The organism is Mesorhizobium sp. M1D.F.Ca.ET.043.01.1.1 (genome assembly GCF_003952385.1).
In the GTDB taxonomy this organism is placed as follows: Bacteria; Pseudomonadota; Alphaproteobacteria; order Rhizobiales; family Rhizobiaceae; genus Mesorhizobium.
On sequence record NZ_CP034444.1, the window covers coordinates 167,431 to 280,539 of the forward strand.

The window sequence follows — 113,109 nt, forward strand, 5'->3', positions numbered from 1 at the left end:
GGGCAGCAGGATCATGACCAGCACCTGCGCCTCCGCCGGCGTGCCGCCGATGCGGCCGAGGATCTGCAGTGCCTTGGCGGCGATGAATAGCGCCGCCACGCCGGCAAGGATGCCGGCGGCTACGGCATAGAGGAAGGTCAATGAAGCGGCGGCGAAGGAGAAGCTGCCAGTCAGCGCCGCCGCCGTCGCGAAGCGGAACATGACCAGGCCGGAGGCGTCGTTGAGCAGGGATTCGCCTTCCAGTATGTGCATCAGCCGCGCCGGAACGACGTTGCGGTCGACGATCGAGGACACAGCGACCGCATCGGTCGGCGACAGGACTGCGGCCAAAGCGAAGGCGACCACCAGCGGGATGCTGGGCACCAGCCAGTGCAATGCATAGCCGAAGCCGACGATGGTGAAGAAGACCAGTCCGATCGCGAGATCGAGGATCGGTCCGCGCAGCTCGATCAGCTCCCGCTTCGGCGCCGCGAAGGCATCGCCGAACAGAAGCGGCGGGATGAAGACCAGAAGGAAGAGTTCCGGATCGATCTCGACGTGCAGGCCGCGCGCCGGCCATGCGAGCGCTGCGCCCATCGCGATCTGCAGCACCGGCAGAGGCACCCGCACCAGCCGCACCAGCGCGCCGGACAGCGCCACGAAAGCGAGCACGACGAGAATGAAGACGGCGACGTCCATGGTGCGATTCCAGATGTTCGGCCGACCATGCGCAATTGCCGGCGTGGCGTCCAGCCGGGCTGAAGCCAACGCTTTGCGTGACGCCGTCCGCGCAAGATCCGGCAAAGCCAAGGATGCGCCCCGACGACCCCCAACCCGAGGCTCACCCCCGCCGCGGCAGCGGCGTTGGTCGAGGCGACCCGCACGTCGGGGCGCATCCGACGGTGGCTCGCGGCCCTTGGAGCGCCAGCCAACCCGTGTGCAAAGAACCGGCCGGCACCCGGCGTCAGCGCAAAAGCTGCCTGGGGGCACCGGGTGGCCGGCCTCCGCGCCAAAGCCCTGAAGTCGGCGCGGCAAGTGCAGAAGAGCGTGCCCGCCTCCCGCACCATCCCACCAGGGATGTGCAGGCAGGCCAGCGCCGCATCTTTCCTGATACGCGATGAGACCCGCGCATCAACCTCTCGAAACCGAGGGGTTGACAGTCGCTTCCCGGTATCTGCCGCCTTGCGGCGCGAGACCGCCGTGCCACCCTGCGTTGCGGGTGGGTTGAAATGGGACGACCGATGCTGTCACGGCTGATGGCGCCATGTCGAAGGGGCTTATGCGGCGCCCACGGCGGAGGGGGCGAGTAGCGCCTTCTTCGCGGCAATGAAGGAATTCGGCGCTTCCTATCTGCAGACCAGGTTCTATCGGCGGCCGACGGCGACGCTGACCTCGGCCAGCCATTGGGCCGCCGGCGGCTTCATCACAAGGGTGGCGCCGCCCGGTTGGGCCGGCAGCCCGGCCTTCGACTATGTCTGCTTCGAATGCAACCCGCTGCTCGGCGCAATCCGCGAAAGCCGCACCAGCTACCGCTTCAGCGACTTCGCCCCACGCCACCGGAAGGAATTCGGCGCTTATTGGGAAGCGCTCGGCGAGGCCGAGATCGACGACGCGCTTTGCGCCACCTCCATGGCGCCGACGGGTGTGATTGCGTCGTTGCATCTCGGCTTCCGCGGCCGCGACTTTTTCGCAGGAGGAAAGCTTCGCCATCCATATGGCGGGTCTGGCACTCACGGAAAGGCTGATGACCCTGACCGCGCCGCCACCGACCGCAACTGTCCGGCTGACGGCGCGCGAGCGCGACAGCCTGGCGCTGGTCGCCGAGGGCAAGACCGATTGGGAGATTTCGGTCATCCTCGGCATCGCGGAAGCGACGGTGCGCTTCCATGTCGACAACGCCCGGCGCATGCTCGGCGCGGTCAATCGCGCGCAGGCCGTGGCGCGGCTGGTGAACCAGCGCTTGATCTAAACAAAAAGGCCGCTTCGAGAGCGGCCTTTTCATCTTTTATTTCAACCATTTACAGCGCAGACGTGATCTGCAGCTCGCTGTTGCCGTCGAGGCCGTAGATGTCGTCGCGGAACTGCACGACGCCGGTACCCGTCGACCATGCCGACAGATAGAGGAAGTGGACCGGCACCGGATTGACGACCTGCACCGGCGTGTTCTCGCCGGTCTTGATCGTCGCCTCGAAATGCTGACGGTCCCAGCCGGGCGTATCGCGCAGGATCCAGGTGACGAGGTCGCGCACGTTCTGGACGCGCACGCAGCCGGAAGAGTCGAAACGCATCAGCTTGCCGAACAGGCTCTGTTGCGGCGTGTCGTGCATGTAGACGCCGTCGGGGCTCGGGAAGTTGATCTTGACCGAGGCCATGGCGTTGCCGGCGCCCGGATCCTGGCGGAACCGGTATTTCTCGGCATCGTCCGTCGACCAGTCGACGGTCATCGGGTCGACCTCGCTGCCATCCGGCGCGAACAGGCGGATGTGGCTGTCCTTGAGGTAGTTGGGGTCCTTCCGCATCAGCGGGATGATGTCCTTGCGCACGATCGAGACCGGCGCGTTCCAGTACGGATTGACGATAATCTCGTTGATCTTGGAATTCACGATCGGCGTCTGGCGGTCGATCTTGCCGACGATCGCGGTGTGGCGAAGCACGACGCGGTCGTTCTCGACCGCTTCGATCTGCGCTGCCGGGATATCGACCAGCACATAGCGACTGCCCAGCGTGCCGGCCTTTTCCTTCAGACGCTGCAGATTGGTCTGCAACTGGCCAAGCCGGATCTGCGCCGAGACGTTCATCGCCGCATAGGTGTATTTGCCCATGGCGCCGTCGGCCGGCAGGCCGTGGCGGAGTTGGAAGCGCTTGACCGCCGAGTCGACATAGGAATCGAAGGCCGTCGAAATGCCGGCGCTCTGCGGCAGGTCACCCGAAATCATCAGCCGCTTGCGCAGCGGCACGACGTCCGGATCGTCGACCCCGAGCTGCAATTTCTTGGTCGCCGGAACCTGTTCCCAGCCGCCCTGGCCGACGATGTTCTGGTACTGCGCCACCGCCTGCTCGGTGAAGGCGACTGTCTGCTGGCTGAAGATCGGCAGCGTCGAAGCGACCTTGCTGGTGTTGTTGGCACGGGCATCGAACTGATCGTCCCAATTGCCGCGGGTCGAGGACTTCAGGATATCTCCGACCACATCCTGCGCGCTGGCATGGCCGGCGACGATGGCGGCGGCGAGCGCGGAGGCTCCGGTAAGGAAGAAACGGCGGCTGGTTCTCATGGCAGACATTCTTTGCTTAATCGCTCTCGCTCAATCGCTTGCCGGGCAGCATTGTCCGCACTCTAGGGGTGGCAAACTTAACAATTCGCCAACCATGACCCGCTTCACCGGCTGCCAGAAACGCGCTGCCGCAACGCAGGTTCCAAGGAGCGCAGGGCATAGGCCCGCAGCATCACCCACATTTCGCATTGCCCGCGATTATGGCGGCAACGTGGCCTTGGCCCGCGATTTGCTTGCGGCGATGCCATCAAAGAAAAGGGACCGATGCATTTTGGCATCGCAGCCGTTTCGGCAGGTCCGCTTACTCCTACTTCACCCGGTTCGGGCACAGGGCTTTGAATTGATCGATTGTATAGTCGTAGCCGGAGGCGCCCGAGCCATCGAGAACCACGTTCTCGTCCGTATCAGTGATCAGAAAGTCGGTTGCACTGCCGGCGGGGCTGCGTCCTTGGAAGAGCATGTGGGCGCCGTAAAAGTTGGTGAACTTGCCGGCCTTGCAGTCCGCGGTGATTTCCAGATGCAACGGCGTGTTCATTTCCCCGGCAATGCAATCCTCGGTCACCTTGCCGACATAGTCGCGGCAAAAGCCAATGGCGTTCTGCCTGGTGTGCTTGGTCAATATGCTGGCATGCGCTGTGCCGATGCCGGACTTTTTGACGATCGTGACCTCCATGCCCGCCCTGCTGCCATAGTAGAGCGTCTTGGCGGAAGCCGGCGAAGCGAGGATGAAAACGGAAATCGCAAGCAGGACGTAGCGCATGAAGCTCTCCCCTTTGGCCGGAGAGCTTCCACGCGCTCTGCCCGGCGGTCAAGCGCCCCACTGTAGCCCGCATTCGCAGCTGCAGCCCCGCATCCGCAAAAGAAAAGGGCCGGCACCTTTCGGCACCAGCCCCTGCTCTTTCCCTCGGGTCACGCTTCTTCGGCGCGCTCGATATCTCAGATTTCGAATGCGCTCACATCCGGTACGCGATGGTATCGTTCCAGAAGCGGTCGAGGCGCTGCAGGGCCCGGTTCATCTGCTTGAACTCGTCGGTGTTGATGCCGCCGACCGCCTCGATCGAGCCGACATGGCGCTCGTAGAGGCCGGCGACGACGTCGGCCACCTCGTTGCCCTTCGGCGTCAGCGAGACGCGGACCGAGCGGCGATCGATGCGCGAGCGCTGGTGGTTGATGAAGCCGAGGTCGACCAGCTTCTTCAGGTTATAGGAAACATTCGAGCCGAGATAATAACCACGCGAGCGCAGCTCGCCGGCGGTCAGCTCCGAATTGCCGATGTTGAACAGCAGCAGCGCCTGGATGGCGTTGATGTCGGAGCGGCCATTGCGGTCGAACTCGTCCTTGATCACGTCAAGCAGACGGCGGTGCAGGCGCTCCACCAGCTGCAGCGATTCCATGTACAGCGAACGGATCGCCTCGCGGCGGTCGTCGGATACGTTGGCGGTCTTCGCCGCCGGACGCGAATTGATCATTGTCTTTTGCCTCTCGTTTGTCGCCCGGTGATTTTTTGTTCTTCACCTTGATCGCGACACTATCGAATACTCATAAAATTCGACTTAAACGCCAGGGCTAACAAGAGCTTACCGGTAAGAGGTTTCGAAAGAGGCTTAACGAACGGTCACGCGAGCAAGAACAATTAACCTAAAGATTTAGCCAACGGTTTTGGGGCAAATCGCTGCCCTGGAATCTAGGTTCCCGGAGCCATCTGGCAACCCAAGCGAGTCGCCCTGAAGGCAGCCTCAGGCGATGCGCTTTGGGTGTTTGATCTGATGCATGTCGTTCTCCCGAAACCGCTGCCCACTTTCGGGCGACATGCATTACTGCCTGAGCCGCCGCTTCTGCAGCCAGATGACCACCCGGAAGATGATGTAGAGCAGCGCCACGCAGGCATGCGAGATGACGATCAGCAGCCGATGGCCGAAGAGGTTGGGAAAGCCGGCATACATGACGGTCTCGGTCGCCGCGCAGATGAACCAGATCACCGGCCCCCACGAGGCAAGCATCCACAAGCCGGCGGCAGCGAACGGAAAGAAGACGGCAAGCGTGGCCGCGGCTACCTGCCAATGCACCGGCATCAGGTCGAAGCGCCAGAGCTCGCCCGGATAGATGCCGATCAGCCGGATCCAGTAGAGGATGCCGAAGAGCAGGCAATAGCCGGCAATCACGCGCTGGAACCAGGCGAAGATGACCTCGGTGGTCGAGGGCTGCAGCACCACGCGCCTGGAGGTCACCTCGCTCACAGATCGAGCTCCCCTGCCCCGAGCGGCGCGAAATAGGCGTCGACATCGGCGGCGCTCACCGCTTCGAGGCTTGCCGGGCGCCACTCCGGCTTCGAGCCCTTATCGATGATGGCAGCGCGGATGCCTTCGTAGAAGTCGTGGCCGGCAAGCATCCGGTTGAGGATGCGGAACTCCATCTTCATGCACTCGTCCATCGACAGCGTCAGCCCGGCGCTGATCTCGCGCCAGGCGACGTTGAGGCTGGTCGGCGAACGCGTCCTGATCGTCGCCAGCGTCTTGGCGGCGAAGGCGTCGGTGGCGGCAGCCTCCTCGAGGCTGGCGATGATGCCGGTCAGCGAGGTTTTCGAAAAATGGCGGGCAATCGCTTCCAGATCCTGCCGCTCCGTCTCGCGCTTTGCCGGCGTGAAAAAGCCGCGCAGTTCCTCACCCGGATCTCCCGATGCCGCCAACTCGTCAAGCAGGCCGGCCTGGTCCTCGGCCTTGATGGTGTGCGTGGCGAGGCCCGACCACAGCGCATCGCCATGGCGTATGCGGTTTCCCGTCAGCGCCAGATACATGCCGAAACTGCCGCCGAGATCGGGCAGCAAATGGCTGGCGCCGACATCCGGGAAGAAGCCGATGCCGACTTCAGGCATGGCGAACTGCGCTTTCTCCGTCAGCACGCGGTGTGAGCCGTGGAAGGAGATGCCGACGCCGCCGCCCATCACGATGCCGTCGATCAATGCGACATAGGGTTTCCTGAAGCGCGCGATGCGGGCGTTGAGGCGGTACTCGTCGGCGAAGAAGTCGACCGGCGGCTTGCCGGCGCGGCCGGCCTCGTAGATGTGCAGGATGTCGCCGCCGGCGGAAAACGCCCTGCCCTCGGCCTTGACGACGACAACGGCGACGCCGGCATCGCCCTCCCAGGCATCGAGCGCCTTGCCGAGCGCCCTGACCATGCGATGGGTGACGGCATTGAGCGCCTGCGGCCGCGTCAGCGTGACGACGCCCGCCTTGCCCAACCGCTCGAAGCGAATCTCGTCGCCTCCGCCAAAATCCATCACCGCAGAATCCTTCTTCCCGCCCTTCCAGGGGGACTGAAGTGCTAAGCGGCGACCGGGCGAACGTCAATTGTCGAGTACCCTTTTGCGGCGGGCACTACCAGACGAAGGGGATGAGCGCGTTGGTTCGACGCGCATAGTCCGGGAATTCATCGGGAAACTGACGCGCCAGGAGCCGATCCTCGGCGCCGACGCGCCAGATGAAGATTGCCCCCAGCAGGACGAGGAGAAAGACGAATGGCCCGCCAACCGCGATCGCCGAGCCGATGCATGCGAGCAGGCCGCCCGTATACATGGGATGGCGCAGCAGGCGGTATGGGCCGGACGTCACCAGCTCATGGTCCTGCTTGGCGGAAACGGTCTGGCTCCAGTTGCGGCCGAGGATCTGCCGCGCCCAGACCAGCAGCGCCATGCCGGCAACCGCCAGAACGGCGCCGATGCTGCTCAGGACGGGGTTGACGGGTGCGAAATTGACGAAGGCAAACAATGGCAGGCGCGGCAGCAGGAAAGCCGCGATCATGGCAAACATCAGTCCGAAACTCTGCAGCAGATGCGGTTCCGTATCGGGTTTCACACCAATCGCCTGAACAGTCAGATAGACAATCAGCAGCAGCCAGGCGGCGTAGATGAACCAGATGAAAGCCATGCCTTTGTCCCAAGTTAGCCGGCAACCAGTTATGGCCGCCATCCGCGCCCGGTGCTAGAAATGGCCTCTTCGAACCAACCGGCAAGACATGTCAGGATTTTCTCGTCTCGCAGCCAGTTTTATCGGCCTGTTCGCCATCTGCCTCGTCTCTCGCGTCGCCATGGCTGCGACCACCGCCGAGCTCTACCAGGCGCAGACCATCGTCACCGGCACCGGCGAACCGAACCGGCAGATCGGCTTCAAGGATTGCCTGGACAAGGTGCTGGTCAAGGTCTCCGGCGACCAGCGGCTGACGCAGAAGCCGGAGATGCTGGCGCTGCGTGGCAAGGCGGCCGACTTCGTCCAATCCTTCCGCTACCACGACCGGCTGGAAGGCATTCCGGTCCATGACGAGCAAGGCACGCATGACAGGCCGCACGATCTCACCTGCCTCTACAAGCCCGCCGTGATCGACAAGCTCCTGGCGCAGCTCGGCAGCAAGCCCTGGCACGGCGAGCGGCCGACGCTCGCCGTCCTGCTCACGGCCGAGCAAGGCGCGAGGCATTTCGTGCTGACGGCCGACGAGGATCGCGGCGAGACGATGCGCGAGTCCTTCGGCAATGCCACCGCGCCGATGCTGATGCGCGTCACCTTTCCAAAGGCCGCTCAGCTTGCCGGGCTCAATGAAAAGGGGTTGCGAGCCGCCGAGATGGCAAAGCTCGACCGGCTTGCAAAGGGAACTGGCGCCAGCAAGACGCTAGCCGGCAGCATCGTGTGGAGCGACAAGGACCTCGGCTGGATCGCCGACTGGCGGCTGGCCGATCGCGGCAAGACCTATCAATGGCAAGTCCGCGGCGTCAGCTTCGACGAGGCCTTTCGCGTGGCTGTGAGGGGTGCGGCGCAAATTCTATCGGGGAATGGTCAGCCGTAACTATCGGAAACGTATGGCGGGACAGCGCCCCCCTTGCCCTGCCGGACCACAAGGGGGAGATTGGCAGCTTCGACCTTGGCACAATCGTGTCGCATTGGTCAGCGGCAGGGCCGCGTGGTAGAAGCCGGAACCAAAAGAGAGTTTTGGCGATGAACAGAATCACCCCCGCGAAACCCGCAGGCGCGCGCAGCGTTGACGAGATCACCGGCAGCCGGCGGCTGAGGCGCATGCGCAAGGCCGACTGGTCGCGCCGGCTGGTGCAGGAGAACCAGCTCTCGGTGAACGACCTGATCTGGCCGATCTTCGTCGTCGACGGCAAAAATGTGCGCGAGCCGATCGCCGCCATGCCGGACGTCTATCGCCTCTCCGTCGATCTCGCGGTCAAAGAGGCGGAGCGAGCCGCCAAGCTCGGCATCCCCGCTATCGCCACTTTCCCAAATGTCGAGCTTTCGCTGCGCGACGAGACCGGGTCGCACATCCTCGACCCGGAAAACATCATCAACCGCGCCACGCGCGCCATCAAGGACGCGGTGCCGGAGATCGGCATCATCACCGACGCCGCGCTCGATCCGTTCACCAGCCACGGCCACGACGGTATCTTGCGCGACGGCATCATCGTCAACGACCAGACGGTGGAGCAGGTGGCGGCGGCGGCCGTCATCCAGGCAGCGGCGGGCGCCGACATCATCGCGCCGTCCGACATGATGGACGGCCGCATCGGCGCAATCCGCGACGCGCTCGACGCCAACGGTTTCCAGGACGTGGCGATCATGTCCTACGCGACGAAATTCGCCTCTGCCTTCTACGGTCCCTATCGCGAGGCGGTGGGCACCGCCGGCCTCCTCAAGGGCGACAAGAAGACCTACTATATCGACCACGCCAATTCCGACGAAGCCGTACGCGAAGCGGAGCAGGACCTCGCCGAAGGCGCCGACATGCTGATGGTGAAGCCGGGTCTGCCCTATCTCGACATCATCCGCCGGCTGAAGGACGAACTGCAGATGCCCACCTTCGCCTACCAGGTGTCGGGCGAATATTCGATGATCAAGGCAGCGGCCGCCAATGGCTGGATCGACGGCGAGAAGGCGATGCTGGAATCGCTTCTCGCCTTAAAACGCGCCGGCTGCGACGGCATTCTCACCTATTTCGCGCCGACCGTGGCGGAGATGCTGAGGGGCTAGGCCCTCCTCCAATACCTTGCTGCATAACCGGGCGCCGGTTCGGCGGCGAGTTGGTTTTGCTCGCCCCCAGAAATTACTGCTTGCAATCCGCAATCGGTTCAGCTATCCCATAACCACTTGCAAATTACAACCGGTTCAGGAGGCAATGATGTCCAAGCTGTGTGTCAACGCTTTCACCTTGGCGCTCGACGGCTACGGCGCCGGTCCTGATCAAACTCTCGAAAACCCGCTCGGCGTCGGCGGCGAAGGTCTGCATAAGTGGCTGATCGACACCCGCACCTTTCGCGAGATGGTAATCGGCGTGGACGGCGGCACCACCGACATCGATGACAGCTTCGCCGCGCGCAGCTTCGAGAATGTCGGCGCCTGGATCCTCGGCCGCAACATGTTCGGGCCAATCCGCGGCGAATGGCCCGACGAGAACTGGAAAGGCTGGTGGGGCGACAACCCGCCCTACCACGTCCCGACCTTCGTACTGACCCATTACAAGCGCGATCCAATAGTCATGGATGGCGGCACGACGTTCTATTTCGTCACCGACGGCATCCATTCGGCGCTCGAACAGGCGAAGGCGGCGGCAAACGGAAAGGATGTGCGCGTCGGCGGCGGCGTTTCCACCATCCGGCAATATCTCCAGGAGAAGCTGATCGACGAGATGCATCTCGCGATCTCGCCAATCCTGCTCGGCTCCGGCGAGCACCTTTTCGCAGGCCTCGATATGTTGAAGCTCGGCTACCGCTGCACCAGCCAGGTCGCGACGGCAAACGCCACGCATGTGACGATCGGGCGGGCGTAGCGCCCTCTCCTTCTCCCCTTGTGGGAGAAGGTGGCCGAGCGAAGCTCGGCCGGATGAGGGGTGCTCCAGCTTGGCAACACCCTTCAAATCCCGCCGCCTCATTTCTTCCAACACCCCTCATCCGTCGCCTTCGGCGACACCTTCTCCCACAAGGGGAGAAGGAGGGGTGCCTCAATACTTCTCCGGCACGTAGAGTTCGCGCGGCAGCACCTGGCGCTCGTATTGCGGGTTGAAGACGCGCTCGGGCAGCGTGATCTCCTCGTGCGGCACGTCCTCGTAAGGCAGTTGCTGCAAGAGATGGTCGATGCAGTTCAGCCGGGCGCGCTTCTTATCGTTGCCCTCGACGATGAACCAGGGGGCTTCCTTGATGTTGGTGCGGGCGAAGGTCTCCTCCTTGGCCTTGGTGTACTGCTCCCAGCGCACGCGCGACTGCAGGTCCATCGGCGAGAGCTTCCACTGCTTCATCGGATCGTGGATGCGCATCAGGAAGCGCATCTGCTGCTCCTCGTCGGTGATCGAGAACCAGTATTTGACCAGTGTGATGCCGGAACGGACCAGCATGCGCTCGAATTCCGGCACGTCGTGGAAGAACTCCTCGACCTGATGCTGGTCGGCGAAGCCCATGACGCGCTCGACGCCGGAGCGGTTGTACCAGGAACGGTCGAACAGCACGATCTCGCCGCCAGCGGGGAGATGCGGCACGTAGCGCTGGAAATACCATTGCGACTTCTCGCGCTCGGTCGGCGCCGGCAAGGCCACGACACGGGCGATGCGCGGGTTGAGCCGCTGGGTGATGCGCTTGATGACGCCACCCTTGCCGGCGGAGTCGCGGCCCTCGAAGATCACCACCAGCTTCTTCTTGTGGTAGGCGACCCAGGACTGCAGCTTGATCAGTTCCGACTGCAGCCTGAGCAGCTCGCGGAAATAGGTCATCCGCTCCATGGAGGGCGGATGCGACTTCTTATAGATCTTGGCGATCTCGAGCGAGAGCGCAGGTTCGGAAAGCTCGAGCTCATAATCTTCGTCGAGCGTGTCCTCGAGTTCGGCTTCGAGCCAGTCCTTCGCCCCGGAATTTGTTTTGAGTTCGTTCATCACATTGCTCCGCCTGCCTGTTAGCCGCCTTCGCTTCGGGTGCGCTCCAGCATGGCCGGACATGCAACTCCGTAAGCCGACTGAGATACAGACCCGCAATGACGGTTTTATTGCAAGGGCTGGCCTATTCGATATCTGACCGGCCCGTATCGATGGCGGGGCGACAAGCCGCTCGAATTGTCCTACAAAATGCCCTCGCCTCTTTCCGGCGCACAGCCACGGCGCGCCTCTTCAAACAAAATCGCGAGGACCCCGACATGGAATACCGCACCCTTGGCCGTTCCGGCCTGAAGGTTTCGACATTGACGCTCGGCACGATGACCTTCGGCGGCACGGGCCCGTTCGCCGCCGTCGGCAATTCCGACCTGTCGGAGGCCAGGCGCATCATCGATACCTGCATCGACGCCGGCATCAACCTCATCGACACCGCAAACGTCTATTCGAACGGCCTGTCGGAGGAGATCGTCGGCGAGGCGCTCGGCGGCAAGCGTAAGAACGATGTGTTGATCGCCTCCAAGGCGCGCATGCGGATCGGCAGCGGCCCCAACGACGAAGGCCTGTCGCGCCATCATCTGATCCGCGAATGCGAGCGGAGCCTGAAGCGGCTGAAGACCGATGTCATCGACATCTATTTCCTGCACGAATGGGATGGCGTCACACCGCTGGAGGAGACGATCGCCGCGCTCGACACTTTGGTCGGCCAGGGCAAGGTCCGCTATGTCGGCTGCTCCAACTATTCGGGCTGGCAGGTGATGAAGGCGCTCTCGATCGCCGACAGCCACCATCAGCCGCGCTTCGTCACCCAGCAGATCCACTACACGCTGGAAGCGCGCGAGGCCGAGTACGAGTTGCTGCCGATCTCGGTCGACCAGGGCCTTGGCGTGCTGGTGTGGAGCCCGTTGGCGGGCGGCCTGCTTTCCGGCAAATACCGCCGCGACAGCCCGACGGCGCGCCAGCTTGCCGGCTGGTCCGAGCCGCCGATCCGCGACGAGGACAGGCTGTGGCGGATCGTCGACCTGCTGGACGAGATCGGCAAGGCTCGCGGCGTTTCGGCGGCGCAGGTGGCGTTGGCCTGGCTGCTCGGCCGCCCAGCCGTTTCCTCGCTGGTGATCGGCGCCCGCAACGAAGCCCAGCTCAAGGACAATCTTGCCGCGGCGAGCCTGACGCTGTCGCTTGACGAACGCCTTCGCCTCGACGCCGTCAGCCGGCCGCCGGTGCTTTACCCATACTGGCACCAGCAGTTCACCGCCAGGGACCGCTTCGGCCCGGCCGATCTGGTGCTCGACCGCAGCGATATCTGAGCGATTGCGCAACCTCCCACGCCCCAGAGCGGTTCAGCATTTGATAGGATCGCTGATCCGCTCTAGCTGTTTGTTTTCGCAATTCCGGACGGAAACCGCCACGCACTTTCCTGGAATTGCCCTAAAAGGCGCGGGTCAGCCCGCGATAAAACGCCAGACTTCCGGGTCTGCTTCGATCTGGCCGCTCAGCACGAAATACTTGTAGAGGACGAGCAGCGAGACCGCCCGTTCGTCCCTTTCGTTGCTGAATCGGCGGCAATATGCGTTGGCCGCCGTCGTAATGCGTTGGGCTTCTGCCGGATGCTTCTCGAAATAGGCGATCTTGTCGGCGACATCCGAAAAATCCGGCGCCAGCGGCACGTAATGGACATTGGCTTCGAGCTCGGCTTCGGCAAACCAGGTTTCGTAGGTCGGAGGCGGCATCAGGCAGAGCGAATTCGAGCTCATGATCCATTTCAGGTTCGTCGCCACGTCGTTGCCTTCGAGCGAGACGATGTAGCGGAACTGCCGCTGCTGCGGGATCGTGAGATACGGCTTGCGGTAGTCCTCCGGCGCGCTCGGCTTGGGCGAGCCCGCATCGCACAATGGCACGTCGCGCACGGCATCGACGAACCGCTTGCGGATCGGATTATTGAAATCGCCGCGCCAGACCGCCATCGGGCGCTTGTCGGCGAAGGACAGATTGTCCCTTGGCATGTTGAAATGGCGGAACTTGTCGAGCTTCATGATCACGGCGTTGCCGTTGCCGTCGCGGATCGGCCGGTCCTTGACGATTGCCGGTATCGCGGGCACGTCGACGACATCGCCGAATTCGAGATCGATGAGCAGGTCGCGATCGAAGTAGCGGGCAAACTCCTTCAGGTCGTAATAGTACATGCTGCCGAACTTGGGTATTTGTCCGGCCGGGACGGCAGCCGGGCTCGGCACGAAGCTATGGTCAAGCCTGTTGTAGTAGTTGACGCGGTCGCGGACCGTTTTGCTGGAGAGCTTCGCCTGCTGCAGCCGGCCGGCCAGGCGCTGGCGAAAGAGAGCCTGCGGCAGCACATCGCGCGTGATGTTGCGAACGAAATAAAATACCCGCGCTGCGGTGCGTAAGGGCGAGGCCATGCGTCCGTCGTTTCAAAGATGTGCCGTCGCGCCTCCTACAGCATTGTGCCGAACATCTTGCAAGCCCACGCAGCCCGATGGACTTGTGAGATTCCTAATATTCGGCGATACGGCACGAGATCAGGCAGCGACGACGGCGAAGCCCCTGGCCCGCAGGCCGCGCCGGTCGTCATGCAGCGACGTCACCAGCCGGTCGCGGCTGCCCGCGATATGCACCGAGAGCAACAGCGCCGCGTCCTCGCCATCACCGGCCCGCACAGCTGCCAGGATGGCATGGTGCTCGGCCCAGGCACGGCCAAGGGCTTTCTCGTCGCGCACTTCCAGCCAACGGGCGCGAGACAGCCTGGTCATCGCGTCGCGCACGGCCCGCAACAGGAATTCATTGCCGGAAAGCCTGGCCAGCTCGATGTGAAAATCCATGCCGACACGGTGCCATTCCTCGCGCGGCGTGTCGGCGTCGCAGGAATCGAGCATCGCTGCGATCACCTCGACCCCGCTGCGATCATCGAGGGAGGCCGTCAACCGCACCGCCGCCACTTCGACCGCCTCGCGATAGACGGCGATCTGGCCAAGCTCGGCAAGATTGATCGGCGCCACCGTCCAACCCCGGCCATCGCGGCCGATCAGCCCCTCGGTCTCGAGACGCAGCAGAGCCGCCCTGACCGGGGTGCGCGAGGCGCCGAAGCGACTTTCGATCCAACGCTCGGTCAGCCGCTCGCCTGGGCCGATCTCGAGGCCGAGGATCATCTCGCGAAGCTGCCTTTCGACATTCTGCATCTGCGACATTGGCGTTCCGCTTTTCGGCGCCGCATTGACAGCGGCTGGGTTGAGGTTCATGACGGATACCGACCTGGTATCCCAAAACGGTATCCGGAACAATCCCGGGCAGGCATGACATGGCGGACGACACTTCGGAACAGAGCGGCTACAACGTCCATTGGCGGCGCAATCTCGCCGTCTGCTTCGCCGGCTCGTTCAGCACGCTGATCGCCATGACGCTGCTGTTGCCCTTCCTGCCGCTTTATGTCGAGCAGTTGGGAGCCGTGGGGCATGCCGCGATCGTGCAGTGGTCGGGCATTGCCTATGGCGCCACCTTCTTCGCGGCGGCACTGGTCGCGCCGCTTTGGGGGCGGCTCGGCGACCGCTACGGCCGCAAGCTGATGCTGGTGCGCGCTTCGTTCGGCATGGCGATCTGCATGTCGCTGACCGGCATGGTGGAAAGCGTGTGGCAATTGGTGCTGCTTCGCCTGCTGATCGGCTTTGCCGGCGGCTACTCCTCGGGTTCGACGATATTGGTGGCGATGCAGACGCCCAAGGACCGCTCCGGGTGGGCGCTCGGCGTGCTGGCGGCCGGCATCACGGCGGGCTCTCTGGTCGGCCCGCTGCTCGGCGGTCTGCTGCCGCCCGTGATCGGCATCCGCGCCACCTTCCTGCTCTCGGGCGGCGTCATCTTCCTGGCCTTCCTGGCCACGACCTTCCTGATCAAGGAAAACCCGCCGGCGCCCAAACCTGTCTCGGCGGCAAAGCCGAAGAGCGGCTGGTCGCAGATCCCCGACAAGCGCCCGGTGGTCGCGATGCTGACGACCGGCATGCTGCTCGCCTTCGCCACAATGTCGATCGAGCCGATCATCACCGTCTATGTGCAGCAGCTTGTCGAGGACCAGAGCAAGGTGACGATGGTCGCGGGCGTGGTGATGTCGGCGGCAGCACTCGGCACAATCCTGTCCTCCTCGTGGCTGGGCAAGCTCGCCGACCGCGTCGGCCATTGGAATGTCGTCGTCGGCGCTCTCGCGGTCTCGGCGCTGCTGCTCATCCCGCAGGCTTTCGTCAGCGACGGCTGGCAGCTCATCGGTCTGCGTTTCCTGATGGGCCTGGCGCTGGGCGGCCTGCTGCCCTGCATCACCAGCGTCATCCGCCACAACATCCCGGACGGCGTCGGCGGCAATGTGCTCGGTCTGTCGATCTCCGCGCAATATGTCGGCCAGGTCGCTGGACCGCTCGCCGGCGGCTTCGTCGGCGGCCATTTCGGAATGCGGGCGGTGTTTCTGGGCACCTGCGTGCTGATGGCGCTGGGTGCGGCCTATAACTGGATTGTCCAGTCGCGGCGGGCGCGGCATATGCTGCTGGAAGCCGGCGAATCCTGATCGGCGCCCACCCGAAGACGGAGCATCAAAATGAGCCTTGCCGGGCAGTCCTCAAATGGCGGCAGCCGTATCCTCGTGCTGGCGGGCGGCCTCGTCGGCGCCGCTGGCGTGGCGCTTTCGGCCGCCGCCGCGCATCGCGGCGGCGCCTTCACCGGCACGGCGGCGTCTTTCCTGTTGATGCATGCGCCGGTCTTCCTCGCCATCGGCCTTATCGGCGGCAACCGGTGTCTCAGGATCGCAAGCCTGCTGCTGCTCGTCGGCCTGTTGCTGTTCTCGAGCGATCTTCTGGCCCGGGATTTTCTCGGCTCGCGACTGTTTCCGATGTCGGCGCCGATCGGCGGCACCCTGCTTATCGCCGGCTGGCTGGCGATCGCGGTCTCGGCATTGTGGCGCCTGCGCCCTCAGATCGGTTCATAGCGACAAGGTCCGGCGAACGGAAGCGCGCCGGTGTCACCGGCGCTTCTGAAAAAGGTTGCGCCTGCGCGTCGCCGGCTTCGCCGCGCGCTGCCGCTCCGGCCGGTCGGTCGCCGGCGAGATGCCCCAATAGTTGCGATAGATGTCCTGGAAAAGGTGGCTGATCGGATGCATGACGGATCTCCATTTACTGGATCGATTTATTGAATCGATCCAATCGATCGACGCAAAAAAGACTGGCTGCTCAGGCGCGCTTGCGCTCCACGACGAAGTGCGGCTCACGCTTCCACGCGCTTGCCTTGCCACGGCGCCGTTCACTCAGCGCGCCCGAGGCAATGCCCCAATCGTTGCGATAGACGTCCTCGAACAGACAGTTGATCGGATGCATGGCACCCTCCTTCTGCATTTTTGCTCCAACCCGTTCAAAGTGATTGGATCGATTCAATCATATGCATCACGCCGCCGAAGTCAAGCAAAATTTGAATCGATCCAAGAAAAATGTTAGATGACCGGCAACCATTACGCGGTCATGTTCGTCCCGTGACCGGATTCGGAGGAACGACATGACATCACCCGTCGAAGGCCAGGCACGACCCGTCCGGCTGGCCGACATCGCCAAGGCCGCCGGCGTCTCGCACGGCACGGCCTCCAATGTCTTCAGCCGCCCCGAGATCGTGCGCGCCGAGGTGCGCGAAAGGGTCAAGGCGGTGGCGGAGGCGATGGGTTATGCCGGCCCCGATCCCAAGGGGCGCCTGCTCCGCGCTGGCAAGGTCAACGCCATCGGCGTCGGCACGACCGAGCCTCTCTCCTATTTCTTCGAGGATCCCTTCGCCCGCGTCATGATGGCCGGCATCTCCGAAGCCTGCGACGCCACCGGCGCCGGCATCGCCCTGGTCTCGGCCGCCAACCAGGAAAAGCTCGCCTGGAACATCCAGAGCGCGCTCGTCGATGGCTTCATCCTGTTCTGTATCGAAGGCGGCTCGCGCCTGGTCGACCTGACGCGCGAGCGCAGGCTGCCCTTCGTGGCGCTGGAGCTCGGCTTTCATGATGAGACCATTTCGGCGATCGGCGTCGACAATGTCGCCGGCGGCCGGCTCGCCGCGCGCCATCTCGCCGAGCTCGGCCATCGTCGCTTCGCGGTTCTGTCGCTGACCCTCGGCGAGGACCGCACCGGCTTCGTTACGCCGGAAATGGTCCGCTCAGCGGTCTATACGGGAACACGCGATCGCCTCGCCGGCTATTTCGAGGAGTTGTCCCGCTTCGGCGTCGACACGACAAAGATCCCGATCTTCGAAACCGAAAACGAGGAAAAGAGCACCAGGGCTGGCCTCGAAGCGATCTTTTTCGGCGGCGAGCGGCCGACCGCCATCCTGGCGATGTCGGACAGGATGGCCCTGATCGCCATCGAATGGCTGACCGCGCGAGGCCTCAAAGTGCCGGAGGACGTCTCCATCGTCGGCTTCGACGGCGTGCCGGACGCCGCTCTCTGCGAACCGCCGCTGACCACTATCGCCCAGCCGATCACCGAGATCGGCCGGCGGGCGGCGCGCATGATCCTCGACTTCGACGGCACGGTGCGGCGCGAGACGATGGGCGTCGAGCTCATCGTCAGGGCCTCGACCGGCCCAGCGCCGAACGCCTGAGCGGAATCAATACCCGCCTGCCCTCGCCGGCACCGGCTGCGGGCCGAACGCGGCGCGCGCGGGCTCCTCGCGCGCCGGCTTGGCGCGGGCCGGGCCGAGACCGGCGAGCCATTCCAGATAGAGCGCCAGCGCGAACTGCATGGCGATGCCGGCGGCGATCAACAGCGTGTCATAGGCCAGGCCGCCCGGATTGATCAGTTTCAGCACCTGGGCCGCCATGGCGATCACCGTGCCGGCTATGAACACCGGCAGCGAACGCTTGCCGAGGATCGCCAGCGGATTGTCGGGCCTGACGCGGAAGAGATTCGACACGGCCGGCAGGGCGACGATCATGTAGCTGACCGCCAGGATGTGCAGCAGCCGCGGCAGCGACAGGAAGGTCTTATCGAAGCCGCCGATCACCACCGGCAGGTTGAACCAGGTGATCTGCCCCCAGAGCGGGCTGTGCACCCAGATCGCCGCGCCGATCACATAGACCAAGGCAAAGCCCACCAGCCAGCGGTTGAGCGGAATCTCCCCGCCGCGCCTGACGTGGAGCATGGCGGCAAGGCCGATGTTGAACAGGAACTGCCAGGACAGCGGGTTGAGGAACCAGAGACCCGGCTCCGGATAGTTCGGCGGCGCGATCTGCCAGACCCCGGCAACCAGCCACAGCAGACCGGACACAATCAGCGCAGCCACCGGTCGGTAGCTGACGAACAGGACGAAGGCCGGCGCCGCCAGCAGCAGCGCGGCATAGACCGGCAGGATGTTGTTGTAGCCGAGTTGATGGCCGAGCGTGACGATGCCGAGCAGCACTTCCGGCGTGTTCTTCATCAGCGGCTCGATGTTGATCATTTTCAACAGCTCCGGCCGATGGGCAAACATCGCCGCGGCGCAGAACATGGCGATCACCGCCATGGTGATGACGATATGGGTGACATAGAGCACGCCGGCGCGCCGCCACATCTTCAGGGTCGCCAGCAGCCTGCCGCCGGGCTTGAACTTGGTGCCATAGGCAAGCGCCACCGAGATGCCGGAGATCAATACGAAGGCCTCGGCCGCATCGGAAAAGCCGAGGTTCTTGTAGGTCAGGTTCTCGAAGAAGGTGCCCGGCACATGATCGACGAAAATGGTGAGCAGCGCGAGCGCGCGCAGCACGTCGATACGCGTGTCGCGATCTTTGATACGCGCATCGCGATCATAGATACGCGCATCGCGATCATGGATACGCATGTCGCGCTCAGAAACGGGGATGGTCATCGACAAAAGGCCTCAGAGCTGGTGTTTCATCTCCAGCAATGCGACCCCCGACGCACCGCTTCGATTCCTCCCGTCGGGAGTCTATCGGCGCAGAAACGGTCTGAAATGCGCCCGGTTCAATCAACTTTCGCGGAGCTTGAAAACATTCCGTTTTGAAGCCGGCAAATCAGCGAAATCACCATGAAATCAACAGGATGTGATCATGTCCGAACATGTCAACAAAAACAGCGTGCTGCACGATGATCTGCCTTTTTCCTACCGCTTGATGAAACCGGCAAATGACAGCGGCGAATGCCTTTTCGTTCTGCACGGATCGGGGGTGGACGAAACGACGCTGGCGCCGCTGGCAAGGCAGATCGCGCCGCGCGCTGTGCTTGTCGCGGCACGCGGCCGCATCCGCCAGGAGGACGGTTTCCGCTGGTTCGAGCGAATCACGCCGACCAGTTTCGAGCAGTCGAGCATCCGCGCCGAGACGGCTGCCTTCGCCCGATTCGCAACTGAAGCCGCGCAACGCCACGGGCTCGATCTCTCACGCTCGACTTTCCTCGGTTATTCGAACGGCGCCAATCTGGTTTCCACGCTCATGCTGCTTCATCCCGGGCTGGTGCCGCAGGCTGCATTGCTGAGAGCGATGCCGGTGCTCGACGACGCGCCGGCGACCGATCTCGCCGGAACGCGGGTGCTGATCATCGCCGGCGCGGCAGACCAGACCTATGGGCCCTTCGCGCCGGCCCTGGTGACGCTGCTGAGCGAGCGCGGCTCCGAGGTCGATGCGCGCATCGTCGCGTCGGGCCATGAATTCGGTGATGCCGACACCGCGATCGCACGGCAGTGGCTTGCCGGGTCTGCGCCGACTGCCCGCAGCACGCTTCCATCGCCCGGTGCTGAAGGGTAGCGCATCTCACAGATCGGCAGGGCGTGCCGCTCCATTGTCATATCTCTGTCATACACTGTCTATCGAGATACCGTTCGCTCAGGGGGAGGTCCCAATGGCCGACGAGAACAGCATCACTCTGCTCGACGACACTTCGAAATTGCCTGCCATCGCCGCAAGCCCAAGTGAGGTCGCCAGGATCGAAGGTGGCATCGACATCGGCGACCGCGCCGCGATTTCCGTCTTCGGCGATCGCGCCCAGCAGTCGGTCAGCGACTACGCCGACAAGATTCTCTCGCAGATCCGCAACCGCGATCTCGGCGATACCGGCACGCTGCTCACCGATATCATCATGAAGGCGAAGAACCTCGACCCTGCCTCGCTGAAGGAGGAAGGGTTCCTGAGCAATCTGTTCTCCTCGTTCAAGGCACGGCTCGAGCGCTTCAAGGAAAAATACGAGGACGTCGCCGGCCAGATCGACCGCATCGGCCTGGAGCTCGACCGCCACAAGGACACGCTGCGACGCGACATCGCCGTCCTCGACGACCTGCATGAGCAGACCAAGGATTCGATCCTCAAGCTCGATGCCTATGTCCAGGCCGGCAAGAAATTCGTCGACGACTACCGCGCCAACCAACTGCCGAAGCTCAAAGCCGAGGCCGACGCCAAGGCCGGCGATGCCGGCGGCACGCTCGAAGCGCAGTTCTATCAGGACGCGATGCAGGCGCTCGACCGGCTGGAAAAACGCGTCTTCTATCTGGTGCAGGCGCGCCAGCTCGGCATCCAGCAGCTGCCGCAGATCCGCATCGTCCAAGCCGGCGACGAGACCTTGATCGAGAACCTGCAGGCGACATCCGCGCTGACCGTGCCGGCCTGGAAGCAGAAGATGGTCATCCTGCTCGGCCTCACCAACCAGAAGTCGGCGCTCGAACTGCAGAAGACAGTGACCGACGCCACCAACGAGATGATCCGCCAGACCTCGAAGATGATGAAGGATCAGGCCATCTCGATCGAGAAGCAGGCGCAGCGCGGCATCGTCGACGTCGAGACGCTGGCCGAGGCCAACCGCGATCTCATCGACACGGTGCAGGGCGTGCTCAAGGTCCAGCAGGAAGGCCGCCAGAAGCGGGCAGAGGCGGAGAAGCAGATGGACCAGATGACCGCCGACCTCAAGAAAGCGCTCACCCAGGGCTGACGAAAACCCGATGTCGAAATCGCTGACGTCCGTTCTGGTCCTGGCGGTCTCCTTGCTGCTCGCCGCCTGCAATTCGAGCGAGGTCAAGTTCTCGATCGTCTCCGGTTCCGAAAACACGGTGCTGGAGCCGATCGTGCAGGAATTCTGCGCCAAGCAAGGCGCGACCTGCACCGTCTCCTACCAAGGCTCGCTCGACATCGGGCTCGGCCTGCAGAAGCCTGGCGGGCTCGACCAGGACGCGGTCTGGCCGGCGTCGAGCGTCTGGGTCGACCTGTTCGATTCCGGCCGCAAGGTGCGCAACCTGACCTCTGTCGCGCAGATGCCGGTCATTCTCGGCGTGCGCAAATCAAAGGCGGCCGAGCTCGGCTGGATCGGCAAGGATGTGTTTATGAAAGACATTCTTGCCGCGGTGAAGGACGGCAAGCTCAAATTCCTGATGACCTCGGCGACGCAGTCCAATTCCGGGGCCAGCGCGTATCTGGCCATGCTCTCCAGCGCGCTCGGCGGCAAGCAGGTGATCGAACCCGGCGACCTCGACAATCCTGGCGTGCACGACACGGTCAGCGCTCTTCTGCAAGGCGTCGAGCGCTCGTCCGGCTCGTCGGGATGGCTGGCGGACCTCTATGTCGATTCCGCGCGCAAGGGCACGCTCTACGACGCAATGTGGAACTATGAAGCGACGCTGAAGGAAACCAACGACAAGCTCAAGCAGATGGGCGGCGAGCCGCTCTATGCGATCTATCCGGCCGATGGCGTCGCCGTCGGCGATTCCCCGCTCGGCTTCATCGACCACGGGCGCGGCCCGGACGTCGAAAAATTCTTCACCGACCTGCTCGCCTATCTCCAGTCGGATGCGGTGCGCAAGCGAATCGCGGAAACCGGAAGGCGGCTGCCGCTCGCCGGCGCGGCCGTCCAGGCAACGGCCGAGCCGGACTGGAATTTCGATCCAGGCAAACTGGTGACGTCGATCCGCATGCCCGAGCCGGCGGTGATCCGCACGGCGCTCAATCTCTATCAGGAAGCCCTGCGCAAACCCTCGCTGACGGCGCTCTGCTTCGACTTCTCGGGTTCGATGGAGAACGAGGGCGAGACGCAACTGCAGCGGGCGGCGCAGTTCCTGTTTACGCCTGAAAAGGCAAGTGAGGTGCTGGTGCAATGGACGCCGTCCGACCACATCTTCGTGCTGCCCTTCGACAGCACCGTGCGCAACATCTTCGATGCGACCGGCGATCCGGCGGGCCAAAGCCAATTGCTCGGCGCGGTGGCTGAACAACATGCCGGCGGCGGCACCGACATGTATGCCTGCGCCGACCAGGCGCTGCAGAAGATTCTGGCGACGGCCGACCTGTCGAAATATCTGCCGGCCATCGTCATCATGACGGACGGGCGCACCGACGGCAGCGCAGAACCTTTCCTTGCCCAGTGGCGCCAGGCGCCGGTGCGCGTGCCGGTGTTCGGCATCACCTTCGGCGACGCCGACAAGAGTCAACTCGACAGCCTGGCCAAGGCGACCTCGGCGCGCGTCTTCGACGGCGGCGCCGACCTCGCCGGTGCCTTCCGCGCGGCGCGCGGCTACAATTAGGGCTGACGATGCGCGGCTTGTTCGGCAATGACTGGAACTGGGTCGTGGCGGGCCTCGTATCGGCCGCGCTGCTGATCGGAATGAGCACGCTCACTCACTTCCCGTTCCTGGTCTCAGCCGTGATTTCAGTTCTGGTCTTTGCCGGGCTTATCTTCGTTTTGGCTCCGCGCCAGCTGTTCGAAGGTCTCGATCTCGGCTCGATCGGCGGCGGCCAGGTGGCGTTCGCACGCGAACTGCTGGCACAGGCGCAACCCGCGGCCGACCGGCTTGCCGCTGCGGCTGGCTCGATCGCCGACAAGGACATGAAGGCCAAGGTGAAGAACCTTTCCGACATCGCCGCCGACGTGATCTCCAGGGTCGAGGCAAAGCCGGCAAGCGCGCCATCGGTGCGGCGCTTCCTCACTTATTACCTGCCGCAGGCGGCGGAGGTCGCGGAAGGCTATGCGACGCTTGCCGACCGGCGAGCGCCGAGCAAGGAACGGCTCGCCAAGATCGGCGCTGTGATCGCCAAGCTGCAGGACGCCTTCGTGCATTATGCCGACAGCCTGGCGGACTCCGAGCTCGGCACGCTCGACGTCGATTTGCGACTCATTCAGGAGTCGCTGAAAGAGGATATCGGTCGCTGATGGCCCTTTCACGCCGCGCTTTCGGACTGGGATTGCTGGGTGCCGCCGCCGCGGGCACGGGCGCTACCTGACTTTGAAGGATCGGCCGGAGTTTCGCGGCTATCTCGGCAACCGGGCGCATCTGTTCGGCTTCATCGGCGGCGAGAAGCAATCCTTCCTTGCCGACCCCGATGTCGTCCACGCACTCGGCGGCTACGGACTGGAACTCGATGCGCGCGTCGCCGGCTCGGTCGAGATGGTGCGCGAGCCGGCCTTGCTCACCCAGAAGCCGCAATTCCTGTGGCCGTCCTCCTCGATCATGGTCGATCTCGCACGCAAGAACGGGGTGGCGATCCGCAACGACCAGGTGGTGCTCAACTCGCCGATCGCGGTCTATACTTGGGGGCCGGTGGTCGAGGGACTGAAGAAGAGCGGGTTGGTCACCGTCGCCGCCAAGGGCGGCTACAACCAGCTCGACCTCAAGGCCCTGCTTGACGCCATCCTGGCCGGCAAGAACTGGTCGGATCTCGGCATTTCCGAGCTTTACGGCCGGGCGCGCATCGTCTCGACCGATCCCAACCGGTCCAACTCCGGCTTCATGTTCGCGGGACTGGTGCTCAGCCTGATGAGCGGCGACGTGGCGACGCAGGAACTGCTGGCCCGGCACGGCGAAGAGGCGAAGTCGATCTTCCGCGGCATGGGTCTGAAGTCGTCCTCATCGGGAAAGCTGTTCGACCAGTATATCGCCGGTGGTCTCGGCGCCGAGCCGATGGTGGTGGGCTACGAGAACCAGCTGGTGGAATGGGCGCTCGCCGACCCGGCGCGCTGGCAGCGTGTGCAGGCCGGTTCCGGCGCCAAGCCGGAAATCCTCTATCCGCGCCCGACCGTCTATTCGGCGCATCCGCTGATCGTCATCGATCCGGGGGTCGACACGCTACTGGAGGCCCTGACCAGCCAGAAGCTGCAGGAGCTTGCCTGGTCGAAGCATGGCTTTCGCGGGCCGCTCGGTACCGTCGCCGCCGGCAGCGACACGATCGCCGGCGTGCGGCCGGCGGAAATCGAGGCGGTGCTGCCGATGCCGGCGGCCGACGTGATGCTGGCGCTGCTTTCGCAGCTTGAAGTATAGCCGACCAGCTTCGCGACCTTCTCCGGCCATTCCGGCGCTCGCTCGCCAACCGCTAGCCCTGCCCCATCCGGTTCCAGGCATCCAGGCCGGCGATCTTGTAGGCTTCGGCCAGCGTCGGATAGTTGAACGTGTTGTTGACGAAGAAGTCGACCGTGCCGCCGAGATTGATCACGGCCTGGCCGATATGGATCAGCTCGGTCGCGCCCTCGCCGACGATATGGGCCCCAAGCAGGCGGCGGTTCTCGACCGAAAAGAGAAGTTTCAGGAAACCTGAGTTGACGCCCATGATGTGGCCGCGCGAGGTTTCGCGAAACCGCGCGACGCCGACCTCATAGGCGATCCCGCTCTCGCGCACCTGCTCTTCCGACTGGCCGACGGTGGAGATTTCAGGCACGGCATAGATTCCGTATGGAAAGGTTTCTGGCGGCGGCGGCAGCGCTACGCCAAAGGCGTGGCAGGCGGCCACCCTGCCCTGCTCCATCGAGGTCGAGGCCAGGCTCGGGAAGCCGATGACGTCGCCGGTGGCATAGATGTTGGGCACGCTGGTCTGGAATGTCTGCGGGTCGACCTTGATGCGGCCGCGACTGTCGGCCTCGATGCCGACCATGTCGAGGCCGAGGCTGCCGAGATTGCCGCTGCGGCCGGCGGCGTAAAGCACGATCTCGGAGCGGATGGTGCGGCCATCGGCAAGCGTCACCTCGGCATAGTCCGGCTTGGAGGCGATCTCCTTGACCGTGCTGCCGAGACGGATGGTCATGCCGCGGTCCCGCATCTGGTGGATGAAGTCGTCGACGATTTCGCGGTCGACGAAATCGAGGATGGTGTTGCGCGGCTCGACCAGCGTCACCGGCACGTCGAGCGCCGAAAAGATGGTTGCGTATTCGACGCCGATGACGCCGGCACCGATGACGGTCAGAGTGCGCGGCAGCCGGTCGAGTTCGAGCATCTCGTCGCTGTCGAAGATGCGTGTCCTGTCGAAAGGCACGTCGCGCGGGCGGTGCGGCCTGGTGCCGGCCGCGATCAGCGCATTGGCGAAACCGACCTCGCTGTAGTCGCCATTGTCGGTGGTCAGGCTGACCTTGTTGGCGCCAAGGAACTTGGCCGTGGCGCGCGCGCTCTTGACCGCGTTGCGCATGAACTGGTGCTGCAGAACCTCGACCTCGTGGTCGAGCGTCTTGTGCAGGCGCTCGACGAGGTCGCTGACGGAAATGTCCTGCTTTACGCGGTAGCCGCGCCCGTAGAAGCCGCGCTCGCGCCAGCCGGAGAGGTTGAGCACCGTTTCGCGCAGCGTTTTCGACGGGATGGTGCCGGTGTGCACGGAGACGCCGCCGAGGCGCCGGCCTCGGTCGACCACCAGAACCGATTTGCCAAGCTTGGCCGACTGCACTGCGGCACGGCGCCCGGAGGGGCCGCTGCCGATGACAAGCATGTCGTAGTCCATATTCCCCTTCCCCTCGGCGTCTTATTGCGCCGCAGCAAGCTAACGCCATCCGCGCCGTGAATTCAACCGCCGCAACCACTCTTGCCGCGGCTTGCGGCGCATGCGTCACGAGCCTTCGATCTTGATTCCGCCATCGGCTTTCACCATTTCAATGGCGAATGGCCGAGACCTATGTCCGGCCTGTTACGAGGGCATGACATGAACACGCGCGTGCTTGACGGCGAGATCATCACCACGAGGTTCGAGGACACGCGCGCCTATCACGGCGTGCGCACCAGGCGCGTCTTCGCCTTCATCCTCGACTATTTCATCGTTGCGCTGCTCACCATCCCCTTTGCCATATTGGTCGCCCTTCTCGGGCTTTTGACCTTCGGCCTGGGCTGGGCGCTGTTCTCCATCCTGGTGCCGGCGGTTGCCATCCTCTACATCTGGAACACGCTTGGCAGCCGCGACCAGGCCACGACCGGCATGAAGATCATGGGCATCCGGCTGGACAGGCTCGACGGCACCCGCATCGACGGCCTGACCGCGGTCGTGCATTCGGTGCTGTTCTGGGCCGCAAACGTCATCCTGACGCCGCTGGTGCTGCTGGTCACGCTGTTTTCCGATCGCAAACGCACGCTGCACGACCTGCTTCTCGGCACAGTCGTGACGCGCACCGATGTCTGACCGCGCCTGCGCCCGCCATAGCCGCGCCGGTTGTGTTAGAATATGAACAGGCTGGACCGGTCGTGGCCGCATAATCCTGTTGAATTTTTCGCCGGCCGGGCCAAAGGTAGGGCGATTCGCAGGAGCGTTTCCAAGATTAGATGACGCAGCATCCGACCCAGTCGCCGCAGTTCTTCCTGACCGCGCCGTCGCCGTGCCCCTATCTGGAGGGCCAGTTCGAGCGCAAGGTGTTCACGCACCTTGTCGGCGACAAGGCGCCCGAGATGAACGACCTGTTGACCCAGGGCGGCTTCCGGCGCTCCCAGAACATTGCCTACCGGCCGGCTTGCGAATCCTGCCGCGCCTGCGTGTCGGTGCGGATCCTGGCGCAGGAGTTCACCGCCAGCCGCAACATGCGCCGCGTGGTCCAGCGCAATGCCGACCTGATCGGCGCCATGCATGACGCGCAGCCGTCGACCGAGCAGTATTCGCTGTTCCGCGCTTATCTCGACGCCCGCCACCGGCGCGGCGGCATGTCCGACATGACGGTGCTCGACTACGCAATGATGGTCGAGGACACCCATGTCGACACCAAGATCATCGAATACCGGCGCCGCGGCCCGGACACCTTCATCACCGGCAAGGGCCAGGGCGAGTTGATTGCGGTCGCGCTGACCGACAAGATGGCCGACGGGCTGTCGATGGTCTATTCCTACTTCAATCCCGATTTCGAGGACCGCTCACTCGGCACCTTCATGATCCTGGACCACATCGCCCGCGCCAAGGCGATGGGACTGCCCCACGTCTATCTCGGCTACTGGGTCAACGGCTCGCGCAAGATGAACTATAAGATGCGCTTCATGCCGCAGGAGCACCTCGGCCCGAAAGGCTGGGAACGCTACGACCACGAAGCGGTCAGTCGCTGACCAACCCTTTCAAAGCCCGACCTGAAAGCAATTCCAGGAAAAGTGTGTAGCGGTTTTCCGTCCGGAATTGCGTAACCACTGCAAACTGTTTCAAGCAACCGGATGCTGGTCTTTTCGCCGCTTGGCGAGACAATGCGCTATCGCGGCGCCGGCCGTCCGCCTGCATCGCATCGTGAGAAATACCGTCATGTCCTCCCACCACGACCACCAGAAAGGCCTTCTGCTCACCGCCATCGGCGGCGTGACGCTGACCGTCGACATCCCGCTGATCAGGCTCGCCCATGGCGAAGCATGGACAATCCTTTTGCTGCGCACCGGCACCACTTTCCTTGCCGGGATCCTCATCTGGATGGTCTGGCGCTCGCTGAGCGACAGGGCGCCGCAACTGGTTCCCGGCCGGCCCGGCCTCGCGGTGGCAACGCTCTACGGCCTCGGCTCGATCGCCTTCATCACCGCCGTCTACCACACCTCGACCGCTGATCTCGTCTTCATCCTCGCCTTCACCACCATGTTCTCGGCGCTGCTGTCCTGGCTATTCCTCGGGGAAAGGCCACGGCCGGCGACGCTGGCGGCGCTGGCGCTGATGATCGTTGGCGTAGCCATCATCGTCGGCGACTCCATCGGCAGCGGAAATCTGTTCGGCGACATCATGGCCCTGTGCTCCGCGTTCTGCATCGCATGCGCGATCACCATCTCGCGCGCCAGCGGCAAGGACATGGGTTTCACCTCGCTTGTCGGAGTGGTGCTGCCGTTCTCGGTCGCCGCCTTCATGGTCTCGAAGACCGGCTTTCAGGTGGACGCACCGTGGTGGATCATCTTCAACGGCACCGTGATCATGCCGGTCTCGTTCTTCTGCCTGGCCAACGGGCCGAAATACATTTCCGGGCCGGAAGTGGCGATGTTCTATCTGCTGGAAACGGTGTTCGCCCCGATCTGGGTATGGCTGATCTTCGCCGAGGCGCCGTCACGCAACAGCCTGATCGGCGGGACGATCCTGATCGTGACGCTGATTGCCCATTCGCTCTGGCAGTTGCACGAAGGCCGCAAGCGCCGCGCGGCGCTTGCCGTGGCTTATCCGGCCTGAATCTTGCGGGCTTCGGGCGCCGCCTCGATTTGCGGCGGTGCGTCCGCTTCGTCGGCGACAGGCGCGAGCTCATCCATCAGCTCCACCTCGCGCAGCCATTCGCGCCAGATGGCGACCAGCAGCGCCATCAGTACCGGGCCGATGAACAGGCCCAGGAAGCCCATCGTCTTGACGCCGCCGATCAGGCCGAAAAAGGTCGGCAGGAAGGGCAGCTTGATCGGCCCGCCGACCAGCTTCGGGCGCAGCGTCTTGTCGACGATGAAGAGCTCGACCGCGCCCCAGATGAACAGTGCCATGCCGGCAAACAGCTTGCCGCTGGCGGCGAGATAGATCGACACCAGCGTGAAGGAGAGCGGCGCGCCGCCGGGGATGAGCGCCATGATGCCGGTCAGCGCGCCGAGCGTCACCGGCGACGGCACGCCGGCCAGCCAGTAGGCGACGCCCAGCACCAGGCCTTCGCCGATGGCGATGACGGTCATGCCCGTGACGGTGGACGAGATGGTCGCCGGCACGACGCGCGAGATCCGCTCCCAGCGGGTCGGCAGGATGCGCTCGCCGAGGCGGTCGACCTGCGCCGCGAAGGCCTCGCCGTCGCGATAGGCGAAGAACAGCGCGATCAGCATGAACAAGAGCGTGAGCAGCAGGCCGAAGGCGCTGCCGCCAGCGGCCAGCGCGCCGCGGTAGATGGTGCCGATGTTAGAGCCGCTCACCATCTGGATCAGCTCGCCGATGCCGCCGGGATGGCCGAGATTGGCCGTCCACTGCTGGTTCAGCCATTCGCCGACGACTGGCATGGTGGCAATCCATTGCGGCGTGGCTGAGCCATGCCGATTGGTCTCGATCGCCCATACCACCCATTCGCGAAGCTCGTTGATGGCGTAGGTCCCGGCAAGCGCGATCGGCACCACCAGGAAGGTGAGGATGAAGAGGATGGCCAGCGTCGCGCCGATGGTGCGATTGCCGCCGACGGCAACGAGCAGCCTGCGGTAGAGTGGCCAGCTGGCAAAGGCTATGACGAGTGCCGCCAGCACCGGGAAGAGGAAGCCGTGGAAGAAATAGACGCCGGCGGCAACGATCAGCACCAGGAGCCAGCGCGCCGCCGACAGCGGCGGAATGACGGCGGCTCTCAGCGGCGTGGACAGACCGAACAGGCGCTGCCCCGGCTTCTGGATTTCAGCCCGCTTCAACGCGGCGTTTCTCCCCTACCCGATCGTTCAATGGATGCTTATGCATCATCATAGTGCAGCAATCGTGACGATAGTCCAAATGATTGCACCTAGTCCTTCTCCCCTTGTGGGAGAAGGTGGATCGGCGCGTAGCGCCGAGACGGATGAGGGGTGCTGGAAGGAATGAGACGCTGGTTTTTGAGCAGCTAACTTCATGAGGCTGCGTCAAGCTGGAACACCCCTCATCCGGCCGAGCTTCACTCGTCCACCTTCTCCCACAAGGGGAGAAGGTTAGGTCGCGCTACCCGAATTTCCCCGTCCTCGGGAAGCCCTTCGGCACCATGCGGCCGGCGGCGGCGCGGGCACCGATCCACTCGGCCAGTTCCTCGCGCGACCTGGTGAAGGTGCGGTCGGCGGAGTCCTGCCAGGTCAGTCCCGTTTCCAGCGCGAAGGTCTTCAGGTCCAGCACGCCGCCGTCCTTGTATTTCTGCAGCCGCACGCCCTTGCCGCGCGCCATCTCGGGGATCTCAGCGAGCGGGAAGATCAGCATCTTGCGGTTCTCGCCGACGATGGCGAGATGGTCGCCGGCGACCGGAACGCAGCGCTTGGCCTCGTCAGGGGCCTTGACGTTCATCACCTGCTTGCCCTTGCGGGTGTTGGCCACGACCTCTTCCTCGGAGACGACGAAGCCGTTGGCGTCGTAGGAGACCAGGAGCAGCTTGCGCTTCGGATCGTGCACGAAGGCGGTGACGATGTCCTGGTCGTTCTCCATGTCGACGATGATGCGGATCGGCTCGCCGTGGCCGCGCCCGCCCGGCAGCCGGTCGGCGCCGATGGTGTAGAATTTGCCGCCGGTGGTGAAGACCAGGATCTTGTCCGTGGTCTGGGCGTGGAAGGCGAGCTTCAGGCTGTCGCCTTCCTTGAAGGCAAGCTGCGAATGGTCGGTCAGATGCCCCTTCATCGCGCGCAGCCAGCCCTTTTCGGAGACGACGACGGTGACCGGCTCGCGTTCGATCATCGCATGGGCAATGTCGGTCAGGTCATGCTCGGGCGCATCGGCGAACTGGGTGCGGCGTCTGCCGAGATCGGTCTCGGGTCCGAACTTCTTTCGGATTTCGGCGACTTGCCATTTGATCATTGCCCACTGCTTGGCGTCGGACGCCAGCAGGGCCTCGATCTGCTTCTTCTCTTCCGTGAGGCCATCGAATTCCTTGCGGATCTCGATTTCCTCGAGCTTGCGCAGGGCGCGCAACCGCATGTTGAGGATGGCTTCGGCCTGGTTGTCGGTGAGCGACCAGCGGGCCATCATCACCTGCTTTGGCTCATCCTCCTCGCGGATGATCCTGATCACCTCGTCGATGTTGAGATAGGCGATCAGGTAGCCAGCGAGGATTTCCAGGCGCTTCTCAATCTCGCCCAGCCGATATTTCGAGCGGCGGATAAGGACGTCGCGGCGGTGGTCGAGCCACTCCTTCAGCACGCCCTTGAGCGAGAGCACGTTCGGCACCTTGCCGCGCGACAGCACGTTCATGTTGAGCGGGAAGCGGCTTTCGAGCTCGGTGAGCTTGAACAGCGATTCCATCAGGATGCCGGGATCGACGGTGCGGCTCTTCGGCACCAGCACGATACGGATGTCCTCCGCGCTCTCGTCGCGGATGTCCTCGAGCAGCGGCAGCTTGCGCGCCATCAAGAGCTCGGCGATCTTCTCGATCAGCCTGGCCTTCTGGACACCGTAGGGGATTTCGGTGACGACGATGCTCCAGGTGCCCCTGCCCTGATCCTCCTGGCCCCATTTGGAGCGCACGCGGAAACCGCCGCGGCCCGTCTCATAGGCTTCTAGGATCGAGGCGCGGCTGTCGACGATAATGCCGCCGGTCGGGAAATCCGGCCCTTGGACGAAATCCATCAGCTTCGCCACGGACGCGTCCGGATGCTCGATCAGATGGAGTGCCGCGTCGCAAAGCTCGGCGGCGTTGTGCGGCGGGATCGAGGTCGCCATGCCGACGGCAATGCCGGACGAGCCGTTGGCGAGCAGGTTCGGGAAGGCGCCGGGAAGAACCGACGGCTCCTCGTCCTCTTCGTTGTAGGTCGGCCGGAAGTCGACGGCATCCTCGGTGATGCCGGCGAGCAGCTCGGTCGCCACCTCCGTCATGCGCGATTCGGTGTAGCGCATGGCGGCGGCGTTATCGCCGTCGATGTTGCCGAAATTGCCCTGGCCGTCAACCAGCGGGTAGCGCATGGAAAATTCCTGCGCGAGGCGCACCAGCGCGTCATAGATCGACTGGTCGCCATGCGGATGGAACTTACCCATCACCTCGCCGACGATGCGCGCGCATTTGGCAAAGCCCTGGTCGGGATTGAGCCGCAGGAGCCGCATGGCATGCATGATGCGGCGATGGACCGGCTTCAGTCCGTCGCGCACATCCGGCAGCGCCCGGTGCATGATGGTCGACAACGCATAGGCCAGGTAGCGCTTCTCGAGCGCTTCCTTCAGATCGACCGGTTCGATGTTGTCGCCGCCGCCATTGTCTTCAGGCGGCAAATGCCTTTTTCCCATGGATTTCGACTAGCCGAGCGGGTGATTCGCGGCAAGCGCCGCGTTGGAAGTCGGCGGATTCGTCGCGCGTGCAGTCGCCACGAAAGACCGCAGCCGATGATGTGAAGGATTTCACGGAAGCGCCAAGGCGAACAATCCAGTTTCCCGCCGATCTGCAACCGGTATCGGCTGCCGGCGGGGCGCCGGCCAACATCAATCTGTTACATGCGCCCTCTATCTGGGCATGCAACGCGCCGGCGCAGGAGAGCCGCGGTCTTCATGACAAATTCACCGCACCATGCAAAGCGTGCCGGCCGGGTTTGCTTTTCATCGCCCTTTGCGACAAAGGTGCCAGGAAATGCCTTCTTCCCGTCCCGTTCGTCGCGGAATGGTGATGCAGCAGAAATTCAAAACACTTTCAGGACAGGGAACTCGCCAATGACAATCCAACGCTCAATGCTCAAGAAACTGGCTTTTTCGACCTTTCTGCTGACCCTGCCGCTCAACGCCGCCTTCGCCGCCGATCCGGCCGTGGCCGAGCGCGTCAAGGCAACGCTTGCCGCCCAGGGTGTCGATATTTCCTGGACCGGTGTGTCGGGTGACGGCTCGAACGTCGTTTTGCAGGGCGTCTCCATCAAGCCTGCCGCCGAGAAGGAAGCGCTGCCGATCGGCGACGTGAAGCTCGAAGGCGTCACCGAGGCCAATGGCGGCTTCGAGATCGCGACTGTCTCGACTTCGGCCCTCGAGCACTCCAAGGACGGCGTGACGCTCAACCTGAGCCCCTTTGTCATCCACGACATGAAGGTGCCGGCCGAAGGCAGCACCGACCCGCTCGGCTCGCTGATGATGTACAAGTCGGCCGAGCTCTCCAACATGACGGTCAAGGTCGGCGACAAGACGGCCTTCTCGATGGATGGGCTCGCCCTCCAGATCACCCCGCCGGCCGATGGCAAGGCGATGGACTTCACCGCCAACACGGAGAAGTTCAATGCCGATCTCTCGCTGGTCGAGGACCCGAAGTCGAAGGAAGCGATCGAGGCGCTCGGCTACCAGACCATCTCCGGCACCGTCTCGATGGCTGGCACCTGGCAGCCCAGCGACGGCAAGATGGAGCTGTCGAAATACGACATCGCGGTCGACAATGCCGGCACGCTCGGCATGACCTTCGATCTCGGCGGCTACACGGTCGACTTCATCAAGTCGATGCAGGAAATGCAGAAGAAATTCGCCGCGCAGCCCGAGGGCGCCGACAATTCGGCGCAAGGCATGGCCATGCTCGGCCTCCTGCAGCAGCTTTCCTTCAACGGCGCTTCGGTGCGCTTCGACGACGATTCGCTGACTGGCAAGGTCCTCGACTATGTCGGCAAGCAGCAGGGCATGTCGGCCAAGGACGTCGCCAACCAGGCCAAGGCGATCGTGCCGTTCGGCATGGCGCAGCTCAACAATCCCGAACTGACGGCCGAGGTGTCGGCCGCGGTGAACAAGTTCCTCGACGATCCGAAGAGCCTCGAGATCTCGGCCGAGCCGCCGTCGTCGGTGCCCTTCGCGCTGATCATGGCCGGCGCCATGTCCAACCCGCTCGACCTGCCGAAGACGCTCGGCGTCAAGGTCAAGGCGAACGAGGACTGATCGGGCGGAACGCTCAAACAAAAGCCCGGCAGCGATGCCGGGCTTTTTTGTTCAAGACCAATTCATTGAGCAGCAGGAACCGCTTGAGCGCGGTTTCTAACCTTCCTTCTTCGCCACCGCGACGCGCAGCGACAGTTCGCGAAGCTGCTGCGGAGTGGCTTCCGACGGGGCGTTCATCAAGAGGTCATAGGCCTGCTGGTTCATCGGGAACATGGTAACTTCGCGCAGGTTCTTGGCGCCGACCAGCAGCATGACGATGCGGTCGATACCGGCGGCCATGCCGCCATGCGGGGGCGCGCCATACTGGAAGGCGCGATAGAGACCGCCGAAGCGCTCCTCGACGGTCGCGCGATCGAGCCCGACCGTCTCGAAGGCCTTGACCATTGTTTCCGGCAGGTGGTTGCGGATGCCGCCGGAAGCGATCTCGAAGCCGTTGCAGACCATGTCGTACTGGAACGCCTTGATGCCGAGCAGGTCCTCGCCACCGAGCGCCTCGATGCCGCCCTGCGGCATCGAGAACGGGTTGTGGGCGAAGTCGATCCTCTTCTCCTCTTCGTTCCACTCGAAGAAGGGGAAGTCGACGATCCAGCACAGTTCGAAGCGGTCGCGGTCGACGAGGTTCAATTCCTCGCCGGCGCGGGTGCGTGCGGCACCCGCGAAGGCGACGAACTTTTTCGGATCGCCGGCAACGAAGAAGGCGGCATCGCCGTCGGCAACGCCGAGCTGCTGGCGGACGGCTTCGGTGCGCTCCTCGCCGATGTTCTTGGCGATCGGACCGGCGCCTTCAAGCTTGTCGCCCTCCTTGCGCCAGAAGATGTAGCCGAGGCCCGGCTGGCCCTCGCTCTGCGCCCATGAGTTCATGCGGTCGCAAAAGGCGCGGCTGCCGCCGGTCTTGGCGGGAATGGCCCAGACTTCGGCCTTGGGGTCGTTGGCCAGGATGTTGGCGAAGACCTTGAAGCCGGAATCGCGGAAGTGGTCGGAGACCGCCTGCATCTCGATCGGGTTGCGCAGGTCCGGCTTGTCGGTGCCGTAGGTGCGCATCGCCTCGTCGTAGGCAATGCGCCGGAACTTCTGGGTCACCGGCTTGCCGTCGGCGAAGGTCTCGAACACACCGCGAAGCACCGGCTCCATGGCGGAGAGCACGTCGTCCTGCTCGACGAAGCTCATCTCGAGGTCGAGCTGGTAGAACTCGCCGGGCAGACGGTCGGCACGCGGGTCCTCGTCGCGGAAGCAGGGCGCGATCTGGAAATAGCGGTCGAAGCCGGAGACCATGATCAACTGCTTGTACTGCTGCGGCGCCTGCGGCAGCGCGTAGAAGGTGCCGGGATGGATGCGCGAGGGCACCAGGAAGTCGCGCGCGCCCTCGGGCGAGGATGCGGTCAGGATCGGCGTCGAGAATTCGGTGAAGCCCACCTCGCCCATGCGCCTGCGCATCTCGGCGATGATCCTGGTGCGCGCCACGATGTTCTTGTGCAGCGTCTCGCGGCGCAAGTCGAGGAAGCGGTATTTCAGGCGGATGTCCTCGGGGTATTCAGGCTCGCCGAATACCGGCAGAGGCAGCTCCTTGGCCGCCGACAGCACCTCGATCTCGCGCGCGAAAATCTCGATCTCGCCGGTCGGCAGGTTGGGGTTGACGGTCTCCGGCAGGCGCGCCTTGACCTCGCCGTCGACGCGGATCACCCACTCGCCGCGCACGGTCTCGGCGATCTTGAAGGCCGGAGAATCCGGATCGGCGACGATCTGGGTCAGGCCGTAGTGGTCGCGCAAATCGATGAAGAGCAGCCCGCCATGGTCGCGCACGCGATGCACCCAGCCCGACAGGCGGACGGAATTGCCGACGTCGCTCTTTCTCAACTGGGCACAGGTATGGCTGCGGTAACGATGCATTGTCATTGGTGAAGTCCGGAATTGCGGGCGAAAGCCCGGCCCTGAAAATTGGCGCGAAAAGCGCATGAGAGGCCGGCTTTGTCAAGGCAACCGGTCACACAGGGGAAGCGGTCGTAAAGGCTCGGGGCTTCGGCCGCTCACGCGAAGCGGATTTCGGCGCCCTGTCGCTGGAAATCGGCGAGGATGGCGGCCGGCGCTGTCTTTTCGACCACAAGGTGACGGATCGCATCCGCTGCCGCGACACGATAAGGCGCCGCTGTGGCGAGCTTGTCGATGGTGGCGGCGATGACGATGCCGGCGCTGTTCCTGGCCATGGCGCGCTTGACCTCAGCCTCCGCCGAATCGAAGGCGGTGACGCCGCGCGAGGCATCGAGCCCGCAGGAGCCGAGAAAGAACAGATCGGCGCCGAGCTGAGCCACGGCGGCAAGCGTGTCACCACCGACGCAGGTGCCGAGGTCGCGGACGTATCGGCCGCCGAGCATGATCAGATCGACCAGGGGAAGATCGGCGAGTGCCGACGCAACACCGAGCGAATTGGTGGCCACGGTCAACTCGATATCACGCGGGATTGCCCTCGCGATCGCCTCATTGGTCGTGCCGCCGTCGATGAACAGGGTCTGCCCCGAGGTCAGCACGCCAGCGGCGGCTTTCGCCAGGCGCATCTTCTCCTCGACCGCATGGCCGCTGCGCTCGCTGATGGTTGCCGCCGCAAAGGGCGCTGACGCGACCGCGCCCCCGTAAACCCGGCGCAACTGCCCGGCTTTCGCCAGCTCGCGCAGATCACGGCGAACCGTATCTTCCGAAACCCCAAAGCGGCTGGCGAGCTCGCCTGCCAAAACTTTTCCTTCGGCTGCCAGCCGGTCGCGAATGAATTGGTGTCGTTCCTCGGTCAGCATGCACGATCCTATTTCTTTGTGCATATTCTTGCATGATTTGCATGTTTGTGCAAGAACTGATGTATCGGGCCGGCGATGCCGTCCGCCCTCCCCAACGGAAAGTGCCACGATGACCTTTGGCTTGAAACTCGCCCCTCAGCACCGCGTCTATGCCGGTTTCGCGATCTATTCCTTCGCCATGGGCAACATTTTCCCGCGCCTGCCGGACATAAAGCGCGCCATGGCGATCGAGGATGGCACGCTCGGGCTCAGCCTGATCGGGACACCGATCGGCACCTTGACGGCGCTGACCCTGGCGACTCCTGTCCTGGAGCGCGTCGGCTTTCGCCGGGCGCTGCTTTGGCTCGTGCCGCTGATCGCGCTTGTCTATTCCATCGCCGTGCATGCGCCGGGACCGGTCGCGCTGTTCCTGCTGCTGCTGCCGGTCGGGCTGATGATCGGCAGCGTCGAGATCATCCTGAATGTCGAGGCCGACAGGACAGAGTTCCTGCTCAAGCGCCGCATCATGAACCGGGCGCACTCCTTCTGGAGCGCGGGCTTCTTCGGCGCCGGGCTGTTCGGCGGCGCGATGGCGCATCTCGGCCTGTCGCCGCAGCTCCATCTGGCGCTGGTGGTGCCCATGGTGGCGGTTTCGATGACGCTGCTTCTCGGCGGCTTCGAGCCGGCGCCCGCCCGCTTCGCCAACTCCGGCGACAAGCCGCCGATGTTGGCGCGGCCGACGCTGCCGATCCTCGTCCTCGTCGCGGTGACGCTTTCGGCGATGCTCCTGGAAGGCGCCAGCATAGACTGGTCGGCGATCTACATGCGCACGGTGTTCGATTCCGGTCCGTTCGTCGCCGGCTTCACCGTGGCGCTGTTCGCCTTCTCGCAGGCAACCACGCGCTTCTTCGCCGACTCCTTCGTCGACCGCCATTCGCCAAGCGGCGTGGCGCGCGTGCTGCTGGCAACGATGGCGGCCGGCGTGCTCATCGTCTTCTTCTCGCCGCTGCCGTTCGTCTCGATGCTGGGCTTTGCCCTGCTGGGCATCGGCAGCAGCGCGATCTTCCCGCTGGCGATCTCGGCGGCGGCGCAACGGACGGATCGGCCGGCGGCGATCAACGTCGCGGCGCTTTCGCAGATCTCCTTCATCGCCTTCCTGCTCGGTCCGCCGCTGCTCGGCTTCGTATCGGACCATTGGGGCATCCGCTCCGCCTACGGAATCGGCATTCCCTTCATCGCGCTCAGCCTGCTGACCGCGGGCTCGCTCGGCCGGCGGCCGGCCGCAGAGAGCATCAGTGCGATTCCGGGCGAGACGCCGTCGACGGTCGTGCAGGAGATGGAAATACGGGCCGGTAGAGCTTAGGGGCCCCTTTCTTATTGGCCGCGATGTCGTCGGCCGAGCGCAAGAATGTGTCCATGTTCATGTCGCATTTGCCGCTAGCATTGACGCTATCTATGGTCCAAGAAGAGGTCACAGATCCGTGATTGCCTCTCTTCAATGTCTTCCATCCGCCCTCTTATCCCGCTCCTCATTGCCGCTGGCATTCTGCTTGGCGGCAACGGTCTGCAGGGCACGCTGATCGCATTGCGGGGCGCGCGGGAAGGCTTTTCCGCTTCCGATATCGGCCTCATGGGCACGTTCTATTTCGCCGGCTTCCTGCTCGGCTGCCTGGCGGTCACCCGTATCTTGAAGGCCGTCGGCCATGTCAGGGCTTTTGCCGCGCTGGCCGCGATCGCCTCGGTCGGCACGCTGCTTCTGGTGCTTGTCATCAACCCTGTCATGTGGTGCGCGGTCCGCTTTGCCGGCGGCTTCTGCTTCGCCGGCCTGTTCACCGTCATGGAAGCCTGGCTGAATTCTGGCGTCACCAACAAGGACCGCGCCCGGGTGCTCGCGATCTACCGCATGGTCGACATCGGCTCGGTGACCGGCGCGCAATTTCTTATTCCGGTCTTCGGCGCCGGCGGTTTCGCCATCTTCGCCGTCATGTCGATGATGATCACCTTTTCGCTGGTGCCGGTCTCGCTCGGGGACCGTTCGAACCCGGCGCCGCCGGAAGACGTCAAGCTCGACCTGCCGCGCGTCTGGCGAATCTCGCCGCTCGGCTCGATCGGCTGCATCGCCGTCGGCGTCACCAACAGCGCCTTCCGCACGCTGTCGCCGGTCTATGCCGAGGAGATCGGCATGTCAGTGGCCGATGTGGTGACTTTCGTCAGCGTCGGCATATTCGGGGGCGCCCTCATCCAGTATCCGCTGGGCTATCTCTCCGACCGGCGCGACCGGCGCACGGTGCTGTTGACGACGACGTTCTGCGCCATGCTTGCCGCGCTGGCACTGGCCTTCGTGGCGCGCGCCGACCCGTTCCTCAACTTCGTCATCGTCTTCATCTTCGGCAGCTTCGCCATGCCGCTCTATTCACTTTCGGCCGCGCATGCCAACGACCGGGCCGACAAAGGCGAGTTCGTGCTGATCAACGCCGCGCTGATGCTGTTCTATTCCTTCGGCGCGATCGGCGGTCCCATTGCGGCGTCGGCGGTGATGCAGCATTTCGGGCCGAGCGCGCTGTTCGTCTTCAACGCCTCGGTCTACGCCGTTCTCATCATCGTGATCCTCTACCGCATGCAGGTGCGGTCGGGCGTGCCGGCCGGCAGCCGCAGCCGCTTCACCGCGCTTTTGCGCACCTCGACGCTGTTCGCGCGGCTGGCGCGGCGGAGCGGCGATTCAGACAAGCAGGACTAGATCAGCATGACGTTTCGTTGAACCGCCATGCTGATCCAACTCTTTGTTGGAGCATTCTCCGAAAACCGGTTCCCACTTTTTTGCTTTCGCTGACCCTTCGGTTCGGGATCATGCTCTAGCAGCGGCTTGACGAAAGCGTTTGCGGCTGAAATTGAAAGAGGCCTGATATGATGCCAAAAGCGATTTGATGCACGTCATCACCACCCAACAAGAACTCGAGAGCGTCATCGCGGCGTTCGAAAAGTCGGACTTCGTCACCGTCGATACCGAATTCATCCGTGAAACGACCTTCTGGCCGATCCTCTGCCTCATCCAGATGGCCGCGCCCGGCGTGACGGCGCTGATCGATCCGCTGTCGCCCGACATCGACCTGAAACCGTTCTTCCGGCTGATGGCCAACGAAGCGGTGGTCAAGGTCTTCCACGCCGCCCGCCAGGACATCGAAATCATCGTCCATCTGGGCAACCTGGTGCCGCATCCGGTGTTCGACACGCAGGTGGCGGCGATGGTCTGCGGCTTCGGCGACAGCGTGTCCTACGATCAGCTGGTACAGCGCATCACCGGCGCGCGGCTCGACAAATCCTCGCGCTTCACCGACTGGCGGCACCGGCCGCTCTCCGACAAGCAGCTCGAATACGCGCTCGCCGACGTCACCCATCTGATCAAGGTCTACCAGCACCTCAGCGCCGAGCTGAAGCGGGAGGACCGCGGCCATTGGCTGAACGAAGAGATGGACGTTCTCACCTCGCGCGAGACCTACGATCCGCATCCCGAGGATGCCTGGAAGCGCCTGAAGATGCGGCTGCGCAAGCCGCAGGAACTGGCGATCGTGCAGGCAGTAGCTGCATGGCGTGAACGCGAGGCGCGCGAGCGCGACGTGCCGCGTGGCCGCGTGCTCAAGGACGACGCGATCTACGAGATCGCGCAACAGGCGCCGCGCGATGCAACGGCTCTCGGCCGGCTGCGCACGACGCCGAAGGGCTGGGAACGGTCGGCGACCGCGACCGCGCTGCTCGGCGCGGTCAACACGGCGCTTGCCCTGCCGAAGGAAGCGATGCCGAAGCTGCCGAAGACGTTCCAGCCACCGGAAGGCTCGAGCGCGGCGGCGGAACTGCTGAAGGTGCTGCTCAGGATCGTCGCCGAGAAGGAGGGTGTCGCCTCCAAGGTGCTCGCCTCCAGCGACGATATCGACCGCATCGCCGCGGAGGGCGACGCCGCCGACGTGCCGGCGCTGCAAGGCTGGCGGCGCGCCGTGTTCGGCGAGCAGGCGCTCAGACTGGTGCGCGGCGAGATCGGCATCAAGTTCGACAAGCGCAGGATCGCGGTGTTCGATCTTTAGCGTCTTTCCTTCTCTGCCAGGGGGGAGAAGGGAACTGGCACGACTCAAACCGCGCCGGCCAAGTGTAGGGCAAACCAGATCCAGGCGATGAGAAGCACGCCCGCGCCGAAGAAGAAGGCTCGGCTGCGGTGCAGCATGTAGTTTCTGGTGACATGCACCCAGGCGTGGACATAGCGCGTGACGACGAAGAGCCACATCAGCGCCAGCGTCAGGTAGTTGACGCCGTTGGTGACGAAGAGCGCCAGGCAAAGCACGTGAAACAGGACCGGCAGTTCGAACTGGTTGATCAGATTGTTGGCGACGGTGACGCTCGAGACCGGCTCGGTCGAGCGGACCTTGTACTGGCTGATCTTGGCCTCGCCGGACTTCACGGCAAGATAGCGCCGCTTCAGCATCACCAGATAGACGATGTAGACCAGGAGGACATGTGCCAGCATCGGCCAGAAGATGGCAGTCTGGTTCATCCCCACCCCCTGTCCGCTCAGCGCCGCTGCAGCGCCAGCGCGAACACCGCGACCACCGCGACGGGAATAGCCAGAAGCGCGAACTTGGTGACGGTCAGCGACGAGGCGAACGACAGCGAATCGGGATTGGCCGACTGGAAATCCGACAAAAGCCGCGCCACGGCAAAATTCTGCGCGTAGTCGGCGATCGTGTAGGGCAGCACCAGCACCAGCGCGGCCAGCGCCTGCAACTGCGCAGGCATGGCGCGAAAATTGCCGAGCCGCCGGCCGAAGGCCACGATCAGGCTGACCAGGGTGAGCGACAGCAGCGCCGGGAACAGCAAGTCGAAGGTCAGAAAGTGCCAAACGATGATGATCTCGCCGCCGCGCCGGCCGAGCGCAGTCAGCCATGCCATGCCTTCATCGGGCGTGAAGCCCGTGACGCGCATGTCGAGCGAAGGGAGCCCGCCGCTCAGCCGGCGGAAATAGAAGAACTCCAGCGCCGTCATGGCGATGAAGATCGCGGCGGAGGCGACGGAGAGAGCCGCCGCATGACGCGACAGGCGCAGCACCGTCACGATCAAACCACGCCACAGGCCCGGGCGATCCGGCCGTTCGCCGGCCTGATCATAGTCCGCCCGGATAGTTCGGGCTTTCGCGGGTGATCGTGACGTCATGGGCGTGGCTTTCACGAAGTCCGGCGTTCGATATGCGCACAAAGGTGGCGCGTTCGCGGAACTCGGCAAGATCGCGCCCACCCACATAACCCATAGCTGCTTTTAGGCCGCCTGCAAGCTGGTGCAGCACGCCAGCCACAGGTCCTTTGTAGGGAACCTGCCCCTCAATGCCTTCCGGGACCAGTTTCAGGGTGTCGCGCACCTCGGCCTGGAAGTAGCGGTCGGCCGAGCCGCGCGCCATCGCACCGACCGAGCCCATGCCGCGATAGGCCTTGAAGGAGCGGCCCTGGTGCAGATAGACCTCGCCCGGGCTTTCGTCGGTGCCGGCAAGCAGCGAGCCGATCATGGCGGCGCCCGCGCCGGCGGCGAGCGCCTTTGCGAGATCGCCCGAATATTTGATGCCGCCGTCGGCAATCACCGTCACGCCAGACTTCTCAGCCACCTCGACCGCCGACATGATCGCGGACAGCTGGGGCACACCGACGCCGGCGACGATGCGGGTGGTGCAGATCGAGCCCGGGCCAATGCCGACCTTGACGGCGTCGGCACCGGCATCGATCAGCGCCTGCGTGCCTTCGGCGGTGGCGACATTGCCGGCCAGGATGCGCACGGAATTGGAGAGCTTCTTGGCCCGCGTCACCGCATCCAAAACGCGCTGCGAGTGGCCATGCGCGGTGTCGATGACGAGCAAGTCGACGCCGGCGTCGATCAGGCGTTCGGCGCGCTCGAAGCCGTCGTCGCCGACGCTGGTGGCGGCGGCGGCGCGCAGCCGCCCCTGCACGTCCTTGGTGGCGTGCGGGTTGAGCTGCGACTTCTCGATGTCCTTGACGGTAATCAGGCCGACGCAATTGCCCTTCCGGTCGACCACCACCAGCTTCTCGATGCGGTGCCTATGCAGCAGGCGCTTGGCCTCGTCCTGGTCGACGTTCTCCTTCACCGTGATCAGGTTCTCACGGGTCATCAATTCGTAGACCTTCTGCGACGGATCGGAGGCGAAGCGCACGTCGCGGTTGGTGAGGATGCCGACCAGCCGGCCGACCGTGTGACCGCCGGTGCCGCCGTTTTCCACCACCGGAATGCCAGAAATGCCGTGCGAGCGCATCAGCGCCAGCGCGTCGGCCAGCGTCGCGTCGGGGCCAATGGTAACGGGATTGACCACCATGCCCGACTCGAATTTCTTCACCTGCCGGACCTGCTCGGCCTGCTCGGCCGGCGAGAAATTGCGGTGGATGACGCCGATGCCGCCGGCCTGCGCCATGGCGATCGCAAGCCTGGCCTCGGTGACGGTGTCCATGGCGGCCGACAGGATCGGCGTGTTGAGGTCGATGTCGCCGGCGATGCGGGTGCGGATGTCGGTCTCGCCGGGCATCACCTCGGAATGGCCGGGCTGCAGCAGCACGTCGTCGAAGGTCAGCGCCAATGCGCCGGTGGACGTCTCGATGATTTTTGCCATGGCCAGTCCTTTTGAATGCGGAAAAGGCGCCGGGCCGAAATGGCCAGCGCCGACTCTCATCTTCCCTTTCAGGATTGGCGCTGGCTGGTAACACGTCCTGCGAGCGATGAAAAGCCGATCGTTGCACTCCGTCGCAAAGTGTTGAGCATTGAGTTTTGAGGCCACCAGCGGTTGCGGTCGCGCAAAAGTGACAGCAATTTAATGCGACATCCGGGTTGAGGCATGATACCGCCCGGGCGTGCCGGCTCGCCCCCAGCCTGGCCTTGGAATCGCGAAGACAAATCAGGGCGCTCCCTTGAACCGCATCATCCCGCTCATCCTGGCGGTCGCACTTTTCATGGAGAACATGGATTCGACCGTGATCGCGACGTCGCTGCCGGCGATCGCCGTCGATATCCACACCAGCCCGATCGCGCTGAAGCTGGCGCTGACGGCCTATCTGGTGTCGCTGGCGATCTTCATCCCGATCAGCGGCTGGATGGCGGACCGGTTCGGGGCCAAGAACGTGTTTCGCGCCGCGATCGCCGTCTTCATCGCCGGATCGGTCGCCTGCGCCTTCTCCAACTCGCTGCCGGCCTTCGTGGTGTCGCGCTTCCTGCAAGGCATCGGCGGCGCCATGATGACGCCCGTCGGGCGCCTGGTACTGGTGCGCGCCACGCCGAAGAGCGAGCTGGTCGCTGCGATGTCGTGGCTGACGGTGCCGGCGCTTGTCGGTCCGCTTGTCGGTCCGCCGATCGGCGGCTTCATCACCACCTATTTCACCTGGCACTGGATTTTTCTCATCAACGTGCCGATCGGGCTGGTCGGCATCTGGCTTGCTACCCGCTATCTGCCGGCAACCGAGCCGACCGAGACGCCGCCGCTGGATTTTCCCGGTTTCGTGCTGAGCGGCCTTGCCGCGTCCGGCATTGTCTTCGGCCTCTCGGTGGTCAGCCTGCCCGCGCTGCCGCCGATCGCCGGCTTCATCACGGTTGCCGTCGGCCTGGTTTCGGGCGTGCTCTATCTCCTGCACGCACGGCGCGCCGAAAACCCGCTGCTGGCGCTGGAGCTGTTCCGCAACCAGGTGTTCCGCTCCTCCGTGCTCGGCGGCTCGCTGTTTCGCATCGGCATCGGCGCGGTGCCGTTCCTTCTGCCCCTGATGCTCCAGATCGGCTTCGGCCTGACGCCGTTCCAGTCCGGTATGATCACCTTCGTCTCGGCGATCGGCGCCATCGGCATGAAGTTCGTCACGGCGCTGCTTTTCCGCCTCGCCGGATTCCGCCGGGTGCTGATCTGGGGCTCGCTGATCGCCGCCGGCTCGATCGCCATCTATGGGCTTTTCACGCCTGAGACCCCCTATGCGCTGATGCTCGCGATCCTGCTGGTCGGCGGCTTCATCCGGTCGATGTTCTTCACCGGCGTCAACGCGCTCTCCTATGCCGAGATTTCCGCCGCCGACACCAGCAAGGCGACGCCGATCACCGCCGTCTTCCAGCAGCTTTCGATCGCGCTCGGCGTGGCGCTGGCCGGCGGCATCCTGGAAGTGTCGACCTCGATCCATGGCGGGCCGCTGACGCTCGGCGACTTCCACATCGCCTTCTTTATCGTCGCCGCCGTCTCGGCGGCGGCATCGGTGACCTTCATGCGGCTAGCGCCCGACGCCGGCAACGCGGTGTCGGGACATGGCAAATTGACGACGCCGAAGACGCTGGAGGCGGTGGGTGGGGCGGGGAAGTAGGCGCGCCCTCTCCTTCTCACCCTTGTTGTGGGAGAAGGTGGATCGGCCCGCAGCGCCGAGAGGGACGAGCTACCCTTTGAAATCCTTGGCTAGCAGATAAAGCTCCACCGACTCGTCGCGCGAAGCCGGCGGCTTGACGTGGTGGACCGAGCGGAAATTCTGCTTCAGCCGCGACAAGAGCTCGTTCTCGGCGCCGCCCTGAAAAGTCTTGGCGAGGAAATGCCCGCCGGGCTTCAGAACCTGCAGCGCGAAATCGGCCGCCACCTCGCACAGATGCATAGTGCGCAGATGGTCGGTGCGGCGGTGCCCGGTGGTGGGCGCCGCCATGTCCGACAGCACCACGTCGGGCTGGCCGCCGAGCGCCTCGGACAGCTTTTGCGGCGCTTCCGGATCGAGGAAATCCATCTCCAGGATGACTGCCCCCGGCACCGCGTCCATCTCGAGATAATCGATGCCGACGACATGCGGATTTTCGGCGCTCGATTTGGTGCGCGCCGCCGCCACCTGGCACCAGCCGCCGGGAGCGGCACCGAGGTCGATCACCTTCATGCCGGGTTTCAGGAGATGGTGCTTGTCGTCGATCTCGGTCAGCTTGTAGGCAGCGCGTGAGCGGTAGCCATCGGCCTTGGAGCGCTGCACGTAGGGATCGTTCATGTGGCGCTCGAGCCAGCGGCGCGAGGATTCCTTCAGGCCGCTCTTTTTCTTGATCCTGGTTTTCAGCACGCGCATGCCGGCCGAGCCCGGCTTTTCCGGCTTCTTTGTCATGAACGCTCACTTTTGCGCATGATCTTTTCCAAAAACCGGAATCCACTTTCTGGGATCATGCGCGGCGCCCGTCGTGACGCCAGGCGCCGTCATCGGCCATCAGCTCGCTCAAAATCCCCTCGCGCAACCCGCGGTCGGCAACGCGCAGCCGCTCGGACGGCCACACGCCGCGGATCGCTTCCAGGATGGCGCAGCCGGCAAGCACCAGGTCGGCGCGATCGGCCCCGATGCAGGGATTGGCGACGCGCTGCTGAAAATCCCAGCCGATCAGTTTTTCCACCATGCGGTCGACGCTCTGGCGGTCCATCCACAGCCCGTCGACGCGGCGACGGTCGTAGCGCTCGAGATCGAGATGGACGCCGGCCAGCGTCGTCACCGTGCCGGAGGTGCCGAGCAGATGGAACTGGGGGCTGGCCAGAACATGCGCAAGCCGGTCGCGCCCGTCGAAGGCCTTCAGCCTCACCGCGACATCCTCGACCATGGCTGCGAAGGTCTCGCGCGTCACCGTGCGGCCACCAAAACGCTCGGCGAGCGAGACGACGCCGACCGGAAGCGAAGTCCAGGAGACGATGTGGTTGGCGAGCCGCGGCGAGCGCTGGCCGCGGGTGAGGTCGATCAGCGCGATCTCGGACGAGCCGCCGCCGATATCGAACAACACCACGCCGCGCGTATCGCGCTCGACCAGCGAGCCGCAGCCGGAGACCGCCAGGCGGGCCTCGGTCTGGCGGTCGATGATTTCCAGCTTCAGCCCTGCCTCGCGCTCGACGCGCTCAAGGAACTCGACGCCGTTTTCGGCGGAGCGACAGGCCTCGGTGGCGATCAGCCTCGCCTTCCTGATCTTGCGATTGCGCAGCTTCTCGCCGCAGACCTTAAGCGCCTCGACGGCGCGATCCATGGCGGCCTGGCCAAGCCGCCCGCTGGCGGACAGCCCCTCACCCAGCCTGACGATGCGCGAAAAGGCATCGATGACGCGGAACTGGCCATGACGGCCGGGCACAGCGACCAGCAGCCGGCAATTGTTGGTGCCGAGATCGAGCGCGGCGAAGACGGGCAGTTCCAGATGCGGCGGCCGCGGGCCGTTCTGCACCGGTCGCGGTTGCGGCGATGGCGGCGCCGGATCTGGCGCATGGCCGGCAGGTGCGGCGGCGGGCACCGACAGCGGTATGCCGTTCTCGTCGCGTGCGAACACCTTGCGGCCGCGCCGGCGCTTGCGGCGCTTGCGCGTCTTGCCCTTCTGGTCTTCGCCTTGATTGTCGGCATGTCTTTGGTCGGCATGTCTGGCATGCGCACCCGCATGGCGGCTGAACCGCGCCGATTCCGTCGGCGATGCCCCGGACACACCCACTGCCGACGCGCCAGCGCCGGTATCGTGGTCTTCCACTGCAATTCCTTTCGGCGCCGCGCGAACCGGAAGGACGCAGCAGCTACCTAGATTTGTTTCAAGTTGAGGACAGACTAGCAGCGCGATCCGCAATCACCAAGAGCGGGTGACTTGATTTTTGGCGGCGTCACGCAGGGGCAATCTCTTGCCGGTTGAATAGCCGGCTTCAATCAGGCATGTCTCAAACGAGGGTTCGAGAGGGTTTGGGCAGCATCATATCCATGAGCTTAACTCCATGACGACGACGCCATGAACTGGAGGCGCTATTTCTGGCCGGTTATCGGCATAGCAGCCGTGGTGTTCTCGCTCTGGCTGCTCATCCACGAGCTGCGCGGCATTTCGCTCGACGACGTCTGGGCCGGTATCGTCGCCATCCCCGCGCGCGCCTGGGTGCTGGCGGCGCTAAGTTCCGTCGTCGCCTATGCCTCGCTCGCCGGCTACGACCACATCGCTTTGCTCCATATCGGCAAAAGAGTGTCCTGGCTCTTTGTCACCCTTTGCTCCTTCACCACCTATGCGCTGTCGCACAATATCGGCGGCTCGGTGCTGTCCGGCGCGGTGATCCGCTACCGCGCCTATGGCACGAGGGGGCTGACCGGCCAGGATGTCGGCATTCTGGTGGCGATCTGCTGGATCACCTTCGTGCTCTCCAGCCTGCTTGTCGGGGGCCTGGTGCTGGTGCTGGAGCCGCAGATCGTCGATCGTTTCACCACGACCCCGCACCACGAACTGGCTGCGGCGGCCGGCCTTCTCATGCTGATCCTGGTCGCGACATATGTGTTCTGCAGCTGGCTCCATCTGAGGCCGCTCAAGATCGGCAGCTTCCAGCTGCATTACCCGGCGCTGCCGATCGTGGCGCGGCAATTGGTGATCGGCCCGGTCGAACTGCTGGCAGCCGCAGCGATCATCTACTTTGTCCTGCCGGCCGCCGGCAATCCCGGCTATTTCGTCATACTGGGCGTGTTCATGGTGTCCTTCTCGGTAGGGTTATTGTCGCATGCGCCGGGCGCCCTCGGCGTTTTCGAGATCGTCTTCCTGGCCGGTTTGTCGCACATGGACCCGGTCGGTGTGCTTGCCGCGCTGTTGGTCTTCCGCCTGTTCTACCTGATTGTCCCGTTGCTCATCGGGCTCGGCGTGGTGCTGTTTTTCGAGCACTCGCAATACAGCCGCGGCGAGGATTGAGCCCCTTCCCCGCCGCGCCGAGCCAAAGCGATCAAAAGCTGCGATTGAAACGCGGCGCGGGGTTGACTATTTTCCGGCGGCGGCTACAAGGCAGCGCTCGCGGCACACAGCCGCCCGCTTCGCGCGATATCAGTCGCGCCTGCTGGGGAATAGGTTAACGGTAGACCCACGGACTCTGACTCCGTTAGTCCTGGTTCGAATCCAGGTTCCCCAGCCAATTGATTTTAAAGCGATTTTTCCGGTTCATTGTTGGAACATTTCGTGTCAGTCGGACGCGCGGTCGGGAATTTTGGTTCCCGTTTCGAGCTTGCGGATGGCGCTTTCCCCGAGCGCAGGGTCGCGGTTGAGGTAGTTTGAATCGAGAATTGCATGCACGTCACGCAGACTGTGCCCGGTTATTGTTGCGATCTCGGGCACAGAAGCCTGGACGAGTGCCAGGCGCGTTACCGCAGTTCCACGGAGATCGTTGAACGTGACACCGGTCACGCCAGCGGAAGCGCAGGCCTTGCGCCATGAAGAGCGAAAACCATCAGCCGTCCATGGCACGCCGTCGCTGTTGAGCAATATCTGCCCAACCTTGCCGCGCGTCGTCTCGAGCATTGACTTCAGTGGTGCGCCAACCGGTATCACAACCCGCCGTCCCGTCTTGGATTGCTGCAGGCGGAGGACCTTGCCGTCATATTGCTGCCAGGTCAGGCGCAACAGGTCACCTTGACGCTGGCCCGTCCACAAGGCCAGCATGAGCGCAAGATGAAGGTGCGCAGGCGCACTGGCATAGAATGCAGCCTCGTCTGCAGCGCTCCAGATATTCGCGGAACGAGAACCGCGATATAGGCGACCGCCCTTCTCACATGGATTGGCCGATACAAGACCGCGACCGTGCGCCCAGGAGAGAACTCGGGCCAGCACCTGCCAGCCATAATCAGCCTGCCGGCGAGACCTTTTCGCGCGCTCGTCGCGCCATTCCATAAAGATGCCGCGCGTGCGGCGGTCGCTCATGCCCGACAATGGAAAGTCGCCGAACTTCTTTTCGATCATCTTAATCAATTTGACATAATCGGCCCGGGTGCGTGGCGCTAAGTCGTCCCAATCCGAGCTGAGTTGAAAGGCGTTCAGGACGGAAAGCAGGGCTCCTTGGCGAGGGTATATCTTGCGCGTGATTGCAGCATTGTATGCTGCCATGAATTCGGCGTCTCCCGGCTTGCCCGGCAGCCTAGGTCCACCTTTCCACGCCCAGTAGTAAGTAACGACGCTACCATTAGCGAGCGTCTTGGTGCGGCTGTTCAGTCCCTTAAGACGAACGCGCATGGTTCTTCATCCACTTGTCGACGGCATTTTCCGGCTCGCTCGTCTTTTCGGCGGCGATGACAACGATCCTTCCGGTAACCGGATCGATTTCGACCCTGCCTGGCTCCATGTTTCCTTTGCGCGCACCTTTGATGGCGCGTGCAACATCAGAGACTTTGAAGGAGACAGGAGTACCGGCCATAGTCCGCTTATCCTTCCTCCGACGCAGTAATGCCTAGCTTGTCAAGCACATGGTCAACAATCGCGCGAACATTCAAGAATGTAGCCACGCCCTTGTTGTTCTTCATGGTATCGCTGAGCGTGGCCTGACCGGAGCCTGCATGAAAGTAAGTTATGCGCGTAGGCCCAGCATCCCTTGCGGCGACGACAGTACCCTCCCCTTCCATCAACATTATCTTCGTCTCAGGCGGGGTCTCTTCGCTAAAGCTGAACCCGACGATCTCGTCGCCACGATCGTCCTCATCGAGCATTCTACCGACATATAGCTCGAGACCGAACAGCAGATCCTTGCCTTGGACGAACGCAACTGCGTCGTCGGCCCCCAACCCGTGGCGCGTCAGAACGACGACTAATCGCACCATGCAAATGTCAAGTATCGAAAAATGATTGACGGTTCTGCCGCCCCACAACTCAGGGAACAAACCGTTTCGGCGGCGCCAAGCCCGAAAGGTCACGTCCTTACACCCTGCTGCTTCGCAGACTTTGGCAGCGGGGAAGACTCGGTCTGTGGCGTATATCATGCTACGACTGTAGCACGACCACCGTGACGCTACAAGCGTAGCGCGTTCGCTTTCGATTGCTGTGGGACCCGCTCGCCGCCGGCGGCGTCGACATGTTGAGGCAATGTTGGCTTAGCTTGAGCGGTAGCGCGCGCCAAGCGTGCCTGCGAGTCGGAGAATTGTCAGCGATTATGTCACCGAAATTTGTGTCGGCTTCGTCTCCAACCCCGCGGTGGCCCGGCGACAGCTCACTGCAGCAAGGATCTATTTTGCCTCCACGTAGGCCCCACATCGCATTTGTGGGTGCGCCAAGCCCAAGCCATCAACCAGGCGAACCAGTACATTCTCATGGAAGTCGTTCGCGACCTTGCCAGCGCCAAGCAGGATCCTGAGCGCTATCTCTCGGACATGTTCGAGCGGATCAGCGCAAGAGCTGATCGAGGGCCAATCGAAAAAGAGGCCCATCCGGTCAATTTGGAATTCCGCAACACCATCTCGATGTTCTTCGCCAAGGCGCGCCACAAGCTGGCATAGAACGACGGCGGGAGCTTGTTTCGGTGCTCTTCCCGTGAAACATACCGGAGAGGGTCAAAGCGGGGGCGCTAAACCAAATGGATGTTTTTGGGCGACTAAGCGACTACGACGTTTTTGCTTATCTGCCGCAAGGCTTTTTCGTCCTGGCGGCGGCCGACTTCTTCTTCGGCACCAGCTTTGTCATCCATGCCAACTGGGACGTTTCCACCGGCGTCTTCGTTCTGTTTCTCTCCTACGCAGCCGGCCACCTGGTGGCCGGGCCCGCCTCGCGACTGCTCGAGGCCGGGATTGTTCACGACATGCTTAAGCCGCCGTCGGTTCACCTTTTGCTGGCCGAGCCTTCGGCCTCGCAACTGTCCCAATTTCTGCTCCCATCCTATTTCTCCCCCTTGTCACGGACAATGAGGGCTCGTGTTCAAACAGCGCTGGAGAAAGCAGGGTCGGATCTGCGAGGTGATGAAGCCTACTGGGTGGCCTATTCGGTGGCCAAGCGAGACGAACACGCAAAGCCGAGGCTTGCGAACTTTCTGAACGTCTATGGCTTTTGCCGCAATCTGTCTTTTATCGCCGCGGTCACAGCCGAGCTGCTTTTCGTCCAGGCATGGGTGGCGCCGCGACTGGACACCTTCGGCAGCGCCGCCCACGAATTTGCGGCAGCCGTGGGCTTCGCCCTTATTTCATTTCAACTTTTCAAGCGCTATCTGAAATTCTATCGACTCTACAGCATCGAAGTCTTCGTGACCTTTGCGACTTCGCAGGCTGGGGAAAAGTGAAAAAACTCAGTGGGAAACTAGGCGCTGTGACTTATCCGGCCTTGCTTTTTTAACGTTACGGCAAAATCTGACGCGACGCAAAATTCGGGCTCATCAATATGCAATTGCAGATATTCGACGTCGAGCATGGGGCGTGTGCCCTTGCTACTTGCGACGACAACTCTCGGCTCATGATCGACTGCGGCCAGAACGGCCTCACGGGCTGGCGACCGGGCAACTATCTCTACGACCGCCAGATCTACAATCTCGATATGCTGGCGATCACCAACTACGATGAAGACCACGTCGCCGGCCTGCCGAACCTCTTCGATCGAGGAATCGACATCCAATGGCTTTGGAGAAACAAATCGGTCACCTCGCAAACCATCCGCAAGTTGAAAAGCGAGGATGGTATGGGCGCCGGGATCGCCAAGCTGGTGGACGTCATTGACAACGTCTTCACCGCCGGCACCGGCGGCTTGGCGACGCCTCAGCCTTCATTCGCCGGAATGACCAGGAAGGTGTTCTATAACGACTATCCAGCTTTCGACGATGAAAACAATCTTAGCATGGTCGTGCACCTGAACTGCCACGGTGTCGGCATGATGTTCCCCGGCGACCTTGAGCGGGCGGGCTGGCTAAAACTTCTGGAACAGGAGGATTTTCGGGAGGCGTTGAAGAATACACATGTGCTTGTCGCCTCACACCACGGCCGAGAGAATGGCTGTTGTGAAGAAATATTCCATTACTGCAAGCCGTACTATGTCGTGATTTCAGACAAGGGTTATATGTACGACACGCAAGAGACGATACCCTTCTACCGTCGTTTTACCCGCAGCGGCGCATTTCGGGGGGCGACAAGAAACGTTTTGACCACGCGAAAGGATGGCATGATCACGTTTGCGTTCAACCATGGATCCTGGGGACCGTATTGAGGGATTGCGCCTAGCCCGCAATCGCATGCCCAAGCGCGATACCCAGACCGATGGCGAGGCCCGTGGCGAGACTGCCAAGCATCTGAAACAGGAAGGCGCTGGACCGCTCGCGCAGGCCCGGCTGCGGGGCTTTCAAAAGGCGCACCAGATCGTCGAAAGCGGTTTCCACGATCCGACAATATCGCGAACGGATTCCCGTGTGAATCTCCTCCGCGATGAACCCGGCCGAGACACGTTCATTGCCGTGTAAACCGAAAAATTTGCCTAAAAAGCAGGTGCTTCCTAAATTTGTGGTTGGTTCGCAAAAGCACGATGGGGACTTGTTTGGAAAAGCTTTACATCAACGAGCTTTCGATCGATCATCGGCCGAAAGGCATACCGTACGGCCCAGGCGTCCGCGACGACGGGACCGAAAACTTCGGCTTTAAAAATCTGAAGGGCGAGCTGCATCGCCTGTCGGAAATTCCTGAGCTTGCCGAAGATCCGGCCCTTTTCGACCTGGTCAGCAAGATCAACAAACCGGAGACCGGACTGCTTACGATCGGTTGCGTCAGCGGGCCAGTGATAAAGGACGATCGCGGCTTTCACTTTTCAGGCTATGTCGAGTTTGCCTTCAACGATGCCGACAAGATCGCTGACGCGGCCCACTATTTTCCTGTCTTCTTTCATTGGGACCGGGGTCTGGATGGCGACAAATTCAGCCAACGCGTGAGATTTGATTGGCGGCTTAAGCCTGCCCACTTCGCCGATGCCAATGTCGGCGGCTTCACCGCGATCATTGTGATCAACACGGCGTTTCTCGAAACGGAGGCCGCCGCCCGCATCGCATGGAACACCGCCTTGGACTGGCTTGGCGATTATCTCGCGTCCGTACCCGACGAGGCCGCCCCCGGTCGGCGGCTCTACCCGCGCGAGCGCAAAGAATGAAGCTCTGGTTGCCTTGCTCACACTGCGTAGACGCGGCCACAGCGCCTTTGATCGCGGGGCCGGCGACGCTCAAGGATTCTGGCCTGGCGATCGTCGATTGCCCTAAAGGGCATCAATCAGCAGTGATGTTCGACGAGCGGAAATACTGGGTCCTGCTCATGTCGGCGTGCAACGCCTACTGCGACGGGCACTTCAGGGAGAGCGTCTCCAGCATGGCCGCGGCCATCGAGCGCGCCTATGAATTTTACGTTCGCTGTTCCATGCATTCGAAAGGCTTGTCGCTCGACCAGGTCGAAGAATTCTGGAAGCCGCTTTCCCACATGTCGGAACGGCAGTTCGGCGCTTTTTGCGCGCTCTACTATCTCGACACGAAATCTCGGTTCGAGATGCCCGGCAAACAGATCGAATTCAGGAACCGGGTCATCCATCAAGGCTACCTTCCTTCTGAGGCGGAGCTGCTGGAATATGGAAGGTTCGCCTTCAATGTTTTGCGATCGCTTACAAAAACAGTTGATGGCTTCGGCCGGCAATTCGTGAGGAGCGTGCAGGACCTATATCTCGCAAAGCAGAAAAGCGAAATTCCGGACGGCATGCCGTACTTGACCTTTAACGGGTTTCAGGTGCGCGTTGATCAAGAAAATAACGCAACCCCCGTCGAAAGCTTCGAAGAGTTCGTCGTTTCATTTGTGAATGGTCAAAATTGGATGGAAGGTTGGGCCCCACCAAAAGGAGGCAGCCAGGATACTGCGAGCGCATGAATGATGGATCACACGCCAAAGCCCCTGAACACTCTCCAAGACCTTCACGACGAACTCTCCGCCCTTGACGACGAGATGCGCAAGAACGGCGTGCCGCCACACGCCAGGATGTTTCGCGCCTGGCGCGATTTCTGCCTTCGGCGAGGCCTGGCACTGAACTTCCGGCCGACAATAGAAGATCCCAGTCCCGACGATCTCAGCCTCGGAGCATTGACAGCGCACATCTCCAATTGGTTCAAGCAGCGCTATGATACCCGATCTCGCATCGTCTATAGCCCTTCGATCGGTGTTATCGACATCGACGGCGATCGGCTCCGCATGTCGGTGCCCATGATCCAGGCCGGACAGGTCGACGTCGAGATCAACCCTGCACGCCTTGGATATCGCTATCGGCGAATCGCCCGCTCTCCACGGTCATTGAAGGACAACCTTCTCAATCTGCTCGACGGCATGACCCAGCAATACGCGAACAGCCTTCCGCCGAGTGCCTATGCCGCAGTGGCAGAACAGGCCGCGCTGATCATATCGGTCTACAACGAGATGAGCGCCCGCCTCGCCAACACCCTGGTCAAGGAAGCTGCGGTCGACCTCGATAGCGGCGCCCTCGCCCTGATGGACGGCGTATCTCAAGGCCACGCTCGATGGTCCTTCCTTCAGGCCGCCGAAAAATCAATCAAAGCTTTGCTGCAGTTCGACGGGGTGCCGTATGACAAATATTTCAAGGCAGGCCACAATCTTTACAAACTGCAGGAGCTGTCAACGAAGCTAAAGGGCAGCAAGGTGATGACCAGCGCAGTCATCGACGCCGTACTGTGCGAAGCTAAGGTTCGCTACGGCGAAATTCCGTCGTCTCCAACCGAGGCGATGGCCGCTTATAGGAACTCGCTTCTCATAATTCGTGAAGCGCTGAAGGGTATCGCGACACAACGCAGATTCGGCGCCGCAATCTATCCGGGCCCATTCCCGGACGGACATTTCGACGCGATCGCCGACTGCGTCCCGCCAGGCAAGCCCTGACGGCAGCGGTGAACTCACTGGTCGAACAGGTCGCGCTCGCCGCCAGGGCGACGCTCGGGGCGATCCGCGACCGGGTTGTCGATGCGGTCGGAGCGCGTCGGGTCCTTCAGGTGGGCGGGCTGGTCGCTGCACTTGGCTTCGGTACGACCTTGGCGTTTGCCTCGCAAACGCTGGCCCTTTGCGGTTTCATGCTGGTTGGTTTCGGCGCCGCAAACATTATCCCGCTGATGTTCAAGGCCGCTGGCATGCAGACGTTGATGCCCGCCAATATGGCGGTCGCCGCTGTTACCACACACTTTCCTATGGAGGCTATTTGATTGGACCGGCACTGATTGGGCTCATAGCACATCTCTTGGACCTACGCTCTGAGGAGGCGCGCAAGGTTCAGCTTGATGAAATCATACCGTCGGCTGATAGACTCGAGCGGCTGACAAACCAGCTGGTCAACATGGCCGAAGCCGACATGGTGGCGGCCATCGAAACGACCGAGGGTGCGTACGGCACGTCCAGACTGATCGTGGTTTCGTTTGCCGTGGGCAGTATCCTGCTGGCGTTGGGGCTCGGTTACATCATCTCCTGGTCGTTGATCGAACCGGTCAAGAAGATCGAGACGCGTCTCAGCCAGATAGCGGCCGGCGACTTCGCCCAACGGGTTGCCGTCGCCAATCGCGACGAACTTGGAGTGCTCGCCGCTAACGTCAACCAGACCTCCGACCAGCTGGGGCGACTGTATCAAGAGGTGCAGGCGCGCACGGCCGAGCTTGCACGCTCGGTCGGCGAACTGGAGGCGCTCGGGGAAGTCAGCAAGGCGGTCAATTCGACGCTCGATCTCGACACGGTGCTGAAAACGATCGTCGCCAAAGCGGTCCAGTTGTCGGAGACGGATGCTGGCACCATTTACGTGTTCAGCAGCACCCGGCAGCAATTCCGTCCGCGCGCAAACTTCGGTATGAGCGATGAGCTTATAGCCGCAGTCTCACACCAGACGATCGGGCTGGCCGACATGGGGATCGGCGACGCACCCGGGCGGTGCATGCCGGTGCAGTTTCCCGACCTCAGCGAGGAGACCTCATCCTTCCGTGTAAGAAAGACGATCGTCGAAGCCGGATATCGCGGTATCCTGATCGTTCCGCTGCTGAGGCCCAACAAGATCGTCGGCGCACTGGTCGTCAGGCGCCACAAGCCAGGTGCCTTCCATGAGCAGGTTGTTCACCTGCTGGAGACCTTCGCAGCCCAATCGGTGCTCGCGATCCAGAATGCCAAGCTGTTCCGCGAGATCGAGGAGAAAGGCCGGGAGTTGGAGACAGCTAGCCGCCACAAGTCCCAGTTCCTCGCGAATATGAGCCATGAGCTCAGGACACCGCTCAATTCGGTCTTGGGCTTCACAGAACTGCTGGTCGACGGCATCTACGGGGAACTCCCGGACAAGGCAAAGACGACCGTCGCGCGCGTGCAGGCAAACGGCCGTCACCTCCTAGGGCTCATCAACGACGTACTCGACCTTTCCAAGATCGAAGCCGGCCAGCTCACGCTGGCGATCGAGGACTACTCCGTCGCGCAGATTGTTCGATCGACAGTTACCGCTGTCGAGCCGCTGGCACGAGCGAAGGGCCTTGAGCTTTCAACGACTGTTGCCGAGAACCTTCCAATCGGCCACGGGGACGAACGCCGTTTGACGCAGGTCCTGCTCAATCTTGCAGGCAACGCCGTCAAGTTCACCGAAAAGGGTGCGGTCGACATTCTTGCCGATGCGGTCGACGGGCACTTCGAGATCACCGTCCGAGACACCGGTCCCGGCATCGCGTCCAAGGACCAGGCTCTCATCTTCGAAGAATTCCAGCAGGTCGATAACAGCAGCACCAGGCAAAAGGGTGGCACAGGTCTTGGCCTGGCGATCTCGAAGCGCATCGTCGAGATGCATGGCGGAACCATAGATGTCGAGTCCGTGATCGGGTCAGGGTCGACATTCCGTCTGAAGGTACCAATCCGGGTGAATGAGGACGTGAGGGCCGCATGAGCAAACGAATCCTGATGGTAGAAGACACCGAGGACAACCGCCAGATCATCCGCGATCTCATCGTTACCACCGAATACGAACTGATCGAGGCGGCGGACGGCGCCGCCGGCATCGCTGCAGCCCGAGCGCACAGGCCAGACCTGATCCTTATGGACATTCAGCTCCCGGTGATCGACGGGTATGAAGCGGCACGCCGCATCAAGGCCGACCCAGCGCTCCGGCACATTCCGATTATCGCCGTCACCTCCTACGCGTTGTCGGGCGACGAGGCGAAAGCCCTTGCTGCTGGGTGCGATGGTTACATTGCCAAGCCATTCAGTCCGCGCCAACTGCTTTCCGAGATTCGCGGGTTCCTTTCTTGAGGGAGGCAGCACCTTGCACGATCCGCCTCGCATTCTCGCGGTTGACGATACTCCGGAAAACCTCGAGATCCTGCGCATGCGCCTCGAGGCGAATGGCTACGAAGTAGCAACAGCCGCCGATGGTGAAGAGGGGCTTGCGAAAGCCCGCGAATTCACGCCGGATCTGATCCTGCTCGACATCATGATGCCAAAGCTCGACGGCATTGCCGTGGTGCGCCTGCTCAAGCGGGACAGCTCCCTGCAGGCGATTCCGGTCATCCTCGTCACCGCGAAGGCCGACACGCGCGATGTGGTCGAGGGGCTCGATGCCGGCGGCGACGATTATCTGACGAAGCCCTTCGAGCACCAGGCGCTGTTGGCGCGGGTGCGTTCGATGCTGCGCCAGAAGGCGCTTCACGACACTGTCGCGGGCCAGGCCAAACGCCTTGAGGACCAAGCAGCGCAACTTTCCGACTGGAACCAGTCGCTCGAGAAAACCGTGGCTGAGCAGGTGACGGAGCTTGAGCGCATGGCGCGGCTCAGGCGGTTCCTGCCCGAGCAGGTCGCAGATATCATCATTGCGGCGGGAAATGATGACGCGCTTCTGCAAAGTCACCGTCGGGAGGTGACGGTCGTTTTCTGCGATCTGCGCGGCTTTACAGCCTTCGCCGAGACCGCCGAGCCCGAAGAAGTCATGACGGTCCTTGCCGAGTATCATTCTTGCCTCGGTGAACAGATCGTCCGCCACGAGGGAACTCTTGAGCGGTTCGTGGGCGACGGTATCGTTGTGGTTTTCAACGATCCACTGCCATGCGCCGACCACAGCGAGAGAGCTGTCTCAATGGCTGCCGCAATGCGCGACGCGATTGACGAGCATTCAGAGCGATGGCGCAAGCGGGACTATTTGCTTGGCTTTGGGATCGGCATTGCCAGAGGCCACGCAACCATCGGGCGCATCGGTTTTGATCAGCGCTCGGACTATGCCGTCATCGGCACTGTGTCGAACCATGCCGCCCGTTTATGCGAGGAGGCCAAATCGCGCCAGATTCTTGTTAGCCAACGGGTCGTCGGAGCTGTCGAGTCGCTGGTCGAATCCGTTCCTGTTGGCGAGCTGACGCTGAAGGGCTTTCGCCGCCCGATGCCTGCCTATGAAATCGTGCGGTGGATCGGTCGGCCAAGCTAGCGTTAGACGCACTACGGTCTCTTCGAACGATACGGCCCAACCGTCGGCACACCAGCCATGGACCGATCTCGAAATCGCCGCAACGAGGGGAAAGCGGTCGTTCCGCCAGTAACAACCCAATGGCAGCCTATGGCGCAACCGAGCCTTCCCGCCTGTTCACTCGGATGTCTGCTTTTGGGATGCAGTTACGACCTCTCAACACGACCGAGACGGGCGCATTGCTGACCGGCGGATTTGGGGCCGAAAACAGGCAGGTTCCGGGCGCGAATTCCTCTTAACGCGGACGCTCGGCACGTCGCTTCAAGAACTTAGGATCGATCGCCAAACTTGCTGCGCTGCGAGCGTCTCTTGCGCCACAATTCATGAATCAGCCACCCCAAATACCGGAGGCGACGCCTCAGATGTTGGCCAGCGTAACCTGCATCGCGATAGTCCGTAATGAGATTTTCGATACTCGCACGCGTGGGCACCGCTTCAGCTTCGAGACCCTTACGCTGCAACTTCTTGACGGTGCTCGCTCTCGAGTAATGCGAGCCGCCGATGACCACAATTTTCATATCGGCTTTTCCCGTGAGCAATAAAGTCCTGAAGGCTAAGACGGCGTTCGGCTTTTATTGTCCAATCGACACCGCACGAGCATGGCCTTTCACCCGTTGGAAGCGAGTGCCTAAACGGAGGACGGCTACGACGCCGATGGGCAGGCATTCCTATGCCGAGGCATGAATTGGAATGAACAATTGTTTGTTTGATTGTCGCGCGCATTACGCCAGACATGAGGAAATATCGGCTGGGACTATCCGGCCCCCTGTCACAATGCATGGCGTGCTCGCTATCCGGCCAGCCCTTCGCTCTGGAATCATCAGCGAAAGTATTGAACGCACATGCCCTTGGCATGATGGCGCACATCCGCCCAAGGCCGGCATGGTTCACTACCTGGAAACTCGAATGGCGACCATTGCGGCGTCACTTGCTCGATAGCTGCCGGCGCAATGGAACAGTTTTCAGCAACAGGAGCCCGCATCCATGACCGAACCTACCGAAGTCAAACGCGATCCCGTCCACCACGCGTTGCTCGCCTCGGCCCCGATTGTCGTGCGCAACCGCACCGAAGCAGAGCGGGAGGACAGCGAGGCGCCCAATTTGGCCGACCTCAAGGACCTGATTGCTCGCAACGCCTATCTGCCGGCTGATGCGCCGGCGACCGATGCCAACCGCATCACCCGAGAAGGAAGCATGGATTGTGGCTGGCTCTGTCCGTGCCACGGGTCGCAATACGACACCGCCGGCCGCATCCGAAAAGAACCGATACCTGAGGACATGGCGGTGCGGGTGTTCCAATTCATTGCCGACACCAAGATTCGCATCGGCTAGAGCAGACGAACATTAAGATGCGTGAGGGACCCTCAACCTACAAGCCAACGACCGGTATAGAACGCTGGTTCGACGCCCGCCTACCGCTGCCGCGGTTGGTGCATAGCTCCTTCATCGTCTATCCCGTCCCCCGCAACCTGAATTACGCTTATACGTTCGGCGGCATTCTCACGATCATGCTGGTATCGCAGATATTGACCGGCATCGTGCTGGCCATGCACTACGCGGCCGACACCACCCTCGCCTTCGATTCAGTCGAAAAGATCGTGCGCGATGTCAACTCGGGCTGGCTGCTGAGATCGCTGCATTCGAATGGCGCCTCGTTCTTCTTCATCGCAGTTTACATCCACATCTGCCGCGGGCTCTATTATGGTTCGTATAAATCACCGCGACAGCTTCTGTGGGTGCTCGGCTGTACCAACTTGCTGGTGATGATGGCGACGGCCTTCATTGGCTACGTGCTGCCCTGGGGCCAGATGAGTTACTGGGGCGCCACTGTCATCACTGGCTTCTTCGGCGCCATTCCCCTGGTCGGCGACTGGATCCAGCAATTGCTGCTAGGCGGCTACGCAGTGGGCAAGCCAACGCTGAACCGCTTCTTTGCGTTGCATTATCTGCTACCGTTTTTGCTGATGGGCGTGGTGACATTGCACATCTGGGCACTTCACGTAGTCGGCCAGAACAATCCTACCGGCATTGAGGTGAAATCAAAGACAGACGTTGTGGACTTCACGCCGTATGCTACCGTAAAGGACGCGTTCGGTATTATCGTGTCCCTGTTCTTTTTCTCCTATTTCGTCTTCTATATTCCAAATTTTCTCGGCCATCCCGACAACTACACGGTCGCAAATCCGCTGAAGACGCCTGCTCACATCGTGCCGGAATGGTACTTCCTGCCGTTCTACGCAATCCTGCGCGCCATAACCTTCAACGTCGGCCCGATCAATTCCAAACTCGGTGGGATGCTCGCGATGTTCAGCTCAATCGCCGTTCTATTCTTGGTGCCGTGGCTCGACACTTCAAAGGTGCGATCGGCGGCCTACAGGCCCTGGTACAGGTTCTTCTTCTGGTTGTTCGTGGTCAACGCCCTCTTTCTCGGCTGGCTCGGCTCGCAGCCTGCGGAAGGTGTCTACGTCACGATGTCCCAAATGGCGACCCTCGCCTATTTCGCGTTCTTCGTCGTCGCCATGCCGCTGCTCGGATACCTCGAGACGCCGCGGTGCCTGCCCAACTCGATAACAGAAGCAGTCCTGGAGAGGAATAAGGCAGCGTCAACTCCCAGCGCTCCGCGAGATAACGACCACCACCCCCATCCAGATCCGAAATAGGTGGGCTACCTGCGATGGCCGACGCGGCTGCAGTCATGAGCTGGTGGAATTCCCCCCTTCTCTACATCGTGCTGGTTGGCCTTGCCGGCATTGTCGTGTGGCATCTGATTCCGAGGCGGCTGGCTAACGCACGGCTGGTCATTCAGATCGCCTTCTTCCTTGTTATGTCGCTCCTGCTCCTGGACGGCGCTGTCGTTCCCTACGAGCCAGCACGGGGTGATCTGGCAACACCTGAAGCGGTCCTGATCGGATCGGCCAAAGTACTATGGTGGCTTCATTTCGCCTGGGCATTGATCGGCTTTGTCCGCATCTTCCTTGTCTTCGAGGGAAAGCCGCGTGAGGCACGCCTTCTGCAGGAGCTCGTCGTCGGCGTCGTCTACATTAGTACGTTGCTGTCGATCCTCGCTTTCGTCTTCGCCATTCCCGTTGGGACGCTGATCGCCACATCGGGCGTCTTTGCCATAATGCTGGGCTTGGCGCTTCAGAATACGCTGAGCGACCTTTTCTCAGGCGTCGCACTAACGCTTGGTCGCCCCTATGTGCTCGGCGATTGGATCGTACTCAGCGACGGTACCGAAGGTCGTGTTGTCGAGACAAATTGGCGGTCGACCCACCTGCTCACTTGGGCCCACAACATAGTCGTACTCCCGAACGGTTTCCTGGCCAAACTTGGCTTGACCAACGTGAGCAGCCCTGACGAAAAACACGGGCTTTCGCTCTCTTTCAGACTGGCGCCGACGAAGATGCCTGCGATCGTTGTAGATGTGATGCGCACGGCCTTGCTCAGTTGCGACTCCATTCTGAAGGAACCGCCGCCAGTGGTTGCAATCAAGAGCCTGGATGCAAGGGCAATCGAGGTCGAGTTGCTCTTCCATGTTGCAGATGTCCATCGACGTGTTCAGGCGAGGAATGAAATCATCGATCTCGTTTATCGCCATGTGAAATCCACAGGGTTGCTACTGGCCGAGCCCTCTTCTTCGATCTCGATGTCCGCTCTGTCGACCGGCCAGACGGCTCTTCCCCCGCGCGTCACCCCTATCGGACTTATCAGAGCCATACCGATATTCTCGGCGCTGACAGAGGATGAGCAGCAGACCCTTGCGGCAACGGTCTCCGTGCGCATCTATCGCAAGGGCGACATCATCGCACGACAGGGAGAGATGCTACCATCTCTCATGATCGTCGAGACCGGGGTCATCGTTCGACAACGCGAGGACCACGCTCGCCTCGAGGAAATCGGGCACTTGGCGCCCGGCGATTTCTTCGGAGAAACCGGCTTGCTCGCCGGCTTAGGCGAGAAGTCGACGTTACGGGCAATGAGCCACGTCGTGGTCTACGAGATAGACCAGGCAACCTTCGCTCCGTTGCTGCACGAGAGGCCCGAAATGGCCGAGGATTTGGCGGCTATCCTGGCAACCGGAATGTCGACATTGGACGAAAACGACAAACCTGGAGAGCAGCACGCAAACTCGAGCTCTGCCCTGCTCAAAGCCATTGAGACGGTCTTTCGCAGCGTTCCATACAGACGTGTCCGAGCAGCCGGCGTGCACAAGGACAGAGAGGCATGACCCTTCTACGAACCGACGTGGCAGGGATCAAACCCCGCCATTCCCTGACCTTGCCGGCGCAGGGCCTACCCTCCTATCGGCGTTGCTACATGCCTATTTGATAAAGGCGAGATCCTCCCCTGGGACACTCTCGGGAAGGTTCGCGTTGTTCGCCCTGTGAAGGCGACGAGACGAAACTCCTGCAGCCGAATAGACGCCGCCGAAATTCCGCAGAGCATAGCGAGCTTTTCGGCATACAGGAGAGCCGCAGGCAATCGCAAGATCACCGTAGTGCCTGACCCGAGTGCGCTGTCGATTTCGACGGTTCCGTCGTGCTGTTCGGCGAAGTGCTTCACCATCGGCAGGCCAATACCACCCAGCCCAGAGCACTTGGTGGTGAAGAAAGGATCAAAGGCACGGGCCATGGTCTCGTGTGTCATGCCGATACCGTTGTCTGCGACCCGGACCTCGACAAACGAGGCGCGGCCGTGACCCGCCATTGCCGTGTCTATCAAGATCGAGCCGCCGTCAGGCATAGCGTCACGCGCGTTGAACACGAGATTGAGAATCGCATTCTGCAATCCCATGCGATCGCATCTCGCGGCAGGTAAACCCGATCCGATGCGGACCTCGAGCCGGACGTGCGCCCCCCATGCGCTTCGGATAAGAGCCTCGACCTCAGTCAGACAGATGCTCAACTCTGTATGTTCCATGTCTAGAGGTGCTTCGGTGGCTCCGCCGATCGTCTCCCGGACGAGCGCGCCGGCATGTTGCAGCGCCATCCTGGCACTGGCGATCACAGGCGCAAGGGCCGGAGCCATTGAGACACTGGGATCCCGTGCAACCCGGTTCAACGCGGATGACGCAACCTGGATGAAATTGCCCAGGTCATGAACGATGCCGGCTGTAGGCTGCTCCGTATGTCGGGAGCGCACGGCAATGCCCGCGCCCCCGCCTTGGCCATCGTCGCCGACTGTGCCTCGTGTCCCTTCTGAGTGTGACAATTGACGTCCTCTCCGATCGTTGGGCGGCCTAGCGGCCCCTCTGCTCATCGAAAACGCTATGTGCGCGTACCACGCGCAGTCGATTGGATCGAAGGTGAGGCCGACGCCTCCAGTCGGCTAGAGAGGCCCGCCATGCGGTTACCGAGCATCGGTTCGTTGTATGCACAAGGGTCGACTATGTATTCCGACGGCCTGGTCCACCCATGCACTTGCAGCTGCCGTGCGTCACATCCCGATTATGATCCCCCGCCAATGGACGCACCGGTCCTAGACTTTCGCATCGCACGACAAATGCCTCAGTTCGATAGTTTGGCAGGCGGCACCGTCGCATTGTCTACAGCGAAGACGGAGTGATGTGTCGGCCTGGTGGCCGCTCAACCCAATCCGTGGAATTCGAACCAGGAGGATCGACCATGAAAATCGTGGTTATCGGCGGCACCGGGCTGATCGGCTCGAAGACAGTTGAGCGACTGCGCAAGAAGGGCCATGACGTGCTCGCGGCGTCACCCAACGGTGGCGTCAATACCATTACCGGCGAGGGCTTAGCCGAAGCGCTCGCGGGAGCGCAAGTCGTCGTCGACCTGGCGAACTCGCCGTCCTTCGAGGACAAGGCCGTTCTGGATTTCTTCGAGACCTCCGGCCGGAACCTGCTCGCCGCAGGAAAAGTGGCCGGCGTGAAGCATCACATCGCGCTTTCGATCGTAGGCGTCGAGCGTCTACCTGACAGCGGCTATATGCGTGCCAAGATGGCCCAGGAAAGGCTGATCCGAAACTCCGGCATCCCCTATACCATCATCCACTCGACGCAGTTTTTCGAGTTCCTGAGCCTCATCGCACAGTCGGGAACGGTCGGCGACATCGCAACGATTCCCTACGCCTATTTTCAGCCGATCGCATCAGACGACGTCTCGGATTTCGTAGCTGAGGTTGCGATTTCGCCGCCGGCTAACGGCGTGATCGAGATCGCGGGTCCGGAGCCAATGCGCATGAGTGACCTTGTCGCGCGGTTTCTCAAGGCCAGCAACGATCCGCGCAGGGTAACCGGAGATCCCCACGCACGGTACTTCGGCGCCGAACTGGACGACCGGTCGCTTGTGCCGAGCCACCACCCCCGTATCGGCGCAACGAGTTTCGAAAATTGGTTCAGCCAGTCGCCGCCCCAGCGGAACTGACCGGGACCGGCGCGCTGCTACATGGCGAGCGGACGTCAGCCGTGAGAGCAACTGCCCTTCCCCTTTTTTTCGCGGCCGCAAACAACAAGACGAGAGAAGTAACTGAAATGAAATACCATGTAAAAGAGCGCGAAATCGCAAATGGTTCGACCTGCTTCTACGTCTACAACGACGAGAATTACGTTGCCGGCCCGTGGACGGAAGCCTGGCAAGCCACCCATTTCATCGGAACTCTGACCGAGGGCCGATACATGGCCAATGCCCAAAGAACGGCTGTCATGCGCGGCCGCAGAAGCGACGGCAAGTTAGTTTTGCGCGAAGTGCAGGAACATCGCGATGCCGGCGAGATCGATGACGGTTTGGGTGGTTGGGCGTCGCGCCGCGATGTCTTGTTGGGCGCCATTGCCGCAACCGCTGCGGTCGGCCTGTCACGAGTCGCGGCCGCGCAAGCGGAAACGAAGCAAAACCTTCCCTCTTCCCTCTCAAGCCAAGGAGCAACGATGAGCACGATCACCACCAAGGACGGCACGCAAATCTACTACAAGGACTGGGGCACAGGCCCGGTCGTCACCTTCTCTCACGGCTGGCCGCTGAATGCCGACGCCTGGGATGGCCAGATGCTCTTTCTCGCGCAGAACGGTTTTCGCGTTGTTGCACACGACCGGCGCGGGCACGGCCGGTCGAGCCAGGCTTCCTCGGGCAACGACATGAATGGCTATGCCGATGATCTTGCTGCTGTTATCGAAGCGCTAGACCTCAAGGACGCCACGTTAGTGGGTCACTCCACTGGCGGCGGCGAGGTCGCCCGCTACATCGGACGGCACGGAACCGGCCGGGTTGCCAAAGCGGTTCTCATTGCTGCCGTTCCACCGATCATGCTGAAGACCGAGGCAAACCCTGAAGGACTGCCGATGGAAGTCTTCGACGGTATCCGTGCCGGCGTCGCTGGCGATCGGTCTCAATACTACAAGGACCTGGCGCTCGCCTTCTACGGCGCCAACCGGCCGGGCGCGAAGGTCTCGCAGGGCACGTTGGACCAGTTCTGGCTGTGGAGCATGCAGGCCGGCGCGAAGAACGCCTACGAGAGCGTCAAGGCATTCTCAGAGACCGACTTCACCGAAGACCTCAAGAAATTCGATGTCCCGACGCTAGTCCTGCACGGGGAAGACGATCAGATCGTGCCGGTCAAGGACTCGGCGCGGAAGTCGGCAAAGCTGATCAAGGGCGCCAGGGAAATCTACTATCCGGGCGCGCCGCACGGCATCACCGCCACGCATCAGGACCAGGTCAACGCGGAGCTGCTCGCCTTCATCAGGTCATAGGCTCGCGCCACGTCCCCCAGCGAGAGCCCGATCGCCGGTCGCCCTCCCCGGCCGGCGATCACCCATCCCACCAGCAAACCGGAGCCAAGACAATGATCAAGACCATCTTATGCACCGCTGCTATCGCAACCAGTCTCGCCACGGGATCGGCGCTAGCCGGTCAATCCCACGGCGACAAGGCGACACTGATCTACGACCACCCGGTGCCCAATGTGCCAGGCAAGAGCATGCGCGCCGTGCTCGTCGAATACGAACCCGGCGGCACATCCGCGGGACATACCCATCCGAAATCCGCGTTCATCTTCGCGACGGTCCTCGAAGGCGCCATCCGCAGCCAGGTCAACGACGGGCCGGTCACGACATATCGCGCCGGCGAAAGCTTTTCCGAATTTCCGGGCGACCGCCACGGCGTCAGCGAAAATGCCAGTGCCACCCAACCCGCCAAGCTTCTGGCCGTGTTCGTCGTCGACACCACCGAGACCGAGCTGACCACCTACATCGGCGACTAAGCCCGAGCATCAAACGATGAGTCTGAACCCGGAGGACGGCAGCAATGCTTATCGACAGACTGCATGCCTTGACTTCGTCGCGCCTCGCCGTGGTCGACGTCAATGCCACTGTGCAAGCGGCCGCCCTCTCGCTTTCCAGGCCCGGCATCGGCCTTGTCGTGGTCTGCAATGGCAACGGTGCCGCCGAAGGCGTGCTGAGCAAATCTGACCTCGTGCGCCATCTTGTCAATTCGGCGTCGTCAGTGCCGCCAGTTTCAGCCCTGATGAGCAGACAAATCGTGTCGTGCACACCTGAGGATGATCTTCATGAGGTGTGGCAGACCATGGCCGCCACCAACCTGCAGAACATGCCCGTAGTCGACATAGGCGCCAAGCCAATCGGAATTCTCGACATACGCGACGCGATGAAAGTCCTGTTCGAGCGGGAAGAGATCCAAGAGCAGATACTGTCCGACTACGTTGCCGGTGTCGGCTATCGCTAACAGCGATCGTCAACCGTCGGCGCCCGACGAAACAGAAAATCAAACCTTCAATCGACACCATGGAGTCAACACATGACCAAGCGTCTGAATTTCCTGGCCCGCAAGAACGGCGGCATCGAGGGTCTCGTAGCCGTCGAGAGCTGGCTTGCCACCAGCTTCGACCCAAAACTGCTCGAGCTCATCAAGTTGCGGGTGTCGCAAATGAACGGCTGCGCACATTGCCTGCACATGCATCGGCAAGACGCCATCAAGCTGGGCGAGACCGACGACCGGCTGCTACTGCTCGACGCTTGGCGCGAGTCTGCCCTCTACACGGAACGCGAACGGGCCGCCCTCGCCTGGGCGGAAGCCCTCACCCGGATCTCTGAAACCCATGCGCCGGACGCTGTCTACGATGAAGCCCGGAAGGCCTTCTCCGAAGATGAACTCGTCGCGCTTTCGATTGGCGTCGCCACGATCAACGCATGGAACAGGCTGGCAATCGGCTTTCGCCTGCAGCATCCCGCGGATCGCATGCGCGCCGCCGCGTGAACCGGCGGTGACAAAGCGAACCCTATCAGATGCGCTCAGGACACAAATTTGAGATGAACGAAATCACCAGTCGGATGCTTGCAGGGGTCTCGGTACCCGATACGCCGCTCGTGCAGCAGGCGCTTGAGTATGCGCGCAGAGAATGCGAAGCCTATTTATTCAATCACGTCGTCCGCTCCTGGTTGTTTGCGGCCCGGCTTGGACAGCTCCGCAACATCGATCACGACGCGGAGGTCGTCGCGGTCGGCACCTTGTTGCATGACATCACGTTGAACGAGCGTTTTGAGGGTCCGCGCCGTTTCGAAGTCGAAGGTGCGGATTTGGCCAGGGCCTTCTCCCGACAAGGCGGGGTTGACGAGCGCCGGGCACAGCTCATCTGGGACAGCGTGGCCCTCAACTCGACCCCGTCGATCGGCCTCTACAAGGAGGCGGAGGTGGCCCTTTGTACTGCCGGCGTCTGTCTGGATGTCGTCGGACTCAACTACGACACGATCCCCGCGGCGGAAATTGCCAGGATTGTCGGTGAATTCCCTAGGCTCGAGATGAAGCGTCGCATGACACGCTGCTTCTGTCGTATCGCCCAGACGCACCCGGAAACGACCTATGACAACTTCGCCCGGGACTTTGGCGAACGCTTCGTGCCCGGCTACCGGGCTCCTTCTTCGGTCGACATCGTGTCGAACGCTCCCTTTGAGGAATAAGCACGGGCTCCGGCTTGTACCGGCGACGAGTTCCTCTTCGAGCACTGACATCCCGCCAATGGCACAGGGCATTAAGTCGAGGACGTGGCCGCAGCCGCATCGCGCATCACAGGCGGCAATGTTTCCCAAGCCCGAATGAGCTCGCCGACTGACGCCACCTCCATCTTGCGCATCACATTGCCGCGGTGGAGCTTGACAGTGACCTCGCTGATCCCGAGGTCGAACGCGATCTGTTTATTCACTCTACCCTGCGCGACTTCGCGCAGGACTTCGCGTTCGCGCGGTGTCAGCGTCTCAAACCGTTCGACATTGCGCTTGACGATCCCTGCAGCGGCCCGTCGAGTGGCGTCCATCGCGATCCCCGCCGTAACAGCGTCAAGCAGAGTTTGATCACGCGCCGGCTTTGTGAGAAAGTCGATCGCGCCTGCCTTCATCGCCTGGACAGTCATCGGAATATCGCCATGCCCGGTCAGAAAAATGATCGGCTTGGAGTTACCGCTTTTTGCCAGACGATTCTGCAGGTCGAGACCACTCGCTCCCGGCATGCGGACGTCAAGGATCAAGCAGCCAGGCCCGTCCAATACGTCGGCGTCGAGAAGCTCGCGGGTCGAGGCAAAGCAGATCGACTCGAAGCCCGCCGATAGGATCAACTCGGACAGCGCTTCACGAACAGACGCATCATCATCGACAATGATGACTCGCGGCTGCTCCCCTTCTTGCTGCTTCGATAGCGGTGCCGATCTCCGCAGGAGCGGCTGCTCACTTGTCATGATCATCCTCCATTTTTTGATTGCGCAAAGCGTCGCCGACCGCCGTAAGCAGGGCTTTGGCATCGAAGGGCTTGCGGAAAAATCCGCTAACGCCCTGCGCCTGGTCCTGATCGGCTATCTCGTGGCGGCCCGTGATCAGGAACACCGGCAGCTCCGGGCGCACCTTCTTCACAAGTTTGCGAAGTTCAAAGCCGTCAACGCCAGGCATCCCGATGTCGGTGATAAGCACGCTCACGCTCGACAGGCCGCTGGCAAGCAAAGACCGACCCGACGAGAAGGTGCGAGCAGTATATCCAGCCGACTCTAGAAGGTCCTCCACCGATTCGAGCAGTCTTGGATCATCATCGACGATCGCTACGATGGGTCTTGGCTTTTTCACTCTCAGCCCTCTCTCGCCCTGCGCGAGTGGGTAATCGGTATCTTCAATTTCTCAGCGATGCGTACGAGGTCGGCGAGTGACGCCGCTGCCATTTTCTGCATGACATTCCTTCTATGGATTTCCAGGGTAACTTCGCTGATTCCCAATTCAGCGGCGGCTTGTTTGTTGAGCAGACCGCTCACAACAAGCGCCAGCACTTCGCGTTCGCGCGGCGTCAGGTCGAGATAACGTTGGTTTAGCGCTTTAAGGTCGGCGCGTTCGGATCGTTGGTCTTGGTCCTGTGCGATCGCAGCATGGATTGCGGCCATCAGCTCCGAGTCGCTGAACGGCTTCGTCAAGAAATCCACTGCGCCGTGCTTGATCGCCCTTACAGATGACGGGATGTCGCCGTGGCCCGTCACGAAAACGATCGGCGGATGATTGCCTTCCGCTATCTGTCTTTGCAGATCAAGGCCATTGATATCAGGCAGCTCAACGTCGAGGATGAGGCAGGCGGGAACATCTGGCTTTTCGGTGCTGATGTATTCCCCCGCCGATCTAAATGTCTTGGTGCCTATTCCGTGCGAGGACAGAAGCTCGCTGAGCGCCTCGCGGACCCGTGCATCGTCATCGACGATGTAGACAATATGGCTCTCAGTCGTCATGCCGCCGCTTTCGCTTCGATCGGCAGGGTAAAGATGAATTTTGCGCCGTGCGGTTCGTTCTTTTCTACCCACAACCGGCCACCGTGTGATTGTATGATCGATCTGCAGATCGCCAGTCCCATTCCCAAGCCTTCGTCTTTGGTTGTGAAGAACGGGTCGAATATCTTGTCAGGGAACTGCACACCTGCACCGCGATCGCTGACCTCCACCTGGATGGCGTCTCCGGTCCGGCGCACGCGCAGGCCAAGAACTCTGGATTCCGGGGCGGAAGCCATTGCTTCCGCGCCGTTGCGCATCAAATTGATCACCACCTGCAGAATCTGCACGCGGTCGATCCCCACGAGTGGAAGGCCGCGCTCGACATCCGTTTCAATGCGAATGCGAAGTCGCGCCGTCTCCTCGGCCATGAGATCCAGAGCTTCGCCCACGATGCTATCCAGCGCCGTCGAGCTTCGAGCTTCCGTGGACTGCTTGAACAGCGCGCGAGTGCGGCCAACAACATCAGCAGCGGAGTTAGCGTCACGGATAATGCGTTCGGCCGTGATCTTCGCGCGCTCAAGATTTGGCGGATCCGCGGACAACCAACGATGGCACGCATGTGAGTTGGCGACGATCGCCGCCAAGGGTTGGTTCACTTCGTGGGCGATAGACGCCGAGATTTCGGCAAGGCTCGCCGCCTGACTTGCTCGCGCAAGACGTTCTTGCGCCACGCGGAGCGCATCTTCTACACGCAATTGAGCCGCTTCCGCACGCTTTCGTTCAGTCAAGTCGAGGATGTATGCCACCCCTTGCCTTTCGGTGTCCTCGAAACAGGCGGCCCCAATCAGAACAGGCACCCGACTGCCATCATTCCTGAAGAACTCTTTCTCGCGGGCTTCCATTTTGCCCGTGCGCGCTATCTCTTCAGCTTCCTCGCGGGCATGCCATTCCGGAGGCGTCATCACCAACCAATCAAGGCCGGATTTCAAATCGTCGCGGTCGTATTGGACCATGCGCAGGAACGCGTCGTTGGCGTCGAGCAGCATTCCATCAAGATCCCAAAAAATGATCCCGATGATATCTGAGTCGATTAGCTGCCGAATCCTGGCGTCTCGCTCCTCAATGTCTCTGTAAAGGCGCACCTCATCGTCTATGTCGATGGCGGCCGTGTACCATTGGATGATCGTGCCGTGTTGATCCCGCAGTGGCTCCCCGCGGCTTTTCATCCAGCGATACACGCCATCCGCACGGCGCAGGCGATATCTGATGGAGAAGGGCTCGCCCGTGAGAAAACCGCGGCGAGCAATTTCACTTAGCTTTTCTACATCATCAGGGTGAACCGCAGCTTTGATCCAGGCGAAAAGGCGGCTCGCGCCTGGCTTGTCAGTATCCGCTACGTCGAAGCCGAGGTAATCTACTAACTGCTTGTTGAAGAAGGTCAGTTCGCCGTCGGGCTTCTGGCGTCCGATCATGGCCGGAACCATGTTCACGAGGTGCGAAAGTTCCCGCTCTCGGTCGCGCAATCCCTCCAGGGCACGCATCTCATCGTCGATATCCAGGGAAACGCCGTACCATTCTGCAACCGCTCCGTCCTCGTCACGCCGAGGTTCCACCCGGCATTCCGCCCACCGGTAGTTGCCGTCCTTCTCGCGCCAACGAAATCGCATCGTCGAGGCGTTGCCGGTTGCGAAGCAGTTCCGCAGAGTCCGCTGCACCTCGGGAGCATCCTCCGGATGCGTCAGTTCCTGCACCAATGTCTCGATAGGTGGGGATTGGGGAAGATCGAAGGTTGGGATAACGGCGTGGAAATGGTCCTGATATCGCTTGTTGAAGTACAATGGCTGGCCCGTTGACGTCGCGCTCCACACGCGGACTGGGAGTGCATCGATCATCCGCTGAAGTTGGCGCTCGCGTTCGCCCAACGTGCGCAGCGCCACCTGGTGCTGCCTGGATATCGCGGCAACGATGAGCGCCGAGAATGCCGAAATGGCCAGAAACAACTGCAGCATGACGTGTTTTTGCTTCAGCGTTTCGGGGTCGCCGGCAAATTGGCTGGCGCCGGATATTGTGAAGACCGCCGTAATCAGCGCGAGAAGGACCAAGGCCACGGCGGCGCCCTTGAACTCAAAACGCACCGCGGCCCAAAGAAGAGGCGGCATGATTATGTAGGCAAAGGGCAGGTAAGCGCTGAGTGAAAGAATTGCGACACCAAGAAAGATCAGCCCTAGGATGCAGAGCTCTATCCAACGCGCCCTTGAGACCAGAGCGATGTCACGCCAGTTGTGGAATACGACGAGCGCCAGCGGCGCCACGATCAGGACCCCTGTTGCGTCGCCGATCCAGAATAACGGCCATGCCGCCGTGAAGGTTTGCGATTGCATACCAAACCACGCAAGAGTGGCGCTTCCGACGGTCGCGCTTGCGACAGGCGCGATTCCGGCGGCCAATACCACGAATGCGAGAACTTCCTGTAGCGTCTCCAGCCGGACCGGTCGCCTGCAGGTAAGACTCACGAGCCATGCCCCTAACATGGCTTCAAGAGCGTTGCCGGCGAAGATCAGGAACGCCGCAGGCAGCGGACTGTGGAACCACAGGAAGTTGCTGAACAGTTCGGCCAGACAGCCTGTCGCTATCCACCATGGCCAGCTGGGCCGGGAGGCGAAGACCAGCGTGGCGATGAAAAGTCCGCTCGGCGGCCAAATGGAAATGCCTGTTCCAGGCACGATCGCGAGCAACTGAGCGAATCCGCAGCCCAGGACATATGCGGCAAAAAACAGCCCCAGGTGCGCGAATTGAGGACGATGCGACCAGACGTGCATCATTGGCTGCTCCTCCAGAACAGTCAAAGCATGGGGACCGTCAGTGCTGGGTATCGCACTGGTGCTTGGTGTCTGGATCTGGCCTGGCGAGCTCACGCCCTCACCATAGTCCCAACATACCCCGGCCGCACCTCATGGAAATCCATGAGCAGAGACGAACCAAGTGGCGGGCCCCTTGCGAAGATCCCTGATTAGGTACCCGAAGCGACCCGAGCGAACGTAGCCCACTCTCTGTTGCCGGGTGCCCGAACTCCCATGCTCTTTCACAAATAGAGTGCATACCTTTCCGCGTCCGACCAAAGCTCTGGTGGCGGACATCTCGGACATCTCGTTCTCCGGATTGCTCGCACAGTGGCGGACTCCAAAACGCGCATGGCCCTTGTCAATATACTCGGTAGAAGCGCTGCGGGTCGATTAGGTCCCGGGGTAGCTCGCTTCGTCCGATCGTCTAGGATTCCTGATACTTCGGTAGCAGGACGTTGTTTTCTCGAATCCTGAACGCGCGGCTCGCTAGGCAGGCATTAGAGCTGGCTGGCTTCCTGCCCATTGTTTTCGGCCCATCGCTCCCGAGGACGGCCGCAGCGATTCCGCGAGTCCGTCCCCGGCGGTCAGGCTTTGACCGTATTTACCTGCGGGCTTCGGACTTGGCGCTCGAGGGCACCGCGGACTTGCGACTTGCCGCAAGCTGCATGACAGCGATCGTCGCAACGCAAAGCCCGATCACGACGTGCGTCCACATCGGCCCCTGCGCCGACCCGAAGCCGAGCAGAAATGGAGCGATCGCTGCCCAGCACCCCAACGTGAGATTGGACCATTCGGTCCAAGCCCCATAGCGAGAAAGCGCCACAGCCGAACAGCATACAATCAGGGTGCCCGTGATCCCTGCGTTCCAAGCCGCGAGGGGCAGCCCGGCGAATTTGATGGCGGCGCAGGCCAGGCATGCTCCGAGAATGAGGTTGGTCCATTCCAACCCTTTGCTTGGTACTTCACTTATCATATTCTTCTCCTTTGATTTCATAAGGCGGCCTGCCCATTCGAAATTACTTATATCGAGGCAGGTTTGAGGAGAATGATACAGTCTGATGCACTAGACTATTCTACGCTGGCATCTGTCTGGCAATGCAAGGGGCTAGGGCAGCTAGTCGCCAGGATGGCCCTTACGCGCCAGGGCATACAGGCATGGTTATTCCAATCGTCAATCAGCGCGCTGCCTTCGACCCTGGATCGTGTCGCGATTGTCATCTACGTCCTGGTACCGGGAACTCGGCCTAACGGTGAGCGATCACAGAGCGACGATTCTAGATTTGGAGCAGCCCCTTTCGCAAGCGATACGGCCGGGAACCTCTTGTCATAAGCTGGCTTGCGGTCGTTGGCCGGCGCGCGAATTGATGACAGCCGTCGACGGTTGGGGCTTCGGCAACGTAGCGTTCGGCGGTCCCTGAGGCGTGAGGGCCGATCGGCCTAGCCTCGCCTCACCGGACGTTCGTCGCAAGCCCTCTGCCGGCTACCGCACCGGTCAGTTCGCTGGGGTCGTCTTCAGCTCAAGCGCCCGCTGCGCTGTTTGCCGCCTCAAGACCCCGATATGTCCCGCCCTTGGTCAAAAGCGCCCAGATGATCCGGGCCATCTTGTTGGCGAGCGCGACAGCCACGACCTTGTAGGGCCGCCGCTTCAGAAGACCATTCAGCCATTTCGGCGCTTTGTCGTTGCCCCGCATATGCCGCAGGACAGAAGTTGCACCGAGCACCAGCAGGGAGCGAATCTCCGCATTGCCCATCTTCGATATTCCTCCAAGCCGCTCTTTGCCTCCGCTCGAATGGGACCTCGGCGTCAATCCCAACCAGGCGGCGAAGTGACGGCCGGATTTGAACCCGCCGGGATCTGGAACAAGCGCCTTGATAGAAGCCGCTGTGATTGCTCCGACACCTGGTATCGTAGCCATCCGCCGCATATCCCCGTCACGTCTTGCCTCACGAACAATCTCCCGCTCGAGATCATCGATCTGTCGCATCAGCGCCTCGATCTGATCGGCGATGGCCGATAAAGCCAAACGGGCAGCTTTCGGCAAGCGAGCATCGGTCTCATCGCGCACGATATCGATCAACCCCGCAACTTTCGCCGAGCTGATGCCAGCGATGATGCCCATCTCCGATAAATGAGCGCGCAGCGCATTGATCACCTGAGTTCGCTGACGAACCAGAAGTCCGCGCGTCTTCAGCACCATCGCGGCCGCCTGCTGCTCGACCGTTTTGACCGGAACAAACCGCATCGTCTTGCGGACTACGGCCTCGCTGATCGCCTCGGCGTCGGCGGCATCCGTCTTGCCTCGCTTGACGAACGGCTTGACATAGGCCGGCGGGATCAACCGAACCTTGTGACCAAGTGCTGCGATCTCGCGCGCCCAGTAATGCGAACCGCCGCAGGCTTCGAGGCCGACCAGGCACGCAGGCTGCTTCTCGAAAAACCGCAGCACCTCGGCGCGGCGGAGTTTACGGCTGACGATTGGAGAACCCTCGGCGTCAGCGCCGTGGATCTGAAAAACCTGCTTGGCCAAATCCAGCCCGATGGTGGTAATATGCTTCACGGAACGGCTCCTACCTTGTGGCGTTGAAACAACGACCACGTTTTAGCACTCTGATGCTGCGGTAGCGGGCCGTTCCACCTCATCAAACTACTCGACCACGCCGCGTGACGTGAACGGGCCGAAACCATCCGACAGGATCCTCCAAGGTGTGTCTCTCTTGGCGACCTCCCAGCACATCTGCGAGCAAAAATAATAGTGGAACGGTCGCCGGTAAAAAGTAGAACCGCAGTGGATACAGATCATTGGCTGCCTCCAAGGTATTCGTTCTAGGCTCTATCGCGCCGCTGTTGACGGCCTGCCGACTGGACTTGGCTCAATTCGACCTTGATCGCGCGACGTGCGCAGGCGGGTCCCGGGCCTCGCATATAGTGGAGCTCTGGCCTGTAGCGGGGTGCGATGAATTCGCGGACCGCAGATGCCAATTGCGCCGCTAGTGATATCGCGTGCGCAGTCCGGGCTACGAAAGCTGGCACGGCAAGAGACGTGTGGCGCGACGGCATTCCCGTGTGCTCGGACATTGAACTCCTCCTAGAGGATTTCGGCTGTGGGTACAGGATGCGCCGACCCCACCCGCGAACCAATTCTGCAAGGGTATCTTCGACGCGATGCCATGGTCTTGGCGGGATGCGTCCAGTGGATGGCGACCCCGATCACAGTTAACCTCGGACCGATGCCTTAGTGTGCGAAGACTAGGCCTAGGCGACAGGGTGGATACATCCTCGACACAATGCCGCCCGGCCGGATCAGAGTTGATGTCGGCCGCAGCGCTTTTCAGGAATCCCCTCGGCCCGAAAGACTTTGCCGAGCCGGCGTTTGCGTTCCACAATCTATGCCTAAGGATAGGGTATCCTCTGCCCGAGACTCATAGACTGCTATCGGTGAGCGTCGTATCGTGCAACCAGGCAGTGTATTGTCTGGCTGACAGCGGTGGAGAGACGAAGGGTAGTCTCGGCGACATCGACGATGCTGAGTTGAACAAGCGCCTCTTCGGCCAAGGATTTGAGTGCATATGGCTTGCCGCAGTCCCTCGCCGAAAGACCAGGCTAACGGGGACATTTGATGCAAACGTCCTACTCTCGTCCTGCCAAACAATCTTCCAGACGCGGCTTTGGCCTCCGTATGCTGGGACTCGCGCTCGGCTTGCTGCTTTGGGTGGCGCCGGCGTTCGCTCAGGAGGTCCTGCGCATTCCGTATGTGACCGATATCGGCACATTCGATCCGGACAACGGGTTTGAAACCGGCGCGATGAGCGCAATCAACAACGTCTACGAAGGCCTTGTCGAATACCAGCCGGGTTCGACCAGAATCGTTGGTCGGCTCGCCAAGAGTTGGGAGATTTCAGACGACGGCCTGACTTACACATTTCACCTGGTGGATGGCGTCAAGTTCCATGATGGCACGCCATTCAATGCGGCAGCAGTCATAACGTCGTTCGAAAGGCGCCGTGATCGTGGGCTGAGCTTGAGCTACTTCCTCGCCAATGTGAAAGACATGAAAGCACCCGACGATTCGACAGTCGTGCTCACGCTGGCTCATCCTCAGCCGTCGCTCCTCGACGCCCTTTCCAGTCCGTGGGGGCCAAAGGTCATCAGTCCCGTAGCGCTGGCGGAGCATAACAAGGGCGATTTCGCGAAGACCTGGCTCAATGAGCATGCGGTCGGTACCGGTCCGTTCAAACTGGCCGAATTCAAACGCGGTCAGCGCTATGTGCTCGAACGCAACGACGACTACTGGGGTGAGAAACCGTTCTTCCGGCAGATCCAGATCTCTGTCGTGCCCGATATCAGCCAGCAGATACTTCAATTGCAGGCGGGTGCGATCGATGCAGTGCCGATTAACTATCCTTTCGCCCAACTCGGAAGCCTTCCGAAGGGTCTGGAGATAACCTCCGCCCCGAGCATGATACCGTACGATCTCTTCGTTAAGCCGAACTCGCCTCTCGACGACGCGGAAGTCCGCAAGGCGGTTTTGACGGCAATCAACCCGGCGCTGTGGGTCAAGGACGCCTTTGGAGAATTCGCTAGCTTGTCAAAGTCGGTATATCCGAATGTCATGCTCGACCCAGTGAATCCTATCCGGTTCCCAACCGACCTCGAGGCAGCCAAAGCCGCGATCTCCAAGCATGGCGCGGTCAATTTGGTCATTGGCCTCCATAGCGCGGCTCCGAGCTACAGCCGCATCGCCGATCTGATAATAGCGCAACTGGCGTTGATCGGCGTAAAAGCAACGGCTTACGTACTGCCCTCTGGCGCTGCCTACACCTTGAAGCACAACCCAAACCCTCCCGATTTGCTGCTCACCATCGCGGGGCCGGACGCCGCTCATCCGGAGAACCAGGCCAAGGTGTTCTTCACGAAAGATGGTGTCCTTAATTTTTTTGGCCGGGTCGTGCCGAAAGCCGATGCCATCGTGGATCAGGCAGGGAAGTTGACCGACGTCAAAGAGCGCGACGCTCTCTACGAGAGAGCGGGGCAAATGTATTTCGATGCTGGCGTCGTTATCCCGCTTATCAACGTCGACGATGTGGTTGTGCACGCCAAGGGTCTGAAGGACCTTGGACTTCGTCCTGTGTACCCACCCGGCAACATCGACTTCAGCACCGTTCGCTGGGGACACTGAACTCCAGCCGTCCGGTTCGTTCGCAGCTCAGGCCCACACTCTAAATGATCAAGCCTTCGCCCCGAATGTCCGAACCCGCTACCGAGTCCGTCCTCGCCGTCAAGGACCTCTCGGTCTTCCTCAGCCGCGAGGGTCGTCCTTCCCACGTCCTCGACGGCATCAGTTTCGACATGTTTCCGGGCGAGATCATTGCGCTGGTCGGCGAAAGCGGTTCTGGGAAGACAAGCATCGGGCTGACGCTTCAGGGGCTCCTACCGCGCGAAAACCTGCCGCGGGTCGCAGGCTCGATCCGGCTTGCGGGGATCGAGCTTGTCGGCGCGGGAAGGCGCACCTGGCAGTTGGCCCGCCGCCAACTCGTCCGCGCCATCTCGCAAGATCCGATGGGCGCACTCAATCCGACGATGACGATCCGCCACCAGATGCGAGAATCCAATGGAGAGGCCGAGGGATCGATCGAAGACTGGCTCAGCCGGACCGGCTTGCCTGACCCGGACCGCATCGGCGATGCGCTTCCGCATCGCCTTTCTGGGGGGCAGCGTCAGCGCGTGCTGATCGCCATGGCGATGATGGCAAGACCGAAGGTGCTTATCGCCGACGAACCGACCACCGCGCTCGATGTAAGCATGCAGGCGCAGATCCTCGACCTGTTGCGCGATCTCGCCCGCGAGCAGCAGACGGCAATTCTTTTTGTAACCCACGATCTGCGTGTGGCGGCCTCACTGGCCGACCGCATCTTGGTTCTCTACGCCGGGCGCATCGTTGAAATGGGACGTATGCAGGACGTAGCTCGGAAAGCCGCACACCCCTATTCCGCCGGTCTGCTCGCTGCTCGGTTCGATCTGGACTCTGATCGACGGCGCCCGCTTCCCACGCTCCCGTCCGAGCGCACACCCTCTATAAACATTGAGAACGCCTGCGCCTACGCAACACGTTGCCCGATTGCCCAGCCAGATTGCACGGCGATCCGCCCGCCGCTGGAGCCTGCCTCTGCCCACAGTGGCGCTGTCGCTTGCCTTCACCAGGAACAAACTCCATTGCTCTCAACGCATGGAGCGGGAGCTGAACCATGGCCTCCCCAGGCGATCCAGCAAACCGCCGCCTTGAGGTTGTCCAACATCGGAAAAACATATCCGACAGGCGCACGTTCGTTTTGGGGAGCTCGTCAACCGCAGCCCGTTCTTAGGTCGGTCAACCTCTCGATCAAGCTCGGCGAGTGTGTGGCGCTGGTGGGCGAAAGTGGCGCCGGCAAGTCCACCCTTCTGAGGATTGCTGCCGGGCTCGTGGTGCCCGACAGCGGCACTGTTATTCGCTTCGATAAGTTTCCACCACAAGTCGTGTTTCAAGACCCCGTGGCGGCACTGACACCATGGCTCACGATCGGCGAGCAGATCGGCGAGCGCCTGCGTGCCGTTTCGCTGGATAGTGATTACGGCCGCCGTCGCGTCGGTGAGGCAATAAAGCTAGTCGGCCTCGATCCGGTCCTGATGGACGCGCTGCCGGCCGAGCTGTCGGTCGGGCAATGCCAGCGCGCTGTTTTAGCTCGCGCGGTAATCGTCCCCCCGAGGCTTCTACTTTGCGATGAGCCGATCAGCGCCATGGATGTGTCATTGGCGGCCACCACATTGAACCTTCTTAGCGACCTTCGGCGACGACTCGACATGGCGATGTTGTTCGTGACCCACGATCTGGCGGCCGCCAGGGTCATCGCCGACCGTGTCGCGGTGCTAAAAGACGGCGAGTTGGTCGAGATTGCGGATCCAGATGCTATTATTGCCGCACCACAGTCCGCCTACACGCGCTCACTGATCGCGGCGATGCCGAGCCTGCCGGTGGGAGGCGGACAATGACGGGAAGGCCAAGCCCGGACACCCTCCCTGCGCGACCTCGCTTCAACTGGCGCGACTTCTTCCGGCGTGCCGGTTGGCTTGAAAGCGTCGGTATTGTCGGCGTGCCTATCGTCACAATTGTCGCCGTGCTGGCGCCTTGGATCACGCCGTTCGATCCGCAACTGCGCGTTGCGGGCGCCTACCTCCCACCCTCGGCCGAACATTGGTTCGGCACTGACGAGATCGGCCGCGACCTGTTCTCGCGCGTCATCCTCGGCATTCGATATACCTGGCTGCCAGGGCTCGCGGTTATCGGCTTCAGTCTCGTTGTGGGCTCCCTAATCGGCCTGATTTCTGGCCTTGCGGGCGGCAAGGTCGATCTGGTGATCGAGCGGATCGTCGATTTATTCCTAGTCCTTCCAGCAACACTCATCGCCTTGGCTGTCGTGGCTTCGCTCGGCCCCGGGCTCGTGAACACAATGATCGCACTCGCGATCTTCTGGTGGATGTGGTACGCGCGCATTTCCCGTGATGAAATTCGTCGCTTGAAGGCCCGTCCTCATGTCGAGGCGGCACGTATTGCCGGGGTCCGCGGTCCGCGCCTCCTGTTGCGCTACTTGTTGCCAGGAGTTGTTCCGGCATTGGTCATCGGGGCGTCATTGGATGTTGCAAACATCATTATGACGCTGTCGCTGATGTCGTTCCTGGGACTTGGATTGCCTGCACCGGCGCCTGAACTCGGCGCCATGACGTCGCGAACCCTCGACAGCCTCACCGTCCATTGGTGGCTGCCGGTCCTGCCGGCCGCGATCATCTTTCTTCTCTGTCTGCTCGCCAACCTTGCCGGCGACGGTATTCGTGCCGCGCTAAGGGGGACCTAGATGCTGGCATATCTCGCCAAAAGCATCGTCGGCGCCGTCATCGTTCTGCTGATGATGAGCTTCATCGTATTTGGCCTCCAAAGCATCATACCCGCCGATCCAGCGCGGGCGATTGCTGGGCCGAGCGCTCCGCCAGAAGCTGTCGAAGCAGTGCGCAAGCAACTCGGACTGGACGACCCGGCTGTCGTTCAGTACGGGCGCTTCCTATCGCGCCTCGCGCACGGAGATCTGGGTACGTCGGTTAGAACCCGGCGCCCAGTGTCAGACGACATACAGCAATTTCTTCCGGCCACCCTGGAGCTCGGACTGACGTCGATCGCTTTGGGAGTGGCGCTCGCCGGCGTCATGGCGGCACTCCAGTTCCTCGTTCCGGGATCGGCCGGCATAAGACTCGCTTTGGTAGGAGTGGGCTCCACGCCGATCTTTCTGTCAGCCTTACTTCTCGCCTATTTTTTCTGGTTCCGACTCGACTGGCTTCCCGGAGCGGGCAGGCTTGCGTACCGCGACTTCGCAGGCCCTACGGGATTCAACGTGATTGATGGAATACTGGTCGGCCGGCCCGACGTCAGTGCCGACGCGCTGTTGCACATGATTTTGCCAGCGTTTGCACTGGCGCTACCTATCGGCGTCGCGGTTGGGCGAAGCCTGAACGGTGCGCTTCACGACGTCATGAACCAGGCGTATGTCCGAACAGCACGCGGCAAGGGTCTTGGCGAGACTCGGGTACTGTTTCATCACGGTTTGCGCAATGCCGCCACGGCCCCACTGTCCATGCTCGGCCTGCAGGTCCGGCTTCTCTTCGGCAATCTGCTTGTTGTCGAGCGCATTTTCGGGTGGCCTGGTCTCGGTCTTTACACAGTTCAGTCCTTTGCCAGCGCAGATCTCCCGGCGGTGCTGGGCGTCGCAATGGTCTTTGGAATCTTGTACATTTTGGTCAACACGCTCATCGAGATCGGACAGTCGATGGCCGATGCCCGGATTAGCCTCTAAGAGCAACGCCTACTGTCGCGGCGTTTGATTCCTCGACCGAGTTGGTAGCGGTGATGGGGAGGCTGAAAGTTATCGACGCCCCCCCTGTGTCGACATTTTCCGCCCAAAGCCGCCCGCAGTGTGCTTCGACAATCGAGCGGCAGATTGCCAAACCCATTCCCATTCCGTCCGGCTTAGTTGTGTAGAACGCGTCAAAAATCAGTTCCGGATTACTGAGCCCGCGCCCGCAATCTCGCACTTCGACCTCTACTGTCTCGTCATTTTGACTCCGCGACACGATCCGCAACCTTCGCACATTAGTGGCGACCTCCTGCATCGCTTCGATTGCGTTGCGGACGAGGTTGAGGACGACCTGCTCCATCTGGATGCGATCGGCAGCCACCGCCGGAAGGCGGGAATCGAGGTGAAGCTCCAGCTTGACGCTGCTCGACGCGAGCCTGTCACCCAGCAGATCACACACTTCGCGGATCACGGCATTAAGATCGATCGCGAGCGGTTCGCCTTCAGTCTTGCTGAACAAGGCGCGGATGCGGCTGACCACCTGCGCCGCCGCGTCGGCGTTTCTGATGATCTTTTGGGCGACCCGGCTGGCGTGTTCGAAATTTGGTGGGTCTGCGTTCAGCCATCTCTGGAACGCGCCGGCGTTGGACACGACCGCTTGCAGCGGCTGGTTGAGCTCATGGGCAATGGACACCGACAATTCGGATAGGCTAGCTGCGCGCAACGCGCGCGCAAGCCGTTCGTCAGCCAGACGTAGGGATTCCTGAGCGCGAACCTCATCGTCGATGTCGAAATTGACGCCGTACCAGCGAAGGATAGTGCCGTCTTCATCGCGCAGCGGTTCGAAGCGAGAATCGATCCAGCGATAATCGCCATCCTTTCGGCACAGCCTGCCTTTGTGCTGGAGCGGCTCTCCACGGGCAAAGGACTTCTGGAACACGGCCTTGACGGCGGCTCGGTCATCAGGATGGAACAGTTCCACATGCGAAGCGAATTGCCGCGTGCCGCGCGGTTCCACCTTGGCCGAGTCAATGCCCGCCCAGTCGACGAACCGCTTGTTGAAATAGTACGGTAGTCCTGCCGGCGTCATCAGCCAGATCATGGTGGGAACTGTATCGACCAGGAGCCGGAGCTCCCGCTCGCTCTGGCGCAGCGCGGCTTCCGCCTTGCGCCGGTCGTCGATGTCCTCGGTGTGGCCATACCAGCCGACAATTCGCCCCCGCTCATCGCGCGAGGCAACACCTGTATCGCGAAACCAACGATAGGTGCCATCGAACCGGCGCAAGCGCTGCTCTCCGATCATGGGTTCGCCCGTCTCCAAGCTGTGGCGCCATTGCGCCATGCTCGCCTCGACATCGTCGGGATGGACAAACCTCAGCCACCAGGAGAAGTCGTCGGCATCCATGATCTCGCGCATTTCTTTGGCGGAGACGCCAACGTAGTCGAGGGTTGCAGCATTGGGGAACCGTCGGCGCCCGTCAGGACCGGCGGACCAGCCTAGGCCCGGAATATCGGCGGCACCAAGTCCGGCTTGGTGGTAGGCCTCGTCAAGAAAACTGATCCTTCTGAATGTGCTCACCGCCAGCCAAAGGCCAAACGCGGCTGCAACAAACGCCACCAACCTGACGGTGCCATTTTCGGTCCCGTATACCGGGAGGACCTCAGCTGAAAGCAGACTGCCTACGGCAATCGCCACTAATCCCGTCTTCCAACCCACGCAGATACTTATAACTGCAATGGTGACCAGCAGACCGGAGGGCTCGCCGGTCAACAATGCAATGAAGAACGACACAGCACCGATCGCCGCGGCCACGGCGCGGCGCTGTGTCATTGACGTCAATTCCATTTTAGACCCTCTCGAAACTGCCGTGCGGCGGCTGACTGCGCACACATTGTCCCTACAGTGAGAGCGTCGCCTCGAGCGGCATTCAACGCATCTCGGCCGGCAAAGACTGCCAGGCACTCAAGAGGTGCGTGAGGGACCTTGCATTCATTTTCCTCATCATGTTGCTACGATGGAGCTTCACAGTGATTTCGCTTATGCCAAGATCGAATGCGATCTGCTTGTTCATCGCCCCTGAGACGACAAACGTAAGCACCTCACGTTCGCGAGGAGTGAGCGTCTCGTAAAGCGCCATGGTCTTACGCGACACGGTCGCCGCCGCTCGCCGTGCTATGTCGGCATTGACGGCTGCCGATATTGCGTCGAGGAAGGTCTGATCGCGCACAGGTTTGGTCAGAAAGTCAACCGCCCCGGCTTTCATTGCCTGCACGCTCATGGCGATGTCGCCGTGGCCCGTCAGGAACACAACCGGCGTCTGTATGCCCTTGGTCAGGAGGATCTGCTGGAGGTCGAGGCCGCTGAGTCCCGGCATGCGGACATCGAGAACAAGACAAGCCGGGCGATCCGGAAGCTCTGCATCCAACACTTCTTGCGTGGAAGAAAACGATATCGAGTCGATGCCGACCGAATTCAGTAACTCCTGCAGGGAGTCGCGGACCTCTGTGTCGTCATCGACGAGAATCGCAATGGGGCCGCTCACGCTGTCCGAATATGCTCCGGCTGCTGACTCTACCACGCCCATGATCCTCGCCTCAGGGAGATCTGCTGGACACGAAATTGGCTGCGTTTACACAGTATATTATCAACCGCGTGCCCGTCACACGTCAACCAACGACCTTAATGGCTGCCGCTGGAACCGATTGAAAAGATAGGTACGTATCCCACCAACGTGCGACGTAACCGTCGGAACCTATATAGCGAAATTAGAATCTGCGGCGCTACTACGCGAAAGTGCGATCCAATTGAGAGCTTTCGCTGGCTAACCTATACTTCGGGATAGGTCTGCTTCTCCCATGCCGATTTCACCCGTCGGGCACCTACCGGCCTGGATGAGGCGAAGAACCCATGACGTCCACAAATGGGGTCACGACCAACTGTCGGCGTCATAACCATGGCTGCCACTTCGTGGCGTGCTGACCGGAACTGTCTCGGTTTTCCTACTCGGTTGGCCTGCCGAGGCAGGAGTGCAACCGCGTGCCTCTTTTGCCGGATCCGGCACAAGCAATGCCGAGCGCTCATCCATAAGGCGGCGGATGGCGACGGTCACCGGCCGCACTTTGGACTGCAGCCTAGACGGCCATAGACCTGGTCGAGCGCGGCCGCTCTGCCTCGATGGCAGAGCGGACATTCTGATCCCTCAATATGTTGCACGCACAGGCGATTACAGCCCGATAGCTCCTTTCGGCCCGGTCAGTAGTCCCAGACGGCCGGCACGCAACGGAAGGTCTCGCCATCCATCGCCACATGGCAGAGGGACGGGAACGGCAAGTGGGTGGCCACCAGTGGCTCGCGGTTCGCCGCGAGTTCCCGCATAAGACTGACGCGGACGCGTGTCGCCTCCTCGGGGTCATGTTCGAAGCCGTTGTGCCAGTCGGGATGGTCGAAACCGACCTGGAAAACGAGGTCCCCCACGAATGTGAGCCGATCGCCGCCAGACGCCAGGCGGACCACGCTGTGCCCAGGGGTGTGGCCGCCGGTGCGACGGACGAGTACCCCCGGCGCCACTTCGTGCTCCTGATCGAACGGGCGCAAGTGGCTGCGATAGTCATTCGCGAACCGCTTGGCTGCTCGCCGAAGCGCATCCGGGAATCCCTGAGGCATGGAGACACGGGAGAAATCGGGCGACTCCCAGAACTCGAGCTCAGCGGCTGCCACGTGAATCCGTAGGTCCGGATTGAGCCGCTCCTTCACTCCATCGATGAGCAACCCGCCAATGTGGTCCATGTGCATGTGCGTCAGCACCACGTCGGTCACTGATGCGAGATCAATGCCGGCGGCCTCCAGCCGATGGATTAACTGCCCGGCACGCGGCAAGTGCAAGTCAGGGTCCGCGCCTAACCCAGCGTCGACGAGTATGGTCTGGCCGCCACTGCGCACCACGACCACGTTCAGCGGCCATTCGAGCATCTCCGGCGACAGAAACTCGTCCTCCAGCCAGGCCGAGCGGACGGCTGCGTCGACGTTGTATGCGATAGTCTGGGCTGGAATTGGCAGAATTCCATCGCTGACAATCAGGACGTCAATGTCTCCGACCTTAAGTGCGTAACGAGACGGGACCAGTTCGTCATGCTCCGGTCGACCGGAGCGTGAAATGTCGCCCAGACTCATGTGTGTGTTCATGTCTGTCTCCTGTTGATCGCCTTTCCCGCGGTCAACACGACCGCCTCCACCGCTGGCTCCCCTGGATCGGCATCTACCTCCATGAACAACCGCCCGGCGTCACTGAGCAGATTGGCCCCGCCTCACTCCGCGCGACACCGAACGTAAGCGTCGGTCATGCCATCCTTAGGTCTATGGCAGACCCTTCGCGAGCTTGAGTGACCCTGCGCAAAACGTAGGGAGGTCGGCTCTATCCAAGCGAACGGCGGCTGTGCGTCTTGCCTGTCGGCGCTCCACCAGCGCGTGGGACATCCTGTCCGGCGGTACTGGCCATCCACGGCCTTGATTCAGTCGACTGCGCGCGCGCCCTCAACATAGCGTTCTCATTGCTCTTATCGGCGCTGGTCGATCGGGCAAATTCGAAGCGCGGGCATATCAGACAGAACCGACGGAGAGACCAATGTCCAAGACTATCATGCTAATCCACGGCGCCTGGCTGAACGCCCACTGCTGGGAAGGCTTCAAGGCCCGTTATGAAGCCAGGGGCTACAACGTCATCGCCCCGGCCTGGCCATTTGACGACCAATCTCCAAGCGAGCTGCGTGCGTCCCCGAACCCCGCCCTCGCCCAAGTCGGTATCAACGAGCTCATCAATCATTACGATCGGCTGATCCGCGCGTTGCCCGAGCCACCAATCCTGATCGGGCACTCGTTTGGCGGTACCGTCACGCAGCATCTGCTTGACCGCGGACTCGGTGTGGCCGGTGTCGCCATCGACCCCGCGCCGACTTCCGGCGTACTGGTCGGGTGGCAGACCATCAAGTCGACGTTCCCCGTGTTCTTTTCATGGGGAAGCTGGCGCCGCGTCATGACCATGTCGAGGAAGTTTTTCAGCACCCGCTTCGCACAGACCGTACCGGCAGCGCAGGTCAACACGATGTACGACCGCTACATCGTCCCCACGCCAGGGAAGATCTACTGGGACGGCCTGGTTTCGGCCGCAGGGAAGATCCGTTGGGACAACCCCAATCGCGCACCTCTTCTGCTCATCGGCGGTGGCATCGACCTGATTGCCCAGGCCAAGATGACAAAAGCGATGTTCGAGAAGCAGAAACAGGCGCCGTCGAACACCGAACTCAAGATATATCCCAACCGCTCGCACTGGACCTGTCTTCAGCCGGGGTGGGAGGAAGTCGCGGACTTCGCACTCGACTGGGCCGCTAAAAACGCCCGCGCGCCCACGATTGTACCGCTGCACGCAGCCTAGCCGCCGGACCATCAACTGGATCGGCGATGGGCTCTCCCCAAGGTTCATCATCCAGGATTTTCGCAGAACGCCACAGGAAGTGAATCCGGCCTTACTATCTTGCGGGGCATAAAACACAAACCCGCACTTTACGCACTCATGCTTCATGCCGAGATCGGGGGAAGCTACAGGCCAACCAAGCGTAGTGTGAAAAGCTCATCGAACACATGAAGCATATCGAGGCGGTTTTGCACCTCCTAGAGTCAGGTTTCAACGCGCGCGCCATTTCGATCACGCGCCGCAACAACCCGAACCCGCTGTTCAAACGCGGGCAAGTCATCCGGGTGCGCACGTGACGACCTGCACCGCATATGGGGCGCGGTAAGCTCGTCGCTGTTGAACAATCGGGACGTTACCCTGCACGAGGGCAGGCCACGGTGCTGGACCTTGCAAAAATAGAGATTAGATTCGGCGCATGGACTGGCGCACGAACCTGATAGCAAACCACAAGGCCGAAATCGCAAGGCTACGGGAAGAGATTCGCCAAGAGCAGGAAAATCCGGGAGAGATAGGCTCGACCATGCCGGACGGCACGCGTGTCAGCCTGAGTGACGAGATCATAGCTGACAATCTCAGGATGATCGCGACGCTTGAAGCGATCATAGCGCGCGCCGAAGCTGGCGACTAAACCGGCATCGCCGGCCCGCAATGAAGCAGGCCGGCGACAGTTTCAGCTCAGCTATTCCTTCGGACTGTCAATCGCCTTCTGGCGAGCCTTGCGGTCGCTTTCGATGGCGCTCTTGATCGATGACGCCGACTGCTTAGTGGCGTCCCGACATTCAAGGAAACCAGCCGACTGTTGCTGCTCAATACGCTCGGAAGCCAAGGCTTCTGCGGCCATGGTATAGGCCAGTTCGGGCAACGTCATGTGGTCCCGAATGTTGGCCTTTGCCGGTAGTCCGCGCCTTACGCGGATTTGCTTGGCCGTCCCGCCGTGCAGTTCCTTGTACGTCTCATTGGTGCAGATGGCGTACTCAACGGGTTCCTTCACGCCATGCTCGTCAAGGGCCTGCGTGTACTTCTTTCTGACGGCCTTTCCGATTTGACGGTGTAGGTCACGGTCATCGACGGCAGGCTTGCGCGAGATGATCTCCGGGATGAGCGTTTCGTCGCCACGCTGGTAGCGAAGGAACACATCACGGATTTCGACGCCGAGCTTCGGGGACAGGTATTCGGCATACGCAAGCGCGAGGTTTTCGTGCGCCCACGTGCCGCCGCCTTTCCCGGCCTTCGTGTAATAGACGGACCGGATTTCGTCCTTCGACAAAACCCCGGATTTTCCGGTGTTTTTGACCAACAGCGCCGTCATCGCGCCTTTAGCGCCCGGCAAAGCCAGCCAATCCGATGGCGTCTGGTTTTTAGAATATCCAGCCGCGACATGGATGTCGTTGAGGCAAACAAGACCGTTCTCATCGACCCGAATGCGGGTCTTCTTAAAGAGGATAACTTTCATTTCCGGCATTACGACATAAACCTTTCTTGATGTCGTTATGCGGCGGAGAAAGTCCTTGACAATGGGTGGGAGGAATCCCATTTAGGCGTCAAGTGATCACTTCTCCACCGCAAAGGTGGTGCAAATGGCCCGGCGATGCTTCCAACATCGACCGGGCCGCTCTGTTTTTCCCGACAATTTCGGTAAAACGATCAGTAAGTAGGTATCCGCCTGTCTACTGACAAGTTCCTGACGGAACTATTTTGCGCTTTTCTAAAGTGCACCGAAATAATCGACTCAAAAAGTCATTTGCACGCACATAATATTGCGCCGCACAATTTGTCCTTGCCTATGCTGCCTTGCGACGCTGCCAGTAGCCAGTGAAATCGACTGAGGGTTTCCGCGTCAGGCATTGCCGGCAACGCGTCTGGACCTCTTCACCGTTAGTATTGCGGCAGTTGTCTCGCGCCACGCGGCTTCCTGCGCATGCCAGATCGCGTCGGACAAGTCGCTCAGTGCGCGCCGCCGGCTTCAACATGGCCAGGCTTCTTCAGAAGCAGATTGGCAGCGAGCGCGATCACCAAGGCAACCCCGAGAAGGAAGAAAGTGTCACTGAAAGCCATAACGAAGGCCTGCTGCCTGACTCTCAGTGCAATCGCGATCACTCCCTTCTGTGCGGCGAGCGCGTGATCGCTGACACCATGGGACAGGAAGTAGGCGGTGAGCTTCTCGATACGCGAACGCGTTGCCTCTTCGAAAAGTGAGACCGACTGTATGAGCACGTTCGAATGGTACTGCTCGCGCTTGGTCAGGAAGGTCTGCAACAGCGCGATGCCGACGGCGCCGCCTAGGTTGCGGATCATATTGAACAAAGCCGATGCTGAGCCGGCGTTCTCCTGCTCGATGCCTGATGTGGCGATCGCCGAGAGCGGCGCGAAAACCAGTGCCTGGCCGATGGCCCGCACGATGTTCGGCCAGAACAATTGGTCGCTGGCATAGCCCGCGGTCATGTGCACATTCATGAAGTTCGAGGCGGCGAAGAGCGCAAAGCCCGTCACAATCACGAGGCGGACGTCGAAGCGCTGCATCAGGGACGGAACCAGCGGGATCAGCAGCAGCTGCGGCAGCCCGGTCCATGCGAGCACCAAGCCGATCTGCTCGGCGTTGTAGCCTTGGATGCGCGCGAGATAGACCGGCAAGATGAAGACCGAGCCGTAGAGAGCTGTTCCCAGCAAGAAATTGGCGAGGATACCGAAGCCGAAATTGCGACGCACGAGCAGCCTCAGATTGAGCAGCGGATGGCTCGAAGTGAGTTCGATCCAGATGAAGAGCGAGAGCGACACGGCCGCGATGATCGCCAGCCGCAAGATGAAAGGGGAGCCAAACCAGTCGTCCTTGTTGCCTTCCTCGAGCACCGTCTGCAGTGCGGCGAGACCGACGGCCATGGTCACGATGCCAGGCCAGTCGCCCTTGCTGAGCAAGGCGAGCCGCATCGGCTGGCGGTCGAGCGAGAACCACAGCATGCCGACCATCAGACCGCCGGGGACCAAGTTGACGTAGAAGATGTACTGCCAGCCCCAGTTTTCGGTGAGATAGCCCCCGATTGTCGGGCCGATCGCTGGCGCGAATGTTGCCGACATTGCAAAGAGCGCCAGTCCGATCGGCTGCCTGGCCTTAGGCAGTAGTGTGATGACGATGGTGAAGGCCATCGGGATGAGCACGCCGCCTGAGAAGCCCTGGATGGCCCTCAAGACGATCATCTGCCCGAGGTTGGCGGCGAAGGCACAAGCGACTGAAAAGGCGAGGAACAGTACTGCGTTGGTGATGAGGTAGTTGCGCAGCGAGAAGACCTGGGACAGCCAACCCGTCAGCGGGATTACGACGATCTCGGCGATGAGATAGGCGGTCGAGATCCAGCCGCCATCGTCAATACCGGCTCCGATGGCGCCCTGGATGTCGGCCAACGAGGCATTGACGATCTGAATGTTCAACACGGCCATGAAGGCGCCGAGAGTGGAGCCGACCACCGCCACCCAGACCCGCGGCGAGGTGGTGGCGCCAGCGGTTCCATTCTCGTTGCGGGCGGCTCGAGCAGGGGCTGGAATGGACGATGCGATGCTTGCCATGGGCTACGACTCCTAAGCGTGCAGGGAGGCGAACCTAATGCCCGCGGATTCCTACTCGGCGCGCTCAGTCGCGGCGCCGGCGTTCCAATCGAGGGATAGTGTTTCAGGCTTGGCGGACCTGCCGTTTGCGGCAAGCACCGTTGCCCTGGTGTCGATGGTCGGCTCGACGGACATGCCGGCTCTCAGCAGGTCGCCGAGTTGATGGTCGTCGATCGCTATCTTTACTGGAATGCGCTGTACGATCTTGGTGAAATTGCCGGTCGCGTTGTCTGGCGGCAGCAGCGCGAATTCGAGACCGCTTGCCGGTGACAGGCTGTCGACGTGACCCACAAGCTCGACGCCAGGGAAGCCGTCGACGGTAACATGCACCGGTTGGCCGTCGCGAACGTGTGTGAGTTGCGTCTCCTTAAAGTTGGCGACTACATAAACGGCGTTCTGCGGCACTACCGCCATCAGCTGTGTGCCGGCCCCGACATACTGGCCAACCCTAAGCGTACGGGCGCCAACGGTACCTTCGACCGGCGCAGTGATTGTCGTATAGGAAAGATTGAGCCTCGCCTGCTCGCCTGCGGCCCGCGCACGGTCCACCAGTGCAAGCGCCTTGTCACGTTCGGTGGCGAGTACATCAATCTTGATCTCGGCTGCGGCGACCGAGGCCTGATCGCGTACCAAACCGGCGGCGAGCTGGTCCGCCTCGGCGCGGCTGGCCTCGGCTTTCTGGGCTGTGCCAGTGCCGCTCCTAGCCAACGTGGTGTAACGGTCAGCGTCGACCGTTGCGAACCGCAGCGAGGCCTGGGTCGCAGTGACCGCTGCCTTCGCTTGCTCGATCAACGCCCGCTGCAGCACGATTTGTGCCTCGAGATTGCGGACAGTCGCCTGGGCGGCCCGCATGTCGGCTTCTGCCTGGTCAAGCGCTGTGCGGAAGTCCCGGTCATCGATGCGGGCTAGCACCTGCCCCGTCGTGACTTTCTGGTTGTCGCGGACCCGGACTTCGGCGATATAGCCAGAAACCTTTGGTGCGATCGTCGTCGAATCGGCCTTCAGATAGGCGTCGTCGGTCGATATGAGATATTGGCCCGTCGTCCAATAGTCGTGACCGTAGTAGATGCCGGCAACAATGCCCGCCAACAGCGCAATGGCGGCAATGGCACGCTTGAAATTCCGGCGCCCCGTCGGCGGTACGAGCTCATTCGAGGACACCGGCGCCAGAAGCGGCAAAGGAGCTTGCTCTGGCGATAGAAGCTCGCCGCTCGCCGCAGCAGTGGCAATAGCGTGAGGATCGAGAAGGTGCTTCGTCATGGGTGACGCTCGTCTTGCAGTTTTTGCGATACGCATTTTGCGTCGCCCCTACCCGCGCAGCCTCCGCAAGCAGGCCCTGGGAAGACCATGTGGTGGAGCTCAGCCCGGCAGCGTGGATCGAAGGACGTCCTGAGCCGATCGCACGAGTTGCGCCATGTGAGATCAGGTTCGCATGCCGCAATTTCCCCTCCGCACGGCGCATCCCTCGGTGCGACGGGAATGTGGTAATGGAGCGCGGCGAGCTCTGTTCGAACCGGGATGGTCCGTCCTGGCGCTCCCTCCCCTGCCATCCGCAGAAATTCCGACCGCAATCCATCGCCGCGCGGAGCAGCAATTCGATGCAATGCCTGCAGCAAAGGCAGCATAAGAGAAACTCCTTTAGATCGGCGGTTATGCGTTGTGTGCCTGATCCGATATCAGGCTGAGCGCCAAGGACCGGTCATCACCGCGTCAGCGGCCTCCGCAAGAAGATCGCTTCCGAAAAGTCGCACCTGATGGCTAAGAAGACTACGGTGCCAGACAGATAGGCTTGCCTATCCCATCGTATCGCGGATCTAGAATTTGTGTTTCCGCTTGACCGTTGCCGGTTGCGAACGGCGGTACACGAATGTCCCTGGCTACTAGAATTTCTACAACCTGCAGCGAGCCGCACTTGCCATTTAGCCAGCCTGCCTAAGTCGTTCACCCAGGAAGCATAGACCGGGGTATGGCACGCACGCCCCCCATGGCCGAGGTCCTCGCAACGAAAGGCAACAGCCCGCCCATGTACTGCTGTTGCCGAACGGCGGTTGTCGCCGATCCCCGCGTGTTTAGGGCGGCGGCAGGCGTTCCAGAGAGGGATGAGCAACTTCGTTTGGACAGCAATATCCTGGCGCGACCATTGCATCCAAGAGCTTGAGGTCGAGCCCACTTCGGACGAATGATGGCGAGTACTTCACCCCGCCACCATTCAGGCGGCTCAGACAGGAATCGGACCTGACTGGGAAGATCGCGAGCCGCCGACGGCTTTCAATTCACTCTGCACACGACCCTATCGTGGGGGGTTGCGCAAGAGCGGCAGCACCCGTTTCGATTCGACCATAATGGCGCGCCGCGTGTCACGCGTGTAGTGCGGTTCCGGCCTGTTGCTCGGTGCCACGAAATCTCGAAGCGCCGCCAAGCGTTTTGCGAAGAAAGCAGAAACTTGCATCGTTGCATTCCTTCCTGGTTGTTGAATTCAGTTGCTCGTATCCGCGGAAATGGCCGGCAGCCATAGATCGATGGCAGGCAGTGCCATGTCCGAGGGCACTGATGATCGAGAGTCCGCCGCTCAAACTCTCCACGATGCGCCTGACGATCGCGAGGCCAAGGCCGCTTCCGCTCGCCTTTGTGGAGAAAGTCTCCCGACCCGCCGTTTTGAGCGTCCTGTCATCCATCCCGACACCGCTGTCGCAGACGGATAGCCGGATCATCCGTTGTGGCCGAGCCGCTTTGCTCGAAGGTGGAAACTCCAAAGCGGTGGCCAGGGAGATTTCGCCGCCATCGGGCATCGCATCGCGTGCGTTCAGGACCAGATTGAGAAGTGCTTGTTCGACGAACTCCCGGTCAATGAAGGCCAGTGGAAGGTTGCCCGCGACGTGAAGCGTCAGCCTAATGTCTGGTGCGAGGATATTCGCAAGCACGAGTTGGAACTGCTCGAGCAGCTGGCGAATATCCGTCGGCTCTGGCCGTGGAGGGCACGCATTCGCAAATTCAAGAAGTTGCCGGGCAACGACTTTCGCGCGAAACGCGCAGTAGATCGCAGCGTCGATCTTTCCAAGTTCTCTCGACGTGCCGGCGCGGCGCCGCTGCAGGTCTTCCAGGGCAATCACGACCGGCGTCAGCAGGTTGTTGAAATCATGAACGATCGATGACAACAGGGCGGGGTCCATGTACGGAGGAACCGACCCATCTGGACCGCTGCGACTGAATTGCGAAGACGTATATTCCCGCATGGTTGGCTCCATGAAACCGTTCTGGACTGCTCGAACGGCGACCGAGCTAACAACAGAGCAAGTCCGGCGCGCTATTGTGCCGACGTATGAAACGGCCACCCTTTCGGACACAGCCACTGATCGGAATCGACAACAGAGACGTCTGTTAGGGTTGGACGACGCCATCCTCTGGACGGACAGCCAGGCTAGACTGCCAACGAGTCGGGGAGCCCCTGCCGCGCAGCACGCCGTGGTCAGGGAAAGCTGTTCGCTGCCGGCAACCGCAGCAGACGTTGCCGTGGTTCGACTATCGGCCAAGAGCTTATCAGGCCGCCTCGGCCTTTAGAGAGGAGACAGCGCCCGCGGCGCGGAAAAGGCGTATTGGTCCGAACGGCGGCGAGTCCGGTTTCAAGGAATGCAACGACCTCCCGGAGCGACTTACATGAGGCGCAAAGCTGCCCAAACTCAACAAAACTGCTGGATACCGCCGCTCAGCCCTCCCTCACGCTCATTTCCAGGGTATCTTAGCGCACTCTTTAGGCTAAATTTTAGGCTTGAAAACTCTCGTCAGACTGGCTGGATGCCGCGCTCTGCCGCCCCGCTTTTGGTTTGAGGCCGGAAGGACCCGTTGTCGTCATTGGCGCTGGCTCCTCTGGAGCACTAGCATCACCACCGAACAGCTCTGGATAGAGGTCTGGACGGGAAAGCTGAAAGCGGGAGGGGCGAATACGTGATGCCGGAGCCGGCTTCGGTATTGATCTCGGCGCCGCCACGAGTTTGGTTGGTTCGGGGAGCGCCTTCCACTTTTGCTCTCGAAGGTACGCCGCGAAGCTGCAGATCATCTTCCGACCAACAGCCTTGTTGGCCTGAACGAACCGGTCGATCTCACGGCCGGCCTCCAAGCGGTCCTCGCGTGCCAAGGTCTGCCAAGCCACCAGCGCATCCTCCCGGCTGTCGGCGAATCCTGAGGGCCAAGTGTGGCGAGCACGTTCGAATTCATTCCCATCCTCGTCGCGTAGGCGCTCTCTCTCGATTGATGGTTGTTCTGACGAGTCGGGTTGCACCGATGCGACCCGTGTAGTCGCACCTGTGCGACCCGTCGCGCCGGTGCAACCCGTCGCACTTGTACGACCCGTTGCAGTCCTATTTCGACGCCGTTCTTCAGCCTTTTCGAACTCTGGTAACTTCGGAAAAGTATCCAGCCGCGCGACGTTCATTTGGTAGCGCCTAGTCATGCCAGGAGCGCCGCCCTTATCGTTACCGACAACTCGAAACCACCAGTTGCCTGCCGCTTCATCTTCCGGTTTAGCGGGCATGAGTCGGTGTAGAATGCGTTGCGCCTGCGATCGGCTGACACGCATGGCCTCCGCTAAAAGCGCAATCGAAGGGTAGAGGCTGTCGCCGTCGTCATTGCACCAATTGGCCATTATGAGCATGCACGTGAATTCGCTACCACCCACTGGCGCGCGCTGGATCACCTTCGTCATCACTTCGATGCTCACGCGCACCACCCGTTCGCCTCGCGGGTGGCTGCAAACGCTTCATGCGGCGTCAGGTCGAAGCGGCTCCCAAGGGGCTGAATACAGAGCGGTTCGCATGTCTCAAGTTGAGCTGTTGCGCTCCGAGCTGCAGCTTCGTTGATCGAGGTCCCCTCATTGGGGCAAGCGCCAGCTGGCTCGGTCGGAAACCCGACGATAACCCTTTGAATTTGCATGTGGCCGTTTTCCCGAAGTCGGGAAAAATCGGCTTTGTAATCAACGCTTCATTGGGGACTCTGACTCCGTTAGTCCTGGTTCGAATCCAGGTTCCCCAGCCACTCAATTAAGCCTGCAAAAGCAAGCATTTACGCGATACGTGCAGGGAGCGCGATGTGCCGCTGACGCCGATAGCGATCAACGCCTTGAAAGAGCCCTTGCCATAGCGAACGGTCCAGACGTCACGGTAGCGCGTGCAGCAGCTCAACCTGAGCAATCGAAACAGGAGAGCCGAACTCCACGCTCTCGCTCACCTTTTCAGCGGCAGCGCGGAACTCGGCCGCAGCCTTGGACGGATCGAAGGTCGGCAAGGCGGTGCCTGTAATGGTGTCAGGGGTTTTTTCAGCGGTGGACATAGTTTCCATCCTTCAGTGGACACCCCAAAAACGCCTCGCTGACAGCGTGCTCGATAAATCCGTCCGCCGGACGTGAAGGGTTCTCACCGCAACAGACTCCATTATCAGGTATAGTCCCTAAGCGATCGCCGACGGCGGAGGAAAGAGCAAATGTCCGCGGATGCGGCACCGAGAAAGGTGGATGCCGAATATGCGATTGAATACCTCCAGGAACATCCGGAGGCCGGGCTTTGCTGCGAGGATCGGCGCTGGTGGATTACGCCGAACGCCAACCAGACCGATCAGCAGGTCCTGCTTCTTGATGTAGTCGAGGCTGAGCGGCTCAAAGATGATCCTCGCCTTCGACTGTTGTCCGGGACTGCTCATGCGGGCCGGTCGGTCTGGGTCGTTCGGAGAATGACTTAACGGTGTGCATCCGCTAACACCCTGAGCGCCAGACTGTGCGTAGACAAGGCGGCTGCACGCGGCCGCGCCGTCTCCATCCGTGAACCTGCCACTTCGCTGAAGCCATTCGGCCGGTTATCCCGTCCATCCGGCGATCCGGTATCATAAGCCTTCGAAGCATCGCCATGGCGCTGAACCAACGCCGCGTCCGTACCACTCGGGCCACTGGCAGGTGTCGAATGTGAGGAACTTTTCTAACCCGAGACATGGGGTCGGGGGCGCCGATGGAATAGCGGCTGGACCGTTCGAAGAGAAAGGCGATCGATACGCACTCAATGTACTCGTCGATGCTCCACCGGCTCTGTGTCGGCGTGCGTCCTCATGTTTCCAGAAAATCCAGTCCGAGGTAACATGAGACAGAGGGACATGCACCAACCTCAGAAAGGGAGGTCAGTCATGAAAGTCAAAGACGCGATGCACAAAGGTGTCGACTGGGTCAGCCCCGAAACCACCGTCACCGAACTGGCGAAATTGATGCTAGCCGAGGACATCGGTTCGATTCCCATCGGAGAGAACGACCGGCTGATCGGAATGGTGACCGACCGCGACATTGTTTGCAAAGGACTGGCGGAGGATGGTTTCGACAGCCGCACAGCGACGGCGCGCGATGTCATGACGACCGGCATTCACTGCTGCCGCGAAGACGACGATCTGGCCAAGGCCATGCGGCACATGGAGGAACTGAAAATCCGCAGGTTGCCGGTGATCAACAAGAGTATGCGGATGGTAGGCATCCTCAGCGTCGGCGACGTCGGTCAGTCGGCGCCCAGGGAACTTGTGTCCGAATACGTCAAGAGCGTTTCCGCCCACCACTGAAGGGCGGCTCGCCCGGCGGATAGTCGATATCCGTCGGGCTTCGCCCATGCTCTCGATCGAAGACCTCAACCGACCACAGCGAGCCGGCGGTAATGTCCGGTCCTCGTGGCCAGTTCGACCGCCTCTCGCGCAACATCGCGTTTATTGCCTGACTTGGTTGCCCAGCGTGTCGTCGCAGAACTCGGTACCGACACCGACCCTTCATGCTGCACCGCTACACCGCACTGGCCGAGAAGGAGCGCCGCCATATTTCGGAACGGATTCGTGCCCCCCATTAACTTAACAACTCGTCCCCTGTGCGTGTTGCGTGGTCCATAACGCCCGGGCAGATCGCGCCATGCGCACCGGAGCGCAGCACCCAGAAGATGCCAGCACGCGGCGATCATCCACGCGAGGCACGCCTCGGGGCTTGTTGGGCAATAGCGGTGCGATCACGCGCCATTCGAGGTCAGTCAGGTCATATCGGCTCATGCGGAGCCTGAATCAGATTTTACCACAACATGAAAGCCTCAACCGAAAAGCGCCGTTCTGCGGACGCTGGACAGTGAGCCACAACGCCGCATAGGCTCTCCATCGGCTTTCATAGTGGAGAACTCGGATGGGACAATCCGCCAAGCGGCGCCGATCCAAAACAACGGGTGATTGCACGCTGGAAGAACTGGACGGCCAGAGGTGGGCCAACGTTCGACTCCGATGTCGTTCGCACGTCTCACTCCCTGCGGCGCAAACCCCTGAACACTTTGACCGACGAGGAACTGCGGCTGGCTGTCGAACAAGGGATAGCTTTGGAATGGCTGGTCCCGCTCATGCTGCGACGCTTGGCGGAAGACTCATTTCGCGCCGGCGACTTCTTCGAAGGTGATCTGCTGACGAGCCTAGCCCGCATTCCCTCCAGCTACTGGACCGAACATCCAGCAGAGAAGGCAGTTCTTGCGACCGACGTCATGACAGCAGCCATTGCAGATGACCGATTGCCTGGCATGACCAGGGAAACACAACAGGCCGTCGCCGATCTTCGCGCGGCATCGGAGTAGCCACCGACGATCCATCCCGACCGTCACTCGTTTATGAGTTCACGGCCTAGTCCCCGCTTCGTTGGCAATGTCCAGCGATCTTGGGATGCGGATTGGGCCAGGAGTATTGCTGTACCGTAAGCAGGCTCCTGACTGCCCCAGTCAGGCCGAAATGATCGCCCACAGCTGCGTCGCCCCCATCGCAAGCACGAGGATGACGCTTACTCCGATGAACAACGCCGTAGGTATCTGCTTCAGGTGAGCGCCAAAGCGGCTGCCTGAGAAGTCGTCGACGGCATCGTCCAGCATCGCCTTTAAGTCATCCATGGCGGCCTTGGCTGCCAAGACGCCATAAACTGTCATTGCGACCACAATCGTCGCGAGCGCGATCCTGGCGGCTAGTCCCGCCGAAGGCGCGTACGCTAGTATCGCAAACATGGTCGCGATACTGGCAAAGAAAATGATCGCATATGTCTGCGTCAAATGGGCAAGTCGCGCAGCCGCCGCCGCCAGGTATTGATCAACGGAAAGTTTCGCCATCTGCTCCTCCGGCAAGTGACCGCTTGGGTACCGAGTTGCAAATGAACTCCACGAAATTGGCGATGGTCTATGGTTATGATCCTAAGGCGCCCGGCATCCAATGCTAACGTTCATTTCCCGGGATCGGAGTTCCATATGTCCCGGTAGAGCTTCCAGCTGCCGTCCTGTCCTTTCTTCCAGACCACCACATACTTCCCGACGGCATCCACCAGCTTCGAATCCTTGCCCGGTGCCTTGAGGGAGAAAGTCCCGGACTCGTATGCAAAATCTCCGCTTTCCTGGACCTCAAGCGTGGTGAGCGTCAGCTCTGATATGCCCATATCGATGGCGCCCTGCCATAGCTTTTGGATATTCTGCCGGCCGTCGACTCGCGCCATATCTGGCGGGAATGCGGCCGCATCATCCGCGTACTTCGATGCGACCCCCGCCGCATCCTTACTGTTGTACGCCTTCACGAACTCGGCATTGGCGGCTTCAATGGCTTCTTTGGCAGACTGAGCCTGGGCAGATCCAAGGCAGAGCGACGTGACAGCAACGACGAGCAGATAATGCTTGAAAGTCATTTCATCCTCCCCTGTTCCGGTCTCTAGTTATTCCCCGTTTGAGGTTATCAGACAGACTTTCTGGTGGTCGCCCGGCCACAAGTTCATGACGTCGATCTGGTCGCGGCGTCACAGTGCTAGCAAGCATCCCGGCGCATTCCCCGATGACCGCATCGCCGTGAACAGGCTGCAGCCGCGGCCATCACGCTTGCCAGCCCTGCGCATCGTCGTGCACCGAAGGTGCCCCAAACGGTAATCGCAGTCGTCATCATGCAGAGCATCGGACATGCCAAATGGCCCGTTGGGCTTTGCGCTGGACGATGCGACCTTAGCTTCTAGTTTAGCATTCACTAATTTGCAAAGCAAACGCGAGGGGCACCTGCGCGACCGATCCCATCCTTACGACAATTGCTGCGGCAACAAACGATGCCAACGACGTCAGAGCGACTAAGAAGCTCTTGCACGCTCAAGCTGAACGCCCGCCGATAATGGAAGAGCGCTTCTTCGATAGTGGGTTTCCCGATTTAGCGGTCCTCCGCTGCCATCCAATACAATCAACAACTTATCTGAAATCATCGTGTCGCCGTTCCCCGACGCTCCAGGCATCATGCCATCAGCAGGTTTAGACCGGTGGTTCGCTCAGATGGCGCCTCACCAGCCATAGCTACGCGAATTGTCGAACGACCAAAGTAGGACCGAAAGCAGACCGACGGCTTCGAGGGGTCAGATCTGACCCAAAGCTGATGATTGTTCATTGGGAGCGTATAGTCCGCCTCGCGTCCATAGGCCGTCATTGCGCCGCGATTTGCATGGCCGAGGTGGCCAATCCACATCCTCCCGAGCGAACCTTCGTCTTCCGAATCTGAAGCAATTTCCATGCGTCTGAGCTAATATGACGTGGAGGGGCCGAATTCAGCCTTGGGGAAAGGTGTCGTGGACATTGCTGCTTGGTTGCGACTTCTCGGGCTGGAGCAATACGAGGCGACGTTTCGCGATAACGCCATTGACGCTGAAGTTCTGGCCGATTTGACCGAGGCCGATCTAGAGAAGCTCGGTATGCTGCTCGGTCATCGCAAGCGGCTCCTCAAAGCAATCGTGGAACTGGAGGCGTCGACGAACCGCTCGAAGTCGGTTCAACCGAACGCGGCGGAGCCCATCGCCGAGCGCCGACAGCTGACTGTCATGTTCGCCGATCTCGTCGGCTCGACGGCGCTGGCGACACGTCTGGATCCCGAGGACTTGCGTGAGATCATCGGTACGTATCACCGCTATGTCGCCGATACGGTCGCGCACTTCGGCGGCTTTGTCGCCAAGTACATGGGCGATGGCGTGTTGGTGTATTTCGGGTACCCGCAAGCGCACGAGAACGACGCGGAACAGGCAGTGCGCGCGGGCCTTGCGCTCGTCGGTCCCGTCAGGCTGCTTCAGCAGTCCGAGCCATTGCGGATTCGCGTCGGCATCGCCACCGGCCAAGTGGTCGTCGGCGATCTGATCAGTTCAGGCGAAGGACAGGAGCGCGGCGTCGTGGGCGAGACGCCGAACCTCGCCGCGAGACTGCAAGTTCTTGCTGAGCCCGACTCCGTCGTTATCGGGCCGCAAACGCGGCAGCTGGTCGGCGATCTTTTCGAATATTGCGATCTTGGCGCAGTCGAGGTGAAGGGCTTTCCGGCGCCGATCCATCCCTATGCAGTGGTTCGCGAGAGCGCGGTCGAAAGCCGGTTCGAGGCGCTGCACGGGGCGACGCCGACGTCGCTGGTCGGACGTCAGGAGGAGATCGATCTGCTGCAGCGCCACTGGCATCACGCGAAAAATGGCGAAGGTCGCGTGGTCCTGCTCTCAGGCGAGCCCGGCATCGGAAAGTCGCGCCTCACCGTCACCTTGCAGGAGCGGATCCAGAATGAGCCACACACCCGCTTGCGCTATTTCTGTTCGCCGCACCGTCAAGACAGCGCGCTCCACCCGACCATTGCGCAGCTAGAACGTGCCGCCGGGTTGGAGCGCGACGACCCACCTGAGAGGAAGCTGGATAAGCTTGCGGTCCTGCTTGCCCCCGCCTCGCCGGAGGACGTGTCCCTGCTGGCCGAGCTGCTGTCGTTGCCGACCGAAGGTCGCTTCCCGCCTCTCCAACTGACGCCCCAGCGGAAGAAAGAGAAAATCTTCGATGCGCTGCTCCGGCAGCTCGAAAACTTGGCGGGACGAGGTCCGGTGCTGATGCTCTTCGAGGATGTACACTGGATCGACCCCAGCTCGCGCGAGCTGCTCGAGCTGGTCATCGAACGGGTGCCGCGCCTGCCAGTGCTCCTTCTCCTCACCTTTCGCCCCGAGTTTCAACCGCCGTGGACTGGGCAGGCGCACGTCACGGTTCTTGTTCTTAATCGGCTCGACCGTCGTGAAGGCGCTGCGTTGGTCCAGCGGGTCGTCGGCACCGGAGAGCTGCCGACCGACGTCGTTGCGGAGATCATCGAGCGCACGGATGGGGTGCCACTGTTCGTTGAGGAGCTGACCAAGGCTGTGCTGGAGGGCGGCAACGCCAGGACAGTGCTCTCAAAAGCTGCTGCGACTGCGTTGAACGTGCCCGCCACGCTGCATGCCTCGCTGATGGCGCGGCTTGATCGTCTCGGCTCTGCCGCCAAGGACGTTGCCCAGGTCGGCGCGGTTCTCGGTCGGGAATTCTCCTACGAGTTGCTGGCAGCAGTAGCACAGCGAAATGCCGCCGAGCTAAACGGCGCGCTGGATCAACTCGTCGGCGCCGGTCTGGTGTTCTGCCGCGGGACGCGGCCGCTGGCCACATACCTCTTCAAGCATGCGCTCGTTCAGGACGCAGCGTATGGCACGCTGCTGCGCGCCAAGCGCCAGGAGCTACATAAGCGAGTCGCTGACGGGTTGGAGGAAAAGTGGCCCGAGATCACTGAAGCGCAACCCGAACTCCTCGCGCACCATCTTCAGGAAGCGGGGGATTGGGCGGGCGCGGTCGATCACTGGCAAAAGGCGGGAGAGGCCGCTCTGGCCAGAGCGGCTACCCGGGAAGCCGTGTCGCACTTTGCCAGTGCTATTGATTGCAGCAGGAGACTTGGCGACGTCTCCGGCGGCGCCCAACGGGTGACGCGTCTCCACCTTGCGATGGCCAATGCCTTGATGCAGGCAGAAGGGTATCGTTCTGAGCGCCTTGGGAAGACGCTTGAAGACGCACGTCTTGCAGCCGCGAAGACTGCATCGGTCGAATTGCAATGTGACGTTGCGCTTTCACTCGCTCCATTTTTTTATGCCACTGGGCGCAATCACGATTACCTGACCCTGGCCGAAGAGCAGCTCGCAAACTGTGCCGATCTCCTTCCAACGGCCCATCTGAGTGGTCTTTGGGCAACAAAGGGGATCGCTCATTCCAACCGGGGAGAAGAGCCGCTGGCAGCAGAGGCCTTGCGCAAGGCCTTAGATCTGATTGATCGCGTTGACCCAAGTCATCGTATTTCGTTCGCCGGTGCGGATCAACGTGTCTCTGCCCAAGCATATTTCAGCGAATCGCTGATCCTGTTGGGTTTCTTTGATGCTGCAGTCGAAGAGAAAGAGCGCCTGATGCGCAATTTTGACCAGCTCGATAAGCCTTTCGACCTCGCGTGGCATCTTCTCGTGCAGTGCCAATTGTGCGCGCTGCTCGGTCAATACGAGGAACTCCTTGAGAACGCTACGAAGATCGTCGAGATTTGCGAACTGCATGGCTACACGGCGCGTCGAGGCAGCGGCATTAGGTGGCGTGGTCATGCCCGCTCGCATTTAGGCGAACTGGATGCCGGCATCGATGACGTCCGGGAGAGTTTGGTTCTTTGGCGTGGGCACGGCGTCGTATTTCATACCCCTGAGAAAGCATGCGAACTTTGTGATCTTCTCCTGAGGGCCAGTCGCATCGAAGACGCATCGCAAATGCTTGATGATATCGATACGCTTGTTTTTGATACGGACGAAGCGTCCTACCTGGCAGAATGCATCCGGCTTCGTGGCCAAATCGCCGCGGACAGAGGTGACCTGACGAGTGCCACACAACTATTCGAAACAGCAATTGCCACTGCCCGTCGGCAGCAAGCGAAACTCTTCGAGCTTCGCGCCACAACGCAACTAGCACCAGTTCTGGCACGGCAAGGTCGTGTCCATGAGGCGGCGACTGGTCTGCAAGCAGTCGTCCACACATTTGACACTAGGTATCCAATCGTCGACCTCATCGCGGCACAAAGGGAGCTGGCCACGTTGGGCCGTTGAGCTCGCATCCCTACCTTCGGCTCCAACAAGTAGCTTGCGTCGATTCGATCCAAATTGCCTGGCTTGTTGCCACGCCAAACGGATGCTCGTCCGGTGGATTGGAACGTTACCAACGGATGGGATGAGACGTTCACGTTTATAGCGGCGTAGGTCTGAACATGCCGAAAACATGACGTCCAGTGTGGTCGCAGACGATGTCCACTTTCGGAGAGCGGCAAAGTCGAGATCTACGGCCGAGACGGGGCGCATAGCAGCCGCTTAGCCCCTAGGAGTATAGCGCGCTTTCGTGCTGACGCTCCGACAAGGACGCATGTGCCAGAAAGTCGATGCTCCTACCGAATCTACGTCCAATTTGTCCCATCAGCCCACGCAGTTCGGGCTTCTGAGCGACCCAGAAAGTTCGAAAAGCTTCCAAGAACCCCGGCCACTCAAATAATCAAGCAGGAACAATAGCTGAAAGTACGCCGGCGGGTCATGTTGCATCAGCCGCTGGCCCGTGACTAGGCAAAGCAGCCCGGCTGTATCCACCGCCCATCGTCCTTATGGATGGGCCTCGCCAACCAATGAATGCATTCGAAGCATATTAGCAGAAGCCTATATTTGTCCTCAGCCGGTGCCGTGTTTCGATTCCGAGCCCCCGCCGGTTAGGCCCGGCTTGCACTGGCCTACCCCGCCGGAGCGCCGGGCCGCTCCCGTGTCAGGGACAGGGCGTCCACCGCCGCCGGTAGCGCAGCACGAGCCCGCCCGCGAGGGACGGTCTCATCGGCTCGCCTCGGTATGTGGCGCAAAGAAGCAGCGGATATATAGCGGACAAGCAGATGTGGTACTGGCTGTCTTCGCTCTCTATGACGCGGTTCCTGGGACTGAAATATCGCGTCTTGGACCCCATGCGGACATTGAAATTGCCGCCCGGCAGCGGCTCGACAAAGCGCGGGTTGATGACCCCACAATCCTTCTTGTCGTCGCAACATTCATAGCCGGTGACCGGATCATGGTAGCCGGTGTACCAGGTGTGAGCGACAGCGCATTAGCTTCATCGCCTGCATAATTTAACATGGCGGCCGACCAGCGGGCCATACCATACATTAGCTATCGCTTGACGAAGACGCCGGCCGCTCCAGACTCATGGCATGGCCGTGGGCATCAACATTGGCGATGAGGTCGCTGTCACCGCGACCGTGAGGCGTCGAGTGACCGAAGACCGCGTCAGCGTATCGATCCCAAGCTATGGCTTCCCGCACTCGATCGTCGATCGAACGTCCAAGGTAGAAAAAGGCCAGCAGATAGAGCTTGTCGGCGACGTCACCCATGTCGATGGCGAGTGGGTCACGGTGAACCTGGGTGTCCCGGTTACGCTGAACATGGGTATGCTGAGACTGGTAACAGCCTACAGGCCGCCTTCGAGGAAGACGACCCTCGTCGACAAGCCGACTTAAAGGGCAGGCCCCGTCCAGGAACAGCCAGCAATGGTTGATTCAACCCTTACCACACGGGCCTACCGACACGCTTTCCTGATCGTTAGACTTTGATGGATCGGAGGGATTCACATCTCACCAGAACTGATCTAGTCTTGCCACTCGAAGAAATCGCAGGTGGCAACCATGGAAGCGATGTTCGATGACCTCACGGCGGCCCTCAAAGAGCCCCGTATAGATGTATCTGCTACTGCCCGCGCTTATGCCCTGGATCTCGCCAGCAAGCTCTTCCTGGGCATTGCTATTGGCGTTGGCATCGGCATTGGGCTGGCGATCGCCGGTTAGCTCCTCGGGAAGGCCTACCTCAACTGTCCGCTTGCTAGAACCTACCGCTTTTGGTCTTCCCATTGGTGTAGGTATCGCGCTGAGCTACCTCCTATATTAGCAATAGCCTTACATACAGAGACGGACGTATCATCAGGCGTTTTTCAGGCGCGTGGGGAGGAGTTTGCAGTGCGCACAATTCTGGCTCTGGCCGCACTCACAACCTGTTTCGCTCTCTGGGATCGATTTGCGAACGACGGGATCTACAGCGCCACTCTGCAACGAAACATATTCGGTAAAGTGCTTTCTGGGTGATTAGCCTTACCGGCTTGGGTTTTGCAGTCAGCACGCCATCGCTCTCGGCGCGATGCTCCCTTGTTTCATCTTGGAACGGGAATGCTGGCATCCAGCTTGCACCGAAGATGTCGCCGGTACTCTCCTGGGGCCGGCAGCTCGCCGGGCTTGAAGGTTGTTGTTGGGGGCCTCGCCCGGCGGGTTTGCCATTACATCAGCGCCTGCTTGGAACGAGGTAGGAACTTAATTGCCTCGCGATGAGCTTTGAGGGAGGTTCCTATGCCATGGCCCTTGGTCGGGATCGCGCTGGTAGCGAAGTATACGGGCCCTCATGCCCTTAGGCACTGGTTCGCGACACGGTGAATCAATAGCAAGGCCGAGGGCGGTCTGGAATTGTCACGAAAACGGTGCGGGCGCGCATAGGGCATTCCAGCGTCCAGAAAAATTATCACGTGAATTCAGTTGCATAGAATATGACGTTTGCCGGATTGTGTCGGCTGGCTTCGCCTATGCGATCATATATTAGCGAATTAACGAATCGTAGACCGCGCTGTCCTATTCTGGGACAGCGCGGACACTACCCATCGGCCGCGCAGGCGGCTCCGGCTCCCAGGCGCCCTACCCCTAGTCGGAGCCGCCACTTTGTACATACCAGTAAAGGTTGAATCAACCCTTACCAAGCATCGTTAATGGTGCATTCCGTCGATTGCTAGATTTCGAAGTATCGACGAACAGAGCAATATTCGTAACGCCGGTGAAATCGTCATCCGGTCTGGTTTGCCGTGCTCGGCCACGATTTATTTCCGCCTCCCACGACATTGGTTACCTCCCGCTGGAGGGCTCATCGCTCATATTAGCAATCAACGATATATTAACGGCTGAGGCGCAGCCTTTCCGGATCGGGGACGAGAACCGCCCCCTGATCGACGATCCGGCGCTTCATGTGCCGAGACGTTCGACCGATGCGGAGCAAAACGCATGAGTGTCGAAACAGCGCTGGCGCAGCTGTTGCGCATGCTTCACCGTCGAGCCTTGAATCTGGCAAGCCTGCCGGACGATGAGAGAGACCCGCACTACGACCGCATCCGCCGCTCCTGCTGCGGAGCAGCCGAACATATCGGCCAGAGCCCCGACAATGCAGCCATCACGGCCAACAGCATGGTCGAGTTTACCCGGGCAATGGTCGGCATCATCGAGGCAAGGCGCGGGTAAGACGGCGGAGCGCCGACTGGACGCTGTTGACCGTTCGCAGCGTGGCGGCCGGATCCAGTCAGCATGCCGGGCACCTTCGCCTTGCAGGCGCGGTGCAAGAATGGAGCTGCCTGCCGGCTGTCCTCGCCATCATCTCATACAAGACACCACTACAGCAATTTTTCCCAAGACCTCGAACCCGCCGCGCTGCACGGTTGTGGCGGCAACGTCCAGCGTTTTGTCGCTGCTCCCTTATCCATTGGAGAAAAATCATGACGAGCACGGTTTCCCAGTTTCTCACGGCTCTTGCGTCCGACGGTCCCTCGGCCGACAGAGCGAAAGACATGGACCTTTATGGGTGGCTGATCGGAAGCTGGGAGATGGAGACGATCCACCACCTCGGCGACGGCACGATTGAGAAATGGACTGGCGAATGCCATTTCGGCTGGGTGCTCCAAGGCAGCGCTATACAGGACATCTGGATCAGGCCCAAGCGCCCTGCGCCCTCCACCATGTACGGCACGACTTTGCGTGTCTTCGATCCAGGGAGCGGCGGCTGGCACATCATCTGGAGCGATCCGCTCAACCAGGATTACTCGCGCCAGATCGGGCGGGCCGATGGCAAGGACATTGTCCAGATCGGCGATGACTCGCGCAGCCTGCAAACGCGATGGCGGTTCACCGAGATCACCGCCGACAGCTTCCACTGGATCGGCGAGGAAAGATCTGCCGACAGCGACCCCTGGCAAGTGACGTATGAGCATTTCGCTCGCCGAACAAATTCCTGAACAGTCGGCTGTGAGTTCGTTGGAACGGCTCAAAATGATAAGGACGCGGTCTCGACCGCGCCCTTGTTAAACCGAATACTGCCGACGGTTGGCGTCCACTCTAACTGACGCTTGAGGTCTACTCAGCAGCCTCGTACCCCGCGATGCCCTTGATCTCCAGAAAATCCTCGAGACCGTATTCGGCATATTCGCGGCCGTTGCCGGATTGCTTGTAGCCACCGAAGGGCAGGCCGGCGTCCCAGGTCGGGTAGTTGATATAGACATTGCCGGAGCGCATGCGGGCAGCGGCCTGGCGGGCCTTCTCGATGTCCTTGGCTTGGATGTAGGAGGCAAGGCCGAAGACGGTGTCGTTGGCCTGCTCGATCGCCTGCTCGACAGAGTCGTAAGGCATGATCGACAGCACCGGCCCGAAAATCTCCTCCTTCGCGATGCGCATGTCGTGCGTGACGTTGGCGAAGACGGTCGGGCGGACATAGTAGCCGCGGTTGAGCTCGGCCGGGCGGCCCGGGCCGCCGGCCACCAGGGTCGCGCCTTCGTCGATGCCGCTCTGGATCAGACCCTGAATCTTGTCGAACTGCAGTTGGCTAACGACCGGACCAAGCTTGGAGCCGGGCGCGTCGGCCGGGCCGACGGTGAATTTTTCCGCCGCCGCCTTGGCATAGCCGGCGGCCTCGTCATGCCGCTCGCGCGGCACGAACATGCGGGTCGGCGCGTTGCAGGACTGGCCGCTGTTGCCGAAGCAGCCGGCGACGCCCTTGGCGACCGCCCTTGCGAGGTCGACATCCGGGAACAGGATGTTGGCCGACTTGCCGCCAAGCTCCTGATGCACGCGCTTGACCGTATCGGCGGCCGCCTTGGCGACCAGGATGCCGGCGCGGGTCGAGCCGGTGAACGACATCATGTCGACATCCGGATGGCTGGCCAGCGCCTGGCCGACGGTCGGGCCGTCACCATTGACGAGGTTGAAGACGCCCTTCGGCACACCGGCTTCGTCGATAATCTCGGCGAAGACGATGGCGTCGAGCGGCGCGATCTCGGACGGCTTCAGCACCATGGTGCAGCCGGCGGCGAGAGCCGGACCGACCTTGCAGGTGATCTGGTTGAGCGGCCAGTTCCACGGCGTGATCAGGCCGACGACACCGATCGGCTCTTTGACGATCAGCGACGAGCCTTTGACGCAGCGGAACTGAAAGGTCTTCAGCACCTCGGCCATCTTCTCCAGATGCGCCTGGCCGACGCCGACCTGGCTGTCCAGCGCCATCTGGCGCGGCGCGCCCATCTCGCGCGAGACGGCGAGCGCGAGGTCCTTGCTGCGCTTCTTGTAGACCTCGATGACGCGGTTGAGGATATCGAGACGTTCCTCGACTTCAGTGATGCCGAAGGTGGCGAAGGCGCGCCTGGCAGCGGCCACCGCCTTGTCGACATCGGCTTTTCTGCCCATCGAAATCTGCGCGAACGCGTCCTCGGTGGAGGGATCGATGACGTCGAAAGTGTTCGGCACCACGGGGTCGACCCAAGCGCCGTCGATGTAGAACTGCAGATCGTGTGACATGCTTTCGCTCCCTGCGGGCCGCCGACTTGGTGAAGTGATCGTCGTATATCGTCAGAAATAACGATGCGGCAATCGCCCCGTCAAACGCAAGCGGAGGTGATTGAGCCAGCCCGTTGAATTCCCGATGCATACCGCCCAAAAACGTGCAGCGGTTTCGGGAAAACGACATGCGCAACGACAAGACCTAAGGCGCCAACCTCTTGCTCATATAGACCGTGGTTCCGTTCATGAACGGCTCTTCGCGGTCGATCGCGTAGCCGTGGCTGCGATAGAGCAGCACATTGGCTTCGAAGGCGCCGTTGGTCAGCAGCCGAAGTTCCCAGCAGCCAGCTTCAACGGCCCTGCGCTCGGCGCTGTCGAGGAGCTTGCGCCCGATACCCCTGCCCTGCGCTTCCGGCGTCACGGCGACATTCTCGATCCAGATATGATCGTCATGCGCCATGGTTTCGATCAGGCCGACAACGCGGCCGTTCTCGATGGCGAGCTCGAACTGGTGCTCGTCCAGCGCCTTGTCGTAGTCGGCGCGCATCGGTAAGGGCTCGCGGCCAATCACCGGCACCCATTTGGCATAAGCCGTCCGCACGATGGCCTTGATGACGGCGGCATCCGCCGGCACGGCCGGCCGAAACTCGATCGAAGAAACGACAGTCATTCAAACGCTCCAAATGCAAAAAACCCGCCGATCGTTGCGATGGGCGGGGCTGGAATGGACGAACCGGGTGGCTTGCTAGCCTGCCTTTGTCCTCACGCAATCAGCTTGCCGCTCTGGTGAGCGGCGGCGTCGCTGCGGATTTGCGAAAAAGGCGAACATGGCGCGTGACGCTGGACCGGGAACCAAGACGCTGTCAAGCCGGCCGGCATCGACACGACTGGTGCATCCTATCCGGTCGCGCGGTTCAAATCGTTCGTAAAAAACGATCATTATAACTCGAATAATTCGTTGGAAAGATTGGTTTCGGAATGGCATTTCCCCGACGAGCACGCCTGGAGAATTGCATTGTCATTCCTGCCCGCCACCGCGAACGATCTTTCAAACGGCCTGAATGCGGCCGGAAGCAAGAGCCCTGCCCCGATCTGGGCCGGCGTCGTCCCGGGGATCGTGCTCGTGGCGATGATCACCAGCGTCGCCTATTCGGCGCGCAATCTCTCCGGCCTTACGCTGTTCAGCCCGATGATCCTCGCCGTCTTCGCTGGCATGGTCTACTCCAACGCGCTCGGCACGCCCGCCCATGCCAAGGCCGGCATCGCGTTTGCGCAGCGCCGGCTGTTGCGTTTCGCCATCGTTCTGCTCGGCTTCCAGCTCACGCTCGGCCAGGTGGCCGGCATAGGCTTTGGCGGCGTCGGCATCGTCGCGGTGACGCTTGGCGCTACCTTCCTCTTCACCGTCACGCTCGGCCGGCTGTTCGGCGTCGACGTCAAACTGGCGCAACTGATCGCGGCCGGCACCTCGATCTGCGGCGCCTCGGCCATCGCCGCCACCAACATCGTCACCGACGCGCGGGACGAAGATGTGACCTACGCCGTCGCCGCGATCACCCTGTTCGGCACCATCGCCATGCTCGGCTTCCCGCTGCTGGCGCCCCTGTTCGGCCTCGACCAGCATGCGTTCGGCCTGTGGGCCGGCGCCTCGATCCACGAGGTGGCGCAGGTGATCGGCGCCGGCTTCCAGAACGGCGCCCAGGCCGGCGAGACGGCGACCGTCGCCAAGCTGACGCGCGTCGCCATGCTGGCGCCGATGGTGATCGCGCTCGGCCTGATGGCGCGCCGCGGCAGCGCCGTTCGCTCCGCCGCGAAGCCGCCGATGCCGTGGTTCGTCGTCGCCTTCGTCGCGATGGTGGCGCTGAACAGCCTGGTGGCGATCCCGGCGCAAGTCCATTCGGCGATCGCCTTGGCCGCGCAGGTCATGCTGACCATGGGGCTCGCCGCCATGGGCCTTCAAGCCGACATTTCGCAGCTGCGCTCGCGCGGCCTGCGCCCGCTGATGCTGGCCTTCTCGGCCTTCCTGTTTATCGCGGCGTTCAGCCTGACGTTGGTGAAATTCGTCTAGTCTTCCAACGAACTCGCCGCGACATAGATCGCGGCCAGCTTTTCGACGCCGGCCTGGTCCTCCTTGTCGAAGCGGCCAGGCAGCGGGCTGTCGAGATCGAGCACGCCGAACACGCCGTCGGCGTCGCGCAACAGCACGACCAGCTCCGAGCGCGAGTCGGCATCGCAGGCGATGTGGCCGGGAAAATCGTGCACGTCCTTGATCAGCATCGACATGCCGAGATCGACCGCCGTGCCGCAGACGCCCTTGCCCACCGCAATCCGCACGCAGGCCGGCTTGCCCTGGAAGGGCCCCAGCACCAGCTCTTCGTCCGACTGCAGGAAGTAGAAGCCCGCCCAGTTGAGATCGGGCACCATCTGGTAGATCAGCGCCGAGGTGTTGGCGGCGTTGGCGATCGAGTCGCCCTCGCCCTCCAGCAGCGCTTTCAATTGCGTGGCCAACTCATTGTAGAAGGCCGGCTTGTTGCCCGTTTCGATGGCGGTTGCCGCAAACATCCTGGTCGTTTCTCCGTTGCAAGGGCGTTGACCCGCCCGCTACAGTCCTGCCCTCTCTGCCACCAAAGCCGCCGTCGGGAAACAGCCTATCGTGACTTCCAGCCATCCTAGGACAATAAGGGCCAGAACGATACGGATCGCCGCCGCCGTGATCCGCGATGACAGCGGCAAGCTGCTCTTGGTGCGCAAGCGCGGCACCGGCACATTCATGCAGGCCGGCGGCAAGATCGAGCCAGGCGAGGCGCCGGCCGCCGCTCTTGCGCGCGAATTGCGCGAGGAATTGGGCATCGTCGTCGATCCGGCGACGGCCTTGCATCTCGGCTCGTTCTCGGCGCCCGCCGCCAATGAGCCGGATGCCCGCGTCGAGGCCGAGCTTTTCGAACTGTCGATCGCCGGCGAACCGATCCCGGCGGCCGAGATCGAGGAGATGATCTGGCTGAGCCCGGAGCTGGCAAGCGGCATGGAACTCGCGCCGCTCACCGCCGACATCGTGCTGCCGCGCTACGGCCGCCAGCCATGAGCCAAGCAAAGCCATCGCCAGGCGAAGCGCCCCTCACCTTCGCGGTGCTGGTGTTTCCCGGCTTTCCGATGATGGCGTTTTCCTCCGTCATCGAGCCGTTGCGCGCCGCCAACATTCTTGCCAAGCGCGACTGCTACCGCTGGATGATCGTCGGTGCCGATGAGGGCACGGTCGAGGCCTCCAACGGCGTCGTGATCCAGCCCGGCTTTTCAGCGGCGGACGCGCCGAAGGTCGACCGCATCGTCGTCTGTTCCGGCGGCGATGCCGACCAT

General features: G+C 61.6%; 107 protein-coding genes, 1 tRNA gene and 3 pseudogenes (2 of these 111 cut by a window edge). 61 read left to right on the forward strand and 50 right to left on the reverse strand.

Annotation, left to right across the window (positions count from 1 at the left end; translation table 11 throughout):
- Window positions 1–678 carry the beginning of a Na+/H+ antiporter gene (locus EJ067_RS00960; protein ID WP_126084248.1) on the reverse strand. 963 nt of this gene lie to the left of the window's left edge, so the window shows 678 of its 1,641 coding nt (coding positions 1–678); its start codon is at window positions 676–678; the stop codon falls past the left edge of the window.
- Between the two features lie 1,045 nt (window positions 679–1,723).
- Here EJ067_RS00960 and EJ067_RS00965 point away from each other — a divergent pair.
- Window positions 1,724–1,948, forward strand: coding sequence for a helix-turn-helix transcriptional regulator (locus tag EJ067_RS00965; RefSeq protein WP_281058951.1), 225 nt, complete (start codon window positions 1,724–1,726; stop codon window positions 1,946–1,948).
- Between the two features lie 49 nt (window positions 1,949–1,997).
- Here EJ067_RS00965 and EJ067_RS00970 read toward each other — a convergent pair whose 3' ends face one another.
- The 6 genes from EJ067_RS00970 to EJ067_RS00995 form a co-directional block, all read right to left on the reverse strand.
- Window positions 1,998–3,251, reverse strand: coding sequence for a L,D-transpeptidase family protein (locus tag EJ067_RS00970; protein ID WP_126084250.1), 1,254 nt, complete (start codon window positions 3,249–3,251; stop codon window positions 1,998–2,000).
- A 307-nt stretch (window positions 3,252–3,558) separates the two neighbouring features.
- Window positions 3,559–4,011: a hypothetical protein gene (locus EJ067_RS00975; protein WP_126084251.1), complete on the reverse strand. Its 453-nt coding sequence runs from the start codon at window positions 4,009–4,011 to the stop codon at window positions 3,559–3,561.
- 193 nt (window positions 4,012–4,204) lie between these two features.
- Entirely contained in the window at window positions 4,205–4,720 is a 516-nt protein-coding gene (locus EJ067_RS00980; protein ID WP_040983294.1) for a MarR family winged helix-turn-helix transcriptional regulator, read from the reverse strand.
- Between the two features lie 345 nt (window positions 4,721–5,065).
- A complete protein-coding gene (locus tag EJ067_RS00985; RefSeq protein WP_126084252.1) occupies window positions 5,066–5,488 on the reverse strand; it encodes a DUF6163 family protein in 423 nt (140 codons plus the stop codon).
- Complete coding sequence (locus EJ067_RS00990) at window positions 5,485–6,528, reverse strand: enoyl-CoA hydratase/isomerase family protein (RefSeq protein WP_126084253.1); 1,044 nt, start codon at window positions 6,526–6,528, stop codon at window positions 5,485–5,487. Before EJ067_RS00990 ends, EJ067_RS00985 begins: the two co-directional genes overlap by 4 nt.
- 97 nt (window positions 6,529–6,625) lie before the next feature.
- On the reverse strand, window positions 6,626–7,174 hold the full coding sequence (locus tag EJ067_RS00995) for an isoprenylcysteine carboxylmethyltransferase family protein (protein ID WP_126084254.1): 549 nt from the start codon (window positions 7,172–7,174) through the stop codon (window positions 6,626–6,628).
- A gap of 88 nt (window positions 7,175–7,262) precedes the next feature.
- On the opposite strand from EJ067_RS00995, the gene EJ067_RS01000 reads away from it, so the two are divergent.
- From EJ067_RS01000 to EJ067_RS01010, 3 genes are all read left to right on the forward strand, one after another.
- A complete protein-coding gene (locus EJ067_RS01000; protein WP_126084255.1) occupies window positions 7,263–8,084 on the forward strand; it encodes a DUF2066 domain-containing protein in 822 nt (273 codons plus the stop codon).
- Window positions 8,085–8,233: 149 nt separating this feature from the next.
- Window positions 8,234–9,265 (forward strand): porphobilinogen synthase, encoded by a 1,032-nt coding sequence (hemB, locus tag EJ067_RS01005; protein WP_126084256.1) that lies wholly within the window; start codon window positions 8,234–8,236, stop codon window positions 9,263–9,265.
- Window positions 9,266–9,413: 148 nt separating this feature from the next.
- Window positions 9,414–10,061 carry a dihydrofolate reductase family protein gene (locus EJ067_RS01010; protein ID WP_126084257.1) on the forward strand — a complete coding sequence of 216 codons (648 nt, stop codon included), beginning with the start codon at window positions 9,414–9,416 and terminating at the stop codon, window positions 10,059–10,061.
- 171 nt (window positions 10,062–10,232) lie between these two features.
- Here the strand turns inward: EJ067_RS01010 and ppk2 are convergent, their stop codons facing one another.
- Window positions 10,233–11,153 carry a polyphosphate kinase 2 gene (gene ppk2, locus EJ067_RS01015; RefSeq protein ID WP_126084258.1) on the reverse strand — a complete coding sequence of 307 codons (921 nt, stop codon included), beginning with the start codon at window positions 11,151–11,153 and terminating at the stop codon, window positions 10,233–10,235.
- A gap of 257 nt (window positions 11,154–11,410) precedes the next feature.
- On the opposite strand from ppk2, the gene EJ067_RS01020 reads away from it, so the two are divergent.
- Window positions 11,411–12,454: an aldo/keto reductase gene (locus tag EJ067_RS01020; RefSeq protein ID WP_126084259.1), complete on the forward strand. Its 1,044-nt coding sequence runs from the start codon at window positions 11,411–11,413 to the stop codon at window positions 12,452–12,454.
- Window positions 12,455–12,589: 135 nt separating this feature from the next.
- On the opposite strand, the gene EJ067_RS01025 is transcribed toward EJ067_RS01020, so the two are convergent.
- Together EJ067_RS01025 and EJ067_RS01030 are read right to left on the reverse strand one after the other, a co-directional pair.
- Window positions 12,590–13,561: a glycosyl transferase family 90 gene (locus tag EJ067_RS01025; protein ID WP_126084260.1), complete on the reverse strand. Its 972-nt coding sequence runs from the start codon at window positions 13,559–13,561 to the stop codon at window positions 12,590–12,592.
- A 120-nt stretch (window positions 13,562–13,681) separates the two neighbouring features.
- The gene (locus EJ067_RS01030) at window positions 13,682–14,347 is read right to left on the reverse strand and encodes a GntR family transcriptional regulator (RefSeq protein WP_126084261.1); all 666 of its coding nucleotides are present in this window, start codon (window positions 14,345–14,347) and stop codon (window positions 13,682–13,684) included.
- A 110-nt stretch (window positions 14,348–14,457) separates the two neighbouring features.
- On the opposite strand from EJ067_RS01030, the gene EJ067_RS01035 reads away from it, so the two are divergent.
- Both EJ067_RS01035 and EJ067_RS01040 read left to right on the forward strand, forming a co-directional pair.
- Window positions 14,458–15,705 carry an MFS transporter gene (locus EJ067_RS01035; protein WP_126084262.1) on the forward strand — a complete coding sequence of 416 codons (1,248 nt, stop codon included), beginning with the start codon at window positions 14,458–14,460 and terminating at the stop codon, window positions 15,703–15,705.
- A 30-nt stretch (window positions 15,706–15,735) separates the two neighbouring features.
- Window positions 15,736–16,122 carry a DUF423 domain-containing protein gene (locus EJ067_RS01040; protein WP_126084263.1) on the forward strand — a complete coding sequence of 129 codons (387 nt, stop codon included), beginning with the start codon at window positions 15,736–15,738 and terminating at the stop codon, window positions 16,120–16,122.
- Between the two features lie 33 nt (window positions 16,123–16,155).
- On the opposite strand, the gene EJ067_RS34325 is transcribed toward EJ067_RS01040, so the two are convergent.
- Complete coding sequence (locus EJ067_RS34325; RefSeq protein ID WP_189510278.1) at window positions 16,156–16,293, reverse strand: hypothetical protein; 138 nt, start codon at window positions 16,291–16,293, stop codon at window positions 16,156–16,158.
- Between the two features lie 70 nt (window positions 16,294–16,363).
- A complete protein-coding gene (locus EJ067_RS34330; RefSeq protein ID WP_189510280.1) occupies window positions 16,364–16,507 on the reverse strand; it encodes a hypothetical protein in 144 nt (47 codons plus the stop codon).
- Window positions 16,508–16,682: 175 nt separating this feature from the next.
- Between EJ067_RS34330 and EJ067_RS01045 the strand changes: the two genes are divergently transcribed.
- Window positions 16,683–17,762 carry a substrate-binding domain-containing protein gene (locus EJ067_RS01045; protein ID WP_126084264.1) on the forward strand — a complete coding sequence of 360 codons (1,080 nt, stop codon included), beginning with the start codon at window positions 16,683–16,685 and terminating at the stop codon, window positions 17,760–17,762.
- A 6-nt stretch (window positions 17,763–17,768) separates the two neighbouring features.
- On the opposite strand, the gene opgC is transcribed toward EJ067_RS01045, so the two are convergent.
- Window positions 17,769–18,977, reverse strand: a complete 1,209-nt coding sequence (gene opgC, locus EJ067_RS01050) for an OpgC domain-containing protein (protein ID WP_245468128.1) — start codon at window positions 18,975–18,977, stop codon at window positions 17,769–17,771.
- Window positions 18,978–19,206: 229 nt separating this feature from the next.
- On the opposite strand from opgC, the gene EJ067_RS01055 reads away from it, so the two are divergent.
- The 5 genes and pseudogenes from EJ067_RS01055 (at window position 19,207) to EJ067_RS01075 (ending at window position 24,386) form a co-directional block, all read left to right on the forward strand.
- Window positions 19,207–19,899: an alpha/beta hydrolase gene (locus tag EJ067_RS01055; RefSeq protein ID WP_126084266.1), complete on the forward strand. Its 693-nt coding sequence runs from the start codon at window positions 19,207–19,209 to the stop codon at window positions 19,897–19,899.
- A gap of 94 nt (window positions 19,900–19,993) precedes the next feature.
- Window positions 19,994–21,073, forward strand: coding sequence for a toxic anion resistance protein (locus EJ067_RS01060; RefSeq protein ID WP_126084267.1), 1,080 nt, complete (start codon window positions 19,994–19,996; stop codon window positions 21,071–21,073).
- 10 nt (window positions 21,074–21,083) lie between these two features.
- On the forward strand, window positions 21,084–22,655 hold the full coding sequence (locus EJ067_RS01065) for a VWA domain-containing protein (protein ID WP_126084268.1): 1,572 nt from the start codon (window positions 21,084–21,086) through the stop codon (window positions 22,653–22,655).
- 8 nt (window positions 22,656–22,663) lie between these two features.
- Window positions 22,664–23,281 (forward strand): 5-bromo-4-chloroindolyl phosphate hydrolysis family protein, encoded by a 618-nt coding sequence (locus EJ067_RS01070; protein WP_126084269.1) that lies wholly within the window; start codon window positions 22,664–22,666, stop codon window positions 23,279–23,281.
- Window positions 23,281–24,386 (forward strand): annotated as a pseudogene (locus tag EJ067_RS01075) (hypothetical protein). Before EJ067_RS01070 ends, EJ067_RS01075 begins: the two are co-directional and overlap by 1 nt.
- A gap of 52 nt (window positions 24,387–24,438) precedes the next feature.
- Here EJ067_RS01075 and sthA read toward each other — a convergent pair.
- Window positions 24,439–25,827, reverse strand: coding sequence for a Si-specific NAD(P)(+) transhydrogenase (sthA, locus tag EJ067_RS01080; protein ID WP_126084270.1), 1,389 nt, complete (start codon window positions 25,825–25,827; stop codon window positions 24,439–24,441).
- 198 nt (window positions 25,828–26,025) lie between these two features.
- Here sthA and EJ067_RS01085 point away from each other — a divergent pair, with 198 nt between their 5' ends.
- The 3 genes from EJ067_RS01085 to EJ067_RS01095 all read left to right on the forward strand — a co-directional run bounded on the left by EJ067_RS01085 (window position 26,026) and on the right by EJ067_RS01095 (window position 28,485).
- Window positions 26,026–26,496 (forward strand): RDD family protein, encoded by a 471-nt coding sequence (locus EJ067_RS01085; RefSeq protein ID WP_126084271.1) that lies wholly within the window; start codon window positions 26,026–26,028, stop codon window positions 26,494–26,496.
- A gap of 140 nt (window positions 26,497–26,636) precedes the next feature.
- Window positions 26,637–27,401: an arginyltransferase gene (locus EJ067_RS01090; RefSeq protein WP_126084272.1), complete on the forward strand. Its 765-nt coding sequence runs from the start codon at window positions 26,637–26,639 to the stop codon at window positions 27,399–27,401.
- Between the two features lie 187 nt (window positions 27,402–27,588).
- On the forward strand, window positions 27,589–28,485 hold the full coding sequence (locus EJ067_RS01095; protein ID WP_126084273.1) for a DMT family transporter: 897 nt from the start codon (window positions 27,589–27,591) through the stop codon (window positions 28,483–28,485).
- Here EJ067_RS01095 and EJ067_RS01100 read toward each other — a convergent pair.
- Together EJ067_RS01100 and parC are read right to left on the reverse strand one after the other, a co-directional pair.
- Window positions 28,473–29,672 (reverse strand): AI-2E family transporter, encoded by a 1,200-nt coding sequence (locus tag EJ067_RS01100; protein ID WP_126084274.1) that lies wholly within the window; start codon window positions 29,670–29,672, stop codon window positions 28,473–28,475. The two genes, EJ067_RS01095 and EJ067_RS01100, sit on opposite strands and share 13 nt — an antisense overlap.
- Window positions 29,673–29,952: 280 nt before the next feature.
- Window positions 29,953–32,208 (reverse strand): DNA topoisomerase IV subunit A, encoded by a 2,256-nt coding sequence (gene parC, locus EJ067_RS01105; RefSeq protein WP_126084275.1) that lies wholly within the window; start codon window positions 32,206–32,208, stop codon window positions 29,953–29,955.
- 68 nt (window positions 32,209–32,276) lie between these two features.
- On the opposite strand from parC, the gene EJ067_RS01110 reads away from it, so the two are divergent.
- A complete protein-coding gene (locus tag EJ067_RS01110; protein WP_126084276.1) occupies window positions 32,277–32,582 on the forward strand; it encodes a hypothetical protein in 306 nt (101 codons plus the stop codon).
- A gap of 43 nt (window positions 32,583–32,625) precedes the next feature.
- Window positions 32,626–33,816 carry a hypothetical protein gene (locus EJ067_RS01115; protein ID WP_126084277.1) on the forward strand — a complete coding sequence of 397 codons (1,191 nt, stop codon included), beginning with the start codon at window positions 32,626–32,628 and terminating at the stop codon, window positions 33,814–33,816.
- A gap of 96 nt (window positions 33,817–33,912) precedes the next feature.
- Here the strand turns inward: EJ067_RS01115 and aspS are convergent, their stop codons facing one another.
- Together aspS and EJ067_RS01125 are read right to left on the reverse strand one after the other, a co-directional pair.
- Entirely contained in the window at window positions 33,913–35,709 is a 1,797-nt protein-coding gene (aspS, locus tag EJ067_RS01120; RefSeq protein ID WP_126084278.1) for an aspartate--tRNA ligase, read from the reverse strand.
- A gap of 131 nt (window positions 35,710–35,840) precedes the next feature.
- The gene (locus EJ067_RS01125; RefSeq protein ID WP_126084279.1) at window positions 35,841–36,599 is read right to left on the reverse strand and encodes a DeoR/GlpR family DNA-binding transcription regulator; all 759 of its coding nucleotides are present in this window, start codon (window positions 36,597–36,599) and stop codon (window positions 35,841–35,843) included.
- Between the two features lie 109 nt (window positions 36,600–36,708).
- On the opposite strand from EJ067_RS01125, the gene EJ067_RS01130 reads away from it, so the two are divergent.
- The 3 genes from EJ067_RS01130 (at window position 36,709) to rnd (ending at window position 40,654) form a co-directional block, all read left to right on the forward strand.
- Complete coding sequence (locus EJ067_RS01130) at window positions 36,709–37,941, forward strand: MFS transporter (RefSeq protein ID WP_126084280.1); 1,233 nt, start codon at window positions 36,709–36,711, stop codon at window positions 37,939–37,941.
- A 135-nt stretch (window positions 37,942–38,076) separates the two neighbouring features.
- Window positions 38,077–39,315 (forward strand): MFS transporter, encoded by a 1,239-nt coding sequence (locus tag EJ067_RS01135; protein ID WP_126084281.1) that lies wholly within the window; start codon window positions 38,077–38,079, stop codon window positions 39,313–39,315.
- 187 nt (window positions 39,316–39,502) lie between these two features.
- On the forward strand, window positions 39,503–40,654 hold the full coding sequence (gene rnd / locus EJ067_RS01140; protein ID WP_126084282.1) for a ribonuclease D: 1,152 nt from the start codon (window positions 39,503–39,505) through the stop codon (window positions 40,652–40,654).
- A gap of 44 nt (window positions 40,655–40,698) precedes the next feature.
- On the opposite strand, the gene EJ067_RS01145 is transcribed toward rnd, so the two are convergent.
- Genes EJ067_RS01145 through guaB form a run of 3 tightly spaced genes read right to left on the reverse strand, consistent with a single transcriptional unit; the run spans window position 40,699 to window position 43,227 of the window.
- On the reverse strand, window positions 40,699–41,118 hold the full coding sequence (locus EJ067_RS01145; RefSeq protein WP_126084283.1) for an MAPEG family protein: 420 nt from the start codon (window positions 41,116–41,118) through the stop codon (window positions 40,699–40,701).
- A 17-nt stretch (window positions 41,119–41,135) separates the two neighbouring features.
- A complete protein-coding gene (locus tag EJ067_RS01150) occupies window positions 41,136–41,681 on the reverse strand; it encodes a hypothetical protein (protein ID WP_245468378.1) in 546 nt (181 codons plus the stop codon).
- A 43-nt stretch (window positions 41,682–41,724) separates the two neighbouring features.
- Complete coding sequence (gene guaB / locus EJ067_RS01155) at window positions 41,725–43,227, reverse strand: IMP dehydrogenase (protein ID WP_126084285.1); 1,503 nt, start codon at window positions 43,225–43,227, stop codon at window positions 41,725–41,727.
- 295 nt (window positions 43,228–43,522) lie between these two features.
- Here guaB and EJ067_RS01160 point away from each other — a divergent pair, with 295 nt between their 5' ends.
- Entirely contained in the window at window positions 43,523–44,944 is a 1,422-nt protein-coding gene (locus EJ067_RS01160; protein WP_126084286.1) for an MFS transporter, read from the forward strand.
- 69 nt (window positions 44,945–45,013) lie between these two features.
- Here the strand turns inward: EJ067_RS01160 and EJ067_RS01165 are convergent, their stop codons facing one another.
- Together EJ067_RS01165 and EJ067_RS01170 are read right to left on the reverse strand one after the other, a co-directional pair.
- Complete coding sequence (locus tag EJ067_RS01165; RefSeq protein WP_126084287.1) at window positions 45,014–45,709, reverse strand: RlmE family RNA methyltransferase; 696 nt, start codon at window positions 45,707–45,709, stop codon at window positions 45,014–45,016.
- A 55-nt stretch (window positions 45,710–45,764) separates the two neighbouring features.
- The gene (locus tag EJ067_RS01170) at window positions 45,765–47,090 is read right to left on the reverse strand and encodes a Ppx/GppA phosphatase family protein (protein WP_126084288.1); all 1,326 of its coding nucleotides are present in this window, start codon (window positions 47,088–47,090) and stop codon (window positions 45,765–45,767) included.
- A 249-nt stretch (window positions 47,091–47,339) separates the two neighbouring features.
- Between EJ067_RS01170 and EJ067_RS01175 the strand changes: the two genes are divergently transcribed.
- Window positions 47,340–48,272 carry a YbhN family protein gene (locus EJ067_RS01175; protein WP_126084289.1) on the forward strand — a complete coding sequence of 311 codons (933 nt, stop codon included), beginning with the start codon at window positions 47,340–47,342 and terminating at the stop codon, window positions 48,270–48,272.
- Between the two features lie 143 nt (window positions 48,273–48,415).
- Window positions 48,416–48,489, forward strand: a tRNA-Gln gene (locus tag EJ067_RS01180).
- 47 nt (window positions 48,490–48,536) lie between these two features.
- Here the strand turns inward: EJ067_RS01180 and EJ067_RS01185 are convergent.
- Genes EJ067_RS01185 through EJ067_RS01195 form a run of 3 tightly spaced genes read right to left on the reverse strand, consistent with a single transcriptional unit; the run spans window position 48,537 to window position 50,161 of the window.
- Window positions 48,537–49,580 carry a tyrosine-type recombinase/integrase gene (locus tag EJ067_RS01185; RefSeq protein ID WP_126084290.1) on the reverse strand — a complete coding sequence of 348 codons (1,044 nt, stop codon included), beginning with the start codon at window positions 49,578–49,580 and terminating at the stop codon, window positions 48,537–48,539.
- Window positions 49,564–49,761, reverse strand: a complete 198-nt coding sequence (locus tag EJ067_RS01190; protein ID WP_126084291.1) for a hypothetical protein — start codon at window positions 49,759–49,761, stop codon at window positions 49,564–49,566. The genes EJ067_RS01185 and EJ067_RS01190 overlap by 17 nt, the downstream gene beginning before the upstream one ends.
- Window positions 49,762–49,768: 7 nt before the next feature.
- Window positions 49,769–50,161, reverse strand: coding sequence for a hypothetical protein (locus EJ067_RS01195; protein WP_145965167.1), 393 nt, complete (start codon window positions 50,159–50,161; stop codon window positions 49,769–49,771).
- Between the two features lie 441 nt (window positions 50,162–50,602).
- Here EJ067_RS01195 and EJ067_RS01200 point away from each other — a divergent pair, with 441 nt between their 5' ends.
- The 3 genes from EJ067_RS01200 (at window position 50,603) to EJ067_RS01210 (ending at window position 52,520) form a co-directional block, all read left to right on the forward strand.
- Entirely contained in the window at window positions 50,603–50,833 is a 231-nt protein-coding gene (locus tag EJ067_RS01200) for a hypothetical protein (RefSeq protein WP_126084293.1), read from the forward strand.
- A gap of 77 nt (window positions 50,834–50,910) precedes the next feature.
- Window positions 50,911–51,606, forward strand: a complete 696-nt coding sequence (locus EJ067_RS01205; protein WP_126084294.1) for a hypothetical protein — start codon at window positions 50,911–50,913, stop codon at window positions 51,604–51,606.
- Between the two features lie 98 nt (window positions 51,607–51,704).
- A complete protein-coding gene (locus EJ067_RS01210; protein WP_126084295.1) occupies window positions 51,705–52,520 on the forward strand; it encodes a hypothetical protein in 816 nt (271 codons plus the stop codon).
- 10 nt (window positions 52,521–52,530) lie between these two features.
- On the opposite strand, the gene EJ067_RS34335 is transcribed toward EJ067_RS01210, so the two are convergent.
- Window positions 52,531–52,689, reverse strand: a complete 159-nt coding sequence (locus EJ067_RS34335) for a hypothetical protein (protein ID WP_189510282.1) — start codon at window positions 52,687–52,689, stop codon at window positions 52,531–52,533.
- A gap of 155 nt (window positions 52,690–52,844) precedes the next feature.
- Between EJ067_RS34335 and EJ067_RS01215 the strand changes: the two genes are divergently transcribed.
- The 7 genes from EJ067_RS01215 to EJ067_RS01245 all read left to right on the forward strand — a co-directional run bounded on the left by EJ067_RS01215 (window position 52,845) and on the right by EJ067_RS01245 (window position 58,763).
- Complete coding sequence (locus tag EJ067_RS01215) at window positions 52,845–53,447, forward strand: hypothetical protein (protein ID WP_126084296.1); 603 nt, start codon at window positions 52,845–52,847, stop codon at window positions 53,445–53,447.
- Window positions 53,444–54,205: a hypothetical protein gene (locus EJ067_RS01220; RefSeq protein ID WP_126084297.1), complete on the forward strand. Its 762-nt coding sequence runs from the start codon at window positions 53,444–53,446 to the stop codon at window positions 54,203–54,205. The genes EJ067_RS01215 and EJ067_RS01220 overlap by 4 nt, the downstream gene beginning before the upstream one ends.
- Window positions 54,206–55,222, forward strand: a complete 1,017-nt coding sequence (locus EJ067_RS01225) for a hypothetical protein (protein ID WP_126084298.1) — start codon at window positions 54,206–54,208, stop codon at window positions 55,220–55,222. It begins immediately after the preceding gene.
- Between the two features lie 8 nt (window positions 55,223–55,230).
- A complete protein-coding gene (locus tag EJ067_RS01230) occupies window positions 55,231–55,539 on the forward strand; it encodes a hypothetical protein (protein WP_126084299.1) in 309 nt (102 codons plus the stop codon).
- A 131-nt stretch (window positions 55,540–55,670) separates the two neighbouring features.
- Window positions 55,671–57,239: an ATP-binding protein gene (locus EJ067_RS01235; protein ID WP_126084300.1), complete on the forward strand. Its 1,569-nt coding sequence runs from the start codon at window positions 55,671–55,673 to the stop codon at window positions 57,237–57,239.
- A complete protein-coding gene (locus tag EJ067_RS01240; RefSeq protein ID WP_126084301.1) occupies window positions 57,236–57,601 on the forward strand; it encodes a response regulator in 366 nt (121 codons plus the stop codon). The genes EJ067_RS01235 and EJ067_RS01240 overlap by 4 nt, the downstream gene beginning before the upstream one ends.
- A gap of 13 nt (window positions 57,602–57,614) precedes the next feature.
- Window positions 57,615–58,763, forward strand: coding sequence for a response regulator (locus EJ067_RS01245; protein WP_126084302.1), 1,149 nt, complete (start codon window positions 57,615–57,617; stop codon window positions 58,761–58,763).
- A gap of 308 nt (window positions 58,764–59,071) precedes the next feature.
- Here EJ067_RS01245 and EJ067_RS01250 read toward each other — a convergent pair whose 3' ends face one another.
- A complete protein-coding gene (locus EJ067_RS01250) occupies window positions 59,072–59,320 on the reverse strand; it encodes a hypothetical protein (protein WP_126084303.1) in 249 nt (82 codons plus the stop codon).
- Window positions 59,321–59,846: 526 nt separating this feature from the next.
- Here EJ067_RS01250 and EJ067_RS01255 point away from each other — a divergent pair.
- The 3 genes and pseudogenes from EJ067_RS01255 to EJ067_RS01265 form a co-directional block, all read left to right on the forward strand.
- Window positions 59,847–60,134 (forward strand): annotated as a pseudogene (locus EJ067_RS01255) (Rieske 2Fe-2S domain-containing protein); the annotation flags it as partial.
- 17 nt (window positions 60,135–60,151) lie between these two features.
- A complete protein-coding gene (locus tag EJ067_RS01260) occupies window positions 60,152–61,462 on the forward strand; it encodes a cytochrome b N-terminal domain-containing protein (protein WP_126084305.1) in 1,311 nt (436 codons plus the stop codon).
- Window positions 61,463–61,476: 14 nt separating this feature from the next.
- On the forward strand, window positions 61,477–63,030 hold the full coding sequence (locus tag EJ067_RS01265) for a mechanosensitive ion channel family protein (protein ID WP_126084306.1): 1,554 nt from the start codon (window positions 61,477–61,479) through the stop codon (window positions 63,028–63,030).
- 65 nt (window positions 63,031–63,095) lie between these two features.
- Here the strand turns inward: EJ067_RS01265 and EJ067_RS35010 are convergent, their stop codons facing one another.
- Window positions 63,096–63,596 carry an ATP-binding protein gene (locus EJ067_RS35010; protein ID WP_245468129.1) on the reverse strand — a complete coding sequence of 167 codons (501 nt, stop codon included), beginning with the start codon at window positions 63,594–63,596 and terminating at the stop codon, window positions 63,096–63,098.
- 830 nt (window positions 63,597–64,426) lie between these two features.
- On the opposite strand from EJ067_RS35010, the gene EJ067_RS01275 reads away from it, so the two are divergent.
- The 6 genes from EJ067_RS01275 (at window position 64,427) to EJ067_RS01300 (ending at window position 68,730) form a co-directional block, all read left to right on the forward strand.
- Window positions 64,427–65,185, forward strand: a complete 759-nt coding sequence (locus tag EJ067_RS01275) for an SDR family oxidoreductase (RefSeq protein WP_126084308.1) — start codon at window positions 64,427–64,429, stop codon at window positions 65,183–65,185.
- A 500-nt stretch (window positions 65,186–65,685) separates the two neighbouring features.
- A complete protein-coding gene (locus EJ067_RS01280; protein WP_245468380.1) occupies window positions 65,686–66,507 on the forward strand; it encodes an alpha/beta hydrolase in 822 nt (273 codons plus the stop codon).
- Between the two features lie 92 nt (window positions 66,508–66,599).
- The gene (locus EJ067_RS01285; RefSeq protein ID WP_126084309.1) at window positions 66,600–67,016 is read left to right on the forward strand and encodes a cupin domain-containing protein; all 417 of its coding nucleotides are present in this window, start codon (window positions 66,600–66,602) and stop codon (window positions 67,014–67,016) included.
- Window positions 67,017–67,060: 44 nt separating this feature from the next.
- Window positions 67,061–67,498 carry a CBS domain-containing protein gene (locus tag EJ067_RS01290; protein ID WP_126084310.1) on the forward strand — a complete coding sequence of 146 codons (438 nt, stop codon included), beginning with the start codon at window positions 67,061–67,063 and terminating at the stop codon, window positions 67,496–67,498.
- 72 nt (window positions 67,499–67,570) lie between these two features.
- A complete protein-coding gene (locus EJ067_RS01295) occupies window positions 67,571–68,029 on the forward strand; it encodes a carboxymuconolactone decarboxylase family protein (RefSeq protein ID WP_126084311.1) in 459 nt (152 codons plus the stop codon).
- A 53-nt stretch (window positions 68,030–68,082) separates the two neighbouring features.
- Window positions 68,083–68,730: a hypothetical protein gene (locus EJ067_RS01300; protein ID WP_126084312.1), complete on the forward strand. Its 648-nt coding sequence runs from the start codon at window positions 68,083–68,085 to the stop codon at window positions 68,728–68,730.
- A 71-nt stretch (window positions 68,731–68,801) separates the two neighbouring features.
- Here EJ067_RS01300 and EJ067_RS01305 read toward each other — a convergent pair whose 3' ends face one another.
- From EJ067_RS01305 to EJ067_RS01330, 6 genes are all read right to left on the reverse strand, one after another.
- Complete coding sequence (locus tag EJ067_RS01305; protein ID WP_126084313.1) at window positions 68,802–69,500, reverse strand: response regulator transcription factor; 699 nt, start codon at window positions 69,498–69,500, stop codon at window positions 68,802–68,804.
- On the reverse strand, window positions 69,490–69,879 hold the full coding sequence (locus EJ067_RS01310; RefSeq protein ID WP_126084314.1) for a response regulator: 390 nt from the start codon (window positions 69,877–69,879) through the stop codon (window positions 69,490–69,492). The genes EJ067_RS01305 and EJ067_RS01310 overlap by 11 nt, the downstream gene beginning before the upstream one ends.
- A gap of 2 nt (window positions 69,880–69,881) precedes the next feature.
- Complete coding sequence (locus EJ067_RS01315; protein WP_126084315.1) at window positions 69,882–70,523, reverse strand: response regulator; 642 nt, start codon at window positions 70,521–70,523, stop codon at window positions 69,882–69,884.
- Window positions 70,520–73,324, reverse strand: a complete 2,805-nt coding sequence (locus tag EJ067_RS01320; RefSeq protein ID WP_126084316.1) for an MASE1 domain-containing protein — start codon at window positions 73,322–73,324, stop codon at window positions 70,520–70,522. Before EJ067_RS01320 ends, EJ067_RS01315 begins: the two co-directional genes overlap by 4 nt.
- 622 nt (window positions 73,325–73,946) lie before the next feature.
- Complete coding sequence (locus EJ067_RS01325) at window positions 73,947–74,318, reverse strand: SPW repeat protein (protein WP_126084317.1); 372 nt, start codon at window positions 74,316–74,318, stop codon at window positions 73,947–73,949.
- A gap of 544 nt (window positions 74,319–74,862) precedes the next feature.
- Window positions 74,863–75,903, reverse strand: a complete 1,041-nt coding sequence (locus tag EJ067_RS01330) for an IS110 family transposase (protein WP_126084318.1) — start codon at window positions 75,901–75,903, stop codon at window positions 74,863–74,865.
- A 1,059-nt stretch (window positions 75,904–76,962) separates the two neighbouring features.
- Here EJ067_RS01330 and EJ067_RS01340 point away from each other — a divergent pair.
- The 4 genes from EJ067_RS01340 to EJ067_RS01355 are packed head-to-tail and all read left to right on the forward strand — an operon-like array spanning window position 76,963 to window position 82,219.
- Window positions 76,963–78,522 (forward strand): ABC transporter substrate-binding protein, encoded by a 1,560-nt coding sequence (locus EJ067_RS01340; RefSeq protein ID WP_126084319.1) that lies wholly within the window; start codon window positions 76,963–76,965, stop codon window positions 78,520–78,522.
- A 44-nt stretch (window positions 78,523–78,566) separates the two neighbouring features.
- On the forward strand, window positions 78,567–80,369 hold the full coding sequence (locus EJ067_RS01345; RefSeq protein WP_126084320.1) for an ABC transporter ATP-binding protein: 1,803 nt from the start codon (window positions 78,567–78,569) through the stop codon (window positions 80,367–80,369).
- The gene (locus EJ067_RS01350) at window positions 80,366–81,229 is read left to right on the forward strand and encodes an ABC transporter permease (RefSeq protein ID WP_126084321.1); all 864 of its coding nucleotides are present in this window, start codon (window positions 80,366–80,368) and stop codon (window positions 81,227–81,229) included. Before EJ067_RS01345 ends, EJ067_RS01350 begins: the two co-directional genes overlap by 4 nt.
- Entirely contained in the window at window positions 81,230–82,219 is a 990-nt protein-coding gene (locus tag EJ067_RS01355) for an ABC transporter permease (protein ID WP_126084322.1), read from the forward strand.
- On the opposite strand, the gene EJ067_RS01360 is transcribed toward EJ067_RS01355, so the two are convergent.
- The 3 genes from EJ067_RS01360 to EJ067_RS01370 form a co-directional block, all read right to left on the reverse strand.
- Window positions 82,209–84,065 carry a PAS domain-containing sensor histidine kinase gene (locus EJ067_RS01360; RefSeq protein WP_126084323.1) on the reverse strand — a complete coding sequence of 619 codons (1,857 nt, stop codon included), beginning with the start codon at window positions 84,063–84,065 and terminating at the stop codon, window positions 82,209–82,211. The two genes, EJ067_RS01355 and EJ067_RS01360, sit on opposite strands and share 11 nt — an antisense overlap.
- Window positions 84,066–84,147: 82 nt before the next feature.
- Complete coding sequence (locus EJ067_RS01365) at window positions 84,148–84,804, reverse strand: response regulator transcription factor (RefSeq protein WP_126084324.1); 657 nt, start codon at window positions 84,802–84,804, stop codon at window positions 84,148–84,150.
- Between the two features lie 668 nt (window positions 84,805–85,472).
- The gene (locus EJ067_RS01370; protein WP_126084325.1) at window positions 85,473–86,402 is read right to left on the reverse strand and encodes an MBL fold metallo-hydrolase; all 930 of its coding nucleotides are present in this window, start codon (window positions 86,400–86,402) and stop codon (window positions 85,473–85,475) included.
- Window positions 86,403–86,841: 439 nt separating this feature from the next.
- Here EJ067_RS01370 and EJ067_RS01375 point away from each other — a divergent pair, with 439 nt between their 5' ends.
- From EJ067_RS01375 to EJ067_RS01380, 3 genes are all read left to right on the forward strand, one after another.
- Window positions 86,842–87,648: an alpha/beta hydrolase gene (locus EJ067_RS01375; protein WP_126084326.1), complete on the forward strand. Its 807-nt coding sequence runs from the start codon at window positions 86,842–86,844 to the stop codon at window positions 87,646–87,648.
- Between the two features lie 206 nt (window positions 87,649–87,854).
- Window positions 87,855–87,983 (forward strand): hypothetical protein, encoded by a 129-nt coding sequence (locus EJ067_RS35610; protein WP_281058952.1) that lies wholly within the window; start codon window positions 87,855–87,857, stop codon window positions 87,981–87,983.
- 119 nt (window positions 87,984–88,102) lie between these two features.
- Entirely contained in the window at window positions 88,103–88,315 is a 213-nt protein-coding gene (locus EJ067_RS01380; protein ID WP_126084327.1) for a hypothetical protein, read from the forward strand.
- 51 nt (window positions 88,316–88,366) lie between these two features.
- On the opposite strand, the gene EJ067_RS01385 is transcribed toward EJ067_RS01380, so the two are convergent.
- From EJ067_RS01385 to EJ067_RS34340, 6 genes are all read right to left on the reverse strand, one after another.
- Window positions 88,367–89,149 (reverse strand): KilA-N domain-containing protein, encoded by a 783-nt coding sequence (locus EJ067_RS01385; protein WP_189510292.1) that lies wholly within the window; start codon window positions 89,147–89,149, stop codon window positions 88,367–88,369.
- Window positions 89,150–89,631: 482 nt separating this feature from the next.
- Complete coding sequence (locus tag EJ067_RS01390; protein WP_126084329.1) at window positions 89,632–91,245, reverse strand: MDR family MFS transporter; 1,614 nt, start codon at window positions 91,243–91,245, stop codon at window positions 89,632–89,634.
- A gap of 51 nt (window positions 91,246–91,296) precedes the next feature.
- The gene (locus tag EJ067_RS01395; protein WP_126084330.1) at window positions 91,297–92,544 is read right to left on the reverse strand and encodes an HlyD family secretion protein; all 1,248 of its coding nucleotides are present in this window, start codon (window positions 92,542–92,544) and stop codon (window positions 91,297–91,299) included.
- A gap of 1,097 nt (window positions 92,545–93,641) precedes the next feature.
- Window positions 93,642–94,517: an ATP-binding protein gene (locus EJ067_RS01400; RefSeq protein ID WP_189510293.1), complete on the reverse strand. Its 876-nt coding sequence runs from the start codon at window positions 94,515–94,517 to the stop codon at window positions 93,642–93,644.
- 527 nt (window positions 94,518–95,044) lie between these two features.
- Window positions 95,045–95,998: a hypothetical protein gene (locus tag EJ067_RS01405; RefSeq protein WP_126084332.1), complete on the reverse strand. Its 954-nt coding sequence runs from the start codon at window positions 95,996–95,998 to the stop codon at window positions 95,045–95,047.
- A gap of 434 nt (window positions 95,999–96,432) precedes the next feature.
- Window positions 96,433–96,606, reverse strand: coding sequence for a hypothetical protein (locus EJ067_RS34340; protein WP_189510295.1), 174 nt, complete (start codon window positions 96,604–96,606; stop codon window positions 96,433–96,435).
- A gap of 150 nt (window positions 96,607–96,756) precedes the next feature.
- Here EJ067_RS34340 and EJ067_RS01410 point away from each other — a divergent pair, with 150 nt between their 5' ends.
- Both EJ067_RS01410 and EJ067_RS01415 read left to right on the forward strand, forming a co-directional pair.
- Window positions 96,757–97,011 (forward strand): hypothetical protein, encoded by a 255-nt coding sequence (locus EJ067_RS01410; RefSeq protein ID WP_126084333.1) that lies wholly within the window; start codon window positions 96,757–96,759, stop codon window positions 97,009–97,011.
- A 435-nt stretch (window positions 97,012–97,446) separates the two neighbouring features.
- Entirely contained in the window at window positions 97,447–97,866 is a 420-nt protein-coding gene (locus EJ067_RS01415) for a CBS domain-containing protein (RefSeq protein WP_126084334.1), read from the forward strand.
- A gap of 308 nt (window positions 97,867–98,174) precedes the next feature.
- On the opposite strand, the pseudogene EJ067_RS01425 reads toward EJ067_RS01415, so the two are convergent.
- A pseudogene (locus EJ067_RS01425) lies at window positions 98,175–98,337 on the reverse strand (transposase); the annotation flags it as partial.
- 269 nt (window positions 98,338–98,606) lie between these two features.
- Between EJ067_RS01425 and EJ067_RS01430 the strand changes: the two are divergent.
- Entirely contained in the window at window positions 98,607–98,900 is a 294-nt protein-coding gene (locus tag EJ067_RS01430) for a contact-dependent growth inhibition system immunity protein (protein ID WP_126084335.1), read from the forward strand.
- 141 nt (window positions 98,901–99,041) lie between these two features.
- On the opposite strand, the gene EJ067_RS01435 is transcribed toward EJ067_RS01430, so the two are convergent.
- Window positions 99,042–99,419 carry a hypothetical protein gene (locus EJ067_RS01435; RefSeq protein WP_126084336.1) on the reverse strand — a complete coding sequence of 126 codons (378 nt, stop codon included), beginning with the start codon at window positions 99,417–99,419 and terminating at the stop codon, window positions 99,042–99,044.
- A 110-nt stretch (window positions 99,420–99,529) separates the two neighbouring features.
- Window positions 99,530–99,982: a DUF4440 domain-containing protein gene (locus tag EJ067_RS01440; protein WP_126084337.1), complete on the reverse strand. Its 453-nt coding sequence runs from the start codon at window positions 99,980–99,982 to the stop codon at window positions 99,530–99,532.
- Between the two features lie 912 nt (window positions 99,983–100,894).
- Here EJ067_RS01440 and EJ067_RS01445 point away from each other — a divergent pair.
- From EJ067_RS01445 to EJ067_RS01460, 5 genes are all read left to right on the forward strand, one after another.
- The gene (locus EJ067_RS01445; RefSeq protein ID WP_189510299.1) at window positions 100,895–104,212 is read left to right on the forward strand and encodes an adenylate/guanylate cyclase domain-containing protein; all 3,318 of its coding nucleotides are present in this window, start codon (window positions 100,895–100,897) and stop codon (window positions 104,210–104,212) included.
- A gap of 1,130 nt (window positions 104,213–105,342) precedes the next feature.
- Window positions 105,343–105,648 carry a hypothetical protein gene (locus EJ067_RS01450; protein WP_126084339.1) on the forward strand — a complete coding sequence of 102 codons (306 nt, stop codon included), beginning with the start codon at window positions 105,343–105,345 and terminating at the stop codon, window positions 105,646–105,648.
- A 165-nt stretch (window positions 105,649–105,813) separates the two neighbouring features.
- Complete coding sequence (locus EJ067_RS34345) at window positions 105,814–105,972, forward strand: hypothetical protein (protein WP_168247357.1); 159 nt, start codon at window positions 105,814–105,816, stop codon at window positions 105,970–105,972.
- A 1,251-nt stretch (window positions 105,973–107,223) separates the two neighbouring features.
- Window positions 107,224–107,457: a hypothetical protein gene (locus tag EJ067_RS01455; RefSeq protein WP_126084340.1), complete on the forward strand. Its 234-nt coding sequence runs from the start codon at window positions 107,224–107,226 to the stop codon at window positions 107,455–107,457.
- 251 nt (window positions 107,458–107,708) lie between these two features.
- Entirely contained in the window at window positions 107,709–108,224 is a 516-nt protein-coding gene (locus EJ067_RS01460) for a hypothetical protein (RefSeq protein WP_126084341.1), read from the forward strand.
- A 118-nt stretch (window positions 108,225–108,342) separates the two neighbouring features.
- On the opposite strand, the gene EJ067_RS01465 is transcribed toward EJ067_RS01460, so the two are convergent.
- Window positions 108,343–109,776: an aldehyde dehydrogenase family protein gene (locus EJ067_RS01465; RefSeq protein ID WP_126084342.1), complete on the reverse strand. Its 1,434-nt coding sequence runs from the start codon at window positions 109,774–109,776 to the stop codon at window positions 108,343–108,345.
- Between the two features lie 184 nt (window positions 109,777–109,960).
- The gene (locus EJ067_RS01470; RefSeq protein ID WP_126084343.1) at window positions 109,961–110,428 is read right to left on the reverse strand and encodes a GNAT family N-acetyltransferase; all 468 of its coding nucleotides are present in this window, start codon (window positions 110,426–110,428) and stop codon (window positions 109,961–109,963) included.
- Between the two features lie 459 nt (window positions 110,429–110,887).
- Here EJ067_RS01470 and EJ067_RS01475 point away from each other — a divergent pair, with 459 nt between their 5' ends.
- The gene (locus EJ067_RS01475) at window positions 110,888–111,823 is read left to right on the forward strand and encodes a YeiH family protein (RefSeq protein ID WP_245468381.1); all 936 of its coding nucleotides are present in this window, start codon (window positions 110,888–110,890) and stop codon (window positions 111,821–111,823) included.
- Here EJ067_RS01475 and EJ067_RS01480 read toward each other — a convergent pair.
- Window positions 111,820–112,317 carry a GAF domain-containing protein gene (locus tag EJ067_RS01480; RefSeq protein WP_126084344.1) on the reverse strand — a complete coding sequence of 166 codons (498 nt, stop codon included), beginning with the start codon at window positions 112,315–112,317 and terminating at the stop codon, window positions 111,820–111,822. The genes EJ067_RS01475 and EJ067_RS01480 overlap by 4 nt on opposite strands.
- Before the next feature lie 148 nt (window positions 112,318–112,465).
- Between EJ067_RS01480 and EJ067_RS01485 the strand changes: the two genes are divergently transcribed.
- Entirely contained in the window at window positions 112,466–112,837 is a 372-nt protein-coding gene (locus tag EJ067_RS01485; RefSeq protein WP_245468130.1) for an NUDIX domain-containing protein, read from the forward strand.
- A protein-coding gene (locus EJ067_RS01490) for a GlxA family transcriptional regulator (RefSeq protein ID WP_126084345.1) crosses the window boundary here: on the forward strand, window positions 112,834–113,109 show its start. 693 nt of this gene lie beyond the right edge of the window; only the first 276 of its 969 coding nucleotides appear in the window; the start codon lies at window positions 112,834–112,836; its stop codon lies beyond the right edge, outside the window. The genes EJ067_RS01485 and EJ067_RS01490 overlap by 4 nt, the downstream gene beginning before the upstream one ends.

Excerpts from the sequence above, each read along its gene's own strand:
- EJ067_RS00965 (WP_281058951.1), top strand. The coding sequence starts at position 1,724 with ATGACCCTGACCGCGCCGCCACCGACCGCAACTGTCCGGCTGACGGCG.
- EJ067_RS00970 (WP_126084250.1), bottom strand. The coding sequence starts at position 3,251 with ATGAGAACCAGCCGCCGTTTCTTCCTTACCGGAGCCTCCGCGCTCGCC.
- EJ067_RS00975 (WP_126084251.1), bottom strand. The coding sequence starts at position 4,011 with ATGCGCTACGTCCTGCTTGCGATTTCCGTTTTCATCCTCGCTTCGCCG.
- EJ067_RS00980 (WP_040983294.1), bottom strand. The coding sequence starts at position 4,720 with ATGATCAATTCGCGTCCGGCGGCGAAGACCGCCAACGTATCCGACGAC.
- EJ067_RS00990 (WP_126084253.1), bottom strand. The coding sequence starts at position 6,528 with ATGGATTTTGGCGGAGGCGACGAGATTCGCTTCGAGCGGTTGGGCAAG.
- EJ067_RS00995 (WP_126084254.1), bottom strand. The coding sequence starts at position 7,174 with ATGGCTTTCATCTGGTTCATCTACGCCGCCTGGCTGCTGCTGATTGTC.
- EJ067_RS01000 (WP_126084255.1), top strand. The coding sequence starts at position 7,263 with ATGTCAGGATTTTCTCGTCTCGCAGCCAGTTTTATCGGCCTGTTCGCC.
- hemB (WP_126084256.1), top strand. The coding sequence starts at position 8,234 with ATGAACAGAATCACCCCCGCGAAACCCGCAGGCGCGCGCAGCGTTGAC.
- EJ067_RS01010 (WP_126084257.1), top strand. The coding sequence starts at position 9,414 with ATGTCCAAGCTGTGTGTCAACGCTTTCACCTTGGCGCTCGACGGCTAC.
- ppk2 (WP_126084258.1), bottom strand. The coding sequence starts at position 11,153 with ATGAACGAACTCAAAACAAATTCCGGGGCGAAGGACTGGCTCGAAGCC.
- EJ067_RS01020 (WP_126084259.1), top strand. The coding sequence starts at position 11,411 with ATGGAATACCGCACCCTTGGCCGTTCCGGCCTGAAGGTTTCGACATTG.
- EJ067_RS01025 (WP_126084260.1), bottom strand. The coding sequence starts at position 13,561 with ATGGCCTCGCCCTTACGCACCGCAGCGCGGGTATTTTATTTCGTTCGC.
- EJ067_RS01030 (WP_126084261.1), bottom strand. The coding sequence starts at position 14,347 with ATGTCGCAGATGCAGAATGTCGAAAGGCAGCTTCGCGAGATGATCCTC.
- EJ067_RS01035 (WP_126084262.1), top strand. The coding sequence starts at position 14,458 with ATGGCGGACGACACTTCGGAACAGAGCGGCTACAACGTCCATTGGCGG.
- EJ067_RS01040 (WP_126084263.1), top strand. The coding sequence starts at position 15,736 with ATGAGCCTTGCCGGGCAGTCCTCAAATGGCGGCAGCCGTATCCTCGTG.
- EJ067_RS34325 (WP_189510278.1), bottom strand. The coding sequence starts at position 16,293 with ATGCATCCGATCAGCCACCTTTTCCAGGACATCTATCGCAACTATTGG.
- EJ067_RS34330 (WP_189510280.1), bottom strand. The coding sequence starts at position 16,507 with ATGCATCCGATCAACTGTCTGTTCGAGGACGTCTATCGCAACGATTGG.
- EJ067_RS01045 (WP_126084264.1), top strand. The coding sequence starts at position 16,683 with ATGACATCACCCGTCGAAGGCCAGGCACGACCCGTCCGGCTGGCCGAC.
- opgC (WP_245468128.1), bottom strand. The coding sequence starts at position 18,977 with ATGCGTATCCATGATCGCGATGCGCGTATCTATGATCGCGATGCGCGT.
- EJ067_RS01055 (WP_126084266.1), top strand. The coding sequence starts at position 19,207 with ATGTCCGAACATGTCAACAAAAACAGCGTGCTGCACGATGATCTGCCT.
- EJ067_RS01060 (WP_126084267.1), top strand. The coding sequence starts at position 19,994 with ATGGCCGACGAGAACAGCATCACTCTGCTCGACGACACTTCGAAATTG.
- EJ067_RS01065 (WP_126084268.1), top strand. The coding sequence starts at position 21,084 with ATGTCGAAATCGCTGACGTCCGTTCTGGTCCTGGCGGTCTCCTTGCTG.
- EJ067_RS01070 (WP_126084269.1), top strand. The coding sequence starts at position 22,664 with ATGCGCGGCTTGTTCGGCAATGACTGGAACTGGGTCGTGGCGGGCCTC.
- sthA (WP_126084270.1), bottom strand. The coding sequence starts at position 25,827 with ATGGACTACGACATGCTTGTCATCGGCAGCGGCCCCTCCGGGCGCCGT.
- EJ067_RS01085 (WP_126084271.1), top strand. The coding sequence starts at position 26,026 with ATGAACACGCGCGTGCTTGACGGCGAGATCATCACCACGAGGTTCGAG.
- EJ067_RS01090 (WP_126084272.1), top strand. The coding sequence starts at position 26,637 with ATGACGCAGCATCCGACCCAGTCGCCGCAGTTCTTCCTGACCGCGCCG.
- EJ067_RS01095 (WP_126084273.1), top strand. The coding sequence starts at position 27,589 with ATGTCCTCCCACCACGACCACCAGAAAGGCCTTCTGCTCACCGCCATC.
- parC (WP_126084275.1), bottom strand. The coding sequence starts at position 32,208 with ATGGGAAAAAGGCATTTGCCGCCTGAAGACAATGGCGGCGGCGACAAC.
- EJ067_RS01115 (WP_126084277.1), top strand. The coding sequence starts at position 32,626 with ATGACAATCCAACGCTCAATGCTCAAGAAACTGGCTTTTTCGACCTTT.
- aspS (WP_126084278.1), bottom strand. The coding sequence starts at position 35,709 with ATGACAATGCATCGTTACCGCAGCCATACCTGTGCCCAGTTGAGAAAG.
- EJ067_RS01125 (WP_126084279.1), bottom strand. The coding sequence starts at position 36,599 with ATGCTGACCGAGGAACGACACCAATTCATTCGCGACCGGCTGGCAGCC.
- EJ067_RS01130 (WP_126084280.1), top strand. The coding sequence starts at position 36,709 with ATGACCTTTGGCTTGAAACTCGCCCCTCAGCACCGCGTCTATGCCGGT.
- EJ067_RS01135 (WP_126084281.1), top strand. The coding sequence starts at position 38,077 with ATGTCTTCCATCCGCCCTCTTATCCCGCTCCTCATTGCCGCTGGCATT.
- rnd (WP_126084282.1), top strand. The coding sequence starts at position 39,503 with ATGCACGTCATCACCACCCAACAAGAACTCGAGAGCGTCATCGCGGCG.
- EJ067_RS01145 (WP_126084283.1), bottom strand. The coding sequence starts at position 41,118 with ATGAACCAGACTGCCATCTTCTGGCCGATGCTGGCACATGTCCTCCTG.
- guaB (WP_126084285.1), bottom strand. The coding sequence starts at position 43,227 with ATGGCAAAAATCATCGAGACGTCCACCGGCGCATTGGCGCTGACCTTC.
- EJ067_RS01165 (WP_126084287.1), bottom strand. The coding sequence starts at position 45,709 with ATGACAAAGAAGCCGGAAAAGCCGGGCTCGGCCGGCATGCGCGTGCTG.
- EJ067_RS01175 (WP_126084289.1), top strand. The coding sequence starts at position 47,340 with ATGAACTGGAGGCGCTATTTCTGGCCGGTTATCGGCATAGCAGCCGTG.
- EJ067_RS01185 (WP_126084290.1), bottom strand. The coding sequence starts at position 49,580 with ATGCGCGTTCGTCTTAAGGGACTGAACAGCCGCACCAAGACGCTCGCT.
- EJ067_RS01190 (WP_126084291.1), bottom strand. The coding sequence starts at position 49,761 with ATGGCCGGTACTCCTGTCTCCTTCAAAGTCTCTGATGTTGCACGCGCC.
- EJ067_RS01195 (WP_145965167.1), bottom strand. The coding sequence starts at position 50,161 with ATGGTGCGATTAGTCGTCGTTCTGACGCGCCACGGGTTGGGGGCCGAC.
- EJ067_RS01205 (WP_126084294.1), top strand. The coding sequence starts at position 50,911 with ATGGATGTTTTTGGGCGACTAAGCGACTACGACGTTTTTGCTTATCTG.
- EJ067_RS01210 (WP_126084295.1), top strand. The coding sequence starts at position 51,705 with ATGCAATTGCAGATATTCGACGTCGAGCATGGGGCGTGTGCCCTTGCT.
- EJ067_RS01220 (WP_126084297.1), top strand. The coding sequence starts at position 53,444 with ATGAAGCTCTGGTTGCCTTGCTCACACTGCGTAGACGCGGCCACAGCG.
- EJ067_RS01225 (WP_126084298.1), top strand. The coding sequence starts at position 54,206 with ATGATGGATCACACGCCAAAGCCCCTGAACACTCTCCAAGACCTTCAC.
- EJ067_RS01235 (WP_126084300.1), top strand. The coding sequence starts at position 55,671 with ATGGCCGAAGCCGACATGGTGGCGGCCATCGAAACGACCGAGGGTGCG.
- EJ067_RS01240 (WP_126084301.1), top strand. The coding sequence starts at position 57,236 with ATGAGCAAACGAATCCTGATGGTAGAAGACACCGAGGACAACCGCCAG.
- EJ067_RS01250 (WP_126084303.1), bottom strand. The coding sequence starts at position 59,320 with ATGAAAATTGTGGTCATCGGCGGCTCGCATTACTCGAGAGCGAGCACC.
- EJ067_RS01260 (WP_126084305.1), top strand. The coding sequence starts at position 60,152 with ATGCGTGAGGGACCCTCAACCTACAAGCCAACGACCGGTATAGAACGC.
- EJ067_RS01265 (WP_126084306.1), top strand. The coding sequence starts at position 61,477 with ATGGCCGACGCGGCTGCAGTCATGAGCTGGTGGAATTCCCCCCTTCTC.
- EJ067_RS35010 (WP_245468129.1), bottom strand. The coding sequence starts at position 63,596 with ATGGGATTGCAGAATGCGATTCTCAATCTCGTGTTCAACGCGCGTGAC.
- EJ067_RS01275 (WP_126084308.1), top strand. The coding sequence starts at position 64,427 with ATGAAAATCGTGGTTATCGGCGGCACCGGGCTGATCGGCTCGAAGACA.
- EJ067_RS01280 (WP_245468380.1), top strand. The coding sequence starts at position 65,686 with ATGAGCACGATCACCACCAAGGACGGCACGCAAATCTACTACAAGGAC.
- EJ067_RS01285 (WP_126084309.1), top strand. The coding sequence starts at position 66,600 with ATGATCAAGACCATCTTATGCACCGCTGCTATCGCAACCAGTCTCGCC.
- EJ067_RS01290 (WP_126084310.1), top strand. The coding sequence starts at position 67,061 with ATGCTTATCGACAGACTGCATGCCTTGACTTCGTCGCGCCTCGCCGTG.
- EJ067_RS01295 (WP_126084311.1), top strand. The coding sequence starts at position 67,571 with ATGACCAAGCGTCTGAATTTCCTGGCCCGCAAGAACGGCGGCATCGAG.
- EJ067_RS01300 (WP_126084312.1), top strand. The coding sequence starts at position 68,083 with ATGAACGAAATCACCAGTCGGATGCTTGCAGGGGTCTCGGTACCCGAT.
- EJ067_RS01305 (WP_126084313.1), bottom strand. The coding sequence starts at position 69,500 with ATGACAAGTGAGCAGCCGCTCCTGCGGAGATCGGCACCGCTATCGAAG.
- EJ067_RS01315 (WP_126084315.1), bottom strand. The coding sequence starts at position 70,523 with ATGACGACTGAGAGCCATATTGTCTACATCGTCGATGACGATGCACGG.
- EJ067_RS01320 (WP_126084316.1), bottom strand. The coding sequence starts at position 73,324 with ATGATGCACGTCTGGTCGCATCGTCCTCAATTCGCGCACCTGGGGCTG.
- EJ067_RS01325 (WP_126084317.1), bottom strand. The coding sequence starts at position 74,318 with ATGATAAGTGAAGTACCAAGCAAAGGGTTGGAATGGACCAACCTCATT.
- EJ067_RS01340 (WP_126084319.1), top strand. The coding sequence starts at position 76,963 with ATGCAAACGTCCTACTCTCGTCCTGCCAAACAATCTTCCAGACGCGGC.
- EJ067_RS01345 (WP_126084320.1), top strand. The coding sequence starts at position 78,567 with ATGATCAAGCCTTCGCCCCGAATGTCCGAACCCGCTACCGAGTCCGTC.
- EJ067_RS01350 (WP_126084321.1), top strand. The coding sequence starts at position 80,366 with ATGACGGGAAGGCCAAGCCCGGACACCCTCCCTGCGCGACCTCGCTTC.
- EJ067_RS01355 (WP_126084322.1), top strand. The coding sequence starts at position 81,230 with ATGCTGGCATATCTCGCCAAAAGCATCGTCGGCGCCGTCATCGTTCTG.
- EJ067_RS01360 (WP_126084323.1), bottom strand. The coding sequence starts at position 84,065 with ATGGAATTGACGTCAATGACACAGCGCCGCGCCGTGGCCGCGGCGATC.
- EJ067_RS01365 (WP_126084324.1), bottom strand. The coding sequence starts at position 84,804 with ATGGGCGTGGTAGAGTCAGCAGCCGGAGCATATTCGGACAGCGTGAGC.
- EJ067_RS01370 (WP_126084325.1), bottom strand. The coding sequence starts at position 86,402 with ATGAACACACACATGAGTCTGGGCGACATTTCACGCTCCGGTCGACCG.
- EJ067_RS01375 (WP_126084326.1), top strand. The coding sequence starts at position 86,842 with ATGTCCAAGACTATCATGCTAATCCACGGCGCCTGGCTGAACGCCCAC.
- EJ067_RS35610 (WP_281058952.1), top strand. The coding sequence starts at position 87,855 with ATGAAGCATATCGAGGCGGTTTTGCACCTCCTAGAGTCAGGTTTCAAC.
- EJ067_RS01380 (WP_126084327.1), top strand. The coding sequence starts at position 88,103 with ATGGACTGGCGCACGAACCTGATAGCAAACCACAAGGCCGAAATCGCA.
- EJ067_RS01385 (WP_189510292.1), bottom strand. The coding sequence starts at position 89,149 with ATGCCGGAAATGAAAGTTATCCTCTTTAAGAAGACCCGCATTCGGGTC.
- EJ067_RS01390 (WP_126084329.1), bottom strand. The coding sequence starts at position 91,245 with ATGGCAAGCATCGCATCGTCCATTCCAGCCCCTGCTCGAGCCGCCCGC.
- EJ067_RS01395 (WP_126084330.1), bottom strand. The coding sequence starts at position 92,544 with ATGACGAAGCACCTTCTCGATCCTCACGCTATTGCCACTGCTGCGGCG.
- EJ067_RS01400 (WP_189510293.1), bottom strand. The coding sequence starts at position 94,517 with ATGCGGGAATATACGTCTTCGCAATTCAGTCGCAGCGGTCCAGATGGG.
- EJ067_RS34340 (WP_189510295.1), bottom strand. The coding sequence starts at position 96,606 with ATGTCCACCGCTGAAAAAACCCCTGACACCATTACAGGCACCGCCTTG.
- EJ067_RS01410 (WP_126084333.1), top strand. The coding sequence starts at position 96,757 with ATGTCCGCGGATGCGGCACCGAGAAAGGTGGATGCCGAATATGCGATT.
- EJ067_RS01415 (WP_126084334.1), top strand. The coding sequence starts at position 97,447 with ATGAAAGTCAAAGACGCGATGCACAAAGGTGTCGACTGGGTCAGCCCC.
- EJ067_RS01435 (WP_126084336.1), bottom strand. The coding sequence starts at position 99,419 with ATGGCGAAACTTTCCGTTGATCAATACCTGGCGGCGGCGGCTGCGCGA.
- EJ067_RS01440 (WP_126084337.1), bottom strand. The coding sequence starts at position 99,982 with ATGACTTTCAAGCATTATCTGCTCGTCGTTGCTGTCACGTCGCTCTGC.
- EJ067_RS01450 (WP_126084339.1), top strand. The coding sequence starts at position 105,343 with ATGGCCGTGGGCATCAACATTGGCGATGAGGTCGCTGTCACCGCGACC.
- EJ067_RS34345 (WP_168247357.1), top strand. The coding sequence starts at position 105,814 with ATGGAAGCGATGTTCGATGACCTCACGGCGGCCCTCAAAGAGCCCCGT.
- EJ067_RS01455 (WP_126084340.1), top strand. The coding sequence starts at position 107,224 with ATGAGTGTCGAAACAGCGCTGGCGCAGCTGTTGCGCATGCTTCACCGT.
- EJ067_RS01460 (WP_126084341.1), top strand. The coding sequence starts at position 107,709 with ATGACGAGCACGGTTTCCCAGTTTCTCACGGCTCTTGCGTCCGACGGT.
- EJ067_RS01465 (WP_126084342.1), bottom strand. The coding sequence starts at position 109,776 with ATGTCACACGATCTGCAGTTCTACATCGACGGCGCTTGGGTCGACCCC.
- EJ067_RS01470 (WP_126084343.1), bottom strand. The coding sequence starts at position 110,428 with ATGACTGTCGTTTCTTCGATCGAGTTTCGGCCGGCCGTGCCGGCGGAT.
- EJ067_RS01475 (WP_245468381.1), top strand. The coding sequence starts at position 110,888 with ATGATCACCAGCGTCGCCTATTCGGCGCGCAATCTCTCCGGCCTTACG.
- EJ067_RS01480 (WP_126084344.1), bottom strand. The coding sequence starts at position 112,317 with ATGTTTGCGGCAACCGCCATCGAAACGGGCAACAAGCCGGCCTTCTAC.